Below are 95,063 nucleotides of genomic sequence, written 5' to 3'. Positions count from 1 at the left end.
CCCCCCCCCCCCCCCCCCCCCCCCCCCCCCCCCCCCCCCCCCCCCCCCCCCCCCCCCCCCCCCCCCCCCCCCCCCCCCCCCCCCCCCCCCCCGCTCGGTTTCACTGCGGACCCGACTGCCTCATCCCTGGTCGTCGCGGTCCGCGGCCTCCTCCTCTGCCTGCTTCGCCTGCACCTCCGGGTCCAGGACGGAGGTGCCGCTGCCGTCCACGGTGCCGAGGCGGCCCGACTCGGGCACCTCCGTGGCCGCGGGCGGCTCGACCAGCCAGTCCGGGTTGGCCTGCTTGTCCCACCACTTCCAGGCCGCGAAGGCACCGCCGGCCAGCACGGTCAGCAGCCCCAGCGCCTTCACGGTCCGGCCGGCCTTGGACCGCCGCTTGTGCTTGCGGGCCAGCTTCTGGATCTCCTGCGGCGAGACCTGACCGCGCAGTGCCACCAGGGCGGCGGCGCCGCGCGCGGCGGCCTCGTCCGCCACGGGTGTGGCAGCGGCCACGGCATGCTCGATCTTCGGCCGGGAGTACTCGGCGGCCTGCCGGGCGGCCTTACGGGTACGAAGAGCGGCTTCTTGTGCGGCCAGGTCCACCTTCGGCGGCACATGTGCACGAGCCTGCTCCAGGCGCGGGGCGAGATAGGCGTCGTACTGCTCGCGGGCCTGTTCGGCGGCCTGCGACACTACGGGCGCCAGCCGTACGCGTGCCTCCTGCGCGTAGTACGAGGCACGCTCCTTGGCCGTGTCGGCGTAGGGCGCCACCACTTCCGCGGCGTGCAGCACGCTGTCCTTCGCCGAGCCGGTCGCGGCGCGCACGCTGTCGATGCGGGTCACGGGTTCCTCCTCCTCGGTGGCGTACGGTAATTCGACTTTCCACCCTTTTACGGATCATGCCTGCCAACGGTCCGTGCGGCATGCGAGGGCGGGCATATGGGTGCCGATCGTTCTCTTCGGCTCGATTACGGGCAACAGGAGCTTCTTGTCGACCCTGCCACGAATTGCCGCCGGGCGCTGCTTTCCCGGCACAAGTCGTGGCCGTCGGGCGACGTACGGGTCCGTCCGTGCGAGGATCGGGGAGTCACAGGAAGACAACGGAAGGCAGATCGTGGCTGAGCAGCTTTACGCCACCCTGAAGACCAACCACGGCGACATCGAGGTCCGGCTGTTCCCGAACCACGCGCCTGTCACGGTCAAGAACTTTGTCGAGCTGGCCCAGGGCGAGCGCGAGTGGACGCACCCCGGCACGGGTGAGAAGAGCACGAAGCGGCTCTACGACGGCACGATCTTCCACCGTGTCATCAGCGGTTTCATGATCCAGGGCGGCGACCCGCTCGGCAGCGGCATCGGTGGTCCGGGCTACAAGTTCGAGGACGAGTTCCACCCGGACCTGTCCTTCAACAAGCCGTACCTTCTGGCCATGGCCAACGCCGGCCCGGGCACCAACGGCTCGCAGTTCTTCATCACGGTCGCCCCGACCACGTGGCTGACCCGCAAGCACACGATCTTCGGCGAGGTCACCGACCCGGCCAGCCAGAAGGTCGTCGACGCCATCGCCGGCGTGCCCACCGGCCGCAACGACCGTCCCGCCCAGGACGTCGTCATCGAGTCGGTCGTGATCGAGAAGCGTGAGGGCTGAGCCCACCGCTTCCCGCAATCCCCCGCAGGGAACCAAACGCCCCGCTCGTCCGTAAGGATGAGCGGGGCGGGGTATTTGCCGGGTAGTGCCACCACAAGCAAGGGGATCTGATGGACCAGGCCGCAGGCAGCGGCAGCGCGCAGGACGCCCGGAGCGTGCCCGTGTGCTACCGGCATCCGGACCGCGAGACCGGCGTGCGCTGCACCCGCTGTGACCGTCCCATCTGCCCCGAGTGCATGGTCAGCGCCTCGGTCGGCTTCCAGTGCCCCGACTGTGTCCGCGGCGGTTCCGGCACGGGGCAGGCTCCGGCCGCGTCCCGGCCGCGCACGGTCGCCGGCGGCACGGTGACGGCCGATCCGCGGCTGCTCACCAAGATCCTCATCGGGATCAACATCGCGGTGTTCATCGCCGTCCAGGCCGACCAGTCCCTGCTGGAGGACCTGGTCCTCTACGGCGCCTGGCCGCTGAAGCCGTTCACGCCGACCTCCGGTGTGGCCGGCGGCGAGTGGTACCGCTTCGTGACGTCGATGTTCACGCATCAGGAGTACTGGCACATCGGCTTCAACATGCTGAGTCTGTGGTGGATCGGCGGTCCGCTGGAGGCGGCCCTCGGCCGGGCCCGCTATCTGGCGGTCTACTTCGTCTCCGGACTGGCCGGGGGTGCGCTGACCTATCTGCTCGCCTCCCCGACGCAGGCGTCGCTGGGCGCCTCCGGAGCGATCTTCGGCCTCTTCGGGGCCACCGCGGTGCTGATGCGCCGCCTGAACTACGACATGCGGCCGGTCATCGCGCTGCTGGTGATCAACCTCATCTTCACCTTCGGTTTCAGCAACATCTCCTGGCAGGCCCACATCGGCGGTCTCGTCGCCGGCGTCGTCACCGGGTACGCGATGGTCCACGCGCCACGCGAGAAGCGGACGCTGATCCAGTACGGCACCTGCGCGGCGGTCCTGCTCGTCGCGGTCGTCATGGTGCTGGTCAGGACCGCTCAGCTCGCCTGATACCGAACCGTTGTCCACAGCGTGTGGCGGATCTTGTGCATACGGTGCGGGCACAGATGTGCCCCCGGCCGCTCGAATGCGTTTCCGCAGGTCAGCTCGGGGGCGAATGGGTGTGCGAGGACTGGCGGGGCAGTCACACCGGCGTCAACCCTCGATGAGTTATCCACAGATCGTAGTCTTTTCCCCAGGGGGATGTGGATACGTCTGCCGACCTGTGGATAACTCAGTGGATAGCCCTGGGCAGAGCTGCCAGGACCGCGCTGGTGAGCGCTACTTCCACTGCGTGGAGACGCCGAAGCCGGCGGCGATGAAGCCGAAGCCGACCACGATGTTCCAGTTGTCCAGGGCATCGATGGGCAGTGAGCCGTCGGTCACGTAGAAGACGACGATCCAGGCCAAACCGATGAGGAACATGGCCAGCATGACGGGGGCGACCCACCCGCGGCTGTTCAGCTTGATCGCCGTCGCCTGCTTCGCCGGCGGCGGCGTGAAGTCTGCCTTCTTGCGGATACGTGACTTCGGCACGAGGGTCTCTCCTGTCGATGCGCTGCGTGGCCGCGCAGGTAACTGGGTCGGGCTCGGGGCAGCGTACAAGGGGCCAACATGACGACTCTGTGTGCTCCCCCGGGCGTCCGTTAGCGTAGTGCTTCCGTGGCGCCGAAGGAGATAAGGGTACGTTGAGCAATTCTGCCGACTCCCCCGGGACGGGATCAACGGGTTCCGGCCCCGGCCGCCGGCTGCGTGTCCGACCGGTGCGGATACTCACGGCGGCCGTCTTCGCTCTCGCGGGACTCATCTTCTTCACCAGTTTCAACACGGCCAAGGGCACCGACATCCGGCAGGACGCCTCGCTGCTCAAGCTGTCGGACCTGATCCAGGAGCGCAGCCGCAAGAACAAGGAACTGGACGAGTCCAACGCGAGCCTGCGGGACAACGTGGAATCGCTGGCCGAGAGCGACGACGGCAGCACCCGGGCCCAGGACGAGAAGCTCAGCGGGCTGGAGAAGAACGCGGGCACCCAGAAGCTGACCGGCAAGGCGATCACCGTCACCCTGAACGACGCCCCGCCCAACGCCACCGCCAAGCTCCCCGGCTACCCCGAGCCGCAGCCGGACTACCTGGTCATCCACCAGCAGGACCTGCAGGCCGTGGTGAACGCCCTCTGGCAGGGCGGCGCCAAGGGCATCAAGGTCATGGACCAGCGGCTGATCTCCACGAGCGCCGTGCGCTGCGTCGGCAACACCCTGATCCTCCAGGGCCGCGTCTACTCACCGCCGTACAAGATCACCGCGGTCGGCGACCCGGACAAGCTGCAGCAGGCGCTCGCGGCGAGCAAGGCGATCCAGACCTACATGGTGTACGTCAACGTCTACGGCCTCGGCTGGAAAGTCACCGAGGACGGGACGGTGACTCTTCCCGGTTACACGGGCACAGTGGATCTGCACTACGCGAAGCCAGTGGAGTAGGTAGGTCCCCTGTCAGGAGCCGCCGGTGCGTGTGATCGTCAGGACCGTCAGCGAACTGTTCATCACCGTCGGCACCCTGATCGTGCTCTTCGTCGTCTACGTCCTGTTCTGGACGGGCGTACGGGCCGACAGCGCCATGAACGACCAGATCGAGCAGCTGCACCGGCAGTGGTCGACGGGGACCGTGCGGGCGACGGACGCCGCCGGTGAGCGGCAGGTGCCGGCCAAGAATCCGGAGAAGCCCGCGCCGTACCCCTACGGAAGAGGCTTCGCGATCATGTACGTCCCGCGGCTCGGTTTCACGTGGAACAAGCCGGTGCTGGAGGGGACCGGCCGGGACGTGCTGGCCAAGGGCCTCGCCCACTACCCGGGAACCGCCCGGCTCGGCCAGGAGGGCAACTTCGCCGTGGCCGGTCACCGGCGCACCTACGGCGACCCCTTCAAGGACTTCCCGCGGCTGCGGCGGGGCGACGCGGTGGTGCTCACGGACGGGACGACCTGGTTCACGTATCGGATCGACAAAGGGCCCTACAAAACCGTTCCCACGGACGTTGAGGTGATCGACCCTGTGCCACGTAAGTCCGGGTACACGCGTCCGGGCCGGTATCTGACGCTGACCACGTGCGATCCGGAATGGGGGCACAGTCACCGGCTGATCGTCTGGGCGCACCTGGACTCCACACAGCCCGTGGAGGCAGGCGAACCGAAGGCTCTGCGCCGTTAGTCTGGTGACGTACGGCGTGAGTCTGGTGCCGTGGGGATACGAAAGGGACGGCATGTACGGCTGGATCTGGCGGCATCTGCCGGGCAACGCGTGGGTGAGGGCGTTCATCTCCCTCGTACTGGTCCTGGCCCTGGTCTACGTCCTCTTCCAGTACGTCTTCCCGTGGGCCGAACCGCTGCTGCCCTTCAACGATGTGACGGTGGACAACCAGTGAGTGCGCGGATTCTCGTCGTCGACAACTACGACAGCTTCGTCTTCAACCTCGTCCAGTACCTGTACCAGCTGGGCGCCGAGTGCGAGGTGCTGCGCAACGACGAGGTGTCGACGGCCCACGCCCAGGACGGCTTCGACGGGGTGCTGCTCTCGCCCGGGCCCGGGACGCCGGAGGAGGCGGGCGTGTGCGTGGACATGGTCCGCCACTGCGCCTCGACCGGGGTGCCCGTCTTCGGCGTGTGCCTCGGCATGCAGTCGATGCAGGTGGCGTACGGCGGTGTGGTCGACCGGGCGCCGGAGCTGCTGCACGGCAAGACCTCTCCGGTCGAGCACGAGGGCAAGGGCGTCTTCGCGGGCCTGCCCTCCCCCTTCACGGCGACCCGCTACCACTCCCTGGCCGCGGAACCGGCGACGGTCCCGGCCGAGCTGGAAGTGACCGCCCGCACGCACGACGGCATCATCATGGGCCTGCGCCACCGTGAACTCCCGGTGGAGGGCGTGCAGTTCCATCCCGAGTCCGTGCTCACCGAGCACGGACACCGGATGCTGGCCAACTGGCTGGCGGAGTGCGGTGACCAGGGTGCCGTGGCGAGGTCGGCGGGGCTCGCCCCGGTGGTGGGCAGGGCCACGGCGTGACCGCGCTGCGCCCCGAGCGTGAGGACTTGTACGGCGAGAGCCCGTACGAGTCCCACGGCGGTGCGCCGAACGCCGGCCGCGGTGCGGGTCGCTCCGCCGGCCGCCACGCAGGGCGCCGGGAGGATCCGCCGACGGCGCCGATGCCCGTGGCCGATCCCGCGTCCGCCGCGGGCCCCCTGCCTCCCGTCGACTCCCTGCCTGCCGCCGACGACGAGACGATGGCCCTGCGGATCCCCGGCCCGCTGTCTCCGGGCCCTGTGAGCGGGCCCACAGGCGCCTCTGCGGCCTCCTCGGCCTCTGCGGCCACCGGAATCACACCGGGAGGCCGCGCGGCCCGCAGAAAGGCGGCCAAGCGGCGCGGTGGCCGCCATGGCGGGAACCGGGAGACGGCGCCCCCGCCGACCCCGACCCCGTCGTCCGGCCGGCCGCTGTCCCGGGTGGAGGCCCGTCGGCAGGCGCGGCTGCGCAAGCCGGGCCCGGCCGTCATCGCGAGCCGGGCGATCGGCGAGGTGTTCATCACCACCGGCGTGCTGATGCTGCTGTTCGTCACCTACCAGCTGTGGTGGACCAATGTCCGCGCGCACGCGCAGGCGGGCAGCGAGACCCACCAGCTGCAGGACGACTGGGCCAGCGGCAAGCGCAACCCGGGCGTCTTCACGCCGGGACAGGGCTTCGCCATCCTGCACATCCCCGAGCTGGACGTGGTCGCGCCGATAGCGGAGGGCGTCAGTAACAAGAAGGTGCTGGACAAGGGCATGGTCGGGCACTACGGCGAGGACCCGCTCAAGACGGCGATGCCCGACGCCAGGACGGGCAACTTCGGTCTCGCGGCTCACCGCAACACGCACGGGGAGCCGTTCCGGTACATCAACAGGCTCAAGCGCGGCGACGCGGTCGTGGTCGAGACACAGGACAAGTACTTCGTGTACAAGGTGACCTCGACGCTTCCGGTGACTCCGCCGTCCAACACGAGCGTGCTGGACCCCGTTCCCCCGGGCTCGGGCTTCACCGAGCCCGGCCGCTACATCACCCTCACCACCTGTACGCCGGAGTTCACCAGCAAGTACCGGCTGATCGTCTGGGGCAAGATGGTCGAGGAACGCCCGCGCAGCAAGGGCAAGCCGGACGCGCTCATCGACTAGGGCTCATCGAGTAAGGGCAGAGGAACTGTGGCAGCGACCGCCGACGAGACCGAAGAACACACGGACGCGTCCGCCCGGGAGCCCGGCCCGCGCCGGCGTCCGGGCCGGATCGCCCTGGCGGTCAGCGTCTTCGGTGAACTCCTCATCACGGTGGGCGTGTTGCTCGCCCTGTTCGTCGTCTACTCCCTGTGGTGGACGAACGTCATAGCGGACCGCAAGGCGGACCGTAAGGGCGACGAGGTCCGTGACCACTGGGCCCAGGCCACGGACTCCGGCCCAGGCGCGCTGGACACGAAGGACGGCATCGGCTTCCTGCACGTGCCGGCGATGAGGAACGGCGAGGTCCTGGTCGAGAAGGGCACGGACGAGGACGTCCTGAACGACGGCGTGGCCGGCTACTACACGGACCCGATCAAGGCCACGCTTCCCACCACCGGGAAGGCCGGCAACTTCACCCTCGCCGCCCACCGCGACGGCCACGGCGCGAAGTTCCACAACATCGACAAGCTGAAGAAGGGCGACCCGATCGTCTTCGAGACGAAGGACGACTGGTACGTCTACAAGGTGTACTCGGTCCTGCCCGAGACCACGAAGTACAACGTCAAGGTCCTGTCGTCGGTTCCCGAGGAGTCCGGCAAGGAGAAGGCCGGCCACTACATCACCCTGACGACCTGCACACCGGTCTACACGAGCCGCTACCGGTACGTGGTCTGGGGCGAGCTGGTCCGCGTGCAGAAGGTGGACAGCAAGCGGACGCCGCCCAGGGAACTGAACGGCTGACGGTTCAGGCCTGGTCCAGTACCTCGGCGGACTTCGCCAGGGAGTGCTTCCAGGAGGCGCGGTAGCGGGTCAGGGCGGATGCGCGCGTCGCGATCAGCTGGTTCTGGAACGTGGTCTCCACACGCTGCCAGGTCTGCACGTACGACTCCTCCCGCTTGCACCGGATGTCGGTCTCCGCGGTCTTGATCTCGATCCGTGAGGGCAGCTTCAGGAAATCCGGCCGGCCGTGCGGCACCCATCTCGGGTCGGCCGCCGCCTCGTGCGGGGTGGAGTACCGGTATCCGGCACGCCGCATGCAGGCACTCCAGGCGCGGTCCGCGGCGATCGCCCGGGCGTCCTTGCGCGTGCGTTCCCAGGCCTGCATCGTGATCTGCCCGACCAGGGAATTCCCGGCCAGCTGCTCGTCGGTAATACCGAGTGAACTGCTCGCCCGGCCCTGACAACCGCCCTTCGGGTCCTTCCGGGAACCGTCCGCGGATTCACCGCTGTACGCGGCCGTCATGACCGCCGTCATTTTCTTGTGGCGTTTCTCGTCGTCCCCGATGCGATCCTGGGCCTGCTTTCGTGTGACACCCAGGGCCGGCGGCAGCTGGTATCCGAACTCGGCGACCGTGCCTTCGCTCAAGACCCCGTACCGCCGTTCGTTCGGAGAGTGCGGCGTGCCGATGAGGGGCAGCGGGGCCGGCCACGAGAATCCCTTTTTCTTCATGCACGCCTGGGCGAGGGAGGAAGTCGCCCGGTCCAGGGTGTCCTGCTGCCGCACGGTGGGGATGTAGGCGTCGAGCGGAAGAAGGGGGACCTCGACTCCCGCGACCCGCTGGGTCGGCAGCGCCCCGCTTTCCGGGGCCGGCTGCCGGGCGGGGGAGGAACCGTCGCCGGAGCTGCACGCGGACAGGGACAGGACGAGGATCGTCGCTGCGGTCGCGGCACGTCGTGCGGTGATCGCTGACGGAAACATGGTGCTCCGGCGTGAGGGGGCGGGAAGACAGGGGGCGGGGCCGGTCCGGCCCCGCCCGGTGCCTCCTGCTTACGGGCAGGCGGTGTTGCTGACGAAGCAGTGCGAGGAGATCTCGCTGACGAAGCTCGAGGTGGCGTAGGCGCCGGAGGAGCCCTGGTTCACGGTGAGCGTGGTGCCGGTGTAGTTGGCGCCGAAGAAGAGCTTCACCTTGGTGTCGGGGTCCCGGTTCCAGGCGCTGGCGGCGTTGTTGTCGAGCGCCGTGGACGAGCCGTAGAACGTGCTGCCGCTGTAGGACGTCTTGCTGTAGAGCGTGTCGTACAGCGGACCTGCGCTGGACGAACCGCCGCCGACGTTGTAGTCCTTGCCGGCGCCGTCGACATTCTTGTAGAGACAGATCTCTCCACCGCTGGCGGATTCACATGTCCCGTTGTAGGAGCCGGCGAATGCGGGGGAACCGATAGCCATAATTCCGAGAATTGCCGGAGCGGCCACCAGCGCCTTGAGCGACTTCTTCATTTATGAGTCCCCTATCGCAGGGTGGGTCGATGAATTTCGCCACCCTTTCTCGCTGTGGATTCTATGGGTGTCGATGATCTTGAGAACAGTGGCGGCCGATGTGACCTGGATCACGCAAGTTATATGCCGTAATCGGCGCACTAAGTGGGAAAAGCCAGGGCTCCGGCACCCTGAGGAGGGTGCCGGAGCCCTGGCTGGATATTCCGGGAAGGACGTGGCAGGCGTCAGCCGTTGATGCCGCCGAAGATGCCGCCGGCGTCGCCGCCGCGGTTGTTGCCGCCCTGGTCCGCCGTGAACAGCGTGACGGTGTCGCCCTGGTTGGCGGGGCTGCCGGGAGCCGGGTTGGAGGTGACGACCAGGGAGTTGTCGTCCTGGGAGCCCTGGACGCTGACCTGGAGGCCCATGTCCTCGAGCTGCTTCCTGGCGTCCTTCAGGCGCTTGCCCGCGAGATCCTGCGGAATCTGGACCTGCTGGTTCTGCACCTTGCCCACGTTGAGCGCGACAGGCGTGTTCTTGGCGACCTGCTGGCCCCCCTGCGGGTTGGTCGAGATGACCTTGCCGTCGTCGTCGGGGTTGTTGGTGGGGGTGTCGTTGCAGGTGGGTACCAGGCCCAGCCCCTGCAGCTCGGTCTTGGCCTCCTCACAGGACTTGCCGATCACGTCTGCGGGCACGGTGACCTTCTCCTCCGCCTTGGCGACGGTGAGGGTGATCGCGGAGCCCTTCTCGACCTCCGCGCCGAGCTTCGGGTTCTGCTTCAGGATGGTGCCCGCCGGCTCCGTCGAGACCTCGTCCTTGCGCACGACCTTGAACTGGTACTCGTCGCCCTCCAGCGTCGCCTTGGCGTCGGCGAAGCTCTGGCCGAGGACACTGGGCACCGCGACCTTGGGCGCGCCGGTCGACACCACCAGCGTGATCGTGTCGCCCTTGTTCACTTCCGTGCCGGCCGGCGGTTCCTGGGAGCAGACGGAGCCCTTCGGCTGGTTCTCGCACGGCTTCCGCGTGGGCGGAGCCAGCTTCAGGTCGGAGTTCACCGCCATCTTCTGGGCTTCGGGGTAGGTGTGATCGACGAAGTTCGGGGCCTTGAAGGACTGGTCCGCGTTGCCTCCGCCGAAGGCCCACTTGCCGATCAGGATCGCGCCGATCAGGACCAGCACGCCCGCGACCACCAGGAGGATCGTGGAGGTGTTGGACTTCTTCTGCTGGCGGCGGCGGTCGGGGCGGTCGTCGTAGCCGTAGCCGTCGTCCGGGCTCATCGGCGGGAGCATGGTGGTCGCTCCCGCGCCGGCGTCCGAGCGCAGGGCCGTGGTCGGCTGGTCGTCGGGGTAGCCGCCGTAGCCCACCGCGCCCAGGGCGGCCGTGGCCGCGACCGGCTGGCCGTCGAGGCAGGCCTCGATGTCGGCGCGCATCTCGTCAGCCGACTGGTAGCGGTAGTTCGGGTCCTTGACCAGCGCCTTCAGGACGATGGCGTCCATCTCGGGCGTGATCTCGGGGTCGAAGACCGACGGGGACTGCGGCTCCTCGCGGACGTGCTGGTAGGCGACGGCCACCGGCGAGTCGCCCACGAAGGGCGGGCGCACCGTCAACAGCTCGTAGAGGAGGCAGCCGGTCGAATACAGGTCCGAGCGGGCGTCGACCTGCTCGCCCTTCGCCTGCTCGGGAGACAGGTACTGGGCCGTGCCGATGACCGCCGCGGTCTGGGTCATGGTCATGCCGGCGTCGCCCATGGCCCGGGCGATGCCGAAGTCCATCACCTTGACCTGGCCGTTGCGGGTCAGCATGACGTTCGCCGGCTTGATGTCGCGGTGGACGATGCCGCTGCGGTGGGCGTACTCCAGACCCTGGAGGATGCCGATGGTCATCTCCATCGCGCGCTCGGGCAGGAGCTTGCGGCCGGAGTGCAGCAGCTCACGGAGCGTGGAGCCGTCGACGTACTCCATCACGATGTACGGGATCGAGACCCCGTCGATGTAGTCCTCGCCCGTGTCGTAGACCGCGACGATCGCGGGATGGTTGAGCGAGGCGGCCGACTGGGCCTCCCGGCGGAACCGGGCCTGGAAGGACGGGTCACGCGCGAGGTCCGCGCGCAGCGTCTTCACCGCCACGGTGCGGCCGAGGCGGGTGTCATGCGCGAGGTAGACCTCCGCCATGCCACCACGGCCGAGCACCTGGCCCAGCTCGTACCGGCCGCCGAGGCGACGCGGCTCTTCCATAGCTACCTACCAGCCCTCTCCGTCGGTCTCGGCCGGCACATCCATGTGCGTCCGAGGCTGCCGTCCGGGCCTACCGTACCCGGCTCGCTTTGTATGACCTGGCCAAGCCCGTAACCCGATACAGGACCGGTATCGCAACGTGCATCGATGTGAAGGGGATGTGAGAGGTCTCACTTCTTGGAGTTGATGACCGCCTCCATCACGTTCTTCGCGATCGGCGCGGCCAGACCGCCGCCGGAGATGTCGTCGCGGTTGGCGTTCTCGTCCTCGACCACCACGGCCACGGCGACCGGCGAGCTGTTGTCGCCGACCTTGGCGTAGGAGATGAACCACGCGTACGGGTTCTCGCTGTTCGCGACACCGTGCTGGGCGGTACCGGTCTTGCCGCCGACGACGGCACCGGGGATCTGCGCCCGCGTACCGGTGCCCTCCTTGACGACCGTCTCCATCATCGACTGCAGGATCTGCGCGTTCTCCGGCGACAGCGGCCGGCTCAGCTCCTCCGGGTCGGTCTTGGCGACCGGGTCCAGGTTGGAGGACTGCAGCTCGTCGACCATGTACGGCTTCATCAGCTTGCCGTCGTTGGCGACCGCCGAGGCGACCATGGCCATCTGCAGCGGGGTCGCGGCGGTGTTGTACTGGCCGATGGAGGACAGCGCGGTCTGCGACTGGTTCATGTCGTCGGAGAACACCGAGGCGCTGGAGCGCACCGGGGTGAACTGCTCGGCGTCGAAGCCGAACTTCTTCGCCTCGGCCAGCATCTTGTCGTTGCCGAGGTCGGAGCCGATCTTGCCGAAGACGGTGTTGCAGGACACCCGCAGCGCCTCACGCATGGTGGCGTTCTCGCACGGGATGTTGCCCTCGTTCTTCAGCTGGGTCGTGGTGCCCGGCATGGTCCACGGCAGCGGGGACTCGGTCCTCTGGTCGGCCGAGGTGTACTTGCCGTTCTCCAGCGCGGCCGCCGCGGTGACCACCTTGAAGGTGGAGCCCGGCGGGTAGGTCTCGCGCAGCGCCCGGTTCAGCATCGGGTCGGCCGGGTTGTTCTTCTTCTGCAGCTTGTTCCACGCCTTGGCGTCCACGTCGGTGGAGTTGCCCGCGAAGGACGAGGGATCGTACGACGGGTAGGAGGCCAGCGCCAGGATCTTGCCGGTGGACGGCTCCAGGGCGACGACGGCGCCCTTGCCGCCCCGGGACTTCAGACCGTCGTACGCGGCCTTCTGCGCGGCGGCGTTCAGCGTGGTGACGACGTTGCCGCCCTGCTGCTCCTTGCCGGTGATCATGTCCAGGGTCTTGCGGAAGAACAGCCGGTCGTCGTTGCCGGTGAGGATGCCGTCGTCGAGGGACTCCAGCTGGGTCGCGCCGAAGGCCTGCGAGGCGTAACCGGTGACCGGCGCCCACATGGGGCCGTTCTTGTAGGTCCGCTTGTACTTCAGGTCGTTCAGACCGGTCTTGCTGGTCTCGGTGGACCCGGTGATCGGGTCGCCGTCCACGACGATGTCGCCGCGCGGGGTGGCGTAGCGGGCGATGGTGACACGGCGGTTCTTCGGGTCGTCCTTCAGGCTGTCGGCCTTGAGGTACTGGAGCCAGTTGTCCCGCAGCAGCAGGGTCAGGACGAGCAGGCCGCAGAAGATCGCGATCCGGCGCAGGGGCTTGTTCATGACGGGCGGACCACCTGGGTCATCTCGGCGTCGGGGTTGGCCGCGGGCGCGGGCGCCGGGCGTCGGGCGGTGTCGCTGATGCGGATGAGGATGCCGATCAGCGCCCAGTTGGCCAGCACCGACGAACCGCCGTACGCGAGGAACGGCATCGTCATACCGGTCAGCGGGATGAGGCCCATCACACCGCCGGCTACGACGAAGACCTGCAGCGCGAAGGCGCCGGACAGGCCGATGGCGAGCAGCTTGCCGAACGGGTCGCGGGCGGCGAGGGCGGTGCGCACGCCGCGCTCCACGATCAGACCGTAGATCAGCAGGATCGCCATGATGCCCGCCAGGCCCAGCTCCTCGCCGAAGGTGGCGAGGATGAAGTCGGAGTTGGCGGCGAACCGGATCAGGTCGGAGTGGCCCTGGCCCCAGCCGGTGCCCAGGGTGCCGCCGGAGCCGAACGCCCACAGGGCCTGCATGGCCTGCTCGGAGTGCAGGGTGCCGTCCTGGACCCCGGCCTGGCTCAGCTTGTACTCGCGCATCGGGTCGAGCCAGGCCTGCACACGGGTCTGGATGTGCGGTTCGAAGCTCGCCACGCCGACGGCGCCGACCGCGGACATCAGCAGACCGAAGACGATCCAGCTGGTCCGCTCGGTGGCGACGTACAGCATGATGACGAACATTCCGAAGAACAGCAGCGACGTACCGAGGTCGGTCTCGAAGACCAGGATGAGGATCGAGATCGCCCAGACGACCAGGATCGGGCCGAGGTCGCGGCCGCGCGGCAGGTACAGGCCCATGAAGCGGCGGCTGGCGAGGGCCAGGGCGTCACGCTTCACCATCAGGTAGCCGGCGAAGAAGATGGCGAGGACGATCTTCGCGAACTCGCCGGGCTGAAGCGATCCCAGGCCGGGGACCCTGATCCAGATCTTGGCGCCGTAGATGTTGGCCCCGAGTCCGGGCACCAGCGGCAGGATCAGCAGGACCAGCGCACCGAACATCGAGATGTAGGTGTAGCGCTGCAGGACACGGTGGTCCTTCAGGAAGATCAGCACGACGACGAACAGGGCGATGCCCAGCGCGGTGTACAGCAGCTGGCGGGGCGCGGCCGTGACGAAGTTGGGCAGCGACTGCAGCAGCTTCGACTGGTCCAGCCGCCAGATGCACACCAGCCCGAGCCCGTTCAGCAGGGTGGCCAGCGGCAGCAGCAGCGGGTCGGCGTACGGGGCGAACTTCCGCACGCCGAGATGGGCGACACCGGCCAGCAGGCCGAGACCGAGGCCGTAGCTCAGCAGTCCCGCGGGCACCTGGTCGTTGAGGGCCAGACCCACGTTGGCGTAGGCGAACACCGGGATGGCCACGGCGAAGACCAGCAGGGCCAGCTCGGTGTTGCGGCGGCTCGGCGCGCCGATCGCGCCGATCGTGGACGTGTGGTGCGTCGGCGAATTGGAAGTACTGCTCATCGTGTGACGGGGCCTCTCACGGCGTGCTTACTGCTTGCCGCACTGATCGACGACCTTCTGCTCATCCTCGGAGAGGCTCGGGCCGGGGTTGGGCGTGGCGGTCGTGGACGGTTTCGGAGACTTCGAGGGCGAGGTCGGGGCCGTCGTCGAGGACGACGGCTTCGACGGGTCGGGCGTCGGTGATGCCTTGGACGTGAAGGAGGTACGGGTGGTTCCCGTGGTGCCTCCGGCCTCGCCCTGCCCCGTCTTCGCGTTCTTCTCGCTCTCGGCCGCCGTGCGCTCCGCCTGCTTCCGGCACGCGGAGGCCTGCACGGTCAGTGCCTCGATCTTCGTCTGGGCCTGCTTCAGACCGCCCGCCGCGATCGTGTTCTTGACCTGCTTCTGCTGGTAGGGCGGCAGGTACTTGAGTTCGATCTCGGGGTGGTCCTTCTCCACCTCCGACAGCGAGACCCACGCCAGGTCCTGGCTGATCCCGCGGTACAGCGCGACGTGCTCGTCCTTGACGCCGACGTAGTACTGCGTCTGCGTCCAGCGGTAGCCGCCGTACAGGCCGCCGCCGATGACGGCGAGGGCGAGACCGCCGTAGAGGGATCTCTTCAGCCACTTGCGCTGTTTGCGCGGCTTGGTGAAGTCGCCGTCGGCGTAGTCCTCGAAGCCGCCGGCCGGGACGTACCCGGTGGTGTCGCCGGAGCCGGGCGGCCCGAACTCGCCGCCTCCGTGGCCCTGACGGCCCAGGTGGGAGGCGCGGCCGGCCGGGGTCTGCATGATGCCGTTGTCGTGCAGGTGGTGCTGGTTCTCGGCGACGGCGCCGACCACGACCGGCTGGTCGGACAGCTGCCCGGCGAGGGTGTCACCGGTGTCCAGGTCCAGGACGTCGGCGACGATGACGGTGATGTTGTCGGGGCCGCCGCCGCGCAGCGCGAGCTGGATCAGCTCCTGCACGGTCTCCTGCGGGCCCTGGTAGCTGGCGAGGGTCTCCTCCATCGTCTGGTGGGAGACGACGCCGGACAGGCCGTCGGAGCAGATCAGATAGCGGTCGCCGGCCCGGACCTCGCGGATCGACAGGTCGGGCTCGACGTGCTCGCCGCTGCCGAGGGCGCGCATCAGCAGGGAGCGCTGCGGGTGGGTGGTGGCCTCTTCCTCGGTGATCCGGCCCTCGTCCACGAGCCGCTGCACCCAGGTGTGGTCCTGCGTGATCTGGGTCAGCACGCCGTCCCGCAGCAGATACGCGCGCGAGTCGCCGACGTGCACCAGGCCGAGCCGCTGCCCGGTCCACAGCAGGGCGGTCAGGGTCGTCCCCATGCCCTCGAGCTGGGGGTCCTCCTCGACCATGGCCCGCAGCTGGTCGTTGGCCCGCTGCACGGCCACGCCGAGGGAGGTCAGGATGTCGGATCCGGGCACGTCGTCGTCGAGCGTGACCAGGGTGGAGATGACCTCGGAGGAGGCGACCTCGCCCGCCGCCTGGCCGCCCATGCCGTCCGCGATCGCGAGCAGGCGGGGACCGGCGTAACCGGAGTCCTCGTTGCCCTCCCGGATCATGCCCTTGTGCGATCCGGCGGCAAAGCGCAGTGACAGACTCATGCGCACCTCGCCCGTCGGCTCCGGGTACAGCCGGTCGTGTCGAGCCACACTGCCCACCCTCCGGTCGGGAGCGCGCCGGAGACCGGGTGGCGGCCTGCCGCTGCGTGCTCGCTCCGCTCGCTCATTGTCGTACTACTTCCGCAGCTCGATGACGGTCTTGCCGATGCGGATCGGCCCGCCCAGCGGGATCGGCGTGGGAGTCGTCAGCCGGGACCGGTCCAGGTACGTGCCGTTGGTGGAGCCGAGATCCTCGACGATCCACTGGCCGTCGCGGTCCGGGTAGATCCTGGCATGGCGGCTGGAGGCGTAGTCGTCGTCCAGCACGATCGTGGAGTCGTGCGCCCGGCCCAGCGTGATCGTCTGGCCCTGCAGCGCGACCGTGGTGCCGGTCAGGGTGCCCTCGGTCACGACCAGCTTGGTGGGGGCGTTGCGGCCGCGCCGGCCGCCGCCGCCCTGCTGGCCGCGCTGCTGCGGGGGCGCGGCCTGCTGCCGGGGCGCCTGCTGCCGGGCCGCCTGCTGCTGCTGGCGCCCGGCCTCCCTACGCGATCCGCGCTGGGTGACGCGCGTACCGAACAGGTCGCTCCGGATGACCTGCACGGCCACGATCACGAACAGCCACAGTACGGCCAGGAAACCCAGCCGCATGACCGTGAGGGTCAGCTCTGACATTGCCCCCGCTTCACCCTTCGGCTTGCCTATAGATAACGGTGGTGCTGCCCACGACGATCCGCGAGCCGTCGCGGAGCGTAGCGCGGGTGGTGTGCTGCCCGTCCACCACGATGCCGTTGGTGGAGCCGAGATCCTGGATCGTCGAGGGCGTTCCGGTCCGGATCTCGCAGTGCCGGCGGGAGACGCCGGGGTCGTCGATCCGCACGTCGGCTTCGGTGCTGCGGCCCATCACCAGTGTCGGGCGGGAGATCTGGTGGCGGGTGCCGTTGATCTCGATCCAGTAGCGGGTGCGCCCGCCGCTCATCGGGGCGGCCGCGGGCCGCTGGGTGGCGGGCTGGGGATAGCCGTAGCCACCGGGGCGGGCGCCGGGCGGCGGCGCGGAGGGCATCGGGGGGGCTCCGGCGGGCGCGGCCGGCGGGTGGCCGTAGCCGCCCGGGGCGCCCTGACCGGGGCGGCCGGCCGCCGGGGCGGCGGGGGCCTGCTGGCTGCTGGAGGAGGCCAGGGTGCGCGAGCGCACCCGGTACAGGCCGGTGTCCAGGTCGTCGGCCTTCTCCAGGTTGACCTTGATCGGGCCCATGAAGGTGTAGCGCTGCTGCTTTGCGTAGTCGCGCACCATCCCGGCCAGCTCGTCGCCGAGCTGCCCGGAGTAGGGGCTGAGCCGCTCGAAGTCCGGCGTGCTCAGCTCCACGATGAAGTCGTTGGGTACGACCGTGCGGTCACGGTTCCAGATGGTGGCGTTGTTGTCGCACTCCCGCTGGAGCGCGCCGGCGATCTCCACGGGCTGGACCTCGGACTTGAAGACCTTGGCGAAGGTGCCGTTCACCAGACCTTCGAGACGCTGCTCGAACTTCTTCAGGACTCCCATGGGGCACCTCCTCCGTCGCTGCCGTTGCCTTGCCCTGCTGTGTGCCGCTGCCTTGCCGGGTACTGCGGGTACTGCTCACTGATCGTATCTACGCGCCCGGCAATCAGCCGGTTCCCCCAGCGGCTCCCCTTCGAACTCCTCCCCGGAACTCGTCCGGGAACTCCTCCGGGGACCCGCTCCGGGACCTCTTCCCGGCATGGATCGTAGAGGGGGGCGAAGTCCAGTGTCCCGCACCTGGCTGTGCACCCGGTCCGTCTCCTGCGGAGATGGCCGGGACCGGTACGAGGTTGATACGTGAACCGGTACTCCTTGATACGCGAGTGGGCGGCGGGATGCGGGCCGGGCGGCGGGGAAGGGATGTGAACCCACCCCGTACGACGTGCTAATGTTCTGGATGTCGGAAGGGGCCAGCCCGAAAGGGCCGAAGCCGGAAGACACACCCAATGCGCGGGTGGCGGAATAGGCAGACGCGCTGGATTCAGGTTCCAGTGCCCGCAAGGGCGTGGGGGTTCAACTCCCCCCTCGCGCACACAAAGGCCACGGGCCCATCGTGAAAACGGTGGGCCCGTAGTCGTTTTGTGCCCCTTTCCTTGTGAGGAAGCTCTCAGGCGCCGCGACGGCGCAGTGAGACGGCGGCCGGGACGGTCGCGGCGCTCACGGCGAGCAGCGCGCAGGCGCCCACCGTGGAGCCGATCACGGTCCAGGGCACCCGCACGACCACAGGGGCCGACAGCAGATGCAGGGCGGCCGTGATCCCGGCGAGGTGCAGGGCGGCGGTGAACAGACCGAGCAGGGTGCCGACCGCTGTGACCGTCAGCGCCTCCAGGGCCACCAGCCGCAGCAGTTGCCCTCTGGTCGCTCCGGTCAGCCGCAGGCCGGCCAGGTCGCGCAGACGATCCCGGTGCGCCATCACCATGGTGTTGGTCACACAGATCCCGGTGTAGGCGAGAGCGATGCCCAGGACCAGCACCATCCCGAGCCGGGTGACGCGGTCGCCGGCCGGGTGACCGGCCTCCACCCACTGCTGCCCGGTGCGGACCCGGCCGTACGCCTCCCGTACGGCCGCGCGCAGCCCCGCGGCCACCGCGGCCGGGTCCGCGCCCTCGGTGACGGCGACGTCGACCCGGTCCACGGGGGCGCCCGGGGCGTTGCGCCGGGTGACGTACACGCCGTTGTCACCGGTTCCGGTGGCCATCACCGCGGCGATCCGCAGGGTGCGCCGGGTGCCGTCGCCGAGCCGGACGGTGACGCGTGAGCCGACGGTGTGCCGCTGCCACTCCTCGTTGACGATGATCGAGTCGTCGTCGAGGGCGCGGACGTCCCCGGCCGTGAGCGGCAGGCGGGTGGTCGCGGCGAGTCCGGCCGGGTCGGCGGCCCGGGCCCCGGACCTGATCAGGGCGACACCGTCCTCCAGGACGTACACCTCGTCCGACGCGGTCGCCGACACCTCGGCGCCCGGCACCGCCCGCAGCCGCCGCAGGGTGGCCGCGTCGAAGCCCGCCCCGGCCGGCGGGCTGACGACGAACGCGGCGGTCGTCCGCGCGTGCGCCTCGGCGGCCCGCGCCGCGTCCAGCGTCGCGGTGGTGCCCGGCAGCGCGGCCGCGAGGGCGACCGTGACGAGCACGGGCGCGGCGATCGCCGCCGTGCGCCGCACCGCGCCCGCCGCGCTCTCCCGCACCAGCAGACCCGTGATGCCGGGCAGCCGGACCAGCGCGCGCACCAACGGCCGCACCAGGGCCGGTGCGAGCAGCGCGACCGCTCCCGTCACCAGCATCGGGCGGCTGACGTACGACTTGCGGTGCAGCAGCTCACCCGGTTCACCGGCCAGCGCCGCCGCGAGGGTGACGGCGGCCGTCAGCAGCAGCGCCCCACCTGCGATCCGGCGGCCCCAGGTCGTCGCACGGGCGTCCACGTCGGCTTCGCGCAGCGCCTGCAACGGGCCGATGCGGCCCGCCCGTCGGGAGGCGGCCAGCACCCCGCACAATGCGACGAGCAGACCGGTCCAGAAGGCCAGGTGGTACGGCCAGCCTTGGCCACCGGGGCGGAACCAGGGCGGGGCGAGGCCCTCGGCGACGACCCGGGCGATCAGGAGCGGCGCCAGACACCCGCCGAGCGCGCAGCCCGTGGCCGAGGCGAGCGTGCCGACCAGCAGCGCCTCGGCGGTGACCAGCCGCCGGACCTGGCCCGGGGTGGCTCCGGCGGCGCGCAGCAGCCCGAACTCCCGGCGCCGTTGGGCGACCGCGAAGGCGAACGTCGACGCCACGACGAACACCGACACGAAGGCGGCGACTCCGCCGGCCGTGCCGAACAGGGCGTTCAGCGCGGTCAGCGCCTCCCGGTCACGGGCGGGGCCGGGCTCGGCACCGCGGCGCCCGTCGCCGGTGAGGACCCGGGCTCCGGTGCCGCGCACCACCTCCGTCACGGACGCCGGCTCGACGTCCGTCACCAACTGGGTGCTGACCGGGGCCAGTTCGGCCGCTCGCGCGTCGGTGTAGAAGACGGCGTGCTCGAAGTCGCGTCCGGGGACCGTGCCCACCACCCGCACCCGGCCGCGGTCGGTGCGGAGCCGGGTGCCCGGGCGGGCCCAGTCACCGGTGACGACGACCTCGTCGGCGCGGCGGGGGGCGCGGCCGGCGTCGAGGCCGTAGCGGGCGAAGGGCGCGGTGGACCAGGGGTGTCCGACCAGTTCCGCCGGTCCTCCGTCCGCTCGTACAGGGAACGACCGGTCCTCGACGACGGTTCCCAGCCGCCGCAACTTCTCCACGACGGCGGCGGGTACGGGTCTGGGCCGGGCCAGTTCCCGGACCCGGTCTCCGGTAGCCGTGGGCACGCGCAGGGTGCCGGCGCCCTGGACGACGACCGGAGCGGCGGCGAACCGCTGCGGTGTGCGGTGCGGGGCGTCCAGGGAGGCGGCGAGGGCCAGGCCCGTCACGGTGAGCAGGGCGGTACCGAGGGCCAGGGCGACGAAACCGCCCACGAAGGCGGATGCCCGGGCACGCAGCGTGTGCAGGGCGAGAGTCAGCATGCGACGGCCTCCAGGCGTGCCGTGCGGGTGGCGATCGCGTCCGCGTCCGCTCCGGCGAGTTCGCCGTGCAGCCGCCCGTCGACGAGGAGGACGACCCGATCCGCGTACGAGGCGGCCACCGGGTCGTGCGTGACCATGACGACGGTCCGGCCCTCACCGGCCATGCCGCGCAGCAGGTCCAGCACCTCGTGGCCGGTACGGGAGTCCAGGGCCCCGGTCGGCTCGTCACCGAAGAGGACCTCCGGGCCGGTGACCAGGGCGCGTGCCAGGGCCACGCGTTGCTGCTGGCCACCGGAGAGTTCGGCCGGGCGGTGCCGTGCGCGGTGCGCGAGACCCACCTGGCCGAGCACCTCGCGGACCCGCGCGCGGGAGGGGCGGCGGCCGGCCAGGCGCAGGGGCAGGGCGACGTTCTGCTCGGCGGTCAGATACGGCACGAGGTTGAACGCCTGGAAGACGAAGCCGATGCGTTCGCGCCGCAGCAGGGTCAGCCGGCGCTCGCTCAGCTCCGTCAGCTCCGTGCCGCCGACGATCACCGATCCGGAGGTGGGCCGGTCCAGGCCCGCCGCGCACTGCAGCAGGGTCGACTTCCCGGACCCGGACGGGCCCATGACGGCGGTGAAACTTCCTCGCGGGAAGGCGAGCGTGACCTGGTCGAGTGCGGTGACGGTGCCGGCGCCCGTTCCGTGGCGCCGGGTGAGGCGGTGCAGGGCGATCGCGGGCTCGTTCATTCGATTCCCTTGGGTGAGAGGTTGGTCGGTGGGGGAGGTGGAGGAGGTGGGGGCGTGGAGGGCTGGGGGTGGAGGGCCGGAGACGTGGAGGAGCGGCCGGTCGGGCGGCTGGTCGGGGCCTGGGGCCGTTCCGTCTCCGAGGTCCACGAAACCGTCCGGGTGTGCCGCTGCGCAGTGCGCCAGGGCCGACACCTGGGGTAGGGCCAGGCATACCCCCGGACCTCCCCCTGGACGGATGGTCCGGTCCCGTGCGCGGCCCCTACGGTGATCCGCATGCAGCCCTCCAGGAACGTGTGGCAAGCCCTCACCCGGCCCGCCTACGCGCTGTCGGTCTGGCCCTGGCGGTCGGCCGCCTACCTGTGCACGGGGGTGCCGGCCGGCGCCGTGACCCTCGTGGCGATCACCGTCACCGTGGTGGCCGGCACCGCACTCGCCGTCGTTCTGGTGGGCCTCGCGCTGCTGGTGGCCGCGGCGCTCGCCGGCATCCCGGTGGCCGCGGTGGAGCGGCGCAGACTGCGCCTCGTCGAGGCCGTGCCGGTCCCGGACCGGCACCGCGCGCCGACGGACACCGGTCCCCGGGCCTGGCTGGCGACCAGGCTGCGCGAGCGGGCCACCTGGCGGGAACTGGGGTACGCCCTGCTGTTCGCCGTGGTGCTGTGGCCGGTCGACGCGTTCGCGGTCGTACTCGCCCTGGGCTGTCCGCTGTCCCTGGTGGCCGCCCCGCCGCTGATGGCGACGGTCGGCGAGGGCCGCGAGGTGAAGGTGCTCAAGCTGTGGACGCTCACGGGGTGGCCGGAAGCCCTGGGGGCGGCCCTCGCGGGACTGGCCCTGCTGGTGTGCGGGGCCTATCTGCTGGGCGTCGTGGCGGGCGCCCGGGCCGCGCTGACCCGGCTGCTGCTGGACCCCGGTCCGAGCGCGCGGGTGGTCGAACTCACCCGTTCCCGGGTCCGGTTGCTGGACGCCTTCGAGGCGGAACGCCGGCGCATCGAACGCGACCTGCACGACGGCGCCCAGCAACGGCTCGTCGCCCTCACCATGACCCTCGGGCTGGCCCGGCTGGACGCGCCGCCCGGACCGCTGGCCGACCAACTCGCCAAGGCCCACCAGGAGGCGGGCCTGGCCCTCGCCGAACTGCGCGAGCTGATCCACGGCATCCATCCCAAGGTCCTGACCGACTACGGACTCCAGGCGGCCGCGCTCGACGCCGCGGACCGCTCCGACATCCCCGTGGACGTCGACCTGGATCTGCCCGGGCGGCTGACCCCGGCCGTCGAGTCCGCCGCCTACTTCGTCGTCTGCGAGGCGCTCGCCAACGTTTCGCGGCACAGCGGCGCCGTACGCGCGCGTGTACGGGGCGAACACCGGGACGGGAGGCTCGTGCTGGAGGTGCGCGACGACGGCCGGGGCGGCGCGCGGGCCGGTGCGGGCAGCGGGCTGACCGGGCTCGCCGACCGGGTGTCGGTGCTCGATGGCACACTCACCCTGTCCAGTCCGGTGGGCGGACCGACCCTGCTGCGTGTGGAGTTGCCTTGCCAGCCTTGCGAGCCCCGGGAACCGGCCGAACGCTCCGCGTAGTCCTCGCCGAGGACAGCGTGCTGCTGCGGGAGGGCCTGATCGGGCTGCTCGGCCGGTTCGGGCACGAGGTGGCGGCCGCGGTCGGCGACGCGGACGCGCTGCTCGCCGCGGCCGACGAGCACGACCCGGACATCGTCGTGACCGACGTCCGGATGCCGCCCGGCTTCCAGGACGAGGGACTGCACGCCGCCGTCCGCCTGCGCACCCGGCGGCCGACGCTGCCGGTGCTGGTCCTCAGCCAGTACGTGCAGCGCGCCTACGCCGCCGATCTGCTGGACTCCGGGGACGGCACCGGTGTCGGCTATCTGCTGAAGGACCGGGTCGGCCAGGTCGAGGAATTCGTCGCCGCGCTGGACGAGGTCGCCGACGGCGGCACGGTCGTGGACCCCGAGGTCGTACGGCAGTTGCTGCGCCGTCGCCGTGACCCGCTGGAGCGGCTCACCCCGCGCGAGCGGGAGGTGCTGGCGCTGGTCGCCGAGGGCAGGTCCAACGCGGCGATCGCCCGCCGCCTGGTGGTCTCCGAGGCAGCCGTCGGCAAGCACATCGGGAACATCCTCACCAAGCTGGATCTGCCGCCGGCCGAGGAGACGCATCGGAGGGTGCTGGCGGTGTTGGCGTTCCTGAGGGCGTGAGGGCGTGAGGGCCGGGGGACCGGGGGGCCGGGGGCGGTGTGCGGCCGGGGCGGGGCGCCGGGCGGTTTTCCCCAGGCATCGAGTTGTCCACAGGCTCTGACGCGTTTCGGCCACCCGCTGTACGGTCTCCCCGAGTTGATGTACGTACCGACGCCTGTTCGGGGGCGCGCGGATAGTTCGGGGGAGGCGGTCGCGGTGGCCGGAACCGGTGTGGACGTGGGAGACGCGGCGGGCCCGGGGGCGGGCAGGCTGCCCCGGGTGCGCGGATTCGCCCGGTGGCCGGCGCAGGGATCCCCCAAGGAGGAGGGCAAGGCGCTCCGCGCGAGCGTGCCGCGCGCTGCGCACCGCGCCCTCGACCTGGACGCCGCCCGCCCCGACGCGGTGAGCGCGGTCGAGGAGTCCAACGCCGGCCGCATCCCCGAGCTGACCGCCATGAGGGTGGGCCGGATGGCGGCCGGGCCCTTCGCCTTCCTGCGCGGATCCGCCGGACTCATGGCGTACGACCTGGCCCGCACCCCCATGACCAGGATCGGAGCCCAGATCTGCGGTGACGCGCATGCGGCCAACTTCGGCCTGTACGGCGACGCCCGCGGTGACCTGGTGATCGACCTCAACGACTTCGACGAGACCGTGCACGGTCCCTGGGAGTGGGACCTCAAGCGGCTCGCGGCCTCGCTGGTGCTCGCCGGGCGGGAGGCCGGCGCCGACGAGGACACCTGCCGTGCGGCGGCCCAGGACGCGGTCGGCGCCTACCGGCGCACCATGCGGCTGCTGGCCAAGCTGCCCGTGCTGGACGCCTGGAACGCCATCGCCGACGAGGAACTGGTCTCCCACACCGACGCCCACGACCTGCTCGGCACACTGCAGCGGGTCTCGGAGAAGGCCCGGGCCAACACGAGCGGCCGGTTCGCGGCGAAGTCGACCGAGACGGTTCAGGACGGCGGACGCCGGTTCGTGGACGCACCGCCGGTGCTGCGCAGGATCCCGGATGCCGAGGCCGCACAGGTCGCCGCCTCCCTGGAGGCGTATGTGCACACCCTCAGCGAGGACCGGCACCCCCTGCTCGCCCGGCACGCGGTCCACGACGTGGCCTTCCGGGTGGTCGGCACCGGCAGCGTCGGCACCCGGTCCTACGTCGTGCTGCTCCTCGACCACCGCGAGCAGCCGCTGGTGCTCCAGGTGAAGGAGGCCCGCCCCTCGGTTCTGGTCCCGCACCTGCTCACGGCCGGTTTCGAGGTGCCGCCCGGGGAGCACGAGGGCCGCCGGGTGGTCCTCGGGCAGAAGCGGATGCAGGTGGTCAGCGACATCCTGCTGGGCTGGACCACGGTCGGCGGCCGGGCCTTCCAGGTGCGCCAGTTCCGCAACCGCAAGGGCAGCGTCGACCCGGCCGCCCTCGCCGCCGACCAGGTCGACGACTACGGCCGTATGACCGGCGCCCTGCTGGCCCGCGCCCACTCGCACAGCGCCGACCCGCGGCTCATCGCCGGCTACTGCGGCAAGAACGAGGAGCTGGACGAGGCGATGGCCGGCTTCGCCGTCGCCTACGCCGATCGCACCGAGGCGGACCACGCGGAGCTGGTCGCGGGGGTACGGGCGGGGCGGATAGCGGCCGAGACGGGGGTCTGAGCGACAGCCGCCGGGCCGGGGGGAGAGGGCGGTCTCGCAGAGGCGCGGGGAACGGCACGCCCGGCCACGGCGGGCCGGCGGCCGCCGGCCGGGCGCCCGCCCCGTGGCGAGGTGCCGGCCCCCTCACCGCGAGACCCGGTACGGGCCGTCGCCCCGGAAGCGCGAGACCCGGTACGGGCCGTCGCCCCGGAGCCTCGGTTCTCGGTGCGGGCCGGGCGCAGCGCTACGCTGGTCGCGTGACGACCCCGGAAGCCGATCAGACCCAGGCACCGCGGCCCGAGGAACGGCTCGAGCAGGCCGTCCGGGCCGCCGAGCAGGCGTTGATCGAGTACGAGATCGCGGTGGAGACCTTCCGCGTCGAAGTCGAGAACTTCTCCCGGCTGCACGATCAGCGACTCGGCCCGCTCTACGTCCGTATCGAGCAGCTGGACGCCGAGATCGCCGAGGCGAAGGCCGCCCTCACCCAGGACCCCGAGGACATCCGGCGTGCCGCGGAGGCCCGCGCCTGGGTGCTGCCGATGCCGGGTGTCGAGGAGCTGCTGCACGGCTGGATGGACGGTGACGGCCTGTACCCGGAGGCCACCGCCATGCTCACCGACCAGGCGGTACGGCCCCCGCAGCGGGTGCGTCCCAGCGAGGAGGCCCGCAAGCTCTACCGGGAGCTGGCCCGCAAGGCCCATCCCGACCTGGCGCAGGAGGAAGAGGAGCGGCAGCGGCGCGAGGAGTTCATCACCCGCGTCAACGCCGCCTACGCCCGCGGAGACGAGACGCTGCTCCAGGAGCTGGCCGAGGAGTGGGCGGCCGGCCCGGTGCCGTCCGAGCGCCACCCGAGCCCCGCCGAGGAGCTGTACGCCCGCCTCGAATGGCTCTCCCAGCGCAAGGAGCTGCTGACCCTCGTCGCCCGCGAGCTGGAGGACAGTGCCATCGCCGGCATGCTCCGCCTCGCCCCCGACGACCCCGACGGGCTGCTCGACGAGATCGCCGGCAAGCTGCGCGCCGACATCGCCCAGCGCGAGGCCGAGCTGGCGGACCTGCTGGGGCAGGGCTGAGCCGGACCCGGCTTCGGGTAGCGTCGGAGACATGAATTTCGGAGCTGGTGTGCCCACGGTCGGGGTCGCGGACCTCAAGGACGGCGACTTCCTGCTGGACGTCCGCGAGGACGACGAGTGGCAGGCGGGTCACGCCGAAGGGGCGCTGCACATCCCCATCAGTGAGTTCGTGGCCCGCTACGGCGAGCTGACCGAGGCCGCTCCGCAGGACGGCCGTGTCCACGTCATCTGCCGCTCGGGCGGCCGCTCGGCCCAGGTCACCATGTACCTGGTCCAGCAGGGCATCGACGCGGTCAACGTCGACGGCGGTATGCAGATCTGGGAGGCCGCGGGCCGCCCGGTGATCACGGACGACGGCAAGCCGGGCTTCGTCCAGTAGACCGCCGACGGCGGCCGCGCCCGATGCGTGGCGGCCGCACACCGGTCGTGAGCCGGCCGCACAGCGCGCGGCGGGCGCCCGGCGACCGGTGCCCCGTCGGGGACCGCGGCCCCGCGATCAGGCGAGCGGGTGTGCCGCCAGCAGGTCCCCGAGCCGCTCCTCGTACGCCGCGGCCGGGCCGAGCGCCAGCTCCAGGTGCTTGGCCCAGGCGTGATACCGGTGCAGCGCGTAGTCGGTGTCGGCACCGAACCCGCCGTGCAGATGCTGCGCCGTCTGCACCACCCGGCGCACGCCCTCCGCCGCCCAGATCTTCGCCACCGCGACGTCACCGGCGGCGGGCAGCGCACCCGGCGTACCCGAGGCGATCCGCCACGCGGCCTGCCACAGGGTGGCCTCCATGGCGCGCAGGTCGATGTACCGGTCCGCTGCCTGCACGGCCACGGCCTGGAAGGTCGCGATCGGATGCCCGAACTGCTCCCGCTTGCCGGTGTACTCGCTGGTCATCCGCAGCACCCGCTCGCCCAGCCCGAGTGCCAGCGCGCAGGTGCCGGTCGTGAGCAGCGCGTGCAGCCACTCCCACGCGCCGTCGGCCTCGATGACATCCGCCCCGTCGATCCGCGCGGACGCCAGGCGCAGCTCGGCGAGCCGCTCCCCGCTGGTGGACACCTGCTCGGCCAGGGTGACCCCGTCCGCCTCGCGCGGCACGAGCGCGAGCACCGTCCGGTCGGCGCCGGTGCCCTCGAGGTGCGCCGGAACGACGACGAGGTCCGCGTCGTACGCCCACGGCACCGCCGTCTGCGCGCCGTCCAGCACCCAGTCCGGGCCCTCCCGCCGTGCGGTGACGGCCAGCTCGGCCGGATCGTGGCCGGTCCGCCCGTTCGCCGCGACGGTCAGCACCAGCTCACCGCGGCCGGCCCGCGCCAGCAGGCGGCCCGCCGTCTCCGCCGTGCCATAGGCCTGTACGGCCGCCGCGGCGGCGCTGTGCTCCAGCAGCGGCACCCGTGCGAGCACCCCGGCGGACTCCCGGAGCACCAGGCACAGCGCGATCGCGTCGAGGCCCGCCCCGCCGTGTGCCTCGTCCAGGAGCAGACTCAGCAGGTCCGTGCCGGCGAGCCGGGCCCACAGCTCCCGGTCGAAGCCCTCGGCCACGGCACCGACGGTGAGCGCCGGGCTGGGCACCGCGTCCGGTACGACGTCGGCGAACACCCCCCGCGCCGCCTCGGCCGCCGCCCGCTGTTCCTCGGTGAAGGTGAAGTCCACGGCCTGTCCTCCCGGCGGATCCGGTCGTCTGACGGTTGGTCCGGCAGTTCGCCTGACGGGCCGTCAAGATAGAACAGGTTCTAGGAGAAGGGAACGGTGCGTCAGCGGTCGAAGTCCAGCTCCACCTTCTCCGTCACCGGGTGCGACTGGCAGGCCAGCACATACCCGGCCTCCGTCTCCTCCGACTCCAGCGCGAAGTTGCGGTCCATGCGGATCTCGCCCGAGACCAGGAAGGCCCGGCAGGTCCCGCAGACCCCGCCCTTGCAGGCGTAGGGCGCGTCGGGGCGGTTGCGCAGGACCGTCTCCAGCAGCGACTCCCCCTTGCGCACCGGCCAGGTGCCACCGCGTCCGTCGAGCCGGGCGGTGACGGTGCTGTGCGCGGGCGCCGGGACGGCGGCCGCCGGTGGGGATCCCGCGTCCACGTGGAAGATCTCCTGGTGGATCCGGGACCGGTCCACGCCCAGCCCGCGCAGCGCCTCCTCGGCGCCCCGCACCAGCCCGAACGGCCCGCACAGGAACCACCCCGCCACCCGCTCCACCGGCAGCAGCGCGGGCAGCAGCCCCGCAAGCCGTTCCCGGTCGAGCCGGCCGGAGGGCAGGCCCGCCTGCTGCTCCTCCCGGGAGAGCACGGTCACCAGCTGAAACCGCTCCGGGTAGCGGTCCTTCAGGTCGGCGACCTCCTCCAGGAACATCGTCGAGGCGGCCGTACGGTCGCCGCGTATCAGGCAGAACCGGGCCTCGGGTTCGCGTGCCAGCAGGGTCGACACGATCGACAGCACCGGGGTGATGCCGCTGCCGCCGACGACCGCCGCGTACAGGCCCGGGGCCGGCTGGAGGGTGAAGCGACCGGCCGGGGTCATCACCTCCAGCTCGTCGCCGACGTTGATCTCCTTCAGCGCGTAGGCGGAGAAGGCCCCGCCCTCGACCAGCCGCACACCCACCCGCAGGGTGCTCGGTCCCTCACCGGCCGGGTCGGGGGCGGGGGAGCAGATCGAGTACGTGCGCCGGATCTCCGCGCCGTCGACCCGGCGGCGCAGCGCGAGGTGCTGGCCGGGGGCGTGCCGGTACTCCTCGCGCAGCCCGGGCGGGACGGTGAGGGTGAGGGCGACGGAGTCGTCGGTGAGCCGGTCGACCGCGGCCACCGGGAGCGGGTGGAAGCGCGCCATCACAACTCCTTGAAGTGGTCGAACGGTTCACGGCAGGCAAGGCAGCGGCGCAGCGCCTTGCAGGCGGTGGAGGAGAACCGGCTCAGCAGCTCGGTGTCGGCGGAGCCGCAGTGCGGACAGCACACCGGAGCGGCCTGCGCGTCCTGCGTCCGGGTCGGGCCGAGCGCCAGCGGGACCGGGCCCACGGTGTGGCCCACGCGCGGGGGAGCGATGCCGAACTCCTGGAGCTTGTGACGTCCCTCGGGTGTGATGTCGTCGGTCGACCAGGCGGGCGCGAGCACCGTGCGGACGGTGACCTCGCGCATGCCGTGGGCGCGCAGCACCCGCTCGATGTCGAGAGCCATCGCCTCGATCGCCGGGCAGCCGGTGTAGGTGGGCGTCAGGTCGACCTCGACCGTGTCCGGCCCGGGCACGCGCACCGAGCGCACCACGCCCAGCTCCCGGAGGGTGAGCACGGGCAGTTCGGGGTCGGGCACCGAGCCGGCCAGCTCCAGCAGCTCCGCCTCCAGGGCGGTGGCGGTCACCATGACGCCCCCGGGTGGCTGCGGTGCAGGTGCTGCATCTCGGCGAGCATCCGCCCGAACGGCTCGGTGTGCAGGCCCTGCCGTCCGGCGCCCGCGGCCCAGGCCCCGGTGCGCGGCCCCTCGGGAGGAGTGAGACCGGCACGGCCGAGGACGTCCCGGACGGACTGGAGCCACCGCTCGGCCATGAGCGTCCAGTCGGCGTCGAGGCCCTCCACCGGCTGGAACATCTCCCCGGTGAACCGCCACAGCGCGTCGCAGGCGCGCTGCATCCGCTCGTGACTGGTCTCGGTGCCGTCGCCGAGCCGCAGTGTCCACTGCTCGGCGTGGTCACGGTGGTAGGCGACCTCCTTGACCGCCTTGGCGGCGAGGGGCGCGAACGGGCCGTTCCCTGCGGCCAGTTCGGCGTAGAGGAGCTGCTGGTAGGTGGAGAAGTACAGCTGGCGGGCGATCGTGTGGGCGAAATCGCCGTTCGGCTGCTCGACCAGCTGGAGGTTGCGGAAGGCCCGCTCCTCGCGCAGATAGGCCAGTTCGTCCTCGTCGCCGGCCATGGACAGCAGCACGCGGGCCTGGCCCAGCAGATCGAGGGCGATGTTGGCGAGAGCGACCTCCTCCTCCAGGGCGGGAGCGTGTCCGGCCCACTCGCCGAGGCGGTGGGAGAGCACCAGGGCGTCGTCGCCGAGGGCGAGCGCGGCGGTCGCGGGGACGGTGGCGGTCACAGGTGCTTCACCCCTTCCGGGATCTCGTAGAAGGTCGGGTGCCGGTAGGGCTTGTCCGCGGCCGGTTCGAAGAAGGGGTCCTTCTCGTCGGGCGAGGAGGCGGTGATCGCGGCGGCCGGGACGACCCAGATCGAGACGCCCTCGCCGCGCCGGGTGTACAGATCGCGGGCGTTGCGCAGGGCCAGCTCCGCGTCGGGTGCGTGCAGGCTGCCGGCGTGGGTGTGGGAGAGGCCCCGCCTGGAGCGTACGAAGACCTCCCACAGGGGCCAGTCGGTGGTGCTCATGCTCGCGCTGCTCCTGTCTCGTGTCCGGTCTCACCGGTGCCGGTGTGCTTGGCCGCGTAGGCCGCGGCCGCTTCCCGTACCCAGGCGCCCTCGTCGTGGGCGCGCCGGCGCTGGGTGATGCGCTGTTCGTTGCAGGGGCCGTTGCCCTTGAGGACGTCCCAGAACTCCGTCCAGTCGATCGGGCCGAAGTCGTGGTGTCCCCGCTCCTCGTTCCACCTCAGCTCCGGGTCGGGCAGGGTGAGGCCCAGGGACTCGGCCTGGGGGACGCAGATGTCGACGAAGCGCTGGCGCAGCTCGTCGTTGGAGTGGCGCTTGATCTTCCACTCCATGGACTGCGCGGAGTGCTGGGACTCGTCGTCGGGCGGGCCGAACATCATCAGCGACGGCCACCACCAGCGGTCCACCGCGTCCTGGGCCATCGCGTGCTGTTCCGGGGTGCCTTCGCTGAGGGCCAGCAGCAGCTCGTAGCCCTGGCGCTGGTGGAAGGACTCCTCCTTGCAGATCCGCACCATGGCGCGCGCGTAGGGGCCGTAGGAGCAGCGGCACAGGGGGACCTGGTTGGTGATCGCGGCGCCGTCCACCAGCCAGCCGATCGCGCCGACGTCGGCCCAGGTCAGTGTCGGGTAGTTGAAGATCGAGGAGTACTTCTGGCGGCCGCTGTGCAGCTTGTCCAGCAGCTCGTCGCGGCTGGTGCCGAGGGTCTCGGCCGCGCTGTACAGGTACAGGCCGTGGCCGGCCTCGTCCTGGACCTTGGCCATCAGGATGGCCTTGCGCCGCAGGGAGGGCGCGCGGGTGATCCAGTTGGCCTCCGGCTGCATGCCGATGATCTCGGAGTGTGCGTGCTGGGCGATCTGCCGGACCAGCGTCGCGCGGTAGGCGTCGGGCATCCAGTCGCGCGGTTCGATGCGCTCGTCGGCGGCCACGGCCGCGTCGAAGGCGCGCTGGTAGGCCGTCGTGTCGACGGTGTCCGGCGCGCCGTCCGCCTGTGTGCGGGCCGTGCGCTGCGCGGCTGCTGTGGCCATGCGGTCCCCCTGACCTCGGGCTCTGCGGTGATCACTGTCCCGACCGATCGTTCGGTCCGTGCGTTATCAATGGTGTGCCGGGCCGCCGGAAGGTGTCAACCGCTGTGGAAAACTCCGCGGGCCTCCGGTGGACGATGCGCCGGACGGACCGGTCCCGGGCAGGTCAGGGCGCGCAAGGGACCCGGGCCGGGACGTGGCGCGTGGTGAGGACCACGGCCCTCGGTCCGCACCCGGGGCTGCGCCCGGTGCCCCGGGCTGAGTACCGTTCCGTGCGAACGCCGGTGTGGCGTTCGTGAATCGTGCGGCGCCCGTGGCAGGTGCCGCCCACCGAGCTGACCCACTCAGCCGAAGCGATCAGCTCGACGAATGAGTCGAAACGGGGGACGGGGCGCAATGGACGCGTACGACGAGGACTCGGGAGCCCGGCAGGGCCCGGGCGCCTTCGAGCCCTTGGAGCCGCCCGGACCGCCCGAGTCAGCCGGACCGTCCGAGAGGCCCGAACCGGCCGGACCGTCCGAGACGCCCGGGCCGTCCGAGCCGCTCAGCCGGTCCGGGGCCGGTGGGCCGGGCGGGCCCGGCCGGTCGCCGGCTTCCCCCCGTACCGGTGTCGCCGCTCTCTCCCCCCGCTACCAGGTCGGCGCCGCGCTGGCCCTCGCGGTGGTCGCCGTGGCCGCCTGTGTGCACCTGGCGATGGTGTTCCTCAGCCTCGCTCCCGCGAACACGGTGACGAAGCAGCACGGCAAGGCGATCGAGGAGTGGATCTATCCGGAGTTCGAACAGAACTGGAAGCTGTTCGCCCCGAACCCGTTGCAGCAGAACGTGGCCGTCCAGGTGCGCGCCGAGGTGCGGATGAAGGACGGCGACCTGCGCACCACCGGATGGACCGACCTCTCCGCCCTGGACGGCGACGCGATCGAGGGCAATCCGGTGCCCAGCCACACCCAGCAGAACGAGCTGCGCCGGGCCTGGGACTTCTTCGTCGCCACGCACAGCGCCGACAACCGTCCCGTGGCCCTGCGTGGCGCCCTCTCCGAGCAGTATCTGCGCCGGATCGTCGTGATGCGGCTGTACCGGGACGATCCCACCAGCAAGGAGGGAGTCATCCAGCGCGTGCAGGTCCGCTCCAGCACCACCAATGTGCCGCCGCCGAAGTGGAGCCGTGAACGGGTGTCCGACAAGCCCTTCTACCGCCTGCTGCCCTGGTGGACCGTGACGGCCGACGAGGCCGCGGGAGGCGTGCGGTGAACCGTGTCTCGCTGACCCTCTCGCGTGGCATCGCCCGCCTCACCGAGGCCGCTCTCGGCCCGTACCAGAGCGCCGTGATCCGGATCGGGTTCGCCGCGACCTGGCTGTTGTTCCTGCTGCGCGAGTTCCCGCACCGCCGGGAGCTGTACGGCCCCTCCGGCCCCTGGGGCTGGCAGCTCGCCAAGGATCTGGCGAGCGACAACCACGCCTTCAGCGCGCTGCTGTGGTCGGACGGGCGGGCCTGGTTCGAGTGCTTCTACGTGCTGGCGATCCTGGCCTGCGCGGCGCTGCTGCTCGGCTGGCGCACCCGGACCGCGTCGGTGTTGTTCATGGTGGGTGTGCTGTCACTGCAGAACCGCAGCGTCTTCATGGGCGACGGCGGCGACAACGTCCTGCACCTGATGTCCATCTACCTGCTGTTCACGCGCTGCGGTCAGGTGTGGTCCCTCGACGCGCGGCGGGCGGAGCGCCACGAGGCGGCACGCGCGCGTGGCGAGCGGGTCCCCGCCGACCGGGTGGGACCGGCGCTGTGGGCGGTGCTCGGCCTGGCGCTCGCCACCGTGACGCTGACCGGCCGGTTCGACAACGGCTGGTTGATCCCCGCGCTGCTGTGGACGGTATGGGCGGTCCTCGGTGTGTGGGGGCTCGTCGAGCGCCGGGCGAAGTCGTCCGAGCCGCGGATCCTGCTGGACGTGATCGGCAACGTCCTGCACAACGGTGCCCTGTTCGTGATCATGGCGGAGGCGTGCCTGATCTACGCCACGGCCGGCTGGTACAAGATCCAGGGCTCGCGCTGGCAGGACGGCACCGCCGTCTACTACCCGCTCCACCTGCGTTACTTCTCGCCCTGGCCCGAACTCGCCGACCTGATGTCCACCAGCGGCACGATCATGATGATCGTGACGTACGGGACGGTCATCGTGCAGGTCGCCTTCCCGTTCACCCTGCTGAACCGGCGGGCCAAGAACGTCCTGCTGGTGCTGATGATGGCCGAGCACGCGGCGATCGCGGTCGTCCTCGGCCTGCCGTTCTTCTCGCTGGCGATGATCACCGCGGACGCGGTGTTCCTGCCGACGTCGTTCCTGCGGCGGCTGGGTGATCTGGCGGCACGCGCGCGGGGGCGGATCGTCCGGCGCGGCGAGGCCACGGTGCCCCGGCCGCGCTCCCCGGAGGAGAGCACTCCCGGGCGTGTGGGGGCCGCGTAGGGTGCACCGCATGACCGACCCGCTGACCCGCTGGCGCGGGCACGCCGATGCCGCGGTGCTGCTCGACGGCTTCCACGCCCTCAAGCACGCGCTGCGCTTCGGCGCGGAGGTGCCGGTGGCGGTCACCACCGACCGGCGGGCCACGCTCGCCCTCGCCGAGGAGCTGGCCGGGGACGTACGGGACGCGCTGGACGCGCTGCTGACGGAGGTGACCGGCCCGACGTACGCCGCCCTCGTCCCGCGCCCCCATCCGACGGGGGTGGCCGCGCTCGCCGTACGGCCGTCCCGCGAGGCCAACCTGCGGGCGCTGGCCCGCACCCCCCGGACCGCCCCCGTGGTGGTGCTGGACAACCCGCGCAACCTCGGCAACGCCGGGGCCGTGATCCGGCTGGCCGCCGGCTTCGGGGCGACCGGGGTGGTCACCACGGGCACGCTCGACCCCTGGCATCCCACGGTGGTGCGCGGCGGCGCGGGCCTGCACTTCGCGACCGCCGTGGAGCGGCTCGGCGTCGACGAGCTGCCCTCCGGACCGCTGTTCGCCCTCGATCCGGAGGGCGAGGACATCCGGGGCACCGAGCTGCCCGACGACGCCGTGCTGGCGTTCGGCTCGGAGCGCAGCGGACTGTCGCAGGAGCTGCGCGCGCGTGCCGACCATCTGCTGCGGCTGCCGATGCGCCCCCAGGTCTCCAGCTACAACCTCGCCACGAGCGTGGCGATGACGCTCTACCACTGGAGTGCGACCCAGGGGGCGCATCACGCCCCCTGAGGGCGGAGCAGCGACGGGGGACGGGGCGTCACGCCTCCCGGCGGACCTCCACCACCCGGAAGCGGTTCGCCACGAACGCTCCGTCGGTGAGGGCCGCGTTCGCCGCCGGGTTGCCGCCCGACCCGTGGAAGTCGGAGAAGGCGGCGGTCTGGTTCACGTACACCCCGCCGGTCAGGTTGAGCGACAGCTGGGCGGCCTCCTCCAGGCACACCTCCTCGACGGCCTGCTCGACCTCGGTGTCGGTGGTGTAGGCGCCGACCGTCATCGCGCCCTTCTCGCGGACCGTGCGACGCAGCAGCTCCAGCGCGTCGGACACGGAGTCGACCGCGACGGCGAAGGAGACGGGGCCGAAGCACTCGCTCATGTAGGCGGCCTCGTCGTCCGGCTTGGCGCCGTCCAGCTTGACGACGACGGGGGTGCGGACGACCGCGCCGGGGAAGTCCGGGTTGGCGATCTCTCGGGAGGCGAGGGCGACCTCGCCGAGTCCGGCCGCGGCCTCGAGGCGGGCCTTGACGTCCGGGTTGACGATCGCGCCGAGCAGGGCGTTGGCACGCGCGTCGTCGCCGAGGAGGCCGTCGACCGCGCGGGCGAGGTCGGCGGTCACCTCGTCGAAGGTCCGGGGGCCCTCCTCGGTGCGGATGCCGTCCCGGGGGATCAGCAGGTTCTGCGGGGTGGTGCACATCTGGCCGCTGTACAGGGACAGCGAGAAGGCCAGGTTGGACAGCATGCCCTTGTAGTCGTCCGTGGAGTGGACGATGACCGTGTTGACGCCGGCCTTCTCCGTGTAGACCTGCGCCTGGCGGGCGTGGGTCTCCAGCCAGTCGCCGAAGGACGTCGACCCGGTGTAGTCGATGATCCTGATCTCGGGGCGGGTGGCGAGGGTCTTGGCGATGCCCTCGCCGGGGCGCTCGGCGGCCAGCGCCACCAGGTTCGGGTCGAAGCCCGCCTCGGCGAGCACCTCCCGGGCGACCTGCACGGTCAGCGCGAGCGGCAGCACCGCGCGCGGGTGCGGCTTGACCAGCACCGCGTTGCCGGTGGCCAGGGAGGCGAACAGGCCGGGGTAGCCGTTCCAGGTCGGGAAGGTGTTGCAGCCGATGACCAGGCCGATGCCCCGCGCGACCGGCGTGAACCGCTTGGTGAGGGCCAGCGGGTCCCGCTTGCCCTGGGGCTTGGTCCATTCCGCCGTGTCGGGGGTGCGGACCTGCTCCACGTACGCGTACGCCACCGCCTCCAGGCCGCGGTCCTGGGCGTGCGGGCCGCCCGCCTGGAACGCCATCATGAAGGCCTGGCCGCTGGTGTGCATGACCGCGTGCGCGAACTCGTGGGTGCGGTCGCTGATCCGCTTGAGGATCTCCACGCAGACCACCGCGCGGGTCTCGGCGCCGGCGTCGCGCCAGGCGCGCTGCCCCGCCTTCATCGCGGGCAGCAGGACGTCGATGTCCGCGTGCGGGTAGCTCACGCCCAGCTCGATGCCGTACGGCGAGACCTCGCCGCCCACCCAGTCGTCCGTGCCGGGCTGGCCGAGGTCGAGACGGGTGCCGAGCAGGGCGTCGAAGGCGGCCTTGCCCGCCCCCGCGTCCAGGCTGCCGTTCTCGCCGTAGGCCTTCGGGTGCTCGGGGTGCGGAGACCAGTACGCGCGTGTGCGGATCGCCTCCAACGCCTGGTCGAGAGTGGGCCGGTGCTTCGCGATCAGCGTGTGCGCGGTCAGTTCGGCGGCCATGCGGGACCAACTCCTCGTCTGGAGAACTCTTCGTCGAGTTCACGACCTGGCAGAAAGAGCAGCGGGACGGTGCAGTCAGAGCTAGAGTAACCGAACGATCGGTCGGGACAAGGGGGACCGCCGCATCCGTGGAAAACCCCGTGCGGGAGGATCGCGCACATGACAGCAATCGACCTCAGCAGCCCCGTGGCCGTCGTCGGCAGCGGCACCATGGGACAGGGCATCGCCCAGGTCGCGCTGGTCGCCGGCCACCCCGTGCGGCTCTACGACGCCGTCGCCGGGCGTGCCCGCGACGCGGCCGAAGCGATCGGCGCCCGCCTCGACCGGCTCGTGGAGAAGGGCCGCCTCGCCGGAACCGACCGGGATACGGCGCGCGCCCGTCTGAAGCCCGTGGACAGCCTCGCGGAACTGGCCGACTGCGCGCTGGTCGTGGAGGCGGTCCTGGAGCGGCTGGACGTCAAACAGCAGCTCTTCGGCGAGCTGGAGGAGGTCGTCGCCGAGGACTGCCTGCTCGCCACCAACACCTCCTCGTTGTCCGTGACGGCCATCGCCGGCCCGCTGCGCCACCCCGGCCGTTTCGTGGGCCTGCACTTCTTCAATCCGGCCCCGCTGCTGCCGCTGGTCGAGGTCGTCTCCGGGTTCGCCACCGACGTCACGTCGGCCACGCGTGCGTACGAGACGGCCCGCGCCTGGGGCAAGACGCCGGTGGCCTGTGCGGACACCCCCGGCTTCATCGTCAACCGCATCGCCCGGCCCTTCTACGCCGAGGCGTTCGCGGTTCACGAGGCGCAGGCCGCCGACCCGGCCACCATCGACGCGGTCCTGCGCGAGTCCGGCGGCTTCAAGATGGGCGCCTTCGAGCTGACCGACCTGATCGGGCAGGACGTCAACGAGTCGGTCACCCATTCGGTGTGGCAGTCCTTCTTCCAGGACGTGCGCTTCACGCCGTCCCTGGCCCAGCGCCGCCTGGTGGAGTCCGGCCGGCTCGGCCGCAAGACCGGACGCGGCTGGTACGACTACGCCGACGGTGCCGAGCGGCCCGAGCCGCACACCGCCGACGAGGAGCGGCCGCCCGCCCACGTCACCGCCGAGGGCGGTCTGGGACCGGCCGCGGAACTGCTCACCCTGATCCGTGAGGCGGGCATCGAGGTGCGCGAGGAGGACGAGGACCACGGCACCCGCCTGGTGCTGCCCAGCGGCGGCCAGCTGGTCCTCGCCGACGGCCAGACCTCCGTGGAGTTCCGCGACGTCGTCTACTTCGACCTCGCCCTCGACTACCGCAAGGCCACCCGCATCGCCCTGTCCGCCTGCTCCGACACCTCCCCGCAGACCCTCGCGGAGGCCACCGGCCTGTTCCAGGCGCTCGGCAAGGACGTCAGCGTCATCGGCGACGCCCCGGGCATGATCGTCGCCCGCACGGTCGCCCGGCTCATCGACCTCGCCCACGACGCCGTCGCCAAGGGCGTGGCCACCGAGGAGGACATCGACACCGCGATGCGCCTGGGCGTCAACTACCCCCTCGGCCCCTTCGAGTGGGACCGCAGGACCGGCCGCGACTTCGCCTGCGCCGTCCTGGACGAGATGCACGAGCGCGACCCCTCCGGACGCTACGCGCCCTCCCTGGCGCTCTATCGCCACGCCTACGCCACCGACAAGCGGGAGGGCACCCCATGACCACCGCCAAGCGCGACACGTACACCCCGGAGACGCTGCTCTCCGTCGCCGTGCAGGTCTTCAACGAGCGCGGCTACGACGGCACCTCCATGGAGCACCTGTCCAAGGCGGCCGGCATCTCCAAGTCGTCGATCTACCACCATGTGAGCGGCAAGGAAGAGCTGCTGCGCCGGGCGGTCAGCCGCGCCCTGGACGGTCTGTTCGCCATCCTGGGAGAGGAGCACGCGCGCGTGGGGCGGGCCGTCGACCGTCTCGAGCACGTCGTGCGGCGCATGGTCGAGGTGCTCATAGCCGAGCTGCCGTACGTGACGCTGTTGCTGCGGGTGCGCGGCAACACCGCGACCGAGCGGTGGGCGCTGGAGCGGCGCCGCGACTTCGACCACCAGGTCGCCGAGCTGCTGAAGGCGGCCGCCGCCGACGGGGACGTACGCGGTGACGTGGAGGTCCGGCTGGCCACCCGGCTGGTCTTCGGGATGATCAACTCCATCGTGGAGTGGTACCGGCCGGACGCGCGCGGCGCCAGCGACCGAGAGGTGGCCGACGCGGTGGTCCGGCTGGTCTTCGCCGGCCTGCGCGAGGGCTGACGCCGGCCTTCCGCGCCGGCTCCCGCCTCAGTCGTCCGGCTCCAGGTCCTCCTCCTCGAACACCAGCAGCGTGCGGGTGCTGAGCACCTCGGGGATGGCCTGGAGCCGGGTGAGCACCAGCTCGCGCAGCGCCCTGTTGTCGGGTGTGTGCACCAGCAGCAGCACGTCGAAATCGCCGCCCACGAGGGCGATGTGGGAGGCGCCGGGCAGCTGTCTGAGCCGTTCGCGGACCGTGCGCCAGGAGTTCTGGACGATCTTCAGCGTGATGTACGCCGACGTGCCGTGCCCCGCGCGCTCGTGGTCCACGCGCGCGCTGAAACCCCGGATCACGCCGTCCTCGACGAGACGGTTGATGCGCGCGTAGGCGTTGGCGCGCGAGACGTGGACGCGTTCGGCCACGGACCGTATCGAGGCGCGGCCGTCCGCCTGGAGGATCTTCAGGATGTCCTGATCGATGGCGTCCAGGGGACGCGGCGGCGGAAGGGTGCCGTCCTGTGGCCGGTCGGCCATTTGTTCAGCTTCCATGTCCCCCCGCTCTGCCGCTGTGGACGTCCTGCATTCATTCCAGGCTGTGCAGAACCGTTTGTCCACAGCCTGAAGGGGCCTGTAGCCAAAATGTGCCAACGACCGAACAATCGGTAGGTGAGGCGGGTCACAGCCGACACGCCTCCCGTAGCCGCTCCCACGAGGAGGTGCCGTCATGACGGTTCTGGAGCAGCGGGGCGCGTACCGGCCTTCGCCGCCGCCCGCCTGGCAGCCCCGTATGGACCCCGCGCCGCTGCTGCCCGACGCCGAGCCCTACCGCGTCCTCGGTACGGAGGCGGCCGCCAAGGCCGACCCGGACCTGCTGCGCCGGCTGTACACCCAGCTGGTGCGCGGCCGCCGGTACAACACGCAGGCCACGGCGTTGACCAAGCAGGGCCGTCTCGCCGTCTACCCCTCCAGCACCGGTCAGGAGGCCTGCGAGGTCGCCGCGGCACTGGCCCTCGAGGAGCGCGACTGGCTCTTCCCCAGCTATCGCGACACCCTCGCCGTCGTCGCCCGGGGCGTCGACCCGGTGGAGACCCTCACCCTGCTGCGCGGTGACTGGCACAGCGGCTACGACCCCTACACCCACCGCGTGGCCCCCCTCAGCACCCCGCTGGCCACCCAGCTCCCGCACGCCGTCGGCCTCGCCCACGCCGCCCGCCTCAAGGGCGACGACGTGGTGGCGCTCGCCATGGTCGGCGACGGCGGCACCAGCGAGGGCGACTTCCACGAGGCCCTGAACTTCGCCGCCGTCTGGCAGGCACCGGTCGTCTTCCTGGTGCAGAACAACGGCTTCGCCATCTCCGTCCCGCTCGCCAAGCAGACCGCCGCGCCCTCCCTGGCCCACAAGGCCGTCGGGTACGGCATGCCGGGCCGGCTGGTCGACGGCAACGACGCGGCGGCCGTGCACGAGGTGCTCAGCGACGCCGTACGGCACGCGCGGGCGGGCGGCGGCCCCACCCTGGTGGAGGCGGTGACGTACCGCATCGAGGCCCACACCAACGCCGACGACGCCACCCGCTACCGCGGCGACGCCGAGGTCGAGGCCTGGCGCGCACACGACCCGATCCGGCTGCTGGAGCAGGAGCTGACCACCCGCGGACTGCTCGACGAGGCCGGTGTCGAGGCCGCCCGGCAGGACGCGGAGACGATGGCGGCCGACCTGCGCGAGCGCATGAACCGCGACCCCGAACTCGACCCCATGGACCTCTTCGACCACGTCTACGCCGAGACCACCGCCCAACTGCGTGAACAGCGCGCCCTGTTGCGGGCCGAGCTGGAAGCCGAGCGGGAGCAGCACGGCGAGCCGGAAGGCGGCGCCCGATGACCACCGTCGCCGTCAAGCCCGCCACCATGGCGCAGGCCCTCACGCGCGCGATGCGCGACGCGATGGCCGCCGACCCCACCGTGCACGTCATGGGCGAGGACGTCGGCACCCTCGGCGGTGTCTTCCGCGTCACCGACGGCCTCGCCAAGGAGTTCGGCGAGGACCGCTGCACCGACACCCCGCTCGCCGAGGCCGGCATCCTCGGCACCGCCGTCGGCATGGCCATGTACGGCCTGCGCCCGGTGGTGGAGATGCAGTTCGACGCCTTCGCCTACCCGGCGTTCGAGCAGCTGATCAGCCATGTCTCCCGGATGCGCAACCGCACGCGCGGGAAGATGCCGCTGCCGATCACCGTCCGCGTCCCCTACGGCGGCGGCATCGGCGGCGTCGAGCACCACAGCGACTCCTCCGAGGCCTACTACATGGCCACCCCGGGCCTGCACGTCGTCACGCCCGCGACGGTCGCCGACGCCTACGGGCTGCTGCGCCAGGCCATCGCCTCGGACGACCCGGTCGTCTTCCTGGAGCCCAAGCGGCTGTACTGGTCGAAGGACTCCTGGAACCCCGAGCACCCGACGGATGTCGAACCCATCGGGCGGGCGATGGTCCGGCGGCCCGGACGCAGTGCCACGCTCATCACCTACGGCCCGTCCGTGCCGGTCTGCCTGGAGGCCGCCGAGGCCGCGCAGGCGGAGGGCTGGGACCTGGAGGTCCTCGACCTGCGGTCCCTGGTGCCGTTCGACGACGAGACGGTCTGCGCGGCCGTGCGGCGCACCGGACGCGCGGTCGTCGTCCACGAGGCCACCGGGTTCGGTGGTCCGGGCGGCGAGATCGCGGCCCGTGTCACCGAGCGCTGCTTCCACCACCTGGAGGCGCCGGTGCTGCGCGTGGCCGGGTTCGACGTCCCCTATCCGCCGCCCATGCTGGAGCGGCACCACCTGCCCGGTGTCGACCGCATCCTGGACGCCGTGGCGCGGCTGCAGTGGGAGGCCGAGAGCTGATGGCACAGGTGCTGGAGTTCAAGCTTCCCGACCTCGGTGAAGGTCTCACCGAGGCCGAGATCGTCCGCTGGCTGGTGCAGGTCGGTGACGTGGTCGCCATCGACCAGCCGGTCGTCGAGGTCGAGACGGCCAAGGCGATGGTCGAGGTTCCCTGCCCCTACGGCGGTGTGGTCACCGCCCGCTTCGGCGAGGAGGGCGCGGAACTTCCCGTCGGGGCACCCCTGTTGACGGTGGCCGTGGGTGAACCGGCGGCGGAGCCGGAGGGATCCGGCAACGTCCTGGTCGGATACGGCACCTCCGAGGCGCCGACGCGGCGTCGCAGGGTGCGGTCGACGGCTCCCGCGAACGGGCAGGTGAAGCAGCCCGCCCCGACACCGCCCGCCCCGACACCGCCCGCCCCGACACCGCCGGTCACGGCACCGCCGGTCCCGGTACCGGCCGTGCCCGCCGCCGGCCCGGTCCCCGTGATCTCCCCGCTGGTGCGCCGGCTCGCCCGGGACAACGGCCTCGACCTGAGGCAGCTGTCCGGTTCGGGACCCGACGGGCTGATCCTGCGGGCCGACGTCGAAGAGGCCCTGCGGGCCGAGACTGTGCCCGCCCCCGCCCCCGCGGCCGAGAAACCGGCCGGCGGTGTCTCCCCCGTCCGCGACGGCTTGCGCGTCCCCCTCAAGGGCGTCCGTGGCGCCGTGGCCGACAAGCTCTCCCGCAGTCGTCGGGAGATCCCGGACGCGACCTGCTGGGTCGACGCCGACGCCACCGAACTCATGCGGGCGCGGGCCGCCATGAACGCGTCCGGAGCACCGAAGATCTCCCTGCTCGCGCTGCTCGCCCGTGTCTGCACCGCCGCCCTCGCCCGGTTCCCCGAACTGAACTCCTACGTCGACACCGAGGCCCGTGAGGTCGTGCGGCTCGAGCACGTGCACCTCGGATTCGCCGCGCAGACCGAGCGCGGGCTGGTCGTGCCGGTCGTCCGGGACGCCCACGCGCGCGACGCGGAGTCGCTGACCGCCGAGTTCGCCCGGCTCACCGAGGCCGCCCGCACCGGGACGCTGACTCCCGGGGAACTCACCGGCGGCACGTTCACGTTGAACAACTACGGCGTCTTCGGCGTCGACGGCTCCACGCCGATCATCAACCACCCCGAGGCGGCCATGCTCGGCGTCGGCCGCATCGTCCCCAAGCCCTGGGTGCACGAGGGCGAGCTGGCGGTGCGACAGGTCGTCCAGCTCTCGCTCACCTTCGACCACCGGGTCTGCGACGGCGGCACGGCGGGCGGTTTCCTCAGGTACGTGGCGGACTGCGTGGAACAGCCGGCGGTGCTCCTGCGCACGCTGTGACCCACCGGCCCGCGAGGAGGGGCCGACAGGACATGGCCCGCAGGACATACTCGGGGGGTGACCGACAACGCTCCCGCCGCACCCGGGACCGCCGTGCCGTACGACGCCGTCGTGCTGGCCGGTGGTGCCGCCCGGCGGCTCGGCGGGGCCGACAAGCCCGGTGTGCGGGTCGGGGGCCGGGCGCTCCTCGACCGGGTGCTCGCGGCCTGTGCGGGCGCCCGGGCGACCGTCGTCGTCGCCGCCCCCCGGCCCACCGCACGGCCGGTGCGCTGGGCATGTGAGGAACCGCCCGGTGCCGGCCCGGTGGCCGCGCTGGCGGCCGGGCTGCGGCTCACCACGGCCGAGCACGCCGTCGTGCTCTCCGCCGACCTGCCCTTCCTCGAGCAGGCCACCCTCGAGCGTCTGCTGGGCGCCCTGCGGGACTCCGGAGCCGACGGCGCGCTGCTCACCGACGCCGAGGGCCGCGACCAGCCGCTCGTGGCCGCCTATCGCAGCGCCGCGCTGCACAGCGAGCTGACCGCCCTCGCCACCGCGCACGACGGCCTGACCGGACTGCCCCTGCGCCGGCTGACCGGCGCTCTCCGACTCACCCGCGTCCCGGACCCGCTCGCGTCCTTCGACTGCGACACCTGGGACGACATAGCCGACGCCAGGGCGCGCATCAGGGAGCATGGGCACGTGTTGGATGAATGGATCTCCGCAGTCAAGGACGAACTGGGCATCGAGCTGGACGTCGACACCGGCGTCCTGCTGGATCTGGCCCGGGACGCCGCGCACGGCGTGGCCCGTCCCGCCGCCCCGCTGACCACCTTCCTCGTCGGCTATGCCGCGGCCCAGGGCCAGGGAGGCCCCGAGGCCGTCGCCGAGGCCGCCCGCAAGGCCGCCGCGCTGGCCCTGCGCTGGGAGGAAGAGAACAGCGTGGCCACGGAGGGCAAGAGCGGGGGCCCGAGCGCCCCGGACGCCGGATGACCGCCCCCGAAACCCGGTCCGCGTCCACCGTGGACGGCGACGACCTCGACGTCGAGGAGGCCCTGGCCCTGGTGAGGGTACCCAAGGACGACAGCGCCGGCCCCCGGCGCCGGCCCCCGGCGGACGGGACCGGCAGGCCCGAGCGGCACCGAGCCACCCCCTGGACGCGGGCCCGCGAGATCGCCGCCCGCGCCGCGCGCTCCGGCGTCCGCCGCGCCCCCGTCTCCGTGCCGCTCGGTGACGCCCTCGGACTGGTCCTGGCAGCCCCCCTCGACGCGCTCACCGACCTGCCTTCCTTCGACACCTCCGCGATGGACGGCTGGGCGGTCGCCGGGCCCGGCCCCTGGGAGGTGCGCGCGGAGGGCGTACTCGCCGGGCACGCGCAGCCCGAGCCGCTCACCGACGGCGAAGCGGTACGCATCGCGACCGGCGCCCGCATCCCCACCGACACCACCGCCGTCCTGCGCACCGAGCACGGCCGTACGGACGCCCAGGGCCGGCTGCACGCCACACGCGACCTCGCGCACGGCCAGGACATCCGCCCGCGCGGCCAGGAGTGCCGCAACGGCGACCAGCTGCTGCCCGTCGGCACCCTGGTCACCCCCGCCGTGCTGGGTCTCGCCGCGGCGGCCGGATACGACACGGTCACCGCCGTACCCCGGCCCCGTGCCGAAGTGCTGGTCCTCGGTGACGAGTTGCTGACCGACGGCCTTCCGCACGACGGCCTGATCCGGGACGCGCTCGGCCCCATGCTCCCGCCCTGGCTGCGCGCGCTCGGCGCCGACGTCGTCGCGGTGCGCCGGATCGGCGACGACGCGCGGGCCCTGCGCAAGGCGGTCACCGGGTCCGGCGCCGACCTGATCCTCACCACGGGCGGCACCGCCGCCGGACCCGTCGACCACGTCCATCCCATCCTGGAACGCATCGGCGCCGAACTCCTCGTGGACGGCGTCAAGGTGCGTCCCGGCCACCCCATGCTGCTCGCCCGGACCAGGGACGACCAGCACCTCGTCGGCCTGCCCGGGAACCCCCTCGCGGCCGTCTCCGGTCTGCTCACGCTCGCCGAGCCGCTGCTGCGAACCCTCGCCGCCCGCCCCGCCCCGGAGCCGTACACGCTGCCGCTCAGGGACGCGGTGCAGGGGCATCCCCACGACACCCGGCTCGTCCCCGTGGTGCTGCGCGGCGACCGTGCCGTACCGCTGCACTACAACGGCCCGGCCATGCTCCGAGGCATCGCCGCCGCCGACGCCCTGGCCGTCGTACCGCCGGGCGGCGCCCGGCAGGGCGAGGAGGCGGAACTGCTGGACCTGCCGTGGGCGGCCGCCGGGATCGGGGTGTGTTTCACGTGAAACTTCCGGGCCATGACGCCATCGCCCGCCAGGCGGGCGAGCACCTCGTGACCCATCGGGTGAAACTCCCGAGGAAAGTGGTGGAGCGCCCGATCCGCCAGGTCGTCAAACGGCTGGCCATGGCCCTGGCGGTACTGGTCGCCACCGCGTTGATCGTCTACGTCGACCGGGACGGCTACAACGACAACTCCGACGGCTCGGTCGACTTCCTCGACGCGTTCTACTACGCGACCGTCACCCTCTCCACCACCGGATACGGCGACATCACCCCGGTCAGCGACGGTGCCCGGCTGACCAACATCTTCGTCATCACGCCCCTGCGCGTGCTGTTCCTGATCATCCTGGTCGGCACCACGCTGGAGGTCCTCACGGAACGCACCCGGGAGGAATGGCGCATGAACCGCTGGAGGTCCACCTTGCGTGACCACACCGTCGTCATCGGCTTCGGCACCAAGGGCCGGTCGGCCATCCAGACCGTCTGCGCGACCGGCCTGAAGAAGGAACAGGTCGTCGTCGTCGACCCCAGCTCCAAGGCCATAGACACGGCGACCGCGGAGGGCTTCGCGGGAGTCATAGGCGACGCCACCCGCAGTGACGTGCTCAAGCGTGCCGAGGTGCACAAGGCGCGGCAGATCATCGTCGCCCCGCAGCGCGACGACACCTCCGTCCTCGTCACCCTGACCGCCCGCCAGCTCAACCGCAGCGCGAAGATCGTGGCCGCCGTCCGCGAGGAGGAGAACGCCCCGCTGCTCAAGCAGTCCGGCGCCGACGCCGTCATCACCAGCTCCGGCGCGGCCGGCCGGCTGCTCGGCCTCTCGGTGCTCAGCCCGGCGGCCGGCATGGTCATGGAGGACCTGATCCAGCAGGGCAGCGGCCTGGACATCGTCGAACGCCCGGTCGTCCGCGGCGAGGTGGGCAGGACACCGCGCGAGACGGACGACCTCGTCGTCAGCATCGTCCGCGGACACCGGGTGCTCGGCTACGACGATCCGTCCATCGGCACCCTTCAGTTGACGGACCGTCTGATCACCATCGTGCGCGCCACACCGGGCGCCCAGGTCGCCCCGCACCCCCGGCCGCTGCCCCACGACTGACGGAACGGCCACGGGAACCGGGGAGGGCGGGGCTGCCCCGGAGACGGCACCCGCGGGGAGTAGCGTCGCGTGCATGCATGCGATCACGATTCCCGAACCTGGCGGTCCCGAGGCGCTGGTGTGGGCGGAGGTCCCCGATCCGGCGCCCGGCGAGGGCGAGGTGCTGGTCGAGGTGGTGGCCAGCGCCGCCAACCGTGCCGACGTCCTGCAGCGGCAGGGCTTCTACAACCCGCCGCCCGGCGCCTCTCCCTACCCCGGCCTGGAGTGCTCCGGCAGGATCGCCGCGGTCGGCTCAGGAGTGTCCGGCTGGGCCGTCGGTGACGAGGTGTGCGCGCTGCTCGCCGGCGGTGGCTACGCCGAGAAGGTCGCCGTACCGGCCGGACAGCTGCTGCCCGTGCCGGAGGGTGTCGACCTGCGCCGGGCGGCCGCGCTGCCCGAGGTGGTCTGCACCGTGTGGTCCAACGTGTTCATGGTCGCGCACCTGCGCCCCGGCGAGACACTGCTGGTGCACGGTGGCTCCAGCGGTATCGGCACCATGGCGATCCAGCTCGCCAAGGCCGTCGGCGCCAAGGTCGCGGTGACCGCGGGGACCAAGGAGAAGCTGGACCACTGCGCCGAGCTGGGCGCGGACGTCCTCATCAACTACCGCGAGCAGGACTTCGTCGCCGAGATCCAGCGGGCCACCGACGGCGCCGGTGCCGATGTCATCCTCGACAACATGGGCGCCAAGTACCTGGACCGCAACGTCCAGGCCCTCGCCGTCAACGGACGCCTCGCGATCATCGGCATGCAGGGGGGCGTGAAGGGCGAGCTGAACATCGGCACGCTGCTGAACAAGCGGGCCGCGATCAGCGCGACCTCGCTGCGCGCCCGCCCGCTCGGCGAGAAGGCGGCCATCGTGGCGGCCGTGCGCGAGCACGTGTGGCCGCTGCTCACCGCCGGGCACGTCCGCCCGGTCGTGGACCGCGAGCTGCCGATGCCGGAGGCGGCCGAGGCGCACCGGGTGCTGGAGGCGAGCGGCCACATCGGCAAGGTGCTGCTGGTCGCGCCGTAGCGGGGCGCGGGGCGGGTCAGCTCCTGCGGAGCCTGAAGCCCAGGAGCGCCAGCCCGAGACCCAGGCCGATGAGGACCAGCCCGCTGCCCAGCGGAAGGATCCGCAGAACCGGCTCGGTGGGGGCTTCGCCCTGCTGGACGGGGCGCTGGGCGGTGGGCAGCGGGGAGTGCGTGGGCTCCAGACCGGCCTCCTCGGGCGGCTGGGAGGCGCCCGGGACGTCCGTGGTCTCCGGTTCCTCCGGCCGGTCGGCGGTGCCGGGAGGCCGGGTGGGCGCGGTGTCGTCGTCGCCTTCCACCGCGGCCGCCGGGCCGTCCGGCCGTCCCGGCCGCATCCTGCCCTCACCGGCCCGGCTCCCCGCCCGCGACGGCTCGGCGACGGGGCGGGCGGGGCGGACCGAGGCGGAGGAGGGGGAAGCGGAGCCAGGCGGGATGGGGACGGCCCACGTACCGGGGGTGGGGGACTCCTGGTGCGGCCGCCCCGGGTCCGGACGGTCGGGGTGCTCGTGCCCGGGACGCTCCGGGCCCTCGCGGCCCTGCTGGTCCGACTGATCCTGCTGGTCCGACCGGTCCTGCTGGTCCGACCGGTCCTGCTGGTCCGACCGGCCCTGCTGGTCCGACTCATCCGACTCGGCCGACTCATCTGAATGAGCCGAGTGAGCCGACTGAGCCGGGCGTCCGCCGTTCGCCGGGGGTGCCCGGTCGGGCTCGGCGGCGTACGCGAGCGCGGTGCCGTACAGGGTGACGACGCTGCAGAGCGGCAGGGCCGCAGTCAGCAGGAGCAGCAGCCGTACGCAGCGGAGCGTGAGCCGTAGCCATGAAGTCACGTCGGTGACCTCCCGGATCCCAGGTGCCGTGACCGATGGAAAACCGACGCAGATAAGCCTCACATTCAATGATGTACCGGGCATTTCGGGTTGGTCCGATGGGGCTAAACGGTGGATCAACCCCCTGAGGGGGCACGACGGTGATGAGGTGTACGCGTGCGAGAGAATGGCGGCATGGAGATGCCGAGGAACGAACGGTCGCCGGAGAATCCCCAGATCCTGGTCGTGGGCCAGGACGGCATGGCGATTGGTGGCGGCGGAGACGAGGACTCCCGCGAGATTCCGGTGACGGAGCAGGTCGAGCAGCCGGCCAAGGTGATGCGGATCGGCAGCATGATCAAGCAGCTCCTGGAGGAGGTGCGCGTGGCTCCCCTGGACGAGGCGAGCCGGGCCCGGCTCAAGGAGATCCACCGCAGCTCGGTGAAGGAGCTGGAGGACGGCCTGGCCCCGGAGCTGGTCGAGGAGCTGGAGCGGCTGTCCCTGCCGTTCACCGACGAGGCGACCCCGAGCGACGCGGAACTGCGGATCGCGCAGGCGCAGTTGGTGGGCTGGCTGGAGGGTCTCTTCCACGGGATCCAGACGACGCTGTTCGCCCAGCAGATGGCCGCGCGGGCCCAGTTGGAGCAGATGCGCCGCGCGCTCCCGCCGGGCGTGAGCGGTCACGAGGGCGGCGACGACCCCCGCGCCGCCGGCCGCTCGGGCGGGCCGTACCTGTAAGCGGCCGTTTCCGTGAGCGAGCCGGCTCTGTGAGGGCCGGTCTTCCAAGACGTCCACGCGACTGAACCAAAGCCATGCGAAAGGGCCCGGCGGACGGCCGCCGGGCCCTTTCGCATGCGGACGGCGGGGGTTACTGGGGCTCGCCCGTCGAGACGCTCAGCTCGATCTTGCCGAGGTCCTTGGGGGCGACATCCGTGTCCTCGGAGGGGAACTGGTCGATGACGGTGTCCTTGCCCCAGGTGTTCTCGTTCACCTTCTTGATGTCCCAGTCCCAGCCGGCGGCCCGCAGGCACTCCTTCACGGAGTTGATGTCCTTGTAGCGGAAGTCGGGCAGCTGGATCTTGTTCGGATCGTCGTAGGACTCGTCCGGGTCCGTGCACTTGTCCTTCTCGATCCGCCGAGAGGGATCCGGACCGCGGTAGCCCGCCTTGTGGGAGGCGGACTGCGAGGCGGTCGCGCCGCCGCTGCCGCCCTCGTCGTCGCCGTTGTCGCGCAGTGTCAGCGCGACGACCAGGCCGACGACCACGACGAGCGCCACCGCGACCGAGCCGATGATCACCGGCTTGTTGCTCTTGCCGCCGCCGCTGCCGGAGGGCTGCCCGCCCGGCTGGGGCGAGATCGTGTACGGCGGCGGGGTCGCGGCGGCCTGCGGGCCGTAACCGACCGGGGGTGTCTGGTAGCCGCCCTGCTGCGGGTAGCCGTAGCCCGGGGCCGGGGTGGGCGCGGGGGTCTGAGGGCCGTACGGATTCGGCTGGTACGGCGTCTGCAGCGGCCCGGTGGGCGGCGGGGTCGCCTGGCCGACCGGCGGGAACACCGCGGAGCCGACGCCCGAGCCGCTCTGCACCGGCCCGGAGCCCGGCACGATGCTCGGCGCACCCGGCTGGACGGAGGCGGCGACGCGCAGGCACTCGGTGCGCATGGCCTCGGCGGTGGGGAAACGCTCGTTCGGGTTCTTCTTCAGCGCGCGGGCGACCAGCGCGTCCACCGCGGGCGGCAGCGCGCGGTTGATGGAGGAGGGAGCCACCGGCTCCTCCTGCACATGCGCGTACGCGATCGCCAGCGGGGAGTCGGCGTCGAACGGCAGTCGCCCGGTGACCAGCTGGAACAGCATGATGCCGACCGAGTACAGGTCGGAGCGGGCGTCGACGCCGCGGCCGAGGGCCTGCTCCGGGGAGAGGTACTGCGGGGTGCCGACGACCATGCCGGTCTGGGTCATCGAGGTGACGCCGGACTGCATGGCGCGGGCGATGCCGAAGTCCATGACCTTCACGACACCGCGCTTGGTCATCATCACGTTGCCGGGCTTGATGTCGCGGTGGACCAGCCCCATCTCGTGGCTGATCTCCAGCGCCGCCAGCACATCGGCGGTGATCTTCAGCGCCTTGTCGGCGGGCATCGCGCCGTACTGGCGGATGTCCTCCTCCAGCACCGAGCCCAGCGGGCGGCCCTCGACGTACTCCATGACGATGTACGGCGTCGCCGTGCCGCTCAGATCGTCCTCGCCGGTGTCGAAGACGGACACGATGTTGGTGTGCGTGAGCTTGGCCACGGCCTGCGCCTCACGACGGAAGCGCTCGCGGAAGGCCTGCTCCTGGCCGAGCGTGGTGTGCAGCGTCTTGATCGCGACCTGGCGGTCCAGCACGGCGTCGTACGCCAGGTGCACCGAGGCCATGCCGCCCTCGCCGAGCAAGTCACGCAGCTGGTACCGGCCCCCGGCCAGCGCCTGCCCCGCGTACCGGCCGTGTGCGCCGTCCTGGCTCATCTCTCCGCGTCCCCCACTGGCCGTCCGGCGCCGTCGACCAGCGAACAGGCCTTGATCGAATGTGTCATTCCCGGCCAAGTCTGCCCGAGGGCACCGACACGTCAAGCTCGGTGCCCGTTCCGTGACCGTACGCGAAAGAAGCGTCGCGGAAGCGTTACGCCGGCCGTACCACCGGTGCACAGAATTTGCACGAGAGCGCGTGCTAGAGGTTTCATGACCGGTCCGGTCTCGGGCCGGCCCCGGTTCCGGATCCGGACCGGAGGCCACCGGGAAGGCTGTAGCGTGGCCGACGGAGACCGTAACAACACCGCGCGCACCGCGGGCAGAAACGACGGCGAGGACCGATGGCACAGACGCACAGCGCCCAGGGCCCGTCCGACCCCGAGGCGTCTGGCGGCGGCATGTCAGAGACGCCGGAGATGTGGGGCAACGGAGGGCTCGTCGGCGACGGCCGGTACCGGCTGACCCACCGGCTCGGCCGGGGCGGCATGGCCGAGGTGTTCGCGGCCGAGGACGTCCGCCTGGGTCGTACCGTCGCCGTCAAGCTGCTCCGCGCCGACCTCGCCGAGGACCCGACCTCCAAGGCCCGCTTCACCCGCGAGGCCCAGTCGGTCGCCGGCCTCAACCACCACGCGATCGTCGCCGTGTACGACTCCGGCGAGGACTACGTGGGCGGCCAGTCGGTGCCGTACATCGTGATGGAGCTGGTCGAGGGCCGCACCATCCGCGACCTGCTGATGAACGCCGAGGCGCCGGGTCCCGAGCAGGCCCTGATCATCGTCTCCGGGGTGCTGGAGGCGCTCGCCTACTCGCACCAGCACGGCATCGTGCACCGCGACATCAAGCCGGCCAACGTCATCATCACCCACAGCGGTGCCGTCAAGGTGATGGACTTCGGTATCGCCCGCGCCCTGCACGGCGCGTCCACGACGATGACGCAGACCGGCATGGTCATGGGCACCCCGCAGTACCTCTCTCCGGAGCAGGCGCTCGGCAAGGCCGTCGACCACCGCTCCGACCTGTACGCCACCGGCTGCCTGCTGTACGAACTCCTCGCCCTGAGGCCTCCGTTCACCGGCGAGACCCCGCTGTCGGTGGTCTACCAGCACGTCCAGGACATTCCGACCCCGCCCTCCGACGTCTCCGACGGCTGCCCGCCGGAGCTGGACGGCCTGGTCATGCGCTCCCTCGCCAAGGAGCCCGACGACCGGTTCCAGACGGCCGAGGAGATGCGCGGCCTGGTCCAGTACGGCCTGCAGATGCTGTACGACCAGGGCGGCCACACCGGCACCTGGAACACGGGACCGGTGGAGACGCACGACGGCCGGCACACCCCGGCGGGTGGTTTCGCCGGGACGACCGCGATGCAGCACCCCGGCGACTTCGGCGGGGGCACCGCCCAGATCCCGCAGCCGATCCTGCCCGCCGGGTACGGCGGCGGGGACGACGGCGGCTTCGAGGGGCACGGCAACAAGGGCAGCGGGCGCGGCAAGCTGTGGATCCTCGCCGTCCTCGCGGTCATCGCGATCGCGGCGGGCGTCGCGCTGGCGCTCAAGGGCGCGGGCGGCGGCAAGGGGAACGGCACCGACACCAAGCCGACGACGACGCATTCCAAGAGCACGAAGGACGAATCGCCCTCCCCGAGCGCGTCCGACGACAGCACGGACGAGCCCACGGAACCCTCCACGGACACCGGCTCGACCACGGGGGACAACGGCTCCAACTGGCCCCCGACGTACACGCCGTCGTACACGCCGACGCAGTCGGCCAGCTCCGAACCGAGCGACGAGCCGTCCGACCCGCAGACCTCGCAGTCTCAGCCCACGGACCCCGCGGCCGGCGGCACGGACGAGGGCACCACGGACGGCACCACCGAAGGCAACACCACGGACGGCACGACCGACGGGACCACGACCGACGGCACCACCGACGGCACGACGACCGTCGGCACCACCGACGGCACCACCGGCGGTTGAAGAACACCCACGGCGACCGGGCCGGCGTCGCCGGCGTCTCCCTGACCCGCTGACCCGCTGACCCGCCCCGTCCGCCCAGCCCCGTCCCGGCCGGCCCGTCCCGTCCGGGCCGTTCCGTTCATCGCACGAACGCGTCGCACACCGCTTCGTACTCGCGCGTCCACCAGACCGCGAGCGCCGAGGCGGCCGGGAACTGGCAGTCCGCGCGCGTGTCGCCGCGCTCGTAGTGCCAGCGCAGCATCCAGAAGTCGTTCAGCCGTTCCCACCACACCCGGTGCACGGCCGCGGCCAGCTCCGAGGGCGTGGCCCGGGCCGCGCGCCGGTACGCGCGCGCGTACGCCCGCACCTTCGGCAGGTCCAGCGCCCCCACGGGCCGTACGAAGAAGATCGCGGCGGCGCGTACCGCCTCCTCGGCGCGGGGCTGCACGCCGAGCCGGTCCCAGTCGACGATGGCCGCCGGGGCGTCGTCCTTGTAGAGCAGGTTGAACGGGTGGAAGTCGCCGTGCACCCAGCCCACCGAGCCGCCGCGCGGCGGGCGCCGGTCCGCGTGCTGCTCCAGGAGGGCGCGGCGTTCCAGGAGGCGGTGCCGGGCCAGCTCGTCGAAGGCGTCTGCGGGGCGGTGGCGGTGCACGTGGGCGAGCAGGTCGTCGATGAGGGCGAAGGTGTCGGCCGGGTCGGCGCTCTCCACGGGGTGGGGGCTGGTGGCCGGGCGGGTGCGCCCCTTGGGCGGCATCACGCGCTCCAGGCAGGCGTGCACGGCGCCCAGGAGCGCTCCCAGGCGGGCGCTCTCCCCGCGCGTGAGCTGGCCGCCGTGGCGGTGCCTGCCGTCGATCCAGGGGTGCAGGGCGTAGGCGTGGCCGCCGACGACGGCGACCGTGCGGCCCCCGCGGTGCGCGAGCGGCACCGCGACCGGGACGCCGAGGTCGGCCAGGCGCTGGGTGGCCCGGTGCCGGCGTTCGATGGCGGCCGGGTCGGCGGTGTCGGGGTCGAAGTGGTGCTTGAGGAAGTAGCGGCCGCGGGTGGTGCACAGCCGGTAGCCGCGGTTGAGCAGGCCCTGGTCGACCGGCTCACAGGTGAGGGCGGTACCGGCGGCGTACAGGCGCAGCAGGGCGCCCAGAGGGGGCGCATGGGGTACGAGGGGTGGTACACAAGAGCGCGGCACGCGCCAGATGCTAGGGCACGAAAAGACGGCGTGAGCTGCGGGTTGTCACAGCCAGTCGCCGTCGGTCGCTTTCGGTCACACGGTACACCGTGACGGACTCCGGACCTTCGGTCAGGTGCGCGGGCGGTCAGGCGCACGGGTGGCCGGACACCCGATCGGGAAGGGCTCGCCCCGCCACGCCCGGGAATTCGTCAAGCCTGTGAAGAATTCGTGGCCGGGACCGATCTCAGGGCGGTCGAGGAGAAACACCCTGGTTTCTCCGCCTTCGTGCCCGCGGCAGTCTCACCGGCAAACTCTTCCCGTGACCTGGGTGAGCGGGATAACGTGCGGGTGCTCCGGCCTCGAGCAAGGCTGTGACCAGCGCGCTTGCCCGCCGCCTCGATTTACTTGGAAATCCAAGCAAAATCGCAGGTCAGGTGGGGTTTCACAGAAATGTGGAGCACTGGGTAACGTGATGGTTGCAGGGCGCTCGCCGGGGCACCTGTCACGCCTGTTCCCGGCCGAGTGGCACCCACCCCGTGCCCGGTGGTCGACAACAGGTGAGCCGCACTGGCCTACCGGCAACCCCGGGGGCCGGACCGACGGAGGAGCACACGTGACCGTGGACAGCAGTGCCGCGCGCAAGCCGCGACGCAGCGCCGCAGGCAAGGCCGGCACCACCGGCAGCGAGACCGGCACGACCGGCGACGCGACCGGGGCCACCGGCACCAAGCGCACCACCCGCACCACCCGCACCACCGCGAAGAAGAGCACCGAACCCGAACTCGTGCAGCTTCTGACCCCGGAGGGCAAGCGGGTCAAGAACGCCGAGTACGACGCCTACGTCGCCGGCATCACCCCGGAAGAGCTGCGCGGCCTGTACCGCGACATGGTGCTCACCCGCCGCTTCGACGCCGAGGCCACCTCCCTGCAGCGCCAGGGCGAGCTGGGCCTGTGGGCCTCGCTGCTCGGCCAGGAGGCCGCCCAGATCGGCTCCGGCCGGGCCACCCGCGAGGACGACTACGTCTTCCCGACCTACCGCGAGCACGGCGTCGCCTGGTGCCGCGGGGTCGACCCGACCAACCTGCTCGGCATGTTCCGCGGCGTGAACAACGGCGGCTGGGACCCGAACAGCAACAACTTCCACCTCTACACGATCGTCATCGGCTCCCAGACGCTGCACGCCACCGGCTACGCGATGGGCGTCGCCAAGGACGGCGCGGACTCGGCCGTCATCGCCTATTTCGGCGACGGCGCCTCCAGCCAGGGCGACGTAGCCGAATCGTTCACCTTCTCCGCGGTCTACAACGCGCCGGTGGTGTTCTTCTGCCAGAACAACCAGTGGGCGATCTCCGAGCCCACCGAGAAGCAGAGCCGCGTGCCGCTCTACCAGCGGGCACAGGGCTTCGGCTTCCCGGGCGTACGGGTGGACGGCAACGACGTGCTGGCCTGCCTGGCGGTCACCAAGTGGGCGCTGGAGCGCGCCCGCAACGGCGAGGGCCCCACCCTGGTCGAGGCGTTCACCTACCGCATGGGCGCCCACACCACCTCCGACGACCCCACCCGCTACCGGGGCGACGAGGAGCGGGCCGCCTGGGAGGCGAAGGACCCGATCCTGCGCCTCCGCCGGTACCTGCAGGCCTCGAACCACGCGGACGAGGGATTCTTCGCGGAACTCGAGACCGAGTCCGAGGCGTTGGGCAAACGAGTGCGCGAAGCGGTCCGCGCCATGCCCGACCCGGACCGCTTCGCCATCTTCGAGAACGCGTACGCGGACGGGCATGCGCTCGTCGACGAGGAGCGAGCCCAGTTCGCCGCCTACCAGGCGTCGTTCGCCGATGCTGAAGGGGGTCACTGACATGGCCGAGAAGATGGCGATGGCCAAGGCCATCAACGAGTCGCTGCGCCGTGCCCTGGACACCGACCCCAAGGTTCTCGTGATGGGCGAGGACGTCGGCAAGCTCGGCGGTGTCTTCCGTGTGACGGACGGCCTGCAGAAGGACTTCGGCGAGAGCCGGGTCATCGACACCCCGCTGGCGGAGTCCGGCATCGTCGGCACCGCGATCGGCCTGGCCCTGCGCGGCTACCGCCCGGTGGTGGAGATCCAGTTCGACGGCTTCGTCTTCCCGGCCTACGACCAGATCGTCACCCAGCTCGCCAAGATGCACGCCCGCTCGCTGGGCAAGGTCAAGATGCCCGTCGTCGTGCGTATCCCCTACGGCGGTGGCATCGGCGCGGTCGAGCACCACTCCGAGTCCCCCGAGGCGCTGTTCGCGCACGTGGCCGGCCTGAAGGTGGTCAGCCCGTCCAACGCCTCCGACGCGTACTGGATGATGCAGCAGGCCATCCAGAGCGACGACCCGGTGATCTACTTCGAGCCCAAGCGGCGCTACTGGGACAAGGCCGAGGTCGACGTCGAGGCCATCCCCGCCCCGCTGCACAAGGCCCAGGTCGTCCGCGAGGGCACCGACCTCACGCTGGCCGCCTACGGCCCGATGGTGAAGCTCTGCCAGGAGGTCGCCGCCGCGGCGGCCGAGGAGGGCAAGTCGCTGGAGGTCCTGGACCTGCGCTCGGTGTCCCCGCTGGACTTCGACGCGATCCAGACGTCGGTGGAGAAGACCGGCCGGCTGGTCGTGGTGCATGAGGCGCCGGTGTTCTTCGGCTCGGGCGGAGAGATCGCCGCGCGGATCACCGAGCGCTGCTTCTACCACCTGGAGGCCCCGGTGCTCCGGGTCGGCGGCTACCACGCGCCGTATCCGCCGGCGCGGCTGGAGGAGGAGTACCTGCCGGACCTGGACCGCGTGCTCGACGCCGTCGACCGCTCGCTGGCGTACTGAGGAGAGGGTCGTGACGACGATGACGGAAGCGTCCGTACGCGAGTTCAAGATGCCGGACGTCGGCGAGGGACTCACCGAGGCCGAGATCCTCAAGTGGTACGTCCAGCCGGGCGACACGGTCACCGACGGCCAGGTGGTGTGCGAGGTCGAGACCGCGAAGGCGGCCGTCGAACTGCCCATCCCCTACGACGGCGTGGTCCGTGAACTGCGCTTCCCGGAAGGCACCACGGTGGACGTGGGCACGGCCATCATCGCGGTGGACGTGGCGGGCGGCGCGGCGGCCGAGGCACCCGCCGAGCAGCCGAAGGCGGAGCCCGAGAAGCCCGCCCAGCCGGCCGAGGAGCCGAAGAAGGAGGCCCGCCAGCCGGTCCTCGTCGGCTACGGCGTGTCCACCTCCGCCTCCAAGCGCCGCCCCCGCAAGGGTCCCGAGGTCACCGTCCCGGCCCCGGCCCAGGCGATCCAGGCGGAGCTGAACGGCCACGCCCCGGTCGCGGAGAAGCCCCGCCCGCTGGCCAAGCCGCCGGTGCGCAAGCTGGCCAAGGACCTCGGCGTCGACCTCGCCGTGATCACGCCTTCCGGCCCGGACGGCGTCATCACCCGCGAGGACGTCCACGCGGCGGCCACGCCCACGGCCGCTCCCGAGCCGGTGGCGGCGGCCCCCGCCGCGGCCCGGCCGGCCCCCGCGCCCGCGGTGACCTACGACGGCGCGCGGGAGACCCGCATCCCGGTCAAGGGCGTGCGCAAGGCGACCGCCCAGGCCATGGTCGGTTCGGCGTTCACGGCACCGCACGTCACGGAGTTCGTGACGGTGGACGTGACCCGCACCATGAAGCTGGTCGAGGAGCTGAAGCAGGACAAGGAGATGCAGGGCCTGCGGGTGAACCCGCTGCTGCTCATCGCCAAGGCCCTGCTGGTCGCCATCAAGCGCAACCCGGACGTCAACGCGTCCTGGGACGAGGCGCACCAGGAGATCGTGCTCAAGCACTACGTCAACCTGGGCATCGCGGCGGCCACCCCGCGCGGTCTGATCGTGCCGAACATCAAGGACGCCCAGGCCAAGACGCTGCCGCAGCTGGCCGAGGCGCTGGGCGAGCTGGTCTCGACGGCTCGTGAGGGCAAGACCTCGCCGGCCGCGATGCAGGGCGGCACGGTGACCATCACCAACGTCGGTGTCTTCGGCGTCGACACCGGCACGCCGATCCTCAACCCCGGCGAGTCCGCGATCCTCGCCGTCGGAGCCATCAAGCTCCAGCCGTGGGTCCACAAGGGCAAGGTCAAGCCCCGTCAGGTCACCACGCTGGCGCTGAGCTTCGACCACCGCCTGGTCGACGGCGAGCTGGGCTCGAAGGTGCTGGCGGACGTGGCGGCGATCCTGGAGCAGCCCAAGCGCCTGATCACCTGGGCGTGACGGCTTTCGACGGCTGACCTCCAAGGCCACACGAACGGAACGGGCCCGCCGCTGGAAGCGGCGGGCCCGTGCGTGTGCGGGTGGCGTCAGCCGAGCTTGGCGAAGCCGTAGCCGAGGAGCTTCTTCGCGTCCGTCTCGCGCTGGGTGATGGAGGTGGAGGCGAGGACGGTACCGATGACCGTCTTGCCGTTCCGGGTCGCGGCGAAGACCAGGCAGTACTTGGCCTCGGGGCCGGAGCCGGTCTTCACACCGATGGTGCCGCTGTAGCTGCTGAGGAGCCCGTTGGTGTTCTTCCACGGGGCCATCGTGCGGATGCTGCCCGTCTTGGTGATCGTCTTCGCGGTGTACGACTTCGTCTTGACGACCGAGCGGAACGTCGAACTCTTCATCGCGCTGCTGGCGATCTTCGTCAGGTCGCGCGGCGTCGAGTAGTTGGAGCCGTTGCCGATGCCGTCGAACGAGTCGAAGTGCGTGTTCTTCAGACCCAGGTTCTTGGCGGCGGTGTTCATCTTGCCGATGAAGTTCGACACGCGCTGCGCCCGGGTGGAGCCGGTGCCGAACTTGTCGGCGAGCGCGTAGGCCGCGTCGCAGCCGGAGGGCAGCATCAGCCCGTACAGCAGCTGGCGGACGGTGACCTTGTCGCCGACGATCAGATGGGCGGACGAGGCGCCCTTGGAGACGATGTAGTCGCTGTAGGCCTTCTGGATCGTCACCTTGGCGTCGAGGTTGAGGTTCGACTGCGCGAGTACGACCTTGGCGGTCATGATCTTGGTGGTGGATCCGGTGGACCGCCTGGTGTCGGCGGCCTTGGTGTAGAGCGACGACCCGTTCGCGTTGTTCATCACGTAGCCACCCTTGGCCACGATCGAGGGCGCGGTGACAGCCTGCGCGGGCGCCGCGGTGAGGGCACCGGTGGCGAGCAGCGCGCCGGAGGTGACGGCGACGGCAGCGGCTCTGCGGATGCGGGTGCCCTTAATGCCGGTAATCAAAGTGAGTTACCCCGATTGTCGTGAATGCCCCTGAAGTGCGGCCGAGTTGAGGTGGCAAGAAAATGGGGCCGCACGTGTGTGACACGTAAGTAGCACACAAGGTTGTGTGGGCGCTGCGGGGGATTTTCCCTACGTCCGCATGGTGGACCGCGCTGCCGTATGCGTCCGTGTTGTATCTATCCTGTCGGCATGAACACGGCCGTTCAGCAGACCACCCATCAGACCCTGAAGCAGCCCCCCGCAGCCGACCGCGTCTACGCCCACGTCAAGCAGGGCGTCCTCGACCGCCGCTACGAGGGCGGAACCCTGCTCACCGAGGGTGAACTGGCCGAGGCCGTCGGGGTCTCGCGCACACCCGTCCGGGAGGCGTTGCTGCGGCTGGAGGCCGAGGGCCTGATCCGGCTCTACCCGAAGAAGGGCGCCCTGGTGCTGCCCGTCTCGGCGCAGGAGATCGCCGACGTGGTGGAGACCCGGCTGCTGGTGGAGGAGCACGCGGCCCGCAAGGCCGTACCCGCCCCGCCGGTCCTGCTGGAGCGGCTGACGGAGCTGCTGGAGCAGCAGAAGGCGCAGGCCGCCGCCGGTGACCTGGCCGCGGCCGCGGTCACCGACCGCTGCTTCCACGCCGAGATCGTGCGCAGCGGCGGCAACGAGATCCTCTCCCGGCTGTACGACCAGCTGCGCGACCGCCAGCTGCGGATGGGTGTCGCCGTCATGCACTCGCACCCCGACCGGATCGCCAAGACGCTCGCCGAGCACGAGGAGATCCTCGCGGCACTGCGGGCCGGGGACGCGGAGGCGGCCGTCGGGGTCGTGCACCGGCACGTCAGCTGGTTCTCGCACCTCGCGCGGGGTGAGGTCCGGTGACCAACGCCACCCTTCCAGGCGACCCTCCGGGCGGCCGCCGCGCCGTCGCCGTGTGGTCCATAGGCGTCGCCGTCTACTTCGTCGCCGTCATCTTCCGCACCTCGCTGGGGGTCGCGGGCCTAGACGCGGCCGACCGCTTCCACGTGGGCGCCTCCGCGCTGTCGACCTTCTCGATCCTCCAGCTGCTGGTCTACGCCGGCATGCAGATACCCGTCGGCCTGCTGGTCGACCGGCTCGGTACCAAGAAGGTGCTGAGCATCGGCGCCGTGCTGTTCACCGCCGGGCAGCTGGGCTTCGCCTTCTCCCCCTCGTACGGCACCGCGCTCGCCTCCCGGGCGCTGCTCGGCTGCGGGGACGCGATGACCTTCATCAGCGTGCTGCGGCTGGGCACGCGCTGGTTCCCGGTCCGGCGCGGGCCCATGGTCGCGCAGCTCGCGGGCCTGGTCGGCATGGCGGGCAACCTGGTCTCCACCCTCGTCCTCGCCCGGCTGCTGCACGGCATCGGCTGGACACCGGCGTTCGCGGGCAGCGCGCTCGCCGGGGTGGTCGTCCTGGTCCTGACGCTGCTCTTCCTCAAGGACCACCCCGAGGGGCACGAGCCCGAGCCGTCCCCGCACCAGGGCGCGGCCTACGTCCGCCGGCAGATCGCCGCGGCCTGGCGGGAGCCGGGCACGCGTCTCGGCCTGTGGGTGCACTTCACCACCCAGTTCCCGGCGATGGTGTTCCTGCTGCTGTGGGGACTTCCGTTCCTGGTCCAGGCCCAGGGGCTGAGCCGGGCCACGGCCGGTGAGCTGCTCACCCTGGTCGTCCTGTCCAACATGGTGATCGGGCTCGTCTACGGCCAGATCGTCGCCCGGCACCATGCGGCGCGGCTGCCGCTGGCGCTCGGCACGGTGGGGGCGACCGCCCTGGTGTGGGCGGTGACGCTGGCGTATCCGGGGGAGCGCGCGCCGATGTGGCTGCTGGTGGTGCTGTGCGCGGTGCTCGGCGCGTGCGGCCCGGCCTCGATGCTCGGCTTCGACTTCGCCCGGCCGGCCAACCCGCCCGAGCGACAGGGCACCGCGTCCGGCATCACCAACATGGGTGGTTTCGTCGCCTCGATGACGACGCTGTTCGCGATCGGCGTGCTGCTGGACGCCACCGGCGACGACTACAGCGTGGCCTTCTCCGCGGTCTTCGTCCTACAGGCGCTGGGCGTCGGCCAGATCCTCCGGCTGCGCGGCCGGGCGGCCCGCCGCGAGCGGGAGCGGCTGGTGGCGAGCCGCGTGGAGACGGTGCACGTGCCCGCGGCGTGAGCCGTGCGTGCCCGGCCCCGGCCCACCCGTGCCACTCGGCGCAGGCGGGCGGACTGCCGGGCAACGGGCCACCGGGTCAGCGGGCCACCGGCACGAGGGTGAGGTAGGCGAGCCCGAGGACGCCCCGGTAACTCATCCACTGGGCGCGGTGCCGGTCCAGGCGCTCCCGGGTCTCGGCGGCCGCCGGATGCTCCGGGTGCCCGGCGAGCCAGACCTCCGCGTCCGCCTGGTACGCCGACTCGAACTCCTCCCACTCCTCGAGCCCGGCCGTCTCCGTCCACTCCGGCCGGAAACCGGCCTCGACGGCCAGGTCGAGGAGGGTCGCGAGGTCGTGCTGGTCGGCGGCGGTGGCGCCCGGCCACATGCCGGACAGCTCGGTCTCGGTGGGCGGGCGCTCCCAGAAGCCCTCGCCGAGCAGCACGCGACCCCCGTCGGTCACCAGCCGGCGCAGCTCGCGCAGGGCCTCGGCGGTGGGGGGCTCGCCGGTGCCCAACGCCTGACTCGCACCGAGACACAGCACCACGTCGGCGGGCCCGCGCCGCGTGGCGAGGGCCGACTCCTCGACGAACTCCACCCGGTCCGCGAGCCCACGCGTCTCGGCGTTGCGCCGCGCCCTGGCAAGGTCCTCACCGTTGACGTCGACACCGGTGCCCTTGGCACCCGGCACGGCGTCCAAAAGGCGGAGCAGCAGCTCGCCCCAGCCGCAGCCGATGTCCAGCACGGTGTGGGGGCGGGTGGCCGCGAGCCGTTGGACCATCCTGCCGGCGCGGGGCTCGGAGAGGGGGCCGTGGAAGGTGAGACGACCGAGGCGGGGTGGGGTGTCTGTCATGTCCCGGACGTTAGACGGTCCACCCACCCGCCCACCACTCGTTTCCGTTCGGCCAGGAGGCCGGACGGCCTGTCGCCCGCCTCCCCCTACGGGGTCACCGTGAAGTTGCGCAGGATCGCCGCGGCCAGGTCCAGGTCGCCCTCCGTCTTCACCCGGTCCGCGACCGACTCGGGGGCGACCCGGCCGCACGCGAGGCGGACGTAGGTCTCCCAGTCGAGGGTGAGCGCGGCGGCGGGGCCGAGGGCGGGGGCGGTCTCCAGCGTGCCGCGGCCCTGGATGTCGACGCGGATCGTGCGCAGGAACTCGACCGGTCCGTGCACGTCGAAGACGATCGCCGAACTGCGCGGCGCCTGCGCGCCCTTCGCGACGACCTTGGGCAGCGCCTCCAGCAGGACGTCCCGGGCGATGTGCGCGCCCGGTGAGTCGAGGTTGCCGGGGCGGCCGAGCGCCGTGCGCAGGTCCTGCTCGTGCACCCACACGTCGAACGCCCGCATGCGGTAGGCCTGTTCGAGGGTGATGTCCTTGCCCAGCGGGCCGCGCACCGTGGTGCCGGGGTCCCGGGACTCGTTGCGCAGCTGGCGGTTGCGGCGGATGACCGTGTACTCCAGCTCGGCCGTCATCTCCGGCGCGGTGTGGTGGCGACGGACGTCGACCTGCATCTCCATGTAGCGCTGGTGCTCGGTGGTGACGTGGAAGAGGTCACTGGGCAGGGAGTGGATCGGGCGCGGGTCCCCGAGCATCTCGCACTCCATGCCGATCACATGGGACACGACGTCCCGCACCGACCAGCCCGGGCACGGGGTCCGCCGGTTCCACTCGCCGTCGACGAGCGACTGCACCAGCTCGGATATCGCTTCGATCGAGTGCGTCCAGGCATCGGCGTAGGGCTGGAGGGTGGGATGCAGACTCACGGGAACGGGACCCCTCGGCGGTCGGTACACGGGCAGGTTGTGTGGCGGCGTTGCCAGCGGGCGGTGGCTGCACTCGGCGGGTGTCTTGGGCCTCCCCCGCGTTCTCGGCTGCGCTCGAACAGGGAGGACCCCCAAGTTACGCTGCTGTGAGGCACCCCGGCAGTGCTTTCGTGTGACGATCGTAGGCCCGTGTGGACGACTCGAATGCCAGGACGGTGGTAGTGTGCGCGCCTCGCTGATCCAGATCGACGTGGACGAGGACGAATCGGTCGACTCCCGGCGGCGGCGCGTGGCCGCGCTGGTGCGGGAACAGGCCGGTGCCGACCTCGTGGTCCTGCCCGAACTGTGGACCACCGGCGCCTTCGCCTACGAGGAGTTCGGCCGCGAGGCCGAGCCGCTCGAAGGACCGACGTACGAGACGCTGGCCAAGGCGGCGAGCGACGCGGGCGTGTGGCTGCACGGCGGGTCCGTTCCCGAACGGGACCCGGACGGCACTCTCTACAACACCTCTCTCGTCTTCTCCCCCTCCGGTGACCTGGCCGCGGCCTACCGCAAGATCCACCGCTTCGGCTTCGACAAGGGCGAGGCCGTGCTGATGGGCGCGGGGCGCGACCTCGTCACGGTCCGGCTGCCCGGAACCACCCTCGGCGTGGCCACCTGCTACGACCTCCGTTTCCCCGAACTCTTCCGCGGGCTGGTCGACGCGGGCGCCGAGGTGCTGGTGCTCCCGGCGGGCTGGCCCGAGCGGCGTCGCGCGCACTGGACGCTGCTGGCTCAGGCGCGGGCGGTGGAGAACCAGGCGTTCGTGCTCGCCTGTGGAACGGCCGGGACGCACGCGGGAGTTCCGCAGGCGGGTCACTCGATCGTGGTCGATCCCTGGGGCGAGGTGCTGGCGGAGGCCGGCCCGGGCGAGGAGATCCTCACCGTCGATCTCGACCCGGCGAAGGTGGCGGCCACCCGCGAGCAGTTCCCGGCCCTGAAGGACCGGGTGCTGGGTCTGCAGCCGCCCAGGCCCTAGGGGGCTTCGTTCGGATCAGCCCGGGTCCGCGACGCCCGGCACGGCACCTCGCCGCGTTGCCGGACCACCCGAGTACGCCCGGTACGCGGGTGATCCTCCGCCTTGCGATGCACCGCACCGGACACCGCGGCCCGATCCGACCTGATCCAGACGAAACCCCCTAGTCCTCCTCCCCCTCCTTCTCCGCCAGGTGGATCACGCACACCGCCACCGCGATGAGCAGCGCCGGATCGGCGTCCTCCCGGACGACGTCGACGCCGTAGGTGTCCCGGAGCGTCAGCCAGCGCCGGGAGATCACCGCGAGGAGTTCGCCGTCGTACTCGACGGCGAACTCCCGGTCCAGGATCTTGCCGCTGACGTCCAGTTCGGTGCCGTCGACCAGGGCGACCCGGTAGTGGTTGCGCAGCAGGGACAGCCGTTTGCGCCTGATCCTGGCAAGGCCCTCGCCGTCCCGCTCGATCACCATCGTGTCGCGCAGCGCGAACATCTTCTGGTGGATGTCGATCAGGACCCGCCCCTGGGTGTCCTTCAGCTCGAAGGTGTCCCGCAGCCGCATCGCCTTGCCGTCGACGAGGAAGACCTTGCGGCCGTGCTCGTCCTCGATCCACCAGTCGTCGCCGATGCCGAGAATGCGGTCGCGTACGAGGAATCTCATGCGGATACCGTTCCCCGGCCCGGGGTGATCCTCACGGAGCCAGAAGGAGGGGGCGGATGCGGCTCGCCCTCACCGAGGAGGGCGGCCTGACGGCGAAGGTCCCGAAGGCGGCGCGGGGCGCCCACCCCCCGCCGGTCCGAAGCGCCGCCGGTAGGCCGACGGGCTCAGGCCCGTCTCGCGCCGCAGGCGGGCCCGCAGGTTGGCCGCCGTGCCCAGGCCGCTGCGGGCCGCCACGACGTCCAGCCGCTCCTCGCCCCGCTCGATCAGCCGGCACGCCAGCGCCACCCGTTCCCCGGTGAGCCAGGCCAGCGGGGTCGTACCCAGCTGGGCGCGGAAGCGGCGGTGCAGGGTGGCGGGGGAGACCGCCGCGCGGGCCGCCAGATCCGCGACCGCCAGCGGCTCGCCCAGCCGCTCCTGCGCCCAGGCCAGCAGCGGGCCGAGCGACTCGTCGGGCACGTCCGGCACCGGCCGCTCCACGAACTGGCGCTGGCCGCCGTCGCGGTGGGCGGCGAAGACCAGGCGCCGGGAGACGGCGTTGGCGAGTTCGGCGCCGTGGTCGCGGCGCCAGATGTGCAGGCCGAGGTCGAGCGCGGCCGCGCTGCCCGCGGCGGTCAGGACGTCGCCCTCGTCGACGAACAGCACGTCCGGTTCCAGCAGCACCTCCGGATGCAGCTCCCGGAAGGTGTCCGCCCACATCCAGTGGGTGGTGGCCCGGCGGCCGTCCAGCAGCCCGGCCTCGGCGAGCGCGAAGCTGCCGGTGCAGAAGCTGACGACGCGGGCGCCCCGCGCGTGCGTGCGGCGGATCGCGGCCAGGACGTCGGGACCGCGCGGCACGACGTTGTCCGGGCGGCCGGGCACGATCAGGGTGTCGGCTCCGTCCACCGCCTCCAGCCCGGGCAGACCGCTCATGGTGAAGAACCCGTGGTTCATCCGCACGCCCGGGTCGGGGGCGCACAGGGTCACGTCGTACAGGGGCGCGGTCCGGCCCAGTTCCGGCCGGGGCAGCCCGAACAGCTCGGTGGCGACGCCGACCTCGAACGGGTTGGTGCCCGCGTCGACGATCACGACGACCCGGTGCGGGCCTTGAGAGGATCGTTGCGGCATACGCGATTTCTAGCACTCGTGCGGCGGTCGCGGCACCCGCACGATGGGGCCCATGGAACCGATCTCCCTGGCAGCGGCCCTCGCCTCCTTCACCGAGCGGTGGAGCCCGCGCATCGTCACCACCGTCAACGACTACGACGTCCGCGTGGCCAAGGTGGAGGGCGAGCACCTCTGGCACGTCCACGAGCACACCGACGAGTTCTTCCTGGTCCTCGACGGCGAACTCCACATCGGTCTGCGCGAACCGGCAGGAGAGCGCACGGTCGTCCTCCCCAGGGGCGCGGTGTTCACCGTCCCGCGCGGCACCGAGCACAAGCCGTACGCGCCCGTACCCACCGAGATCCTGGTCCTCGAGCCCACCGGGACCCTCAGCGTCGGCGACCGGCACGACGAGGTACCCGACCACGTGGACGCGACCACGGGCCACGCGCTGTCCTGACGGTGGCACCCTTGGGGCCATGAGCCACTCCGCACCCCGACGCGTCCGCGTCCGCGCTCCGGAGCTGACCGGCAAGGGCGGCTGGCTGAACACGGGGGACGCCCGGTACACCCTCGCCGACTTCCGGGGCCGCGTCCTGATCCTGGACTTCTGGACCTTCTGCTGCATCAACTGCCTGCACGTCCTGGACGAGCTGCGGGAGCTGGAGGAGAAGCACCGGGACACGGTCGTGGTCGTCGGGGTGCACTCGCCGAAGTTCGCGCACGAGGCCGATCACCGGGCGGTCGTGGACGCGGTGGAGCGCTACGGCGTGGAGCACCCGGTGCTGGACGATCCGGAGCTGGCCACCTGGAAGCAGTACGCGGTGCGCGCCTGGCCGACGCTCGTCGTGATCGATCCCGAGGGGTACGTGGTCGCCCAGCACGCGGGCGAGGGCCATGTGCACGCCATCGAGCGGCTGGTGACGGAGCTGGAGGCGGAGCACGAGGCGAAGGGCACCCTGCGCCGCGGCGACGGCCCGTACGTGCCGCCGGAGCCGGAGCCGACGAGTCTGCGCTTCCCCGGCAAGGCCCTGCTCCTGCCGTCCGGGAACCTCCTGGTCAGTGACACCACCCGGCACCAGCTGGTGGAGCTGGCCGAGGACGCCGAGACCGTGGTGCGGCGGATCGGCTCGGGCGGGCGCGGCCTCTTCGACGGCGGCCCCGCGGTGGCCTCCTTCAACGAGCCGCAGGGCCTCGCGCTCCTCGCGGACGGCTCCGTGATCGTCGCCGACACCGTCAACCACGCGCTGCGCCGCGTCGACCTGGACACGGGTGACGTGACCACGCTGGCGGGCACCGGGAAGCAGTGGTGGCGGGGATCGCCGACGTCCGGTCCGGCCCGCGAGACGGACCTGTCCTCTCCCTGGGACGTGGCGGTCTTCGGCGGCAAGGTGTGGATCGCCATGGCGGGCGTCCACCAGCTGTGGACGTACGACCCGGTCGCGGGGACCGTCGCCGTGGCGGCCGGCACCACCGACGAGGGGCTGGTCGACGGGCCGGGCGCCGAGGCCTTGTTCGCCCAGCCCTCCGGTCTCGCCGCCACCGCCGAGCGGCTGTGGCTCGCCGACTCCGAGACCTCCGCCCTGCGCTGGGTCGATGGGGACGGACACGTCCACACCGCCGTCGGTACGGGTCTGTTCGACTTCGGTCACCGGGACGGCGCGGCCGGCCGGGCACTGCTCCAGCACCCGCTGGGTGTCACCGCCCTGCCGGACGGCTCGGTCGCCGTCGCCGACACCTACAACCACGCCCTGCGCCGCTACGACCCCGCCACCGACGAGGTCACCACGCTCGCCACCGACCTGCGCGAGCCCAGTGACGCCGTCCTCCTCGGCGAGGACATCGTGGTCGTCGAGTCGGCCCGGCACCGGCTGACCCGGCTGCGCCTGCCCGAGGAGGCGGTCCGGGTGCGCCTGCCCGAGGAGGCGGTCCGGGTGCGCCTGCCCGAGGAGGCGGTCCGGGTGCGGCCGGCCGCCCACCGCACCCGGCGTGCCGCGACCGAGGTCGCCCCGGGCACGCTCCGCCTGGACGTGATCTTCCAGGCCCCGGCGGGCCGGAAGCCGGACACCCGGTACGGGCCCTCGACCCGTCTGCTGGTCTCCTCGACCCCGCCCGAGCTGCTGCTCGAGGGCGAGGGAGCGGGCACGGAGCTGAGCCGTGAGCTGGAGCTGAACCCGGCCCTCACGGAGGGCGTCCTGCACGTCACCGCGAGGGCGGCCTCCTGCGACGACGATCCCGCCGGGGGCACCGCCCGGTCGAGGACGGGGGGAGAACACCCCGCCTGCCATGTCCACCAGCAGGACTGGGGCGTCCCGGTCCGTCTCACCGAGGGCGCGGCGAACCGACTTGCGCTCGTCCTGGCGGGGACGGACGAGCGGTAGGCGGGGGCACGTCAGACGCCGTAGCCGTCCGTGTAGCCCTCGCCGCGGTGATGGTGGTGGTGCGGCTCCTCCTCGACGACCGGTGTCGTCGGGGGCACCACGACCCGGCGGCGTCGCGCGATCCCGCTGAACGTCGCGACGCCGATCAGGCCGACGGCCATCAGGATCAGGCCGACGACCGTGAGGTTGACGCCCTGCATGTGCCAGTCGGTCGCGAACGTGAGGATGGCCCCCACGGCTATGAGGATGATGCATCCGCCGAGCCCCATGAGGCTTCGCCTCCCCTTCCGGTTCCGGAATCTCCGGTGCCGTCCGGGTACCCGGCGGGATCCGAACTAGCCCTCCAGGAACGCCGTCAGCGCGTTCGCCAGCAGGAACGGGTCGTCGGCGCCGCACAGTTCGCGGACGCTGTGCATCGAGAGGATCGCGACGCCGATGTCGACCGTGCGGATGCCGTGCCGGGCCGCGGTGATCGGGCCGATGGTGGTGCCGCACGGCATGGAGTTGTTGGAGACGAAGGTCTGGAAGGGGACGTCCGCCTTCTCGCAGGCGGCGGTGAAGACGGCCCGGCCCGAACCGTCGGTGGCGTAGCGGTTGTTGACGTTGACCTTGAGGATCGGGCCGCCGTTGACGCGCGGGTGGTGCGTCGGGTCGTGCCGCTCGGCGTAGTTGGGGTGGACGGCGTGGCCCGTGTCGGAGGACAGACAGACCGTGGCGGCGAAGGCGCGGGCCCGGTCCTCGAAGGAGCCCCCGCGCGCGAGCACCGAGCGCTCGAGCACGGTGCCCAGCAGCGGGCCGTCGGCGCCGGTGTCGGACTGGGAGCCGTTCTCCTCGTGGTCGAAGGCGGCCAGTACGGGGATGCGGGTGAGCGCGGCGCCGGAGGTCGCGGCGGCGGTCAGGGCGGCCGCGCCCGCGTGCACCGACAGCAGGTTGTCCATGCGCGGACCGGCGACCAGCTCGCGGTCGCGGCCCAGGTACGCCGGCGCCTCCACCGGGTGCGCCATCAGGTCCCAGCCGGTCACGGAGCCCGCCTCGAGCCCGGCCTCCTGCTCCAGGAAGGCGATCAGGTCGCCGTCCAGCACGTTGTCGCCGAGGCCCCACACCGGCTGCAGATGCCGCTGCTTGTCGAGCTTGAGGCCCTCGGTGGCGACCGAACGGTCCAGGTGGATGGCGAGCTGGGGCACCCGCAGCAGCGGCCGGTCCACGTTCACGAGCACCGTCGAGCCGTCGCGCAGGGAGAGCCGGCCGGCCAGGCCCAGGTCCCGGTCCAGCCAGGAGTTCAGCAGGGGACCGCCGTAGATCTCCACGGCGACCTGGCGCCAGCCGTGCCCCCCGCTGTCCGGGCGCGGCTTGACCCGCAGGCTCGGGGAGTCGGTGTGCGCGCCGATGATGTGGAACGGCGTGTGCGGGTCGGCGCCCTCGGGGACGTACCAGGCCACGATCGCGCCGCCGCGCAGCACGTACTTGCCGCCGCTCGTGCCGTCCCAGGCGTCCGTCTCGGCGACCTGCCTGAAGCCTGCCTTCTCCAGCCGCTCGGCGGTGTTCGCCACGGCGTGGTACGGCGACGGGCTCGCCGCGAGGAAGGTCATCAGGTCGTCGGTGTGGCCGCGGTCGAAGCGGGCTGCTGCGCTCATGGGTTCACCTTAACGACGTGGACGGGCCCGCTCCCGGGAAAGGGAAGCGGGCCCGTGCGGGGAATCGACGGGGACGTCCGGAACGTCTAGAACGCGGCCTCGTCCAGCTCCATCAGGTCCAGCTCGACGGTGCCGGCGACCTTGCGGGCGAGCGTGACGCCCGGCAGGACGTTCGCCGCGAAGAACTTCGCCGCGGCGATCTTGCCGGTGTAGAACGCCTTGTCCTTCGCCGAGGCCGTGGTCAGCTTCTCGGCGGCGACCGCGGCGCCCTTGAGGAGCAGGTAGCCGACGACGACGTCACCGGAGGCCAGCAGCAGGCGGGTGGTGTTCAGCCCGACCTTGTAGATGTTCTTGGTGTCCTGCTCGGTGGCGGCGAGGTCGGTCAGCATCAGGCCGACGATCGCCTCCAGCTCCACGGCGGCCTTGGCCAGGTGCTCGCGGGCGCCGGCCAGTTCCTCGCCGCCGGTGCCGAGCGCGAGGAACTTCTTGATGTCCTCGGCGAGGGAGTTCAGCGCGGCGCCCTGGTTGCGGACGATCTTCCGGAAGAAGAAGTCCTGGCCCTGGATCGCGGTGGTGCCCTCGTACAGGGTGTCGATCTTGGAGTCCCGGATGTACTGCTCGATCGGGTACTCCTGCAGGAAGCCGGAGCCGCCGAAGGTCTGCAGCGACTGGGCGAGCTGCTCGTAGCCCTTCTCGGAGCCGTAGCCCTTGACGATGGGCAGCAGCAGGTCGTTCAGCGCCTCCTCGGCCGAGGCGTCCTCGCCGTTCGCCTCCTTGACCTGGATGGCGTCCTGGATCGAGGCGGTGTACAGCACCAGGGCGCGCATGCCCTCCGCGTACGCCTTCTGCGTCATCAGCGAGCGGCGCACGTCGGGGTGGTGGGTGATGGTGACCTTGGGCGCGGTCTTGTCCATGAAGTTGGCCAGGTCGGGGCCCTGGACGCGCTCCTTGGCGTACTCCAGCGCGTTCAGGTACCCGGTGGACAGCGTGGAGATCGCCTTCGTGCCGACCATCATGCGGGCGAACTCGATGATGCGGAACATCTGGCGGATGCCGTCGTGCTTGTCGCCGATCAGCCAGCCCTTGGCCGGGTGCTGGTCGCCGAAGGTCATCTCGCACGTGTTGGAGGCCTTCAGGCCCATCTTGTGCTCGACGTTGGTGGCGTAGACGCCGTTGCGCTCGCCCAGCTCGCCGGTCTCGAAGTCGAAGAGGTACTTCGGGACGAGGAAGAGGGACAGGCCCTTGGTGCCGGGGCCGGCGCCCTCGGGACGCGCGAGCACGTAGTGGAGGATGTTCTCCGACATGTCGTGCTCACCGGAGGTGATGAAGCGCTTCACGCCCTCGATGTGCCAGGAGCCGTCCTCCTGCTGGACCGCCTTGGTGCGGCCGGCGCCCACGTCGGAGCCCGCGTCGGGCTCGGTGAGGACCATGGTGGAGCCCCACTGCTTCTCGGTGGCGACCTGGGCGATGTGCTTCTGGACCTCGTTGCCCTCCTCGAAGAGGATGCCGGCGAACGCCGGGCCCGAGGAGTACATCCACACGGCCGGGTTGGCGCCCAGGATCAGCTCGGCGTAGGCCCAGATCAGGGAGCGGGGCGAGGTGGTGCCGCCGATCTCCTCGGGCAGGCCGAGCCGCCAGTACTCGGAGTCCATGAAGGCCTGGTAGCTCTTCTTGAAGGACGCGGGGACCGGCGCCGTGTTGGTCTCCGGGTCGAAGACGGGCGGGTTGCGGTCGGCGTCGGCGAAGGACTCGGCCAGCTCGTTCTCCGAGAGGCGGGTCAGCTCCTCCAGGACGCTCTTGGCGGTCTCGACGTCCATCTCCTCGAAGGGGCCGGTGCCGTACACCTTGTCGCGCCCCAGTACTTCGAAGAGGTTGAACTCGATGTCGCGGAGATTCGGCTTGTAGTGCCCCATGGCGACGGCTCCGTAGAGAGATCGGCGAGGCACTGACTCCTCGCACCTAGTTCACGTACCAACAAGTAGCTACGATGATGCTACCCGTCGGTAATAAGAAGCAACCCCGATCCGGTCATCTGTGACGCGTCTCAAGTGCGGGGCGGCTCGGTACGCTTGCGCCCATGTACGGCTACGACCAGAGCGCCCAGCAGCAGTACGCCCCGCCGCAGCAGCAGATGCCGGGCGGTGCCGGCGGGTACGGCCAGCAGCCACCGCTCTACCCGGAGCCGTCCCAGCCCTCCCTCGCGGACGCGGTGCGCGCGTTCACCACGGGCCAGATGGCCGCCGAGGACTTCCAGCAGATCTTCGCCACGTCGAAGGTGTACTGCCCGCGCGGCGACACCCCCGGCTTCCTGGCCCTGCACAACACCCAGCAGCCGGTGATCCCGATGTTCACCTCACTGAAGGAGCTGCGCCGGTACGCGGGCAAGGAGTCCAAGTACTTCGTCATCACCGGCGCCGAGGTGATCGACCTGCTGCCGACCGGCTACGGCTTCGTCCTGGACATGGAGGGCGAGCACCGGATGGTGTTCGACGCCAAGGCGGTCGAGCAGATGGTCGACTTCGCGATGCGCCGCATGTACGGCGGCGGCTGAGCCCCGCGCCTCGCCACCCCGGAGCCCGGAGGGAATTCCCTCCGGGCTCTCTCCGTTACGGGTGGCAAGAAGTTCAACGCTCAACTAAAGTGGGCGTACCAAGGAGGTACCGACCATGCCCGCAGTGACTGTCGAGAACCCGTTGACGCTGCCCCGTGTGACCGCTCCCGCCGACGCCGTGGCACGCCCCGTGCTCACCGTCACGACCGCCCCGAGCGGCTTCGAGGGCGAGGGCTTCCCGGTGCGCCGCGCGTTCGCCGGGATCAACTACCGACACCTCGACCCGTTCATCATGATGGACCAGATGGGCGAGGTGGAGTACGCGCCGGGCGAGCCCAAGGGCACCCCCTGGCACCCGCACCGCGGCTTCGAGACCGTCACCTACATCATCGACGGCGTCTTCGACCACCAGGACAGCAACGGCGGTGGCGGCACCATCACCAACGGCGACACCCAGTGGATGACCGCCGGCTCGGGCCTGCTGCACATCGAGGCCCCGCCGGAGTCCCTCGTCGTGTCCGGCGGTCTCTTCCACGGCCTGCAGCTGTGGGTGAACCTCCCCGCCAAGGACAAGATGATGGCCCCGCGCTACCAGGACATCCGCGGTGGCAGCGTCCAGCTGCTCGCCTCCCCGGACGGCGGGGCGCTGCTGCGTGTCATCGCCGGTGAGCTGGACGGTCACCAGGGCCCCGGCATCACCCACACGCCGATCACCATGATCCACGCGACCCTCGCCCCGGGCGCCGAGATCACCCTGCCCTGGCGGGAGGACTTCAACGGGCTGGCCTACGTGCTGGCGGGCCGTGGCAGCGTCGGCGCCGAGCGCCGTCCGATCCACCTCGGCCAGACGGCCGTCTTCGGCGCCGGCGGCTCGCTGACCGTCCGCGCGGACGAGAAGCAGGACTCGCACACGCCGGACCTGGAGGTCGTCCTCCTCGGCGGACAGCCGATCCGTGAGCCGATGGCCCACTACGGTCCGTTCGTCATGAACACCAAGGACGAGCTGATGCAGGCCTTCGAGGACTTCCAGAAGGGCCGCCTGGGCACGATCCCCGCCGTGCACGGCATGACGGAGAGCGGCCCGCAGGCCTGACGGGGCCCTCGCGCCCGAGGCTCACCCGCCCGGCCCCGCGCGGCAGGACAGCCGCCGACGGTCATGATCCGCTGGATGCGTGCAGCTGCTGCCCGACCCCGTTCGCCGGTTCGCCGCCTGGTGTGCCGTGCTGCTGCTCGCGGCCGGGGTGGGGTGGGTCGGCGTGCGGCTGTGCGCGGAGTTCCGTACGGCCGTCACGCCGGTGCTGCTCGCGCTGCTCGGCACCGCGCTGCTCGGGCCGTTCCACCGGCGGCTCGTGCGGGCCGGGGTGCAGCCCTCGCTGGCGGCCGGCCTCACCTGCGTCGTCGTCGTGGCGGTCGTCGGCGGTGCCGTGTACATCGTCGTAGCCGCGCTCATCGACACCGGTGACCAGATCGTCGCCTCGCTGCGGCTCGCCGCCAGATCCGTCGCCCAGCACTTCGGGGCCGCGGGTACGGGGCTGGACGACCTCGCCGCCAACTCCCGCGAGCTGCTGACCAAGTTCGGCGGCACGGCCGCCTCCAACGTCATCAGCGGGGTCAGCGTCGTCGGCGAGAGCATCGCGATGGCCGTGCTCGCGCTGCTGCTCGTCTTCTTCTTCCTGCGCGACTCCCACCAGGCCGTGCGGGCCCTGCGCGCCGTCGCGCCCGGCGGCACCGCCGACACCGTGGAGGCCATGGCCCGGCGGGCCTTCCAGGCGGTCGAGGGGTTCATGCGCGGAACCACCTTCATCGCCCTCATCGACGCCCTCTGCATCACCGTCGGCCTGCTGATCCTCCAGGTGCCCGGCGCGATCGGCCTCGGCGCGCTCGTCTTCGTCACCGCTTACATCCCCTACCTCGGCGCCTTCCTCTCCGGCGCGGTGGCCGTGCTGGTCGCCCTCGCCGACCGGGGATTCGTCATCGCGCTGTGGGCGCTCGGGGTGGTGCTGGCGGTGCAGGTGCTGGAGGGGCATGTGCTGCAGCCGGTGGTGCAGAGCCGGACCGTGCAGATGCACCCGGCCGTGGTGATGCTGGCCATCACCGCCGGCGCCTCCGTCGCGGGCATCCTCGGCATGCTGCTCTCGGTGCCGCTGACCGCGGCCGCCTTCGGGGTCGTACAGGAGCTGAGGGCGCGTTACGCGTCGCCGGGCACAGCCCCCGGAACACCCCCCGGCACGCCCCCCGGCACGCCCCCCGGCACGCCCCCCGGAACACCGCCGGGCACAGCGCCCGGTCCGTCCGGCCCGTAGAGCTCGAACCAGATGCTCTTGCCCCTGCCCCGCGGGTCCACCCCCCACGTCGGGATCGAAGGACGGCTTGGAACGGCTGCGGACGACCCGGACCACCTGTCCCCGATCGTCCATGATCCGGATCCGGACCTCGGCGAGCGTGCCCTCGTCGACCGCGAGCGGCACGACCCCGGTGATCTCGTTCCAGTCCTCGGGGTGCAGACGGGCGCGGGTCTGGGACTCCGTGAGGGTGGTCCGCTCCGTGGGCAGCCCGAGCAGCCGCGCCGCCTCCGCGTCGACGGTGACCAGCCCGGTGGCGGTGTCCCAGTGCCACAGTCCGGTCGCGAGGGCGGCGAGGACGTCACCGACGGACGGCAACGGCTCGCCTGTACGCATTGCCCCACTTTAAGAAGATCTGATCGGTACCCGCCACTGTGGACGGGCGGGCCGTAATGGTGGGGAGCCGATCTTGGGGTGCCCGGTACCCTTGATGGGTCCGGGCCCCGTGCCCGTTCCCGCCGGGGAGAGCATCCCCGGCACATCCACGAACGAAGGACGATGAACGACGATGCATCGGTACAGGTCCCACACCTGCGGCCAGCTCCGCGCCTCTGACGTCGGCACCGACGTCCGGCTGAGTGGCTGGCTGCACAATCGGCGCGACCTGGGCGGCATCCTCTTCATCGATCTGCGCGACCACTACGGCATCACGCAGCTGGTCGCCCGCCCCGGCACCCCGGCGTACGAGGCCCTGGACAAGATCTCCAAGGAGTCCACGGTCCGCATCGACGGCCAGGTTGTTTCACGTGGAACCGAGAACGTGAACCCCGACCTGCCCACCGGCGAGATCGAGGTCGAGGTCGCCGAGGTCGAGCTGCTCGGCGCGGCCGCCCCGCTGCCCTTCACGATCAACACCGAGGACGGGGTCAACGAGGAGCGGCGCCTGGAGTACCGCTTCCTGGACCTGCGCCGCGAGCGCATGCACCGCAACATCATGCTGCGTACGGCGGTCATCTCGGCCATGCGCCACAAGATGGCGGCGATGGGCTTCAACGAGATGGCCACGCCGATCCTGTCCGCCACCTCCCCCGAGGGCGCCCGTGACTACGTGGTCCCCTCCCGTGTGCACCCGGGCAAGTTCTACGCGCTGCCGCAGGCCCCGCAGCAGTTCAAGCAGCTGCTGATGATCTCCGGCTTCGACCGCTACTTCCAGATCGCGCCCTGCTTCCGCGACGAGGACGCCCGCGCCGACCGCTCGCCGGGCGAGTTCTACCAGCTCGACGTCGAGATGAGCTTCGTCGAGCAGGAGGACGTCTTCCAGCCGATCGAGAAGCTGATGACGGAACTCTTCGAGGAGTTCGGCGACGGCCGCCACGTCACGTCTCCGTTCCCGCGCATCCCGTTCCGCGAGGCGATGCTGAAGTACGGCTCCGACAAGCCGGACCTGCGCGCCAAGCTGGAGCTGGTGGACATCACCGATGTCTTCGAGGGCTCGGAGTTCAAGGCGTTCGCCGGCAAGCACGTGCGCGCGCTGCCGGTGCCGGACGTCTCCGCGCAGCCCCGCAAGTTCTTCGACCAGCTCGGTGAGTACGCCGTCGAGCAGGGCGCCCGGGGCCTGGCCTGGGTGCGGGTGGCCGAGGACGGCTCGCTCTCCGGCCCGATCGCGAAGTTCCTCACCGAGGCGAACGTCGCGGAGCTGACCAAGCGCCTCTCCCTGGCCCCCGGCCACGCCGTCTTCTTCGGCGCGGGCGAGTACGACGAGGTCTCGAAGATCATGGGCGCGGTCCGGGTGGAGGCCGCCAAGCGCGCCGGCCACTTCGAGGAGGGCGTCTTCCGCTTCTGCTGGATCGTCGACTTCCCGATGTACGAGAAGGACGAGGAGACCGGCGCGATCGACTTCTCCCACAACCCCTTCTCGATGCCGCAGGGCGGTCTGGAGGCCCTGGAGACCCAGGACCCGCTGGACATCCTCGGCTGGCAGTACGACATCGTCTGCAACGGCGTCGAGCTGTCCTCCGGCGCGATCCGGAACCACGAGCCGGAGATCATGCTCAAGGCCTTCGAGATCGCGGGCTACGACCGGGAGACCGTCGAGGAGAAGTTCGCGGGCATGCTCCGCGCGTTCCGCTTCGGCGCCCCGCCGCACGGCGGCATCGCCCCCGGCGTGGACCGCATCGTGATGCTCCTCGCGGACGAGCCCAACATCCGCGAGACGATCTCCTTCCCGCTCAACGGCAACGCCCAGGACCTGATGATGGGCGCCCCGACCGAGCTGGACGAGGCCCGCCTCAAGGAGCTGCACCTCACGGTCCGCAAGCCGCAGCCCAAGTAGGCGCAAGCGATCCGCACGGACGGAGAAGGGCTCGGAACCGGTATCGGTTCCGAGCCCTTCCGCGTTCCGTCGCCCGGCGCTCAGGACAGGGTCTTGTAGCCGCCCCAGCCGGTCGCGATCTTCGTGCGGGCGCCGAAGGAGCCCTTGCCGTCGCCGTTGTTGCGGTAGACGTTGCCGCTGGTGTCACGGGAGACCAGGTCGGCCTTGCCGTCGTCGGTGAGGTCGCCGACGCCGACTACCGCGTTGTACGAGGCGCCCCAGTCGCCGAACACCTTGGCGCGGGCCGCGAAGGTGCCGTCGCCTCGGCCGTTGTACCGGTAGAGGGTGTTGGCCTTGTCCTGCGCGAGGAGGTCGCCGATGCCGTCGCCGTTCAGGTCGCCCGCGCCGATGACCTTCTTGTAGCCCTTCCAGTTGTCGTACAGCTTCACGCGGGCCGCCAGCCTGCCGTCGCTCGTGCCCTTGTGGAGGTAGACGGTGCCGGTGGAGGCGGCGCGGGTGACCAGGTCCGGGCGGCCGTCGCCGGAGAGGTCACCGGGGGAGGTCAGTACGTCGTACTGGGTCCAGCCGCTGCTCGCGAGGGTCGTGTACGACGTCTTCGGGGTGACCGCCCTGCCACAGCCCGGCTTGTACAGGCGCAGGGACCCGCTGCTCAGCCGGACGAGGACGTCGTTGCAGCGGTCGCCGCTGAGGTCGCCGAACGGGATCGCCCTGACGCTGGTGGCCCAGCCGCTGCCGCTGATCTTCTCGCCGAACTTCCCGGTGCCGGTCCCGGACTGGAAGGTGAGGCCGCCGGAGGAGTTCAGGGTGAGCAGGTCGCCCCGGCCGTCCGGGCCGTCCGGACTGCCGAAGTCGTGGCGTACGGCGGACCCGTGGCCCAGGAATCCCCTGCCGGAGGCCACCGTGACCGGGGAGGTCGTGCCGAGGCCGGTCGCCTTGAGGGTCCAGGTGTACAGGCCGTTCGGGAACGGCGTGCCGGCCGCCGTCTTGCCGTTCCAGTTCACCGACACCTGGGACGAGGTCGCGCCGCCGGTCACGGCGCGGGTGGCCCTGCCGGTGGCGCCGCTCTGCACCGAGGTGAAGGTCAGCGACCAGGAGGTGACCGGGCGGGACAGCAGCGCGTGGGTCCAGTGGGCCGTCGAGCCCGGCTCCACGTAGCTCTCGGCCTCCGTCTCGAAGGACGTCACGGCCGACGGGGCGATGCCGGTGGTGGCGATGTGCGTCCGCTCGTACAGGTCGGTCCAGGCGACCAGGCCCGTGTACTCGTCCACGGTCCACTTGAAGCGGCGGTCCACGGCGAGGCCGGTGTCGGGCACGGCGGAGGCGATCACCCGGACGGCGCCGGTGGCCGCCTCGGTCAGCACCAGGGTGTCGGAGCCGTGGTCGTGGCGCACGGTGAAGCCGTCGCCGAGCAGCACGTCACCGCCGGCCACCGCGCGGGAGGCACCGGCCTGGGTGTCGTACACCCCGGCCGAGCCGTCGCCGCACGCCCAGTACACCCAGCGGCCCGCCGCCTGCAGCTCGCTCGGCACACAGCCCAGGCCCGGCACGGTGACCGTGGCCAGGGTCCGGTCGGTGACGAGGCTGTAGGAGGTGAGCTTGCCGACGGTGGTCGTGGCGCTCCACAGCGTCGAGCCGTTCAGCGCGGCCGCGCGCACGGACCGCTTCAGCTTCTGTCCCTGCCCGAACTCGCCGACGTACTGCGCCGGGGCGGAACCGCCGGAGTCGTAGACCGCGTAACCGTCGGAGACGTCGACGATCGAGCCGCCCCCGGTGTGGAACTCCAGCCGGCTGCTGGACCATTCGTCGCCGATGGCGACCAGCCGGTCCGCGTTCTCCAGGCCGCTGCCGCCCTCGTCGCCGTCGTAGTAGGTGCCGAGGAAGACGTCCTCGGGACCGGCGCCGCTGTTGCCCCACAGCACCGAGCAGCTGGTGCCCGGGTACGGGCACACCGGGCTGACCGCGTCCCCGGTCTTCGCCTCGGACGCGGTCAGCAGGGTGCCGCCGTTCGTCGTGAGGGTGCGCACCGAGGTGGTGTCCGAGGCGCTGCTCGGGTCGTCCTCGGCGACGCGCAGGCTGCCCCGGCTGAGCGCGAGGCCCGTCTTGGCGTTCTCGGGCGCCGGGACCTGCGCCAGCTGCTGAACGCTCAGCGAGCCGTCCGCCTCCTGGCCGACCCGCCGCACCGACCAGTCGGTGGCGCCGGTGCCACCGGTGACGAGGGCGCCGCGGCCGGAGGCACGGACGGTGTACTCGCCGGCCTTGGCCAGCAGGGTGCGCGACGAGCCGTCCGTGAGGGACACGGCGGTCAGCTCGCTGGTGCCGGTGCCGGTGTGCAGCGGCAGCAGCAGCCAGTCACCGACGAGGACCGGGGCACCGTCCAGGAGGGCACCGGGCGCCGGCAGGTCGATGACCTGCTCGGTGCCGCCCGGGTCGGTGCGCGGCTTGAGGTGCAGGTCGCCGGAGCCGGACTCGTACCAGCCGAACCGGTCGTCGCTCTGGACGGTGACCGGGCGGGCGCTCACGCCGGTGAAGGCCTCGGTGGCGACGGCCGTGGCGAGGTCGAGGTAGTACAGGTTCGAGTCCACCTTGACCAGCGCACCGTGCGCGTCGGCGGCCGTGATCGCGCCCGAATTGACCCGCAGCCAGGAGGGCGAGATCGCGCGCGAGCGCCAGGCGCCGTCCACACGGTCGTGCAGCGCGCGGTCGGTGACGACGGTCCGTCCGGCCAGTCCCCGGTACGGTTGCGCGAAGGTGACGGACGACGCCGTCCGTGTCGCCGGGTCCCAGAGGGCCACGGAACCGGCCGACGGCAGCGCGACCAGGTCACCGTCGGAGCCGTACCAGGCTTCCGGGCAGGTGGACGAGCCCAGGTTCGCGCACGCGACCGACGGCGTGTAGGCGCCGTCCGCGGTGGCCACGACCGTGGTGGTGCCGTCGGCGTAGTCCGTCCACAGCAGCCCGGAGATCCCGCTCTGCCGGTGCAGGAAACCGCTCGCGCCGGCGACGAGCGGCCGGTCGGTGCGCGGACGCGTGGAGCTGGGGTCGGTCAGTGTGATCTCGGTGGTGCCGGCCGCCGCGGCGGCCGGGTCGGCCGAGGCGCCGCTCTCCGGCAGGACGGCTATGGACACGGCCGCAGCGGCGACCGCGAACGAGGAGACGGCCGCCGCCAGGAGGCGCCGTCTCGGGGCGTGTCTGCCCACGTGTGATTCCCTCCCCGCGAGGGCCCCCGCCCCCGCCAAGTGAGCGGACTTTACCAGTCCTTTTACCGGCCTCGAGGGAGCGGGTGGGCCTCATCCGGCGGCGCCCGGATCGGGCTCCTCGTCGGGGGAGGCGCCGTCCTCCAGCAACCGTTCGGCGATGTCGTCGGACCAGTGCTGGGCCCAGGCCCGCAGCGCGGTGAGCCGTGCCTCGTCGAGCCCGTACCGCAGGAACTCCCGGTCGGCGTAGAAGTCCGTGCCGGTCAGCCGGGACTGGAGGGTGGGCAGGTCGAAGGGGTCATGGGCGTGCCGGCGGCCCAGCTCCTCCAGGCGGGGCAGGGGCAGGCGGGCGGCGGCGGCCCGCGCGTCGATGAGGTCGACGGCGGCGCCCCGGTCGTACAGCGCGCGGATCTTCGTGCCGACGGCGTCCTCGAGGGAGAGGGCCGGGCCGTACTCGGTGAGCTGCGGCGGCTGCCAGAAGGCCTCCTTGTGCAGCGACAGGGCACAGGTCTCGCCGCTCGGAGGGTCCGTGACGGTCAACTGCGCGGTGAGGACGCTGACCGGCCCGACGCGCACCTGCCGACCCCGCGCCTCCAGGGCGGCGCCGACGGCACCGGCGATCTGTTCCATGGCCGCGGAACTCTCCGTGGCGAAGTCGAGGTTCGCGTGCGGGCGTTCCAGCAGACCGTGCGCCTGGAGGGCGTATCCGCCGGCGAGGACCAGCCCGTACGGGCTGCCCGCCGTGACGACGTCCGCGAGGAGCCGCCGGTGAGGTTCGGGGAGGTTCACGACACCGGTACTTTGCCAGATGCGCGGCGGGGTGCGGGGGCACGCTCACGGCGGCCGGAGAAAAAATTTCCCGCTTCCTGTCACACCGTGCCGGGCGCGGGTGTCAGAGCGGTGTCCGCAGCCCGACCGAGCCTCACAGGAGACTCCCATGCGCATCGCCGCCCTCGTCCTGACCCTGCTCGCCGCCCTCATGGCCGGATTCTCCGGAACGGTGCTGCTCATGCGGGCGCAGTGGATCGTGAAGGCGCTGAACGACTACCAGGTGCCCCGGTCGTGGTGGACATGGCTGGGGCTGGCCAAGACCGCCGGGGCCCTGGGTCTGGTGGCCGGGCTGTTCGTGCCGGTGATCGGGGTGCTGGCCGGGATCGGGCTGGTGGCCTACTTCGCCGGCGCCGCCGTCACCGTGGCGCGGGCGCGGTGGTACTCGCACATCCCCTTCCCGCTCGTCTACGCCGCGCCGGTGGTCGGTGCGCTCGTGCTCGGATACGCCGCCTGAAGGAGATCCCCTGGAGGAGATCCCTGGAGGAGATCCCCGGAGGAATTCCGTCCGCACGGCAACTTTCCCGTCCGCGGCGGCCACTGAGGGGTCGTAAGGCATGTCCAGCACACTCCTAAGGACTCCTCCGTGGCAGCTCCCTCCCACCGCCGGTCCCTCCGCAAGCGGCGCACCCTCGCCGTGTCCGCCGCCGTCGTGGCCGCGGGCATCGGCGCCGGGGTGTTCGTGATGAACGCGAACGCCGACGCCGTCGACCTGTACCACCAGACGCTCGCCGCCAAGGACGGCTGGGCCGCCTCCGGCACGGGGACCACCGGCGGCGCGAAGGCCGACTCCGCGCACACCTTCACCGTCTCCACCCGAGCCCAGCTCGTGAAGGCGCTGGGCTCGGCCTCCGACACCGCACCCCGGATCATCAAGATCAAGGGCACGATCGACGCCGACACCGACGACAGCGGGAAGAAGCTGAGCTGCGCGGACTACGCGGCCGGCACCGGATACGCGCTCTCCGCGTATCTGAAGGCGTACGACCCCGCCACCTACGGCCGCTCCAAGCTGCCGTCCGGCACCCAGGAGAAGGCCCGTGCCGCCGCCCAGGCCGAGCAGGCGAAGAACATCGTCTTCAAGGTGCCGGCCAACACCAGCATCGTGGGCGTGCCGGGCACGAACGCCGGGATCACCGGCGGCAGCCTGCAGGTGAAGAGCGTCGACAACGTCATCATCCGCAACCTGGCCTTCTCCGCGACCGAGGACTGCTTCCCGCAGTGGGACCCGACGGACGGCGACGACGGCAACTGGAACTCCGCCTACGACGCCGTGACCCTGCGGAGCGCCACCCACGTCTGGGCGGACCACAACACCTTCACCGACGCCCCCCACCTGGACAAGGCCAACCCGAAGTACTTCGGCCGCGAGTACCAGATCCACGACGGCGCCCTCGACATCACCAACGGCTCCGACCTGGTGACCGTCGAGCGCAACCAGTTCACCGACCACGACAAGACGATGCTGATCGGCTCCAGCGACAAGGACAGCACCGGCAAGCTGCGGGTCTCCCTCCACCACAACGTGTGGAAGGGCATCGTGCAGCGCGCGCCCCTGGCCCGCATCGGCCGGATCCACGTCTACAACAACGTGTACGACACGACGACCGTCGACGGCTACGCGCCCCTGTACAGCATCAACTCCCGCGCCAAGGCCCAGGTCGTCGCCGAGGCCAACTACTGGAAGGTGCCGTCCGGCGGCAAGGTCGCCAAGCTGCTCAGCGGCGACGGCACCGGCTCGGTCGCGGGCAGCGGCAACCTCGTCAACGGCACGGTCACCGATCTGGTCGCCGCGTACAACGCCGCCTCCTCGAAGAAGATCAAGTCGACGGTGAACTGGACCCCGGCGCTCACCGCGGGCCTGCAGACGTCGGCGAAGAACCTGCCGGCGGAGCTGGCGAACACGACCGGAGCCGGCGTGCTGAAGTAGCACGTCCGGTACGCCGAAGGGCGCCGGGCCCGCGGCCCGGCGCCCTTCGGCGCGTGTCGTCGGTGTGGCGAGGGTCAGCCCTCGCCGCCGAAGCGCTCCTTGTACGTCGCCAGGTCCTCGTCCGTCAGCTTGGCGAACAGCACCGGCGGCACCGTGAACGGGGTGCCGGCCGGGACGGACGCCAGGGCCTTCGCCTCCTCGGCGGTGACCCAGACGGCGGTGTCGTCCGGCAGCTCGAAGGCACCGCGCATCGCCGCCGAGCTGGCCGGGATCAGCGGCTCGGAGACCACCGCGTACAGGTGGATCAGGTTCATCGCCGTACGCAGCGTGAGGGCCGCGCCGTCCTTGTCGGTCTTGATCTCCAGCCAGGGGGCCTTCTCCTCCAGGTAGGAGTTGCCGGCCGACCACAGTGCGCGCAGGGCGGCCGCGGCCTTGCGGAACTGGAGGGACTCCATGTGGGTCTCGTACTCGGCGAGGAGCGTCGCGATCTCCTCGCCGAGCTTCGCCTCCGCCTCGCCGGGCTCGCCGCCGGCGGGCACGTCGTCGCCGAAGCGCTTCCGGGAGAAGGACAGCACCCGGTTGACGAAGTTGCCGAGCGTGTCGGCCAGGTCCTTGTTCACCGTGGCGGTGAAGTGCTCCCAGGTGAACGACGAGTCGTCCGACTCGGGGGCGTTGGCGATCAGGAAGTAGCGCCAGTAGTCGGCGGGCAGGATGTCCAGGGCCTGGTCGGTGAAGACGCCCCGCTTCTGCGAGGTGGAGAACTTGCCGCCGTAGTACGTCAGCCAGTTGAAGGCCTTGACGTAGTCGACCTTCTTCCACGGCTCGCGCACGCCCAGCTCGGTGGCCGGGAACATCACGGTGTGGAAGGGGACGTTGTCCTTGGCCATGAACTCCGTGTAGCGGACCTCGGTGTCCACGTCGTACCACCACGACTTCCAGTCGCGGTTCGCCGGGTCCTGGTCCGCCCACTCCTTCGTCGCGCCGATGTACTCGATCGGGGCGTCGAACCAGACGTAGAAGACCTTGCCCTCGGCCGCCAGCTCCGGCCAGGTGTCCGCGGGTACGGGGACGCCCCAGTCCAGGTCACGGGTGATCGCACGGTCGTGCAGGCCCTCGTTCAGCCACTTGCGGGCGATCGAGGAGGCCAGCTGCGGCCAGTCGTCCTCGTGCCGGGCCACCCACTGCTCGACCTCGTGCTGCAGCTTCGACTGGAGCAGGAAGAGGTGCTTGGTCTCGCGGACCTCCAGGTCCGTGGAGCCGGAGATCGCCGAGCGCGGGTTGATCAGGTCGGTCGGGTCCAGGACGCGGGTGCAGTTCTCGCACTGGTCGCCGCGGGCCTTGTCGTAACCGCAGTGGGGGCAGGTGCCCTCGACATAGCGGTCCGGGAGGAAGCGGCCGTCGGCCGGGGAGTACACCTGCCGGATCGCCCGCTCCTCGATGAAGCCGTTCTCGTTCAGCTTGCGGGCGAAGTGCTGGGTGATGTCCCGGTTCTCCGGGGAGGAGCTGCGGCCGAAGTAGTCGAAGGCCAGCGCGAAGCCGTCGTAGACCGCCTTCTGGGCGTCGTGGGCCTGGGCGCAGAACGCGTCCACCGCGAGGCCCTGCTCCTTGGCGGCCAGCTCGGCGGGGGTGCCGTGCTCGTCCGTGGCACAGATGTACAGGACGTCGTGGCCGCGCTGGCGGAGGTAGCGGGAGTACACGTCCGCCGGGAGCATGGACCCCACCATGTTGCCCAGGTGCTTGATCCCGTTGATGTACGGAAGGGCGCTGGTGATGAGGTGTCGAGCCATCGCGGGCTGCTCCCAGGTCGGGTTGTTTTACGAACCTTGAAATGGTAGCCGAGACGGGTGGGCCGCCCGCTTCCCGTTTTACAGGCTGGGAAGGGGCGGCCCGGTGGTCACCGCGCGTCGTCGTCCGTCACGGCCGCCAGGTGGCGAGCACGCCGTCGTACAGCTCCGAGTCCGTCAGCTCGCGGGGGGTGGGGCCCGCGTGGAAGAAGGACGTGTTGCCGGTCTTCAGCTTGCGGAGGTAGTCGAAGGCCTTGTTGTCGTGCTCACCGAAGGCGACGAAGGAGAAGAAGAGGGCGGGGTGCGATTCCGCCGCGGCGGTGAGGGCCTGGGTCGCGGGGGTCTTCGCGTCCGGCGCGCCGTCGGTCTGGAAGACGACGAGGGCGGGGGTCCCGGGGGCCGCGTTCTTGTCGTAGTGGGCGAGGACGGCCTCGACGGCGGCGTGGTAGCTGGTACGGCCCATGCGGCCGAGGGCGTCGTGGGTGTCGTCGATCTTCGTCTCGTGGTCCGGGGTGAGGGTGAGATCGGTGGTGCCGTCCACCTCCGTGGAGAAGAAGACGACGTGGACCGTGGCCTCCGGGTCCAGGTGCGCGGCGAGGGCGAGGGTCTGGTCGGCGAGGGCCTGGGCGGAGCCGTCCTTGTAGTACGGGCGCATGCTCGCGGAGCGGTCGAGCACGAGGTAGAGCCTGGCTCGGGTGCCGGTGAGGTCGGTCTTCTTGAGGGTGGTCGTCGCGGCCTTGTAGGCGGTGGCGAGGGAGGGGGTGCGGGACTTGACCTTGGCGAGGGGGGTGGCGGGGGTCGGCTTGGCGTTGCCCTCGCTGTCGGCGGCGGGCGTGTCGTCCGTCTCCGGTTCCGCGTTCTGGTCGTCGGCGGCTCGGGGTGCGGCGGGCTTGTCGTCCGTCTCCGGGTTCGCCTCGGCTTCGCCTTCGGCGTCCGGGTTCCCACCCGCACCACCCGTGCGGGTCTCGTCGTCGGCTGCGGGTGGCCCCTGCGGGGTGTCCTCGCCGTCGGCGGCCTGCGGGACGGTCGTCTTCTCGGCCGGCTCCGCCTCCGGCTCAGCCGACACCACAGGCTCGGTCTCGGTCGCCGCCTCAGGCTCCGGCTCGGTTGCCGCCTCAGGCTCCGGCTCAGCTGCCGTCACCGGCTCAGCCGGTACCACAGGCTCCGGCTCAGCCACCGCCTCGGGCTCCGCCTCCGGCTCAGCTGCCGCCTCAGGCTCCGGCTCAGCTGCCGTCACCGGCTCAGCCGACATCACGGGCTCCGGCTCCGGCTCCGGCTCAGCTGCCGCCACCGGCTCGGTCGGCTCTGCCGTGGCCTCCGGCTCAGCCGACACCACCGGCTCCGGCTCGGTCGGCTCAAGGGGCTGGGGTTCTGTCGGTTCCGCGGGGCGGGGGACCTTTACGTTGTTGAAGGCCGCTGTCACGAGGTCGTGTTCCTCGTGGGACGCCTGGCGGGGTTCGGGGATCTCCGGGGTGCGGGGCTCGGACTCGGCAGCCTCGGGAGCCTCGGGAGCGGTGGTGCGGGGCTCGTGGGGGTCGGAGTTCTCCGCGGCCGCGGCCGGGGCCTTCGGTGTCGAGGGCTCGGCGGCCGGGGCTTCCGGGGCCGGAGTCTTCGGGGTCGAGGTCTCCCCGGCCGGGGGCTGCGTGGGGAGGACGTCCGTACCCTCCGGCTCGGTGGCTCGTGCCTTGCGTGAGCGGCCGAATGCGTTCCGCAGGAGAGTGAGAATGCCCATGTGCGCAACCCTTCGTGAGTTGATGCCCGTCAATCCCTGGCCAGGACGGACACGTAAGGTTAGCGAAGCGCTCAGTGTGGGGACGCGATCGACCGGGCCGCCGCCACTTCCTGGCGGAGCGGCTCCAGGACACTGCCGGCGGGACCGGTGAGATCCGTGCGTACCGCGATCAGGGTTTCCGCGTTCCGTACCCCCTGCGACAGCTCCCGGAGCTGCAGGGTGACCTGGGCGATCTCGGCCGTGGAAGGGGGCGCGGCCCCGTGCCGGACGCGGACGCGGGCCGCCGTCGTGGCGTCCACGATGCGTTCCACGGCGACGACCAGCGGCCACCAGGCGGCGGCGCGCCGACCGGTCGGCGGCGGTTCGGTCAGGGCCCGCTGGAACTCGGTGCGGATGACGGAGAGGTCGCGGTAGAGGCGCCGGCGCATGCGGGCCCGGGCGGCCGGGTCGCAGTCGGTGGCGAAGGCCGTCTCCACGTAGGTCGCCGTGTCCGCCACCGCGTCCGCCAGCCGGTCGCCGACGCGGGTGTGCCAGCTCTCCGGCCACAGGAGGTAACCGGCGATCAGGGCGATCGCGCAGCCGAGGAGGGAGTCGGCCAGCCTGGGGAGCAGCAGTGCCGTGCCCTGGCGGTTGAGGATGTCGGAGAGCAGGAGGATCACCGGGGTGATGGCTGCCGTCTGGTAGCCGTAGCCCCGCGGGGTCAGCGCCGGGATCAGGGGGGCCAGCACGAGCATGACCAGGACGTCCCACCACCCCAGGGGCACCTCCGCCAGGACCACCGCCGCGATCACCAGGCCGGCCACCGTGCCGAGGGCGCGCAGCAGGGCGCGGGAGAAGACCGAGCCGAAGTCGGGTTTCAGGACGAAGGTGATGGTCAGGGCCACCCAGTAGGAGCGGGGCACCGGGATCAGGGAGACGAGGGCCTGAGCGATGCCGATGCACAGCGCGAGGCGCAGGCCGTAGCGCCAGGAGTTGGCGGAGAGGACCACGTTGCGGGCGGCGCGGGCCGTGCGGATGCCGAGGGCGGCGGGGCGGCCGAGGCGGTCGTCGATGCCGCGCGGGTCGACGTCGGGGGCCGCGACGACCTCGGCCGTGTGGCGCAGGGCGTGGTCGACCGCGCGGGCCGTCTCCGTGGTGGGGAGGGGGAGGTCCAGGGCTATCGGGCCGGTGTAGCCCGCCGCGACGGCCCGGGCGAGGTGGTGGACGGACTCCGGGATCTGCGGGGGCAGGGGCCGGCCCGCCAGGTGGGCCGCGGGGGCGGCCTCGACCAGCGGGGTGATCGCGTTCAACTGGGCGAGCAGGCGGGTGAGTTCGCCGCTGCGGCCGTGGTGGCGGGCGCGCCGGGCCAGGATCAGGTCGTAGGACTGGTTCAGCGACTGGGTGACGGCACGGCGGGCCTCGTCGTACTCCTCGGTGCGGTCCGTGCCGGAGACGGAGAGGAGGACCGCGGCCGTGCGGTAGGTGGCGGCGACCGCCGTGCGTTCGGGGACGCCCGAGCGCAACGGCCAGGCCAGCAGGGCGAGGAGAAGGACCAGGAGGCCGCCGCCGGTCATCAGGGCGGGGGCCAGCCACCAGGGGGAGGGCAGCGGAAGGCCCGCGCCGATCACGCAGTTCAGCAGCAGGAGCAGGCCCGAGACCGAGGCGACCGCGCCGATCGTCGAGATCATGCCGGACAGCAGTGCCACCCCGGTGACGGCGACGACCGCGTACCAGCCCTGCCCGTACACGAGTGCGCCCAGTGTCACGCCGACCGCGCCGAAGAGCTGCGGGACGGCGATGTTGAGGATGCGCATGCGGTAGGCGTCGGCGGTGTCGCCGATGACGCCGGACAGGGCGCCCATGGAGGCGAGTGCGCCGTAGGCGGGGCGGCCGGCGGCGAGGCCGATCGCCAGGGGGAGGCTCATGCCGATGGCGGCGCGGGCGACGGCGGCCCGGTTGACGGGTGCCTGCTGCGGTTGGAGGTTCCGGACCAGCCAGTCGGGCGGGGTGAGGCCGATGGGGAACTCTCGGGGCATGCGCCCATTATGGCGGCCCCGGTCCGGCCGGCCGGGCGCCGCGGAGGTGGCCGTTCGGCTCATTCGCGCTGGTGGAGCGTGAGATCGACGACGAGCGCGCGGTGGTCGCTGCCGGTCAGGCGCAGGAAGTGGGCGCCGGTCGCGGTGAAGTCCGGGGAGAGCAGGACGTGGTCGATCTGGGCGCCGATGACGGAGGCGGTGCGCGAGGGCCAGCTGGGGGTGCGGTCGTGGCCGGCGAGGCGGGCCGCGTCGGTCAGGCCGGTGTCCAGGATGCGGCGGAAGGCCGCGTGGTCCTGGGAGGCGTTGAAGTCGCCCGCGAGGATGGTGGGGGTGCCCTTGTCCGCCGCGGCGAAGGCGCGGAGCCTGCCGAGTTCGCGGCGCCACAGGCCGAGCTGGCTGGGCAGCGGGGGCATGGGGTGGGCGAGCTGGAGGCGTACGGCGTGGCCGCGCACGTCGGCGACGGCGCCGGGCATGCCCATCGTGCCGTCGACGCCCGCGGTCGGCTCGAGCGGGAAGCGGCTGAGGATCAGGGAGCCGTGGGAGCCGGCCGCGCGCACCGCCTGCCGGTACGGGTAGGCGTCCGCGAAGTCGGCTTCCAGGGTGGCCTGACAGGTGTACTCGCACTCCTGTACGAACACCACGTCCGGACGCCGGTCGCGGACCACCGGCACCAGGGCGGGGGCGCCGCGCCCGAACTCGACGTTCGCGGTGAGCACGCGGACGGCGGCGAGGGGCGGTCCGCCGGGCTCGTCGGCGGTGCCGTACGGCTCCAGGTACCAGGCGAGCAGGCCGAGGACGACGACGCCCCACACCAGTCCCGTCCACCACCGGGCGAGCAGTGCGCAGAGCAGGGCGAAGCCGGTCGGCACGAGCAGCCAGGGCAGAAAGGCGAGGAGTTGGGGTACGGGGGTGATGCCGTCGGTGTCGGCCACCCGGCAGCCGACGACCACGCTCACACCGGCCAGCGGCAGTCCGGCACACCAGGCGCCGATCCTGCGTCCGCGGCTTCGGGTCACGGGAGCGAGCCTACGATCACCCGTCCAGCCGCGCCAGGAAGCCGGCCAGCACCCGGTTGAACTCCCGCGGCCGCTCCAGGTTGGGCAGGTGGGCGGCGCCCTCGATGACGTGCAGCCGGGAGTCGGGCAGGGCCGCGTGCATCGCCTCGGCGTCGGAGACGGGCGTGTAGGTGTCGTCGGCGCCGACCACGACCAGGGCGGGCACGCGCACCCTGGTCAACAGGTCCCGGTAGTCGGGGCGTTCGGCCCGCCCGCGCAGGGCGGCCGCGGCGCCCTCGGGGGAGGTGGCCGTCATCATGCGGTGGACGTGGGCCTTGACCTCGGGGTGCGCGGTGGGGGCGACCATCTTCTCCAGCACCTCGTCGGCGTAGCCCCGCATCCCGTCGGCGAGCAGCCGGTCGGCCATGGCGTTGCGGCCCCGCTTGCCCTCGGGGGTCTCCGCGGCCGGGAAGGTGTCGGCGAGGACCAGGCCGCGGACCCGGTCGCCGAAGCGGCCGTAGCACTCCATGGCGATCTGGCCGCCCATGGACAGGCCGGCGAGGACGAAGGCGTCCACCCCCAGGGAGTCCAGGAGGCCGGCGATGTCCTCGGCGTGGCGGGAGAGCGGGACCGAGCCGGGGGTGACGGGGGAGGCGCCGTAGCCGCGCAGGTCGGGGACGACCACCCGGCGGCCGGCGGAGAACTCCGTCAGCTGTGGGTGCCACATCGTGCGGTCGAAGGGGTGGCCGTGGACGAGGACAAGGGGAACCCGGGAGGAGGTGCCGGGGTCTTTGTCCTCGTATGCGAGGAAGGGAGGCATGGAAGCGACCCTAGGTGCCCCAACTCCTCGGTGCAATAAGATCTTTGCCCTCGGTGCAATCGAGGGCACCGGTACGAACAGGGGGACACGTGGACGACTACCGGCGCATCGCCGACCGGATCGCCGACGACATCAGTGGTGGACGGCTGCGGCCGGGCCAACGGCTGCCGCCGCAGCGGGCGTTCGCCCGGCGGCACGGGGTCGCGCCGTCGACGGCCGGCCGGGTCTACGCCGAACTCGTACGCCGGGGGCTGGTGGTGGGCGAGGTGGGGCGCGGCACGTTCGTACGGGCCACCGAACCGGACGGGCAGCCGGGGCACGCCCTGGCCGAGGCGGCCGGTGCCGGGGCCGTGAACCTGGAACTCAACTACCCCGCCGCGGCGGGCCAGTCGGAGCTGCTGGCCCCGGCCCTCGCGCCGCTGCTGCGGCCGGACGCGCTGGGGCAGGCGCTGCGGCCGGCCGCGGCCGCGGGCACCCCGGCCGCCCGGGAGGCGGTGGCCTCCCTGCTGGCCCAGGGCGGTCTGCGCTCCGGTGCCGCGCGGGTGCTGTTCACCGGCAACGCCCGGCAGGCGATCGCCGCGACCCTGGCCTCCCTGGTACGGCCCGGCGGCCGGGTGGGCGTGGAGCCGCTGACATATCCGCTGGTCAAGGAGATCGCGGGCCGCCTGGGCATCGTCCTGGTCCCGCTCGCGACGGACGAGGAGGGCCTGCTGCCGGCGTCCGTCGCCGCCGCCCACCGCACCGCCCCCCTGTCCGCCCTCTACCTCCAGCCGACCCTGCACAACCCGACCTCGCGCACGACGGGCGCCGGGCGGCTCGAGCAGCTGGCCGAGACCGTCCACAGGCTGGGGACACCGGTGGTCGAGGACCGGATCTGGTCCTTTCTGCACCCGGGGGGCACACCCCCGCTCGCGGCGCTCGCGCCGGGGCTCGTCCACCTCGTCGACGGACTGTCCAAGCGGGTCGCCCCGGGGCTGACGGTCGGCTTCACCGTCGTACCGGAGGGGCGCACCGAGGAGGTGGCGCGGGCCATCCGGTCCGGCGGGTGGAGCGCGGGCGGGTTCGCGCTGGAGGCGGCCGTGCGGTGGATCGCGGACGGGACCGTGGACCGGCTCGTGGCGGCCAAGCGGCGGGACGCGCGGCACCGGCAGCGGCTGGTCGCCGAGCATCTGGCCGGGTTCGCCGTACGGTCCGATCCGGCGGCCTACTTCGCCTGGTGGGAGCTGCCCGCGCCGTGGCGGGCGGACACCTTCACGGCCGCCGCGCGGGCGCACGGCATCGCGGTCACCCCGGGCACGGCCTTCGCGGTCGGCCCCGCCCGGACACCGGACGCGGTCAGGCTCGGGCTCGCGTCCGCGCCTGAGCCGGAGCTGCGGAGGGCGCTGGCGACCCTGGCCCGCGTCGCGCGGCGCGGGCCGGCCGCAGGTGGCGGCTGAGCCAGGTGACGAGGGCCACCGCGAGGCCGAGGCCGAGCAGGAGCCAGGCGACCGTGCGCAGGGTGCCGGTGAGGGCGTCGTAGACGGCGCCCACGGCCGTGTGCGGCGCGTCGGCGGGCAGGTCGGCCAGGGTCAGCCGGCGGCCGACGGCGAGGGCCAGGACGAGCAGGGCGCCGCCGAGGGCCGTGCCCAGCGCGGTCGCGGTGACGGCCCGGCGGCGGTGGACGGCCAGGCCGATCCCGGCGACGGCGAAGACGACGGCCGCCACCGGCAGCCACAAGCCGGCGACCTCGAGCACGTGGAACCCCTTCCGGAGCCTGACCAGCTCGTCCGCCGGCAGCACGGCGACCGCGGTGTGCTCCACCGGGATGCGCTGGGCGAGCGGCACATGGTCGAGGGTGAGCTGGCGCTTGACCTGGGCGGTGACGGGGGCGAAGTCGACGGTGACGTCGCCTGTGTCCCCCTCGCGCAGGGCGCGCAGGATCGCGTCGTGCGTGACCCGGTTGCCGGTGTCCCAGGCCACCCGGAACGCCTCGGTGTGCGTGAAGGAGCGCACCGCCTCGTGCACGAACGGGCGGACCGAACCGTGCAGCACGCGGACGTCCATGTGCGGCTCCACCGTGCGCAGGATGCCGTCACCGACCGTGTCCGCGACGGCCTCCCGCACGTCCGGGTCGGCGGCCAGCGGGGCCATGGTGGTGACGTACCGGCCCGTGTCGGCCAGGCCGTACGCCGCCCAGGCCGCCAGCGCGCCGAAGGGCACGAGGAGGCAGGACAGGGTGATCAGTACGGCCGACAGGGCGTTCCTGAGGCGTGGGGACACGCCTCCAGGCAAGGACCGCGGAGTCCGTCCGGCGAGCGGGAGGACTGCATCCGGGCGGAAATCCGGGCCGTACGGGTGACATCCGGTCGCGGCCTGTGGTGCGGCCGGGATCGCGGTCTCCGGTGGAGGGTTCGCCCGAACGGGTGTTTCCTGGTGCTGGGGAGGCTGGTGAGGTGGAGGGAAACACAGGGGAGCACGTGGACCCCGGCCGCTCCGGCCGGGGCCCACGTGCACACGTCACGCTCAGCGGACCCGGTGCCCGGCGGCGTCCTCGCGCGTGTAGTAGCGGTAGAACAACACCGCGAACATGGAGACGGCGAACGCCAGGCCCAGGATCGTGGACGCCAGGACGGAGTGGCCGTCGCCGCTCAGGTTGAACAGGAACCCGACGGCGATGCCCGTGAAGGCCGCCCAGGCCAGCGCGTGCACCTCGCGCTTCAGGCGCGGCCCGGCGGCCTCCAGGCCCCGGTACACGGCGAAGAACACGAACGCGGTCACGAAACCGAACAGCAGGTTCCAGCCGGTGATGGGCCCTCCGTCCCGCGTGTTGGCCGCGGCCCAGTAGCCGTAGACCAGGCCGAGCACCGCGGGCAGCACCCACCGGGCCGTCGCATGCGTCCGCTCGCTGAACACGTCGGGCGCCCGGTATCCGATGGCCGGGACCCGGCCGCCGGGTTCGGGTAGTGCGGTGCGCCGCGGCATTCCTCCGGGCGCGGGTGCCGCTTGAGCCATGAGAGCACTCCTCTCTCCTCGCCCCCCGGTCTCCAGGGCACACCGGAGGGCACGGCCTGGCAAATCGGCCAGGAGAGTGACGAGTGCCCGGATGCGTGCCGTTCTCCCCCGTGATTCGCTGAGGGGCATGGAGGGCTGCCCGACGTGACGGAGATGGAGTACGGGCGGCGGCGCCAGCTGCTGCGGGTGCGCGGCCGGAGCATCGCCTGGGTGGTGCCCCTGCTGCTGCTCGTCGGCATCGTGCTGCTCGACTTCGGCACCGGCGAACGGTTCCGGATCATCTCCTGGATCGTCCTGGTCCCCGGGATCGCCGCCGCGATCTGCGGGGTGTGGACGACGGCCGCCTTCGGCGTGGTGTCGGTGGTGACCTACGTGGTCGTCGACGACGCCTGGCCCGACCAGTACCGGGCCGGGCTCGCGGACTTCGTCCTGGTGGCCGTCGGCGGTCTGCTGGCCACCCTGGCCGCCGCCGTACGGGTGCGCCGGGAACGGCAGATGCTGCACATCCGGGACATCGCCGAGACCACCCGCCGTACCGTGCTGCGCCCGCTGCCGTCGCGCTGGGCCGGTCTGGAACACGCGGGGGTGTACCTGGCCGCCGACGTCGACGCCCGGGTCGGCGGCGACTTCTACGACATCCAGCCCGGCCCGCACGGCGCCCGCGTCCTCGTCGGCGATGTGCAGGGCAAGGGCCTCGGCGCGGTGGAGACCGCCGCCGCGCTGCTCGGCACCTTCCGCGAGGCCGGCTACCACGAGCCGGACCTCGCGACGGTCGCCGAACGCCTGGAGACCCGGATGCTCCGGCACCGCCTCCACACCTCCGCGCTCGGCCGGCACGACGGTGACCGCTTCGCCACCGCCGTCCTGATCGGCTTCACCGAGGACGCCCCGGACACGATCGACGTCGTCAACTTCGGCCACGAACCCCCGCTCGCCGTCGGCCCGCGCGGGGCCCGTGAGCTGCCCGCCGGCGACGGGCTCCCGCTCGGCCTCGCCGAGCTGCAGGGCGGCCTGCCGTCGGTGCACCGCGTGCCGCTCGCAGCGGACGAGACCCTGCTGCTGGTCACCGACGGGGTGACCGAGGCCCGCGACGGTCCCGGCCGCTTCTACCCGCTGTTCCGCGAGGTCGACCGCGCGGTCACCGCCGACCCGCGCCGCACCGAACCCCGGCGCCTGGTGCGCCGGGTCCGCGACGGTGTGCTGCGGCACAGCGGCGGCCGGCTGGAGGACGACACCACGGTGTTCGCGGTGCGGCGGGTGCGGGAGGGGGGCGAAGCCCTCGAACGGGGACGTTTGCAGACCTGAGGCGCCGGTTTGCAGCAGCAGCGGCTACGGTGCTGGCTGGAGAGCGGATCTACGGATCCACGGACCCACAGGGCCTACAGGGGGAGGACCGATGCCCGGAACCGTGCTGCTGCTCGCGGCCGCGCCGCTGGGCCGGGGGCGCCTGGTGGACGCGGCCGGTGTGCTGCCGGTGCTGGCCGCCGTCGCCCCGGCCGTGCTGTCCGGCACCGACACGGCCAACGTGGTGGAGCTGGCCGACCCGCTGGAGCCGCAGGCCGTCCTGACCCGGCTGCGTGCCGCCGCGGCCGCCCCGGGCCCGCTCACCGTGTACGTCACCGGTCAGCTCCACCTGGACCGCCGTCAGCGGCTGCCGCACCTGGCGCTGGCCCGCACCACCGCGGCCACCGTCCGCTACACCGCGCTGCCCTGGCACTGGATCCGCGAGGAGCTGCGGTTGCGTTCCGCCGCGCAGACCGCGCTGCTGGTGGACCTGCACGCGGACGCGGAGGCCTGGCGGTACGTCGCCGAGCGCGGGCTCGACTCCGGCCCCACCACCGCCGTTCACGGCCGCATCGCGCCCGCGCGGGCGCCCGGCCGGGGGGGGGGGGGGGAGGGGGGGGGGGGGGGGGGGCGGGTGGGGCGGCTTGGGAGCGAGGAACGGCCGCGGTTGTC

General features: G+C 71.9%; 83 protein-coding genes, 1 tRNA gene and 2 pseudogenes. 45 read left to right on the top strand and 41 right to left on the bottom strand.

Going from position 1 to position 95,063, the window contains the following annotated elements:
* Positions 1-120: 120 nt before the first annotated feature.
* Positions 121-822 carry a DUF5324 family protein gene (locus ACZ5CW_RS29555; protein WP_468606624.1) on the bottom strand — a complete coding sequence of 234 codons (702 nt, stop codon included), beginning with the start codon at positions 820-822 and terminating at the stop codon, positions 121-123.
* Positions 823-1,093: 271 nt separating this feature from the next.
* On the opposite strand from ACZ5CW_RS29555, the gene ACZ5CW_RS29550 reads away from it, so the two are divergent.
* Positions 1,094-1,624: a peptidylprolyl isomerase gene (locus tag ACZ5CW_RS29550; RefSeq protein WP_468606622.1), complete on the top strand. Its 531-nt coding sequence runs from the start codon at positions 1,094-1,096 to the stop codon at positions 1,622-1,624.
* 110 nt (positions 1,625-1,734) lie between these two features.
* Positions 1,735-2,625 carry a rhomboid family intramembrane serine protease gene (locus ACZ5CW_RS29545; RefSeq protein WP_468606620.1) on the top strand — a complete coding sequence of 297 codons (891 nt, stop codon included), beginning with the start codon at positions 1,735-1,737 and terminating at the stop codon, positions 2,623-2,625.
* A gap of 270 nt (positions 2,626-2,895) precedes the next feature.
* On the opposite strand, the gene crgA is transcribed toward ACZ5CW_RS29545, so the two are convergent.
* Positions 2,896-3,150 carry a cell division protein CrgA gene (gene crgA / locus ACZ5CW_RS29540; protein WP_468606618.1) on the bottom strand — a complete coding sequence of 85 codons (255 nt, stop codon included), beginning with the start codon at positions 3,148-3,150 and terminating at the stop codon, positions 2,896-2,898.
* 152 nt (positions 3,151-3,302) lie between these two features.
* Here crgA and ACZ5CW_RS29535 point away from each other — a divergent pair, with 152 nt between their 5' ends.
* The 6 genes from ACZ5CW_RS29535 to ACZ5CW_RS29510 are packed head-to-tail and all read left to right on the top strand — an operon-like array spanning position 3,303 to position 7,586.
* Positions 3,303-4,091: a DUF881 domain-containing protein gene (locus ACZ5CW_RS29535; protein ID WP_468606616.1), complete on the top strand. Its 789-nt coding sequence runs from the start codon at positions 3,303-3,305 to the stop codon at positions 4,089-4,091.
* A 25-nt stretch (positions 4,092-4,116) separates the two neighbouring features.
* Entirely contained in the window at positions 4,117-4,815 is a 699-nt protein-coding gene (locus ACZ5CW_RS29530; protein ID WP_468606614.1) for a class E sortase, read from the top strand.
* A gap of 16 nt (positions 4,816-4,831) precedes the next feature.
* The gene (locus ACZ5CW_RS29525) at positions 4,832-5,029 is read left to right on the top strand and encodes a hypothetical protein (RefSeq protein ID WP_468606646.1); all 198 of its coding nucleotides are present in this window, start codon (positions 4,832-4,834) and stop codon (positions 5,027-5,029) included.
* Complete coding sequence (locus ACZ5CW_RS29520; protein ID WP_356938364.1) at positions 5,026-5,664, top strand: aminodeoxychorismate/anthranilate synthase component II; 639 nt, start codon at positions 5,026-5,028, stop codon at positions 5,662-5,664. The genes ACZ5CW_RS29525 and ACZ5CW_RS29520 overlap by 4 nt, the downstream gene beginning before the upstream one ends.
* On the top strand, positions 5,661-6,806 hold the full coding sequence (locus ACZ5CW_RS29515) for a class E sortase (protein ID WP_468606612.1): 1,146 nt from the start codon (positions 5,661-5,663) through the stop codon (positions 6,804-6,806). The genes ACZ5CW_RS29520 and ACZ5CW_RS29515 overlap by 4 nt, the downstream gene beginning before the upstream one ends.
* A gap of 27 nt (positions 6,807-6,833) precedes the next feature.
* The gene (locus tag ACZ5CW_RS29510; protein WP_468606610.1) at positions 6,834-7,586 is read left to right on the top strand and encodes a class E sortase; all 753 of its coding nucleotides are present in this window, start codon (positions 6,834-6,836) and stop codon (positions 7,584-7,586) included.
* Positions 7,587-7,590: 4 nt separating this feature from the next.
* Here ACZ5CW_RS29510 and ACZ5CW_RS29505 read toward each other — a convergent pair whose 3' ends face one another.
* The 8 genes from ACZ5CW_RS29505 to ACZ5CW_RS29470 all read right to left on the bottom strand — a co-directional run bounded on the left by ACZ5CW_RS29505 (position 7,591) and on the right by ACZ5CW_RS29470 (position 17,491).
* The gene (locus ACZ5CW_RS29505) at positions 7,591-8,544 is read right to left on the bottom strand and encodes a hypothetical protein (protein ID WP_468606608.1); all 954 of its coding nucleotides are present in this window, start codon (positions 8,542-8,544) and stop codon (positions 7,591-7,593) included.
* 69 nt (positions 8,545-8,613) lie between these two features.
* Entirely contained in the window at positions 8,614-9,009 is a 396-nt protein-coding gene (locus ACZ5CW_RS29500) for a peptidase inhibitor family I36 protein (RefSeq protein ID WP_468606606.1), read from the bottom strand.
* A gap of 275 nt (positions 9,010-9,284) precedes the next feature.
* Positions 9,285-11,270 carry a Stk1 family PASTA domain-containing Ser/Thr kinase gene (pknB, locus tag ACZ5CW_RS29495; protein WP_468606604.1) on the bottom strand — a complete coding sequence of 662 codons (1,986 nt, stop codon included), beginning with the start codon at positions 11,268-11,270 and terminating at the stop codon, positions 9,285-9,287.
* A gap of 170 nt (positions 11,271-11,440) precedes the next feature.
* Positions 11,441-12,928, bottom strand: a complete 1,488-nt coding sequence (locus tag ACZ5CW_RS29490; RefSeq protein ID WP_468606602.1) for a peptidoglycan D,D-transpeptidase FtsI family protein — start codon at positions 12,926-12,928, stop codon at positions 11,441-11,443.
* Positions 12,925-14,376: an FtsW/RodA/SpoVE family cell cycle protein gene (locus ACZ5CW_RS29485; protein ID WP_468606600.1), complete on the bottom strand. Its 1,452-nt coding sequence runs from the start codon at positions 14,374-14,376 to the stop codon at positions 12,925-12,927. Before ACZ5CW_RS29485 ends, ACZ5CW_RS29490 begins: the two co-directional genes overlap by 4 nt.
* Positions 14,377-14,403: 27 nt before the next feature.
* Positions 14,404-15,957: a Stp1/IreP family PP2C-type Ser/Thr phosphatase gene (locus ACZ5CW_RS29480; RefSeq protein ID WP_468606644.1), complete on the bottom strand. Its 1,554-nt coding sequence runs from the start codon at positions 15,955-15,957 to the stop codon at positions 14,404-14,406.
* Between the two features lie 132 nt (positions 15,958-16,089).
* Positions 16,090-16,626, bottom strand: a complete 537-nt coding sequence (locus ACZ5CW_RS29475) for an FHA domain-containing protein FhaB/FipA (protein WP_468606598.1) — start codon at positions 16,624-16,626, stop codon at positions 16,090-16,092.
* A gap of 10 nt (positions 16,627-16,636) precedes the next feature.
* Positions 16,637-17,491, bottom strand: coding sequence for an FhaA domain-containing protein (locus ACZ5CW_RS29470; protein WP_468606596.1), 855 nt, complete (start codon positions 17,489-17,491; stop codon positions 16,637-16,639).
* A 445-nt stretch (positions 17,492-17,936) separates the two neighbouring features.
* On the opposite strand from ACZ5CW_RS29470, the gene ACZ5CW_RS29465 reads away from it, so the two are divergent.
* Positions 17,937-18,020, top strand: a tRNA-Leu gene (locus tag ACZ5CW_RS29465).
* A gap of 75 nt (positions 18,021-18,095) precedes the next feature.
* Here the strand turns inward: ACZ5CW_RS29465 and ACZ5CW_RS29460 are convergent.
* Together ACZ5CW_RS29460 and ACZ5CW_RS29455 are read right to left on the bottom strand one after the other, a co-directional pair.
* Positions 18,096-20,516 (bottom strand): ABC transporter permease, encoded by a 2,421-nt coding sequence (locus ACZ5CW_RS29460; protein WP_468606594.1) that lies wholly within the window; start codon positions 20,514-20,516, stop codon positions 18,096-18,098.
* A complete protein-coding gene (locus tag ACZ5CW_RS29455) occupies positions 20,510-21,244 on the bottom strand; it encodes an ABC transporter ATP-binding protein (protein WP_468606592.1) in 735 nt (244 codons plus the stop codon). The genes ACZ5CW_RS29460 and ACZ5CW_RS29455 overlap by 7 nt, the downstream gene beginning before the upstream one ends.
* A 273-nt stretch (positions 21,245-21,517) precedes the next feature.
* On the opposite strand from ACZ5CW_RS29455, the gene ACZ5CW_RS29450 reads away from it, so the two are divergent.
* The 5 genes from ACZ5CW_RS29450 (at position 21,518) to ACZ5CW_RS29430 (ending at position 26,505) form a co-directional block, all read left to right on the top strand.
* Positions 21,518-22,819 (top strand): sensor histidine kinase, encoded by a 1,302-nt coding sequence (locus ACZ5CW_RS29450; RefSeq protein ID WP_468606590.1) that lies wholly within the window; start codon positions 21,518-21,520, stop codon positions 22,817-22,819.
* Positions 22,774-23,451, top strand: a complete 678-nt coding sequence (locus ACZ5CW_RS29445) for a response regulator (protein ID WP_468606588.1) — start codon at positions 22,774-22,776, stop codon at positions 23,449-23,451. Before ACZ5CW_RS29450 ends, ACZ5CW_RS29445 begins: the two co-directional genes overlap by 46 nt.
* Before the next feature lie 138 nt (positions 23,452-23,589).
* The gene (locus ACZ5CW_RS29440; RefSeq protein WP_468606642.1) at positions 23,590-25,077 is read left to right on the top strand and encodes a DUF2252 domain-containing protein; all 1,488 of its coding nucleotides are present in this window, start codon (positions 23,590-23,592) and stop codon (positions 25,075-25,077) included.
* A gap of 236 nt (positions 25,078-25,313) precedes the next feature.
* The gene (locus ACZ5CW_RS29435; protein ID WP_468606586.1) at positions 25,314-26,126 is read left to right on the top strand and encodes a hypothetical protein; all 813 of its coding nucleotides are present in this window, start codon (positions 25,314-25,316) and stop codon (positions 26,124-26,126) included.
* 49 nt (positions 26,127-26,175) lie between these two features.
* Positions 26,176-26,505 (top strand): rhodanese-like domain-containing protein, encoded by a 330-nt coding sequence (locus ACZ5CW_RS29430; protein WP_468606640.1) that lies wholly within the window; start codon positions 26,176-26,178, stop codon positions 26,503-26,505.
* A gap of 117 nt (positions 26,506-26,622) precedes the next feature.
* Here ACZ5CW_RS29430 and ACZ5CW_RS29425 read toward each other — a convergent pair whose 3' ends face one another.
* From ACZ5CW_RS29425 to paaA, 6 genes are all read right to left on the bottom strand, one after another.
* Positions 26,623-27,765, bottom strand: a complete 1,143-nt coding sequence (locus ACZ5CW_RS29425; protein ID WP_468606584.1) for an acyl-CoA dehydrogenase family protein — start codon at positions 27,763-27,765, stop codon at positions 26,623-26,625.
* A 101-nt stretch (positions 27,766-27,866) separates the two neighbouring features.
* Positions 27,867-28,931: a 2Fe-2S iron-sulfur cluster-binding protein gene (locus ACZ5CW_RS29420; RefSeq protein WP_468606582.1), complete on the bottom strand. Its 1,065-nt coding sequence runs from the start codon at positions 28,929-28,931 to the stop codon at positions 27,867-27,869.
* On the bottom strand, positions 28,931-29,458 hold the full coding sequence (gene paaD, locus ACZ5CW_RS29415; RefSeq protein ID WP_468606580.1) for a 1,2-phenylacetyl-CoA epoxidase subunit PaaD: 528 nt from the start codon (positions 29,456-29,458) through the stop codon (positions 28,931-28,933). The genes ACZ5CW_RS29420 and paaD overlap by 1 nt, the downstream gene beginning before the upstream one ends.
* Positions 29,452-30,171 carry a 1,2-phenylacetyl-CoA epoxidase subunit PaaC gene (gene paaC, locus ACZ5CW_RS29410; protein WP_468606578.1) on the bottom strand — a complete coding sequence of 240 codons (720 nt, stop codon included), beginning with the start codon at positions 30,169-30,171 and terminating at the stop codon, positions 29,452-29,454. Before paaC ends, paaD begins: the two co-directional genes overlap by 7 nt.
* Positions 30,168-30,455 carry a 1,2-phenylacetyl-CoA epoxidase subunit PaaB gene (gene paaB, locus ACZ5CW_RS29405; protein ID WP_014673816.1) on the bottom strand — a complete coding sequence of 96 codons (288 nt, stop codon included), beginning with the start codon at positions 30,453-30,455 and terminating at the stop codon, positions 30,168-30,170. Before paaB ends, paaC begins: the two co-directional genes overlap by 4 nt.
* Complete coding sequence (gene paaA, locus ACZ5CW_RS29400; protein WP_468606575.1) at positions 30,452-31,477, bottom strand: 1,2-phenylacetyl-CoA epoxidase subunit PaaA; 1,026 nt, start codon at positions 31,475-31,477, stop codon at positions 30,452-30,454. The genes paaB and paaA overlap by 4 nt, the downstream gene beginning before the upstream one ends.
* A 393-nt stretch (positions 31,478-31,870) precedes the next feature.
* Between paaA and ACZ5CW_RS29395 the strand changes: the two genes are divergently transcribed.
* From ACZ5CW_RS29395 to ACZ5CW_RS29385, 3 genes are read left to right on the top strand one after another with little or no spacing between them, the layout of a single operon-like run.
* Positions 31,871-32,722 carry a DUF5819 family protein gene (locus tag ACZ5CW_RS29395; RefSeq protein WP_468606573.1) on the top strand — a complete coding sequence of 284 codons (852 nt, stop codon included), beginning with the start codon at positions 31,871-31,873 and terminating at the stop codon, positions 32,720-32,722.
* The gene (locus tag ACZ5CW_RS29390) at positions 32,719-33,927 is read left to right on the top strand and encodes an HTTM domain-containing protein (protein ID WP_468606571.1); all 1,209 of its coding nucleotides are present in this window, start codon (positions 32,719-32,721) and stop codon (positions 33,925-33,927) included. The genes ACZ5CW_RS29395 and ACZ5CW_RS29390 overlap by 4 nt, the downstream gene beginning before the upstream one ends.
* A 10-nt stretch (positions 33,928-33,937) precedes the next feature.
* Positions 33,938-34,693, top strand: coding sequence for a TrmH family RNA methyltransferase (locus ACZ5CW_RS29385; RefSeq protein WP_468606569.1), 756 nt, complete (start codon positions 33,938-33,940; stop codon positions 34,691-34,693).
* 28 nt (positions 34,694-34,721) lie between these two features.
* Here ACZ5CW_RS29385 and paaN read toward each other — a convergent pair whose 3' ends face one another.
* Entirely contained in the window at positions 34,722-36,413 is a 1,692-nt protein-coding gene (gene paaN, locus ACZ5CW_RS29380) for a phenylacetic acid degradation protein PaaN (protein WP_468606567.1), read from the bottom strand.
* A 159-nt stretch (positions 36,414-36,572) separates the two neighbouring features.
* Between paaN and ACZ5CW_RS29375 the strand changes: the two genes are divergently transcribed.
* Together ACZ5CW_RS29375 and ACZ5CW_RS29370 are read left to right on the top strand one after the other, a co-directional pair.
* Entirely contained in the window at positions 36,573-38,087 is a 1,515-nt protein-coding gene (locus ACZ5CW_RS29375; RefSeq protein ID WP_468606565.1) for a 3-hydroxyacyl-CoA dehydrogenase, read from the top strand.
* Positions 38,084-38,671, top strand: coding sequence for a TetR/AcrR family transcriptional regulator (locus tag ACZ5CW_RS29370; protein ID WP_468606563.1), 588 nt, complete (start codon positions 38,084-38,086; stop codon positions 38,669-38,671). The genes ACZ5CW_RS29375 and ACZ5CW_RS29370 overlap by 4 nt, the downstream gene beginning before the upstream one ends.
* Before the next feature lie 27 nt (positions 38,672-38,698).
* Here the strand turns inward: ACZ5CW_RS29370 and ACZ5CW_RS29365 are convergent, their stop codons facing one another.
* A complete protein-coding gene (locus ACZ5CW_RS29365; RefSeq protein ID WP_468606561.1) occupies positions 38,699-39,181 on the bottom strand; it encodes an Lrp/AsnC family transcriptional regulator in 483 nt (160 codons plus the stop codon).
* A 190-nt stretch (positions 39,182-39,371) separates the two neighbouring features.
* Between ACZ5CW_RS29365 and pdhA (ACZ5CW_RS29360) the strand changes: the two genes are divergently transcribed.
* From pdhA (ACZ5CW_RS29360) to ACZ5CW_RS29330, 7 genes are all read left to right on the top strand, one after another.
* The gene (gene pdhA, locus ACZ5CW_RS29360) at positions 39,372-40,526 is read left to right on the top strand and encodes a pyruvate dehydrogenase (acetyl-transferring) E1 component subunit alpha (protein WP_468606559.1); all 1,155 of its coding nucleotides are present in this window, start codon (positions 39,372-39,374) and stop codon (positions 40,524-40,526) included.
* Positions 40,523-41,527, top strand: a complete 1,005-nt coding sequence (locus tag ACZ5CW_RS29355; RefSeq protein ID WP_468606557.1) for an alpha-ketoacid dehydrogenase subunit beta — start codon at positions 40,523-40,525, stop codon at positions 41,525-41,527. The genes pdhA (ACZ5CW_RS29360) and ACZ5CW_RS29355 overlap by 4 nt, the downstream gene beginning before the upstream one ends.
* Positions 41,527-42,864, top strand: coding sequence for a dihydrolipoamide acetyltransferase family protein (locus tag ACZ5CW_RS29350; RefSeq protein ID WP_468606555.1), 1,338 nt, complete (start codon positions 41,527-41,529; stop codon positions 42,862-42,864). The genes ACZ5CW_RS29355 and ACZ5CW_RS29350 overlap by 1 nt, the downstream gene beginning before the upstream one ends.
* A gap of 57 nt (positions 42,865-42,921) precedes the next feature.
* Positions 42,922-43,833 (top strand): NTP transferase domain-containing protein, encoded by a 912-nt coding sequence (locus tag ACZ5CW_RS29345; protein WP_468606553.1) that lies wholly within the window; start codon positions 42,922-42,924, stop codon positions 43,831-43,833.
* A complete protein-coding gene (locus ACZ5CW_RS29340; protein ID WP_468606551.1) occupies positions 43,830-45,182 on the top strand; it encodes a molybdopterin molybdotransferase MoeA in 1,353 nt (450 codons plus the stop codon). The genes ACZ5CW_RS29345 and ACZ5CW_RS29340 overlap by 4 nt, the downstream gene beginning before the upstream one ends.
* Positions 45,179-46,276, top strand: a complete 1,098-nt coding sequence (locus tag ACZ5CW_RS29335) for a potassium channel family protein (protein WP_468606549.1) — start codon at positions 45,179-45,181, stop codon at positions 46,274-46,276. The genes ACZ5CW_RS29340 and ACZ5CW_RS29335 overlap by 4 nt, the downstream gene beginning before the upstream one ends.
* Positions 46,277-46,349: 73 nt before the next feature.
* Positions 46,350-47,330, top strand: a complete 981-nt coding sequence (locus ACZ5CW_RS29330) for an NAD(P)H-quinone oxidoreductase (RefSeq protein WP_468606547.1) — start codon at positions 46,350-46,352, stop codon at positions 47,328-47,330.
* 16 nt (positions 47,331-47,346) lie between these two features.
* Here ACZ5CW_RS29330 and ACZ5CW_RS29325 read toward each other — a convergent pair whose 3' ends face one another.
* Positions 47,347-48,153 (bottom strand): hypothetical protein, encoded by an 807-nt coding sequence (locus ACZ5CW_RS29325; protein ID WP_468606545.1) that lies wholly within the window; start codon positions 48,151-48,153, stop codon positions 47,347-47,349.
* A 174-nt stretch (positions 48,154-48,327) separates the two neighbouring features.
* Between ACZ5CW_RS29325 and ACZ5CW_RS29320 the strand changes: the two genes are divergently transcribed.
* The gene (locus ACZ5CW_RS29320) at positions 48,328-48,870 is read left to right on the top strand and encodes a bacterial proteasome activator family protein (protein ID WP_468606543.1); all 543 of its coding nucleotides are present in this window, start codon (positions 48,328-48,330) and stop codon (positions 48,868-48,870) included.
* A 130-nt stretch (positions 48,871-49,000) separates the two neighbouring features.
* Here ACZ5CW_RS29320 and ACZ5CW_RS29315 read toward each other — a convergent pair whose 3' ends face one another.
* Complete coding sequence (locus ACZ5CW_RS29315) at positions 49,001-50,632, bottom strand: Stk1 family PASTA domain-containing Ser/Thr kinase (protein WP_468606541.1); 1,632 nt, start codon at positions 50,630-50,632, stop codon at positions 49,001-49,003.
* A gap of 344 nt (positions 50,633-50,976) precedes the next feature.
* Here ACZ5CW_RS29315 and ACZ5CW_RS29310 point away from each other — a divergent pair, with 344 nt between their 5' ends.
* Positions 50,977-52,608: a protein kinase domain-containing protein gene (locus ACZ5CW_RS29310; protein WP_468606539.1), complete on the top strand. Its 1,632-nt coding sequence runs from the start codon at positions 50,977-50,979 to the stop codon at positions 52,606-52,608.
* Positions 52,609-52,726: 118 nt separating this feature from the next.
* On the opposite strand, the gene ACZ5CW_RS29305 is transcribed toward ACZ5CW_RS29310, so the two are convergent.
* A complete protein-coding gene (locus ACZ5CW_RS29305; RefSeq protein ID WP_468606537.1) occupies positions 52,727-53,770 on the bottom strand; it encodes a phosphotransferase in 1,044 nt (347 codons plus the stop codon).
* Between the two features lie 595 nt (positions 53,771-54,365).
* On the opposite strand from ACZ5CW_RS29305, the gene pdhA (ACZ5CW_RS29300) reads away from it, so the two are divergent.
* The 3 genes from pdhA (ACZ5CW_RS29300) to ACZ5CW_RS29290 are packed head-to-tail and all read left to right on the top strand — an operon-like array spanning position 54,366 to position 57,994.
* On the top strand, positions 54,366-55,607 hold the full coding sequence (gene pdhA, locus ACZ5CW_RS29300) for a pyruvate dehydrogenase (acetyl-transferring) E1 component subunit alpha (RefSeq protein ID WP_468606535.1): 1,242 nt from the start codon (positions 54,366-54,368) through the stop codon (positions 55,605-55,607).
* Between the two features lies 1 nt (position 55,608).
* Positions 55,609-56,586, top strand: a complete 978-nt coding sequence (locus tag ACZ5CW_RS29295; RefSeq protein ID WP_468606533.1) for an alpha-ketoacid dehydrogenase subunit beta — start codon at positions 55,609-55,611, stop codon at positions 56,584-56,586.
* Between the two features lie 10 nt (positions 56,587-56,596).
* Positions 56,597-57,994 carry a dihydrolipoamide acetyltransferase family protein gene (locus ACZ5CW_RS29290; RefSeq protein ID WP_468606531.1) on the top strand — a complete coding sequence of 466 codons (1,398 nt, stop codon included), beginning with the start codon at positions 56,597-56,599 and terminating at the stop codon, positions 57,992-57,994.
* A gap of 86 nt (positions 57,995-58,080) precedes the next feature.
* On the opposite strand, the gene ACZ5CW_RS29285 is transcribed toward ACZ5CW_RS29290, so the two are convergent.
* Complete coding sequence (locus ACZ5CW_RS29285) at positions 58,081-58,983, bottom strand: D-alanyl-D-alanine carboxypeptidase family protein (protein WP_468606529.1); 903 nt, start codon at positions 58,981-58,983, stop codon at positions 58,081-58,083.
* Between the two features lie 189 nt (positions 58,984-59,172).
* Here ACZ5CW_RS29285 and ACZ5CW_RS29280 point away from each other — a divergent pair, with 189 nt between their 5' ends.
* Both ACZ5CW_RS29280 and ACZ5CW_RS29275 read left to right on the top strand, forming a co-directional pair.
* Complete coding sequence (locus ACZ5CW_RS29280) at positions 59,173-59,847, top strand: GntR family transcriptional regulator (RefSeq protein WP_468606527.1); 675 nt, start codon at positions 59,173-59,175, stop codon at positions 59,845-59,847.
* Entirely contained in the window at positions 59,844-61,142 is a 1,299-nt protein-coding gene (locus ACZ5CW_RS29275; RefSeq protein WP_468606525.1) for an MFS transporter, read from the top strand. The genes ACZ5CW_RS29280 and ACZ5CW_RS29275 overlap by 4 nt, the downstream gene beginning before the upstream one ends.
* A 76-nt stretch (positions 61,143-61,218) precedes the next feature.
* Here ACZ5CW_RS29275 and ACZ5CW_RS29270 read toward each other — a convergent pair whose 3' ends face one another.
* Positions 61,219-61,971, bottom strand: coding sequence for an SAM-dependent methyltransferase (locus ACZ5CW_RS29270; RefSeq protein ID WP_468606523.1), 753 nt, complete (start codon positions 61,969-61,971; stop codon positions 61,219-61,221).
* Between the two features lie 86 nt (positions 61,972-62,057).
* Positions 62,058-62,882: a maleylpyruvate isomerase family mycothiol-dependent enzyme gene (locus ACZ5CW_RS29265; RefSeq protein ID WP_468606521.1), complete on the bottom strand. Its 825-nt coding sequence runs from the start codon at positions 62,880-62,882 to the stop codon at positions 62,058-62,060.
* A gap of 223 nt (positions 62,883-63,105) precedes the next feature.
* On the opposite strand from ACZ5CW_RS29265, the gene ACZ5CW_RS29260 reads away from it, so the two are divergent.
* Complete coding sequence (locus ACZ5CW_RS29260; protein ID WP_468606519.1) at positions 63,106-63,900, top strand: carbon-nitrogen family hydrolase; 795 nt, start codon at positions 63,106-63,108, stop codon at positions 63,898-63,900.
* Positions 63,901-64,060: 160 nt separating this feature from the next.
* On the opposite strand, the gene ACZ5CW_RS29255 is transcribed toward ACZ5CW_RS29260, so the two are convergent.
* Both ACZ5CW_RS29255 and ACZ5CW_RS29250 read right to left on the bottom strand, forming a co-directional pair.
* Positions 64,061-64,555 (bottom strand): LURP-one-related/scramblase family protein, encoded by a 495-nt coding sequence (locus ACZ5CW_RS29255; protein ID WP_468606516.1) that lies wholly within the window; start codon positions 64,553-64,555, stop codon positions 64,061-64,063.
* 69 nt (positions 64,556-64,624) lie between these two features.
* Positions 64,625-65,659 (bottom strand): helix-turn-helix domain-containing protein, encoded by a 1,035-nt coding sequence (locus ACZ5CW_RS29250; protein ID WP_468606514.1) that lies wholly within the window; start codon positions 65,657-65,659, stop codon positions 64,625-64,627.
* Between the two features lie 43 nt (positions 65,660-65,702).
* Between ACZ5CW_RS29250 and ACZ5CW_RS29245 the strand changes: the two genes are divergently transcribed.
* Both ACZ5CW_RS29245 and ACZ5CW_RS29240 read left to right on the top strand, forming a co-directional pair.
* Positions 65,703-66,098 (top strand): cupin domain-containing protein, encoded by a 396-nt coding sequence (locus tag ACZ5CW_RS29245; protein WP_468606512.1) that lies wholly within the window; start codon positions 65,703-65,705, stop codon positions 66,096-66,098.
* 19 nt (positions 66,099-66,117) lie between these two features.
* Positions 66,118-68,019, top strand: coding sequence for an NHL domain-containing thioredoxin family protein (locus tag ACZ5CW_RS29240; protein WP_468606510.1), 1,902 nt, complete (start codon positions 66,118-66,120; stop codon positions 68,017-68,019).
* An 11-nt stretch (positions 68,020-68,030) separates the two neighbouring features.
* Here ACZ5CW_RS29240 and ACZ5CW_RS29235 read toward each other — a convergent pair whose 3' ends face one another.
* The 3 genes from ACZ5CW_RS29235 to ACZ5CW_RS29225 form a co-directional block, all read right to left on the bottom strand.
* Positions 68,031-68,288 carry a DUF6458 family protein gene (locus tag ACZ5CW_RS29235; protein ID WP_468606508.1) on the bottom strand — a complete coding sequence of 86 codons (258 nt, stop codon included), beginning with the start codon at positions 68,286-68,288 and terminating at the stop codon, positions 68,031-68,033.
* 66 nt (positions 68,289-68,354) lie between these two features.
* Positions 68,355-69,653, bottom strand: a complete 1,299-nt coding sequence (locus tag ACZ5CW_RS29230) for a M18 family aminopeptidase (RefSeq protein WP_468606506.1) — start codon at positions 69,651-69,653, stop codon at positions 68,355-68,357.
* Positions 69,654-69,739: 86 nt separating this feature from the next.
* Complete coding sequence (locus ACZ5CW_RS29225) at positions 69,740-71,566, bottom strand: acyl-CoA dehydrogenase (protein WP_468606504.1); 1,827 nt, start codon at positions 71,564-71,566, stop codon at positions 69,740-69,742.
* Between the two features lie 164 nt (positions 71,567-71,730).
* On the opposite strand from ACZ5CW_RS29225, the gene ACZ5CW_RS29220 reads away from it, so the two are divergent.
* The 3 genes from ACZ5CW_RS29220 to ACZ5CW_RS29210 all read left to right on the top strand — a co-directional run bounded on the left by ACZ5CW_RS29220 (position 71,731) and on the right by ACZ5CW_RS29210 (position 74,507).
* Positions 71,731-72,204, top strand: a complete 474-nt coding sequence (locus tag ACZ5CW_RS29220) for an SseB family protein (protein WP_468606502.1) — start codon at positions 71,731-71,733, stop codon at positions 72,202-72,204.
* 115 nt (positions 72,205-72,319) lie between these two features.
* Entirely contained in the window at positions 72,320-73,297 is a 978-nt protein-coding gene (locus ACZ5CW_RS29215) for a pirin family protein (protein ID WP_468606500.1), read from the top strand.
* Positions 73,298-73,376: 79 nt separating this feature from the next.
* On the top strand, positions 73,377-74,507 hold the full coding sequence (locus ACZ5CW_RS29210; RefSeq protein ID WP_468606498.1) for an AI-2E family transporter: 1,131 nt from the start codon (positions 73,377-73,379) through the stop codon (positions 74,505-74,507).
* Positions 74,508-74,561: 54 nt separating this feature from the next.
* Here ACZ5CW_RS29210 and ACZ5CW_RS29205 read toward each other — a convergent pair.
* Positions 74,562-74,882 (bottom strand): annotated as a pseudogene (locus ACZ5CW_RS29205) (phosphatase); the annotation flags it as partial.
* Positions 74,883-75,054: 172 nt separating this feature from the next.
* On the opposite strand from ACZ5CW_RS29205, the gene aspS reads away from it, so the two are divergent.
* Positions 75,055-76,818, top strand: a complete 1,764-nt coding sequence (gene aspS, locus ACZ5CW_RS29200) for an aspartate--tRNA ligase (protein ID WP_468606496.1) — start codon at positions 75,055-75,057, stop codon at positions 76,816-76,818.
* Positions 76,819-76,898: 80 nt separating this feature from the next.
* On the opposite strand, the gene ACZ5CW_RS29195 is transcribed toward aspS, so the two are convergent.
* Together ACZ5CW_RS29195 and ACZ5CW_RS29190 are read right to left on the bottom strand one after the other, a co-directional pair.
* Positions 76,899-80,015 (bottom strand): FG-GAP repeat domain-containing protein, encoded by a 3,117-nt coding sequence (locus ACZ5CW_RS29195; RefSeq protein WP_468606494.1) that lies wholly within the window; start codon positions 80,013-80,015, stop codon positions 76,899-76,901.
* 90 nt (positions 80,016-80,105) lie between these two features.
* Entirely contained in the window at positions 80,106-80,801 is a 696-nt protein-coding gene (locus tag ACZ5CW_RS29190) for a nucleotidyl transferase AbiEii/AbiGii toxin family protein (RefSeq protein ID WP_468606492.1), read from the bottom strand.
* Positions 80,802-80,949: 148 nt separating this feature from the next.
* Here ACZ5CW_RS29190 and ACZ5CW_RS29185 point away from each other — a divergent pair, with 148 nt between their 5' ends.
* Both ACZ5CW_RS29185 and ACZ5CW_RS29180 read left to right on the top strand, forming a co-directional pair.
* Positions 80,950-81,297, top strand: coding sequence for a DoxX family protein (locus ACZ5CW_RS29185; protein ID WP_468606490.1), 348 nt, complete (start codon positions 80,950-80,952; stop codon positions 81,295-81,297).
* A gap of 129 nt (positions 81,298-81,426) precedes the next feature.
* On the top strand, positions 81,427-82,770 hold the full coding sequence (locus tag ACZ5CW_RS29180; protein WP_468606488.1) for a pectate lyase family protein: 1,344 nt from the start codon (positions 81,427-81,429) through the stop codon (positions 82,768-82,770).
* A gap of 74 nt (positions 82,771-82,844) precedes the next feature.
* On the opposite strand, the gene metG is transcribed toward ACZ5CW_RS29180, so the two are convergent.
* The 5 genes from metG to ACZ5CW_RS29155 form a co-directional block, all read right to left on the bottom strand.
* The gene (metG, locus tag ACZ5CW_RS29175) at positions 82,845-84,557 is read right to left on the bottom strand and encodes a methionine--tRNA ligase (RefSeq protein ID WP_468606486.1); all 1,713 of its coding nucleotides are present in this window, start codon (positions 84,555-84,557) and stop codon (positions 82,845-82,847) included.
* A 127-nt stretch (positions 84,558-84,684) separates the two neighbouring features.
* On the bottom strand, positions 84,685-86,286 hold the full coding sequence (locus ACZ5CW_RS29170; RefSeq protein ID WP_468606484.1) for a VWA domain-containing protein: 1,602 nt from the start codon (positions 86,284-86,286) through the stop codon (positions 84,685-84,687).
* Between the two features lie 71 nt (positions 86,287-86,357).
* Entirely contained in the window at positions 86,358-88,301 is a 1,944-nt protein-coding gene (locus ACZ5CW_RS29165; protein WP_468606482.1) for an FUSC family protein, read from the bottom strand.
* A 59-nt stretch (positions 88,302-88,360) separates the two neighbouring features.
* Positions 88,361-89,317 carry an endonuclease/exonuclease/phosphatase family protein gene (locus ACZ5CW_RS29160; protein ID WP_468606480.1) on the bottom strand — a complete coding sequence of 319 codons (957 nt, stop codon included), beginning with the start codon at positions 89,315-89,317 and terminating at the stop codon, positions 88,361-88,363.
* Positions 89,318-89,333: 16 nt separating this feature from the next.
* The gene (locus ACZ5CW_RS29155; RefSeq protein ID WP_468606478.1) at positions 89,334-90,116 is read right to left on the bottom strand and encodes an alpha/beta fold hydrolase; all 783 of its coding nucleotides are present in this window, start codon (positions 90,114-90,116) and stop codon (positions 89,334-89,336) included.
* An 89-nt stretch (positions 90,117-90,205) separates the two neighbouring features.
* On the opposite strand from ACZ5CW_RS29155, the gene ACZ5CW_RS29150 reads away from it, so the two are divergent.
* Entirely contained in the window at positions 90,206-91,552 is a 1,347-nt protein-coding gene (locus tag ACZ5CW_RS29150) for an aminotransferase-like domain-containing protein (RefSeq protein WP_468606476.1), read from the top strand.
* Here ACZ5CW_RS29150 and ACZ5CW_RS29145 read toward each other — a convergent pair.
* Positions 91,452-92,375, bottom strand: coding sequence for a hypothetical protein (locus ACZ5CW_RS29145; RefSeq protein ID WP_468606474.1), 924 nt, complete (start codon positions 92,373-92,375; stop codon positions 91,452-91,454). The two genes, ACZ5CW_RS29150 and ACZ5CW_RS29145, sit on opposite strands and share 101 nt — an antisense overlap.
* A 243-nt stretch (positions 92,376-92,618) precedes the next feature.
* Positions 92,619-93,107 carry a hypothetical protein gene (locus ACZ5CW_RS29140; RefSeq protein WP_468606472.1) on the bottom strand — a complete coding sequence of 163 codons (489 nt, stop codon included), beginning with the start codon at positions 93,105-93,107 and terminating at the stop codon, positions 92,619-92,621.
* A 153-nt stretch (positions 93,108-93,260) separates the two neighbouring features.
* Here ACZ5CW_RS29140 and ACZ5CW_RS29135 point away from each other — a divergent pair, with 153 nt between their 5' ends.
* Both ACZ5CW_RS29135 and ACZ5CW_RS29130 read left to right on the top strand, forming a co-directional pair.
* Positions 93,261-94,412: a PP2C family protein-serine/threonine phosphatase gene (locus tag ACZ5CW_RS29135; protein WP_468606638.1), complete on the top strand. Its 1,152-nt coding sequence runs from the start codon at positions 93,261-93,263 to the stop codon at positions 94,410-94,412.
* Positions 94,413-94,503: 91 nt separating this feature from the next.
* Positions 94,504-95,063, top strand: a pseudogene (locus ACZ5CW_RS29130) (hypothetical protein); the annotation flags it as partial.

The organism is Streptomyces sp. NPDC031379, assembly GCF_055569615.1.
This window is presented reverse-complemented; position numbering and strand designations above follow the sequence as displayed.

What these genes read in the sequence shown, in the direction of transcription:
- ACZ5CW_RS29340 (WP_468606551.1), top strand. Translation starts at nt 43,830, where the DNA reads ATGACCGCCCCCGAAACCCGGTCCGCGTCCACCGTGGACGGCGACGAC.
- ACZ5CW_RS29450 (WP_468606590.1), top strand. Translation starts at nt 21,518, where the DNA reads ATGCAGCCCTCCAGGAACGTGTGGCAAGCCCTCACCCGGCCCGCCTAC.
- ACZ5CW_RS29370 (WP_468606563.1), top strand. Translation starts at nt 38,084, where the DNA reads ATGACCACCGCCAAGCGCGACACGTACACCCCGGAGACGCTGCTCTCC.
- paaN (WP_468606567.1), bottom strand. Translation starts at nt 36,413, where the DNA reads ATGGCCGCCGAACTGACCGCGCACACGCTGATCGCGAAGCACCGGCCC.
- aspS (WP_468606496.1), top strand. Translation starts at nt 75,055, where the DNA reads ATGCATCGGTACAGGTCCCACACCTGCGGCCAGCTCCGCGCCTCTGAC.
- paaA (WP_468606575.1), bottom strand. Translation starts at nt 31,477, where the DNA reads ATGGCCACAGCAGCCGCGCAGCGCACGGCCCGCACACAGGCGGACGGC.
- ACZ5CW_RS29170 (WP_468606484.1), bottom strand. Translation starts at nt 86,286, where the DNA reads ATGGGCATTCTCACTCTCCTGCGGAACGCATTCGGCCGCTCACGCAAG.
- ACZ5CW_RS29310 (WP_468606539.1), top strand. Translation starts at nt 50,977, where the DNA reads ATGGCACAGACGCACAGCGCCCAGGGCCCGTCCGACCCCGAGGCGTCT.
- ACZ5CW_RS29320 (WP_468606543.1), top strand. Translation starts at nt 48,328, where the DNA reads ATGGAGATGCCGAGGAACGAACGGTCGCCGGAGAATCCCCAGATCCTG.
- ACZ5CW_RS29545 (WP_468606620.1), top strand. Translation starts at nt 1,735, where the DNA reads ATGGACCAGGCCGCAGGCAGCGGCAGCGCGCAGGACGCCCGGAGCGTG.
- ACZ5CW_RS29230 (WP_468606506.1), bottom strand. Translation starts at nt 69,653, where the DNA reads ATGAGCGCAGCAGCCCGCTTCGACCGCGGCCACACCGACGACCTGATG.
- metG (WP_468606486.1), bottom strand. Translation starts at nt 84,557, where the DNA reads ATGGCTCGACACCTCATCACCAGCGCCCTTCCGTACATCAACGGGATC.
- ACZ5CW_RS29485 (WP_468606600.1), bottom strand. Translation starts at nt 14,376, where the DNA reads ATGAGCAGTACTTCCAATTCGCCGACGCACCACACGTCCACGATCGGC.
- ACZ5CW_RS29155 (WP_468606478.1), bottom strand. Translation starts at nt 90,116, where the DNA reads ATGCCTCCCTTCCTCGCATACGAGGACAAAGACCCCGGCACCTCCTCC.
- pdhA (WP_468606559.1), top strand. Translation starts at nt 39,372, where the DNA reads ATGACGGTTCTGGAGCAGCGGGGCGCGTACCGGCCTTCGCCGCCGCCC.
- ACZ5CW_RS29365 (WP_468606561.1), bottom strand. Translation starts at nt 39,181, where the DNA reads ATGGCCGACCGGCCACAGGACGGCACCCTTCCGCCGCCGCGTCCCCTG.
- ACZ5CW_RS29500 (WP_468606606.1), bottom strand. Translation starts at nt 9,009, where the DNA reads ATGGCTATCGGTTCCCCCGCATTCGCCGGCTCCTACAACGGGACATGT.
- ACZ5CW_RS29140 (WP_468606472.1), bottom strand. Translation starts at nt 93,107, where the DNA reads ATGGCTCAAGCGGCACCCGCGCCCGGAGGAATGCCGCGGCGCACCGCA.
- ACZ5CW_RS29395 (WP_468606573.1), top strand. Translation starts at nt 31,871, where the DNA reads ATGGACGCGTACGACGAGGACTCGGGAGCCCGGCAGGGCCCGGGCGCC.
- ACZ5CW_RS29330 (WP_468606547.1), top strand. Translation starts at nt 46,350, where the DNA reads ATGCATGCGATCACGATTCCCGAACCTGGCGGTCCCGAGGCGCTGGTG.
- ACZ5CW_RS29250 (WP_468606514.1), bottom strand. Translation starts at nt 65,659, where the DNA reads ATGCCGCAACGATCCTCTCAAGGCCCGCACCGGGTCGTCGTGATCGTC.
- ACZ5CW_RS29165 (WP_468606482.1), bottom strand. Translation starts at nt 88,301, where the DNA reads ATGCCCCGAGAGTTCCCCATCGGCCTCACCCCGCCCGACTGGCTGGTC.
- ACZ5CW_RS29505 (WP_468606608.1), bottom strand. Translation starts at nt 8,544, where the DNA reads ATGTTTCCGTCAGCGATCACCGCACGACGTGCCGCGACCGCAGCGACG.
- ACZ5CW_RS29135 (WP_468606638.1), top strand. Translation starts at nt 93,261, where the DNA reads ATGGAGTACGGGCGGCGGCGCCAGCTGCTGCGGGTGCGCGGCCGGAGC.
- ACZ5CW_RS29440 (WP_468606642.1), top strand. Translation starts at nt 23,590, where the DNA reads ATGTACGTACCGACGCCTGTTCGGGGGCGCGCGGATAGTTCGGGGGAG.
- ACZ5CW_RS29240 (WP_468606510.1), top strand. Translation starts at nt 66,118, where the DNA reads ATGAGCCACTCCGCACCCCGACGCGTCCGCGTCCGCGCTCCGGAGCTG.
- ACZ5CW_RS29475 (WP_468606598.1), bottom strand. Translation starts at nt 16,626, where the DNA reads ATGTCAGAGCTGACCCTCACGGTCATGCGGCTGGGTTTCCTGGCCGTA.
- ACZ5CW_RS29215 (WP_468606500.1), top strand. Translation starts at nt 72,320, where the DNA reads ATGCCCGCAGTGACTGTCGAGAACCCGTTGACGCTGCCCCGTGTGACC.
- ACZ5CW_RS29235 (WP_468606508.1), bottom strand. Translation starts at nt 68,288, where the DNA reads ATGGGGCTCGGCGGATGCATCATCCTCATAGCCGTGGGGGCCATCCTC.
- paaD (WP_468606580.1), bottom strand. Translation starts at nt 29,458, where the DNA reads ATGGTGACCGCCACCGCCCTGGAGGCGGAGCTGCTGGAGCTGGCCGGC.
- ACZ5CW_RS29220 (WP_468606502.1), top strand. Translation starts at nt 71,731, where the DNA reads ATGTACGGCTACGACCAGAGCGCCCAGCAGCAGTACGCCCCGCCGCAG.
- ACZ5CW_RS29350 (WP_468606555.1), top strand. Translation starts at nt 41,527, where the DNA reads ATGGCACAGGTGCTGGAGTTCAAGCTTCCCGACCTCGGTGAAGGTCTC.
- ACZ5CW_RS29480 (WP_468606644.1), bottom strand. Translation starts at nt 15,957, where the DNA reads ATGAGTCTGTCACTGCGCTTTGCCGCCGGATCGCACAAGGGCATGATC.
- ACZ5CW_RS29455 (WP_468606592.1), bottom strand. Translation starts at nt 21,244, where the DNA reads ATGAACGAGCCCGCGATCGCCCTGCACCGCCTCACCCGGCGCCACGGA.
- ACZ5CW_RS29280 (WP_468606527.1), top strand. Translation starts at nt 59,173, where the DNA reads ATGAACACGGCCGTTCAGCAGACCACCCATCAGACCCTGAAGCAGCCC.
- pknB (WP_468606604.1), bottom strand. Translation starts at nt 11,270, where the DNA reads ATGGAAGAGCCGCGTCGCCTCGGCGGCCGGTACGAGCTGGGCCAGGTG.
- ACZ5CW_RS29225 (WP_468606504.1), bottom strand. Translation starts at nt 71,566, where the DNA reads ATGGGGCACTACAAGCCGAATCTCCGCGACATCGAGTTCAACCTCTTC.
- ACZ5CW_RS29490 (WP_468606602.1), bottom strand. Translation starts at nt 12,928, where the DNA reads ATGAACAAGCCCCTGCGCCGGATCGCGATCTTCTGCGGCCTGCTCGTC.
- ACZ5CW_RS29245 (WP_468606512.1), top strand. Translation starts at nt 65,703, where the DNA reads ATGGGGCCCATGGAACCGATCTCCCTGGCAGCGGCCCTCGCCTCCTTC.
- ACZ5CW_RS29355 (WP_468606557.1), top strand. Translation starts at nt 40,523, where the DNA reads ATGACCACCGTCGCCGTCAAGCCCGCCACCATGGCGCAGGCCCTCACG.
- ACZ5CW_RS29420 (WP_468606582.1), bottom strand. Translation starts at nt 28,931, where the DNA reads ATGGCGCGCTTCCACCCGCTCCCGGTGGCCGCGGTCGACCGGCTCACC.
- ACZ5CW_RS29470 (WP_468606596.1), bottom strand. Translation starts at nt 17,491, where the DNA reads ATGGGAGTCCTGAAGAAGTTCGAGCAGCGTCTCGAAGGTCTGGTGAAC.
- ACZ5CW_RS29295 (WP_468606533.1), top strand. Translation starts at nt 55,609, where the DNA reads ATGGCCGAGAAGATGGCGATGGCCAAGGCCATCAACGAGTCGCTGCGC.
- ACZ5CW_RS29460 (WP_468606594.1), bottom strand. Translation starts at nt 20,516, where the DNA reads ATGCTGACTCTCGCCCTGCACACGCTGCGTGCCCGGGCATCCGCCTTC.
- ACZ5CW_RS29185 (WP_468606490.1), top strand. Translation starts at nt 80,950, where the DNA reads ATGCGCATCGCCGCCCTCGTCCTGACCCTGCTCGCCGCCCTCATGGCC.
- ACZ5CW_RS29385 (WP_468606569.1), top strand. Translation starts at nt 33,938, where the DNA reads ATGACCGACCCGCTGACCCGCTGGCGCGGGCACGCCGATGCCGCGGTG.
- ACZ5CW_RS29315 (WP_468606541.1), bottom strand. Translation starts at nt 50,632, where the DNA reads ATGAGCCAGGACGGCGCACACGGCCGGTACGCGGGGCAGGCGCTGGCC.
- paaB (WP_014673816.1), bottom strand. Translation starts at nt 30,455, where the DNA reads ATGAGCACCACCGACTGGCCCCTGTGGGAGGTCTTCGTACGCTCCAGG.
- ACZ5CW_RS29375 (WP_468606565.1), top strand. Translation starts at nt 36,573, where the DNA reads ATGACAGCAATCGACCTCAGCAGCCCCGTGGCCGTCGTCGGCAGCGGC.
- ACZ5CW_RS29270 (WP_468606523.1), bottom strand. Translation starts at nt 61,971, where the DNA reads ATGACAGACACCCCACCCCGCCTCGGTCGTCTCACCTTCCACGGCCCC.
- ACZ5CW_RS29255 (WP_468606516.1), bottom strand. Translation starts at nt 64,555, where the DNA reads ATGAGATTCCTCGTACGCGACCGCATTCTCGGCATCGGCGACGACTGG.